The following is a 114,346-nucleotide window of genomic DNA, read 5'->3' as shown; positions in this document are numbered from 1 at the left end:
TCGGCGGCAGGCCGCTCGTCCTCGGCGGCGACCTCAACGAGCCCCCCGACGGCCCCACCTGGGCCGCCCTCACCCAGAGACTGGTCGACGTCGGGCTCCAGGCAGGCCCGACCTTCACCGCCAGGAACCCGCGCCGCCGCATCGACGCCCTGCTCACCACGGGCCTCACCGTCCAGCAGGCCCACCGACCGAGCGGCGACGCGCCGGGTCGCGCGAGCGACCATCTGCCCCTCGCGGCCGACCTCGTGGTAGACCCCCTCCCGTGAACCACCCCGCGCCCGTGAGCAGCCCGCCGCCCGTCGTCCACCATGAGCTCGTCGACGCCCTGCGGGCCGACCTCGACAGCGCCGGGGCCGGCGTGGCCGCGATCGAGGAGCGGATCGGCCCGGTCGCCGCCGCCGCCCTGCACCGCGAGCAGGCCCTCCCGGCCCTGCGCGCGACTGCCGGGGCAGACGACCCGGTCGCCACCCTCCTGCGGGTCTTCGTGCTGGGCGGGGCCGTCCCGCGCCGAGCGGTCGACCGCGCCCTGCCCACCCTCGGGTCCGACGGCGCCGCCCGGCTCGGGCTGGTGCGCACCGCGGGCGCCGGACCCGAGGACGAGGTCCGCGCCCTGGTGGACCTGCGCCCGGTCTCGGCCACCGACGCCGGCGGCCCGGTCACCTGGTGGCTCGCCTCGGACCTCGGCGAGCTCGCGACCGGGGGAGCCCTGCGCTACGACCACGTGCTCGGCGTCGGCGGGGCCTCGACCACCCTCGCCCAGGTCACCGTGCGCGACCACCGCCGGCGCACCCTCGACCTCGGTACGGGCTGCGGGATCCAGGCGCTGCACGCGGCCCGGCACAGCGACGCGGTCGTCGCGACGGACATCTCGGAGCGGGCCCTGGGCTTCGCGGCCTTCAACGCGGCCCTCGCCGGGGTCGAGCTCGACCTGCGCCAGGGGTCCATGCTCGAGCCCGCCGACGGGCTGTTCGACCTCGTGGTCTCCAACCCGCCGTTCGTCATCACCCCGCGGGGGAGCGGGTCCGCGGGACGCTCGCCGGGAGAGGGTGCGCGTCAGCCGTCGGGGGAGCCCCTGCCGCACTACGAGTACCGCGACGGCGGGCGCAGCGGGGACGACCTCGTCCGCGACCTCGTCCGCGAGGTCGGTGGGGTGCTCGCCCCCGGGGGCGTCGCCCAGCTCCTCGGCAACTGGGAGCACCGCCGCGGGGCGGACTGGCGCGAGCGGGTCGGCACCTGGGTCGACGAGGCGGGGCTCGACGCCTGGGTGGTCCAGCGCGAGGTCCAGGACCCGGCCGAGTACGCCGAGACCTGGCTGCGCGACGGCGGTTCGACCCCGGACCGCGACCCCGCCGGCTGGGCCGCCGCCTACGGCGCCTGGCTCGAGGACTTCGCCTCCCGAGAGGTCGACGCCGTGGGCTTCGGCCTCGTCCTCCTCCGGCGGCCCGTCTCCGGCCCGCCCACCCTGCGCAGGCTCGAGGAGTGGTCCGGCCCGGTCCGCCAACCCCTCGGGACGCACCTCGCCGCCTGCCTCGAGGCCCACGACACCCTCGTGACCCTGACCGACGCCGACCTCGCCGACCGCCGCCTCGTCGTCGCCCCCGACGTGACCGAGGAGAGGCACCTGACCCCCGGCGCGAGCGACCCCACCGTGGTGCTGCTGCGCCAGGGCGACGGCTTCGGCCGCTCCGTCAGGGCCGGCACCGCGCTCGCGGGCCTGGTCGGGGCCTGCGACGGCGAGCTCACCCTCGGGCAGATCCTCGGCGGTGTCGCGGCCCTCCTCGACGTGCCTGCCGACGCCCTGGCCGCCGAGCTGCTGCCCGAGGTCAGGGGGCTCACGCGCGACGGGTTCCTGCACGTGACCTGACCCGGGCGTGCACGGGACCTGACCAGACCTCGAATACCTTAGGGCGGGTGACCCCCGCATCGGCCGACCCCTCCCGGGACCAGCCCTCGCGCACGGTGATCCGCCACGAGGGCCACCGTGCCCCTGCCGTCATCGTGGCCGTCGTCTCGGCGGTCGGCGTGTGGGTCATGTGGCGCTTCTTCGTCACCACGCAGCGCGGGCAGACCCTCGACCAGGCTGCCTTCGACGGCTCGCGCTACGGCCGCACCACCCTGTGGCAGGTCGCCGAGCCCGTGCTGGACCTCATCTCGCTCCCGTTCATCGCGATCGTCCTCGTCTCGGCGATGCTGCTCGCGGTGCTCCAGCGGCGGGTGCTCCTCGCGGTGCAGGTCGCCGTGCTCATGGGGGGCGCGAACCTGACCACCCAGCTGCTCAAGCACGTGGTCCTCGACCGCCCCGACCTCGGGGTCGGTGACTCCCTCGACAACGCGCTGCCCAGCGGCCACACCACCGCCGCGGCCTCGGTCTCGGCGGCACTGCTCTTCGTGGTGCCCCGTCGGCTGCGCCCCGTGGCCGCAGTCGTCGGTGTCCTGTACACCTGCGCGACGGGGATCTCGACCCTGGTCGGGAGGTGGCACCGGCCCAGCGACGCGGTCGCGGCGATGCTGGTGGTCCTGGCGTGGGCCGGGCTGGCCAGTGCCATCGGCACCCACGGCCGAGCGGTCCGTGGCCCCGAGCGGCCGCGCGGCACCGTCCTCGTCGTCGTCGGGCTGCTCCTCGCGGGGGTGCTCGCGGGACTCGGGACGGCGCTGTCCCTGCGCGAGAGCCTCGCGGGGGTCGACGGCGGTCTGACCTCCTACCGGGAGATGACGATCGCCTACGCGAGCGGTTCCCTGGGGGTCGTGGCCGTGGTGTGCGTGGCCTTCGCGGTGCTCCTCGTGCTGCGCCAGGCGGCCGAGCCACGGGTGGTCGAGGTCGGCCCACGGCCCTCGGCCGGGCGGCCCGCGAGCGGGCCCGCCGCAGGGACCTCGCGCTGAACCGTGGGACGCTGAGGGTCTCGCGCCCCTCCACAGGGCGGCGGAACGTCCGTCACCGCGGTTGACGCGAGGTCGTAGAGTGCCCGATCGACGGGTGTCCTCACCGGGCCGCCCGCGCTCCGTCCGATCCTCTCGAAGGAAGCAGGTCCGCATGCCGGCTGGTCGCAAGCTCGTGATCGTCGAGTCGCCGGCCAAGGCGCGCACGATCGCCAGCTACCTGGGTGACAGCTACACCGTCGAGGCCTCGGTGGGTCACATCCGGGACCTGCCGCAGCCCTCCGAGCTGCCCGCGGACATGAAGAAGGGCCCCTTCGGCAAGTTCGCCGTCGACGTCGAGAACGGTTTCGAGCCGTACTACGTGGTCGACGCGGACAAGAAGAAGAAGGTCTCCGAGCTGAAGAAGCTCCTCAAGGACGCCGACGAGCTCTACCTCGCGACCGATGAGGACCGCGAGGGCGAGGCCATCGCCTGGCACCTGCTGGCCGAGCTCAAGCCCAAGGTCCCGGTCAAGCGCATGGTGTTCCACGAGATCACCCGGGAGGCCATCGGCCGGGCCCTCGAGGCCACCCGCGACGTCGACGACCGCCTGGTCGACGCCCAGGAGACCCGCCGCATCCTGGACCGCCTCTACGGCTACGAGATCTCCCCCGTGCTGTGGCGCAAGGTCCGCCAGGGCCTGTCGGCCGGCCGGGTCCAGTCGGTCGCGACCCGGCTGGTGGTCGAGCGCGAGCGTGAGCGCATGGCCTTCCGTGCCGCGGACTACTGGGACGTGACCGGCACCTTCGCCCAGGCCTCGCCCTCGGTCGAGACCGAGGAGGGCTCGTTCAGCGCGCGCCTGTCCCAGCTCGGCGGCCGCCGCGTGGCCACCGGTCGGGACTTCGACGACCGCGGCCAGCTGCGCAACGCCGACGTCGCGCACCTCGACGAGCAGCGGGCGACCGCGGTGGCCGCCGGCCTCCAGGAGGCGTCCTTCGCCGTCCTGAGCCTCGAGACCAAGCCCTACACGCGCCGTCCCGCAGCGCCGTTCACCACCTCGACCCTCCAGCAGGAGGCGAGCCGCAAGCTGCGGATGAACTCGCGCCAGACCATGCGCACCGCGCAGGGCCTGTACGAGAACGGCTACATCACGTACATGCGGACCGACTCGCCCGCGCTCTCGAGCCAGGCGATCGACGCGGCCCGGCGTCAGGCCTCCGAGCTGTACGGCCCGGAGTTCGTGCCCGACAAGGCACGGGTCTACGCCTCGAAGAACAAGGGCGCCCAGGAGGCCCACGAGGCCATCCGCCCCGCGGGTGACCACTTCCGCACCCCGGCCCAGGTGGCCAAGGACCTCTCCGGGGACCAGTTCCGTCTCTACGAGCTGATCTGGAAGCGCACCGTCGCCTCGCAGATGGCCGACGCGCGCGGCTCGACCGCCTCGGTCCGCCTCGGCGCCGACGTCGCCCTCGAGGAGGGCACCACCCAGGCGGTCTTCTCGGCCTCGGGCACGGTCATCACCTTCCGCGGCTTCCTCGCCGCGTACGAGGAGGGGCGCGACGTCGACCGCTACGCCGAGGAGCAGGGCGGCGCGGCCGGCAGCACCAAGGGCGAGCGCGAGACCCGGCTGCCGCAGATGGCCGAGGGCGACGCGCTCACCGGTACCGACCTCACCGCCGACGGGCACTCGACCTCCCCGCCGCCTCGCTTCACCGAGGCGAGCCTGGTCAAGGCCCTCGAGGAGCGCGGCATCGGTCGCCCGTCGACCTACGCCGCCACCATCTCGGTGATCCAGGACCGTGGCTACGTGACCTCGCGCGGCCAGGCCCTGGTGCCGAGCTGGTTGGCCTTCGCCGTGATCCGCCTGCTCGAGGAGAACTTCGACCGGTTGGTCGACTACGACTTCACGGCGTCGATGGAGCTCGACCTCGACGCCATCGCGGCGGGGGACAAGGACCGCGTCGAGTGGCTCACCCAGTTCTACTTCGGTGACCAGGGCAAGGCGGCCCAGGGCGCGACGGCCGGCCCCCAGGGCGGTGGCCTCCAGGGGCTCGTCGCGAACCTCGGTGAGATCGACGCCCGCGAGGTCAACTCGATCGAGATCGGCGAGGGCATCACCCTGCGGGTCGGGCGCTACGGCCCCTACCTCGAGGTGCCCGGAGCCGAGGGCGAGGAGGCGCGCCGCGCCTCGGTCCCCGACGACCTCGCCCCCGACGAGCTCACGGTCGACAAGGCCCGCGAGCTCATCGAGAGCCAGCCCGAGGGTGACATCGTGCTGGGCGAGGACCCGGAGAGCGGCCACTCGATCATCGCGCGCAAGGGGCGCTTCGGTCCGTACGTGACCGAGGTGCTGCCCGAGCCCGAGCTCGACGAGGGGCTCTCGGCCGCGGCCCGCAAGAAGGCCCTGGCCGCGCTGCCCAAGCCCCGCACGGCCTCGCTGCTCAAGACGATGGACCTGCAGACCCTCACCCTCGAGGACGCGCTGCGCCTGCTGTCCCTGCCACGGGTGGTCGGCACCGACCCCGAGTCGGGTGACCCGATCACCGCGCAGAACGGCCGGTACGGGCCCTACCTCAAGAAGGGCACCGACTCCCGGACCCTGCCCACCGAGGAGGCGATGTTCGACATCACCCTCGAGGAGGCCCTCGCCATCTACGCCCAGCCCAAGCGCGGGCGTGGTGCCTCGGCGGCCGCACCGCTGCGTGAGCTCGGCGAGGACCCGGTCAGCAAGAAGCCCGTCGTGGTCAAGGACGGCAGGTTCGGCCCGTACGTGACCGACGGCGAGACCAACGCGACCCTGCGCAAGGACGACGCCGTCGAGTCGGTCACCCTGGACCGTGCCGCCGAGCTCCTCGCCGAGAAGCGCGCCCGCGGCCCGGTCAAGAAGAAGACCACCCGCCGCGCACCGGCCAAGAAGACCACCACCAAGGCCAAGGCCCCCGCGAAGAAGGCCGCACCCAAGAAGTCCTGAGGCACCTCGGGTCGCCGAGGCTCGGGCTCAGAGGTCCTCGTCGTCGGTCCGGAAGCCGACGACCTTGTGGCTGCCGTCGCAGAAGGGCTTGATGCCCGAGGCCCCGCAGCGGCACAGCGCGACGGTCGGCCGGCGCCGGGGCACGGGCGTGCCGTCGGGGCCGAGGATCTCGACGTCACCCCGGACCAGGAGCGGCCCGTCGGGGCACGCGGTGATGCTCGCCCACGGAGCGGTCGCGGGGGCGGGTGCGGGCGCGCCGGGGGAGGTGGCCACGGCGGGCTGCCCGGCGTCGGCGGGCTGCGCGGCGAGAGGGCGAGCGGCGGTGGGCCCGGCGTCGTCGTGCCCGGTCTGGAAGGTCGTCACCCGTGAAGTGAACCCTGCCGACTGGCCGCCCGCGCGTTGAACGGTTCCAGATGCGGACCTCCGGACGGGGTGCGAACCTGACGCTCCCGACCCGCCCCACCGGCCGCCCGGCCCGGGGGCGCAGCACGATCTTCCAGGAGAACCCATGCGTCGCCCCACCCCTCGCGGCCCTCTCAGCACCCACCTGCTCGCCGTCCTCGACGGCGGCCCCCGTCCCGCGCCGGCCCTGGTCGAGGCAGCCCGCACGGCCGTCGCGTCGAGCCCGGACGTCGTCGAGGACGAGGACGTCCAGCTCACCCTCCTCGCTCTCTACGAGCTGCACTACCGCGGCATCGACGGGGTCGACGACGCCTGGGAGTGGCAGCCCGACCTCATCGCGGCCCGGGGTGTGCTCGAGCAGGCCTTCGAGGCCGAGCTGCGCGCCCGGGTCCCCGTCCCGCAGACCGACGCCCGGACCGCGGACGAGATCGCCCGCGCCCTGTTCGAGCTGACCAGCGCCGAGGACGGTCCGAGCCTCGCCCGCCACATCGCCAAGCGCGCGACGGCCGAGCAGGTCGACGAGTTCGCGATGCACCGATCGATCTACCACCTCAAGGAGGCCGACCCGCACAGCTGGGCCCTGCCGCGACTGACCGGCCGGCCCAAGTCGGCTCTCGTCGAGATCCAGACCGACGAGTACGGCGGCGGGCGTCCGGGCTACGTCCACGCCGAGCTCTTCGGTGCGACCCTGCGCGCCATGGGGCTGGACGACCATGACGGCACCTACCTGGACCGCGTCCCGGCCTCCACCCTCGCCTCGGTCACGATGATGAGCATGTTCGGCCTGAACCGGCGGCTGCGCGGCGCGATCACCGGTCACCTCGCGGCCTTCGAGATGACCTCCTCGGTGCCCAACCGGCACCTCAGCAACGGCTTCCGCCGGGTGGGGCACGGGCCCGAGGTCACGGCGTACTTCGACGAGCACGTCGAGGCGGACGCCGTGCACGAGCAGATCGCCGGACGGGACCTCGCCGGGGCGCTGGCCGAGGACGAGCCGGCCCTGCGCGAGGACGTGCTCTGGGGGGCTGCGGCCTGCCTGGCGGTCGACGGTCTCGCCGGGCGCAGGATCCTCGAGGCCTGGGAGCGCGGCGAGAGCTCCCTGCTGCCCCTGCCCACCGCGGCCGCAGCGTAGGCCAGCTCCCGTCCCGGGTGGGCTGGGCCTACCCCGGCTCGGCTCCGACCGCCAGCCCCACCCCACCCCCGGCCCGCGTGGGCTCGTCGACGCCGATCCGGAGGATCGGGGTCGATCGGGGTCACTATCTGACCCGAATCGACCCCGATGCTCGGGGGAGCCGCCGCGGTGGGGGCGAGCTGGCGTCGCGGGGCGGTGCGGGCGTGGGCGGGCGAGGTGCGCGGCGGATCAGGTCGACCTACCCCTCGCGCCGGGTATCGGGGTCGATCGGGGTTGCTATCTGACCCGAATCGACCCCGTTATGCGCCGGGCGGGCGCCGTTGTGCGCCGGGCGGGCGCCGCTGTGCGCCGGGCGGGTGGCGCCGTCGCGGCGGGCGCGCCCGTGGTCGACGCCGGGGGCTGCGCCCGCGGGGTGTCGGCCGGTCCCAGTACGGTGAGGGCATGACACACGCCGAGGACCCGCGCACCGCCCCGTCGATCCGCTGGGGGGTCCTCGGCCCCGGGGGGATCGCCCGCACCTTCGCGCGCGCCGTTCGCGACCACACCGCGTCGCGGATCGTCGCGGTCGGTTCGCGCAGCGAGGAGCGCGCCGCTGCGTTCGCCTCGGAGTTCGGTGTCCCGACCGTGCACGGCAGCTACGAGGAGCTCGTGGCCGACCCCGCTGTCGAGGCCGTCTACGTGGCCTCCCCGCACTCCGAGCACCGGGCCCACGCCCTGCTCGCGATCGCCGCGGGCAAGCACGTGCTGGTCGAGAAGTCCTTCACGCGGAACGCGGCCGAGGCCCAGGAGGTCGTCGACGCAGCACGGGCCGCCGGGGTCTTCGTGATGGAGGCCATGTGGACCCGCTTCCTGCCGCACGTCGTGGCCCTGCGCTCGGTCCTCGAGCGCGGTGAGATCGGCGAGGTCGTCTCGCTGCTGGCCGACCACGGCCAGGCCTTCGGCCACCTGCCCACCACGCACCGGCTGCACAACCCCGAGCTCGCCGGCGGTGCCCTGCTCGACCTGGGCGTGTACCCCGTCTCCTTCGCGCACGACATGCTCGGCGTCCCTGACTCCGTGCACGCCCTCGGCTCCCTGACCCCCGCCGGGGTGGACGGTCAGATCAGCATCGCCCTCGGCTACGGCGACCGGGTCCAGGCCTCGCTGCACACGACCCTCTGGTCACGCACGGCGACCACGGCCGTCCTCGGCGGCACGGCCGGGCGCATCGAGATCGAGGGCGCCTTCTACCGGCCCACCCGCTTCACGGTCGTCCGTGACGACGGCAGCACCGCGACCTTCGAGCAGCCGGTCGACGGCGGCTTCCAGTACCAGGCGGCCGAGGTCGCCCGGCGGATCGCGGCGGGGGAGACCGAGAGCCCGGTCATCACCCTCGAGAACACTATCGAGGTCATGCGGACCATGGACGAGATCCGTCGCCAGGTCGGCGTGCGCTACCCGGGCGAGTGAGCGACCTCTCGACGAGCGCCCGCGTCTCCCGGCCGGGCGGGCGCGGGGTGTTCGTGTCCTTCGAGGGCGGCGACGGGGTCGGCAAGTCGACCCAGCTCGCCCTCGTCGCCGAGCGGCTGCGCGCGGCGGGGCATGAGGTCGTCACGACCCGCGAGCCGGGGGGCACGACCCTGGGTCTGCAGCTGCGCGAGGCGGTGCTGCACGGCGAGCACGTGAGCCCCCGCACCGAGGCCCTGCTCTACGCGACCGACCGGGCCCATCACGTCGACACCGTCGTGCGCCCGGCCCTCGAGCGCGGGGCCGTCGTGCTGACCGACCGGTACCTGGACTCCTCGGTCGCGTACCAGGGGGACGGGCGAGCCCTCGGGGCCGAGGAGGTCGAGAGGCTCTCGCTGTGGGCCACCGAGGGGCTGCTGCCTGACCTGACCGTGCTGCTGGACCTCGACCCTGCGGTCGGGCTCGCCAGGCTCACCGGGGACCCCGACCGGCTCGAGAGCGCGGGGGCCGAGTTCCACCGTCGGACCCGGGACGCCTTCCTGGCCCGGGCCACCGCCGGGGGGGAGCGCTGGCTCGTGGTCGACGCGGCCCTGCCCGTCGAGGCGGTCCAGGAGCAGGTCCGGGCCCGCCTCGACACCCTGCTGGGGGAGGTCGCCCCGTGAGCGTGTGGCACGACGTCGTCGGGCAGCACGGCGCGGTCGAGGTGCTGCGCGCCGCGGTGGCCGACCCCGGCGCGATGACCCACGCCTGGTTGATCACCGGCCCTCCCGGCTCAGGCCGCTCGAACGCCGCGCGGGCCTTCGCCGCGGCCCTGCAGTGCCCCGCGGGCGGGTGCGGGCAGTGCCAGGCCTGCACCACGACGCTCTCGGGCACCCACGCGGACGTCAAGGTGGTCGCGACCGAGAAGGTCACCTTCAGCATCGAGGAGGTCCGCGAGCTCATCGGCGTGGCCCAGCGCGCACCCTCGCAGGGGCGCTGGCGGGTCATGGTCCTCGAGGACGCCGACCGGATGACCGAGCGCACCTCCAACGTGCTGCTCAAGGCCATCGAGGAGCCGCCGCCCCGCACCGTGTGGCTGCTGTGCGCCCCGAGCCCGCAGGACGTCGTGGTGACGATCCGCTCGCGGTGCCGCGGGGTCGCGCTGCGCATCCCTCCGGTCGAGGACGTCGCCGCTCTCCTGGTCAGCCGGGACGGCGCGGACCCCGAGGTCGCCCACGCCGCGGCCCGTGCCGCCCAGAGCCACATCGGCTTGGCCCGCCGTCTGGCCCGTGACCCCGAGGCCCGCACCCGACGCAACCGGACCCTCGAGCTCGCGGCCTCGATCCGCGGCGTGGGGGACGCCGTGCTGGCCGCCGCAGACCTGGTCGAGGTCGCGACGGCGGAGTCCAAGGCCGCGAGCGCCGACCGGGACGCGGCCGAGAAGACGGCCCTGCTGCACACCCTGGGGGCCGAGGGCGGGCAGACCCTGCCGCCGAGCCTGCGTGCCCAGGTGCGCCAGCTCGAGGAGGACCAGAAGCGCCGTGCGACCCGCGCCCAGCGGGACATGCTCGACAGGTCACTGCTCGACCTGCTCTCGCTGTACCGCGACGTGCTCGTCGTCCAGCTCGGGGCCGAGGTCGGCCTGGTGAACCTCGCGCAGGAGGCCGACGTGCGCCGCCTCGCCGCGGAGAGCACTCCCGAGCAGACCATCCGTCGCATGGACGCCATCGGGGAGACCCGCACGCGGCTCGAGGGGAACGTCGCCCCTCTGCTGGCCATCGAGGCGATGGCTGTCGCGCTCCGTCCGCAGGGCTGAGGCCAGCGCCCGCAGGCTGAGGTCGGCGCCGACAGGGTGAGCGTGCCGGACCTCTCAGGTCCATTGGCTACCGTTACCCCGTGCCGCTCGCCCTCACCCCCGCCCTGCCCTCCGTCGGCCTCGCCGCGCCGCGCTCCCGTCGCCGTCCCTGGGGGCTGACGGCCGCGATCGCGGGCATGGCCCTCGCCCTGGCCGGGTGCGTCGCGCCGGTCGAGCAGACCACCCCCGACCCCGAGAGCAGCCCGGAGGGCACGGCGGCCCCCGCGCTGACCACCGTTGAGGAGTACTACGGCCAGGAGGTCGCGTGGGCCGAGTGCGGGGAGCTCGAGTGCGCGACCGTGCGGGCCCCCCTCGACTGGGACGACCTCGAGGCGGGAGGCATCGACCTCGCACTCAGCCGGTCGGTGGCCACCGGTGCGGAGGAGCAGCGGCTGGGCTCCTTGCTCATCAACCCGGGCGGGCCGGGGTCCTCCGGCGCCGGGTTCGTCGGGTACGCGACCGAGGTCTTCAGCGACAGGCTCCTCGAGGCCTACGACGTCGTCGGGTTCGACCCGCGCGGGGTGGGTGACTCGACGGCCGTGAGCTGTGGGGATGACGCGACGGTCGACGCCTTCCTCCTCGCGGACCCGCCCCTGGACAACCAGGAGGACCTCGACGCGGCCCGCGAGACGCTGCGAGCCTTCGGCGAAGGCTGCCTCCAGCAGACCGGCCCGCTCCTCGGGACCGTCGACACGGTGAGCGCCGCCCGCGACCTCGACCTGCTGCGCGGGGTGCTCGGTGACGAGAAGCTGGCCTACGCGGGCTTCTCGTACGGCACCTTCCTCGGAGCCACCTACGCCGACCTGTTCCCCGAGAACGTCGGCCGTCTGCTGCTCGACGGCGCCCTCGACCCCTCGACGAGCAACGACGAGCTGGTCATCGGCCAGGCGGTCGGCTTCGAGGCGGCCCTCACCGCCTACGTCGAGGACTGCCAGGCCGGGCCCGACTGCCCCCTGACCGGGAGCGCCGAGAACGGCAAGGCTCAGATCGCCGCGCTGCTCGACCGCATCGAGCGGCGCCCCATCGAGACGGCCTACGGCGTCGAGCTCGACGCCGTGCTGGGCTTCTACGGCGTGGTCGTCACCCTCTACAACGACGAGTACTGGCCCCTGCTCACCATGGCCCTGACCGAGGCCATCACCGAGAACACCGGCACCTACTTCGTCGACCTGGCCAACGCCTACCTCGACCGCACCGTCGACGGGGAGTACCAGTCGAACCAGATGGTCGCCTTCAACGCGATCAACTGCCTGGACTACCCGGTGGTCTCGAGGACCTTCGAGGAGCTCGAGGCCTTCGCCGACGAGGTCGCCGCCCAGGCGCCGACCTTCGGCCGTGACTTCGCCCTCGGCATCGGGTGCGAGTCCTGGCCGGTCGCGCCGGTCGGGGAGCGCGGGCCCATCGCCGCTGAGGGCGCCCCGCCGATCCTCGTCGTCGGCACCACGGGTGACCCGGCCACCCCCTACGTGTGGAGCGAGGCCCTCGCCGAGCAGCTCGAGTCCGGGCTCCTCGTCACCTGGGAGGGTGAGGGGCACACGGCCTACGGGCGCGCCAACCAGTGCCTGACCGACGCGGTCGACGACTACCTGGTCGACGGCGAGCTGCCGGCCGACGGGCTGGTCTGCTGACCCGCTTTGGACCAGCGCCCGACGGTCGGTACAGTAGGCCCCGCTCGTCGTGCGCCCCGGCGTCGACGGCACGCCGCCTTAGCTCAGTCGGTAGAGCGTCTCACTCGTAATGAGAAGGTCATCAGTTCGATTCTGATAGGCGGCTCAGCAGGTCACGACCCCGTCCCAGCGGTAGTGCTGGGACGGGGTCGTGCGCGTTCTGGACAGGAGCCTGGAGCGGTCGGCCGTTGCGGCACCATCGACCCATGGGCAAGCCTCCCCACCCGGTCGTCCGGTGGATCGCACGACACCGGCGGCTGCTGCGCGCCCTCGCCCTCGCGTACGTCGCGCTCAGCTGCTGGCACGCCTACTCCCTCCGGCACGACGCCTGGGTCCTCACCCTCGTGAACGGCGTCGCCGTCGGCGTCGTGTGGTGGACCTTGCCCGCCGCGTACGCCGGCAGGGTGCGCGAGGACGACGAGGGGCTGCGCGAGACCTGACACACACGGACGGGGCGGGCGTACCCACCGGTGGCGACGTGCTGGCCCGGCTCAGCCCGAAGCGCCATCGTGCCCGCGATCCTCGAGAACGCCCGCGCCTACCTCGAGGAGCACCGCATCACCGTCCCGTGACCTCACAGCTTCTCCACAGGGCCGCACACAACCTGCCCGCGATCCCCGCGCCATACGCCGCCGCGCCGGGCTGTGAGTCCCTAACGTCTCGATCATGAGCGACCACAGGACTCCCTCCGAGGCCAGCAGCACTCCCTCTGCGCCGGTGCCGGCGGGTGGTCCTCCCCGTCCGGGCGCGACGCCGGCGCAGGCTGCGCCCCTGCCATCCGCGCCCCTGCCATCCGCGCCCCCGCCGCCCGCGAGCCTGCCGCGCCGGGCCACCGACCCACCCGGTCCCCTCGCGCAGTTCTGGGCCGCTGGCCGCGACCCGGTGCCGACCTGGGTGCTGGTCGCGGCGGTCGTGGTGGGTCTGGCGGCCGCCGGGCTCGTGGTGGGGCACCGGGTCGGACTCGGCATGGCGCTGGTCGGCGTGCTCGTCGCGGGGGTCGCCGTCCCGGCCCTCGTGCGGCGTCGGGCGGTCGGGGACCTGGTGACCGTGGGCCTCGTCGTCGGGCTGCTGGCCGTGCTCGCGGTGCGGGACGCCGCGTGGCTCGCGGCGCTCTGCGTGCTCGTCGCCGTGGTCGCGGGGGGTGCGGTGGTGACGGGGGCCCGCAGCGCCCCGGCCACCGTGCTGGGCGTCGTCGGCTGGGCCGCTGGCGCAGCTCGCGCAGCGGGCTGGCTCGGGCGTGGGGGCGCGAACCTCCTGGGCAGCCGCCGGGACCAGGTCGCGACGATGCTGCGCAGCGTCGGCGTCACGGTCGCGCTGCTGCTCGTCTTCGGCCTGCTGTTCGCGAGCGCCGACCGCGTGTTCGCGAGCTACCTGCCCCGTTCGGCCCCCGAGCTGCTGCCCGCGCGGGTGCTGGTCGGGGCCTTCGTCGCCCTGACCGTGGCGAGCGTCGCGCACCTGATGCTCGCGCCGCCGTCCTGGCGCGACGCGCGGCTGCCGGCGGCTCTGCCTGCGCGGCTGGGGGAGTGGTTGCTGCCGGTGCTGGCCCTCGGCGGGCTGGTGCTCTCCTTCGTCCTGGTGCAGGTGGGGGCGTTGCTCGGCGGGCACCAGCACGTGCTCGACACGGCAGGCCTCACCTACGCCCAGTACGCCCGCGAGGGCTTCGGCCAGCTGGTGGCGGCCACGGCCCTGACCCTCGTGGTCGTGGCCCTCGCCGCCCGGCGCGCGCCCCGCTCGACCCGGCGCGAGCGGGTGGTGACCCGAGTGGCCCTGGCGATCCTGTGCCTGGGCACCCTCGGGGTGGTGGCCGCGGCCCTGCGCCGCATGGACCTGTACGTCGACGCCTTCGGCCTGACCCGGCTGCGCATGCTCGCGGTCCTGGTCGAGGTGGTGCTGGGCGTGGTCCTCGTGCTCGTGCTGGTCGCCGGGGTCCGGTGGCGGGGCGCCTGGTTGCCGCGGGCCGTGGTCCAGGTGGTGGCGGTCGCCGTGCTCGGGCTCGCGGTGATCAACCCCGACGCGCAGATCCTGCGCCACAACATCGACGCCGAGGTCTCGGCTCAGCAGGGCCGGGGGACCGACGCGGAACCAGGGCTCGCCGCAGGCCTCGACCTCGGCTACCTGTACGGGCTCTCGGCCGACGTGGTCCCCGCGGTCCTCGACCTCGAGGAGCCGTGGCGCAGCTGCCTGCTGGAGGCGACGGTCCCCGCGCCGTCCTCCGGGGTGGCTGAGTGGAACCTCTCCCGCGCGAGGGCCGTCGACCTCGGTGCCGACCTCGTCGCCACCGGGGCCGCGGCGAGCTCCTCGCTCGACGGCGGCGTTCCCGCGTGCCCGGGTGGCTACCGAGACGCGGGGCCGACGTACTAGGCCGTACCAGGCCTGCACGCTCTGGCGAGGCCTGGTCTCAGACCAGCCAGCGCCCGTCGCGCATCAGGTCGCGGCCGGCGGCCTCCTCGACCTCGCGCCAGGCCTGGACCCGGTCGGGCCGGAGCACCAGGTAGACGTAGCCCTCGCTGCCCCGCGGGTCCCAGTCGGCCTGGTCGGCGTAGGCCGCGCCGAGCCGCGCGTCAGCGCCCTGGTCCACCTCGTGCTCGAGGACCGCATCGATCATCACGACGTCCCGCGTCGGGCCGACGGCGAGCCGTGCGGTGCCGGTGGCCCGCAGGTTCCGTGCGGTCGACGACGACCCGTCGAGGGCGAGGACGACGCGCTCGTCCACCCAGCACAGGGTCAGCGGGACGAGGTGCGCCCTGCCCTCCGGGGAGGCTGTCGCGACCCAGACGTCGATGGCGGGGGTGCTCAGCGTCGCCACCGTGTCGGCGATACGTACCGCGCGTGAGCGGGGCCGCGGGCGGGTCATGGGGTGTCTCCCCCGGCACGGGAGGCCGCAGTGGTGCAGGGCACGTGGACGGGAGCACGCATGGGGCCGAGGCTAGCCGCACGGTCCCTGACGGTGTCGCCCGGCAGCGGGACGACCGTGCCGCACGGGGTCCTCCCGGGGGGTGCATCCGCCGGCAAGAAGTGTTAATCTTCAATCAAGACCCGCTGCCTGCCCCCTGCGCAGCGGGTCTCTTAATGTCCGGATGCGGGCGGCGGAGCCTGACCTGCCCCGCTCGCGCCGGCCCCGCTCGCGGCCTTCGCGCCAGGCCTCGGGCTCCCGGCCTCAGGCCTCGGTCGTCTCCTGCGCAGCTGCCCTGTCCTTGGCGCGGCTGGGCTGCACGCGCTTGGGCTCGCCCGGCATCTTGGGGTACTCGGGCGGGTAGGGCAGGTCCTCGTGGCCGTGGTCGCGCTCGTCGCGGTCGGCCATCTCGAGCAGCGGCTCGATCGAGAAGCGCCCCGGGGCCCCCGCGACCAACGGGGTGTAGAGGTCCCCCACCTCGGCGAACCTGGCCGGCACCGACAGCACGTCGAAGTCGTCCGGGTGCACCTCGCCCAGCTCCTCCCAGGTGACCGGGGTCGAGACCGTGGCCCGCTGGTTGGCGCGGATCGAGTACGCCGAGGCGATGGTGCGGTCGCGGGCCATCTGGTTGTAGTCGACGAAGATCTTCTCCCCCCGCTCCTCCTTCCACCAGCGCACGGTCACCAGCTCGGGCAGCCGCCTCTCGACCTCACGTCCCAGGGCGATCGTCGCGCGGCGGGCCTGCGTGAAGGTCCACCGGGGCTCGATGGGCACGAAGATGTGCACCCCGCGCCCGCCCGAGGTCTTGCACCAGCCCTCCATGCCGAGCTCGTGCAGCAGGGCACGCACCTCGGGGGCCACCCGCACGGCGTCGTCGAAGTCGGTGCCCGGCTGCGGGTCGAGGTCGATCCGCAGCTGGTCGGGGGACTCGACGTCGTCCCGCGTGACGGGCCACGGGTGGAAGGTGATCGTGCCCAGGTTCGCGGCCCAGCCGACGACGGCGAGCTCGGTCGGGCTGATCTCGTCGGCCGTGCGCCCCGAGGGGAAGGCGATGCGGGCGGTCTCGACGTAGTCCGGGGCGCCCTGCGGGACGCGCTTCTGGTAGAACGCGTCGCCGCGCGAGTCGGCGCGGGTGGCCATGACCGCCCCCTCGATCACGCCCTTGGGCCAGCGCTCGAGGGTGGTCGGCCGGTCGCGCAGGGCGCCGAGGATCCCCCCGCCCACCGCGAGGAAGTACTCGACCACCTGGAGCTTGGTCAGGCCGCGCTGGGGGAAGACGATCCGGTCCGGGCTGCTGACCCGCACCGTCCTGCCGTCCGCCTCGAGCTCGACCGCCGGCGTCGTCGCACGTGCCATGGCCTCACGCTAGGCCTCGCACGGCCCGACGGCGAGGGGTCCGCGGCGCGGGTCGGACGGCTGGGCGCATCCAGGGCTGGTCGCGGGCCCGTCAGTCGGGGCCGAGCAGCCCCCGCCGGTGGGCCACGGACACGGCCTCGGCGCGTCCCGAGACCCCGAGCTTGGCCAGGAGGTTCGAGACGTGCACGCTCACGGTCTTGCCGCTGATGAAGAGCTTCTCGCCGATCTGCCGGTTGCTCAGCCCCTGGGCCGCGAGGGCCAGCACCTCGGCCTCACGGGGGGTCAGCAGGTCCGTGGTCGTGCGGGCTCCCGGCACCTCGAGCCGGCTGCGCCGCGCCAGGCTCTCCAACGCCGCGACCAGGGGTGCCGCGCCCATCTCCCGGGCCTCGGCCAGGGCCTCGACGAGCTGGGCCAGCCCCGCCTCGCGTTCCCCGGCCTCGAGCAGCGCCTCGGCCCGGCGTCGGCGGCTGCGCGCCTGCTCGTAGCGGTGGCCGTAGCCGTAGGCGTCGGTCGCCCCCGCCCACAGCGCAGGGTCGTTCTGACGTGCCCACCGGGCGTGCTCGGCCTCGACCCGGGCGAGCCAGGCCCGGCCCTCAGGTCCGAGCCGGCCGCCGCGGGGTCGACCTCGACCGGCCGCGGTCCGCGCCCGGTCGAGGAACCACGCGGCCTGCTCAGCCTCCTCGGGCCCGGCGGCCCGCTCGGACCGGGCGTCGGCGAGGGCACCCAGCCCCAGGGCCGCGAGCCAGATGCTGCCGAGGAAGTAGTCGCTCCAGGCCCGCCCCACCTCCTCGATCACCGACCGTGCGAGCGCCACGGCCTCCTCGTGACGTCCCGCCCAGGTCAGGGCGTCGACCGTGCACCCACCGGCGATGAGGGTCACCTGGTGGTCCCCGTCGGCGAGCGGGGCCAGCCGGGCGCCCCGGTCCACGGCGTCGCCGTCCCCCCGGGCCACGGCGGCATGCAGGGCGACGGCCTCGAGCAGCACGGTGGCCGAGGGCGGGGCGCCGTCCCACGGCACCGGTGGGCCCAGGTCGCCACGGGTGAACCTCAGCAGCTCGCTCAGCAGGTGCAGCTGCACCGCGTAGGCGCTCCAGGTGAGGCCCGAGGTGTGGGAGAGGTCGAGCCCTGCCTGCACGCGGTCGACCGCGCGCTCGAGGTCCCCCGCGTAGAAGTAGTTCGCCGCGAGGCTGTAGGCGCAGCGCACCTCGGTCACCAGGTCCCCGGCCTCGCGGGCGCGGTCGCCGGCCTCGGTGAGCAGGGCCGCCGCCCGGGGCTGGTCGTCGACCACGAGCACCGCGAGGGTCGCGAGGGCGTCGGCCTCGACGGCCGGGGCGCCCAGCGCCCGGGCCTCGTCCACGGCCAGGCGTGCGCTGCGCTCGGCGGCGGCGTCCTCGTCCATCGAGGTGGCTGCCCGGGCGTGGATCGCCAGAGCCCAGGCCCGGCCGAGGTCCGGTCCGGGGAAGGGCGGGCGCTCGAGGGTCTCGAGGGCGTGCGCGGCCTCCTCGAGGGCCTCGGCGTCCCGGGCCGCGCCCAGCAGGTACAGCGCCAGGCGGGAGCGGAGCTGGGCCTGGCGCGCGGGGAGGTCGGTCGCGAGAGCGACCGCCTGCCGGGCGAGCAGCACCGCTCGGGCGTCGTGACCGGCGCGGCTCGCCGCGCTCGCCGCGGCGGCTGTCAGGTCCGCCTCGTCGGTCCCCACGCGGGCCGCGGCATCAGGGACCCCGTCCCAGAGGCGCAGCGCGGTCTCGAGGTGGCGGAGCTCCTCGTCGGGGGCCAGGAGGCGGCCCGCCTCCCGGGCGGCGTCGATCGAGGCGGCGAGGGCCGTGGGGAGGTCCTGGCCGCGGTGGGCGTGGTGCGCCAGCTGCGCGGTCGAGCCCAGCCGGGGGTCCTGCTGCAGCGCGTCCCGGTAGGCCCGGTGCAGGGCCACCTGCTCCCCGGGCAGCAGCGCGCCGTAGACCGCCTCGGCGAGGAGGGCGTGGCGGAAGGCGATGCGGCCGTCCTCCCCGCCGAGCACCTGGGCCTCCACGGCCTCCCGGAGCGCGCGGTCGAGCTCCTCCACCGGCAGCCGGGACCCGGCCACGGCGCGGAGCAGCGGCTCGCCGACGGTGCGGCCGGCCACCGAGGCGACGCGGGCGAGCTCCTGCACGGACGGGTCGAGCCGTTCGACGCGGGCCTGCAGGACGTCGCTCAGCGTCCAGGGCAGCCCGCCCGCGCCCGGCCCCGACTCGAGGAGCTCCTCGGCGAAGTACGCGTTCCCGGCCGAGCGCTCCATCACCCGGTCGACCACGGCGTCGGGGACCGGTGCGCCGGTGACGGCCGCCGCGAACTCGTGCAGCTCGGTCGAGGTGAAGGGGGGCAGGTCGAGACGTTCGACCCGCGGGTGGCGCCACAGCTCGGCGAGCACGGGGCGCAGGGGGTGGCGGCGGTGGAGGTCGTCCGTCCGATAGCTCAGCACGACCAGCAGGTGCTCGGTGCGCAGCCGGGCCACCAGGAAGCGCAGCACGTCGCGGCTCGAGGAGTCCGCCCAGTGCAGGTCCTCGACCACGAGGACCAGGGGCGCGCCGGCCGAGCCCACGGCTCCGAGCGCCGCGGCGATCCCGTCGAAGAGCTGGAGCCGGGTGCCGCCGTCGTCGGCCGGATCGGGGGGCGGGGTGCCGTGCGCGGGCAGGAGCCGCGCGAGGGCGGGGCGCTCGGTGACGACCTGGTCGACCACCTCGCGCAGCGCCGGGTCCGCCCTGAGCTGGGCGAGGGCCTCGGCGAAAGGCAGGTAGGGCAGGCCGACCTCGCCCAGGTCCACGCAGTGGGTGGTCACGGGGACCGCCCCGGCGGCGCGGGCCACCTCGGTCAGGCGGGCCAGCAGCCTCGTCTTGCCGACCCCCGCGTCCGCCCCGACGAGCACCACACCCGGGACGCCGGCCCCCGCCCGGTGCACCGCAGCCGTGAGGGCCTCCACCTGGGGGTGCCGGCCGACGAAGGTCGCGCTCACCTGGTTGCGGGCCATGCCCCCGATCCTGGCACCACCTGCCGACGCGTGGATCGTGACGCCCACCGGGAGGCCCGACGGCGGGGTGCGCGGTCCTGGGGGGCGCGGGGGTGCCGTGGTGCCCCGTCGGCCGCGAGCTGCTCGATCCGGTACGCGCTCTCGGCCCGCACCGCTGTCTCCCACATGAAGCCTGACATCGTGATCCTCCGACCGTCCTCCGGTCGGGGCCCGACCGGTGAGGTCGACACTGCCGCTGAGGGCAGGGGGCGCGGATCGGTCAGGTGACCGGTTGTGCCGGGGTGGAGGGCGGGGCTCCCGGTCTGAGGTACCTCAGAGCACCTCGAGGCGAGGGCTGTCGAGGGCGACGCGGAGGTGCTGCCCGCCGCCGAAGTCCACGATGACGGCCTCGGTGCCGTCGAGGGCGACCACGCGACCCATGCCGTGACGCTCGTGGGAGACGCGGGCGCCGACGGGGATGGGCACGATCTTGGCCTGAGCGGCCTCACGGGCAGCGTTGAAGGGACTGGTGGCGAGGTACCGGCGCTTGCCGGCAGGTCTGGAGGGCATCACCCCTACTGTCCTCCTCCTGGAGCCTTCTGGGAACCACGCGGGCGCGAACTGGTGCGCGACCCCGCCCCCGCGCGGGGTTCCGCAGGCGTACCGTCAGGAGATGGAGCACTCGATGAGGAGTCCCGAGTACGACGCGTTCGGCCCGTGGGTCTACGAGGTCACGAGCCCCGACGAGGTGCCGCCGCTGTTCCGCGACCATCCCCTCGACCTGGCCTCGGCCCGGCTGGTCCTCAAGGTCCCCCGGCGGATCGCGCGTCGCGACGCGAACCCCGCGATGAACCTCTACGACCACCTCCTCGTGGTCGACGCCACGGGTCTCACGGTGCTGAGCCGCCGCGGCGAGACGCACAGCACCCGGCACGTGCCCCCCGAGCAGGTCGCCGCGGTGGTCGACAGCGTCAACCTGCTCGACGCCCGTCTCGCCGTGCACCTCACCACGCGGGACGGCGCGGGGGTGGCCGGGGCGGGCAGGCCTGCCGGGCAGAACCCCGTGGTCGCCGTCCGCTACAACGGGGCCTCGCACGACGTCGTGCTGGGGCTGGTCGACCAGGTCCGCGGGCTGTACCGGTCGGGCCCGGTCGGCTCGCCCCGCGTCGAGGACGAGCCGACCGCGAGCGCCTCCGCTCACGGCTCGTCCCGTCACCAGGGCCTCGCCCTCGACCTCGCCGACCTCGGGGACCAGGACGTCGCCCTGGTGACCGCCTACCGGGACCTGGCCCGTCGCGAGGGGGTCGAGCTGCTCGCCGCCCACCCGCGGACCGTGGTGCGCCCGCTGGGCTCGGGGGCCGGGGGCGCGGCGGCAGGTCTCGCGCACGCGGCGTGGCCGATGACCCTGCACGGGGCCGTGGTGTGCCGGAGCGAGGACGAGCTGCAGCTCGTGCACCGACGCGAGTGGTGGCTGCGCGGACGGCGCCCGGTGCACTCGATCGAGCGCACCGTGCTGCCCCTCGCGCGGGTCGACGAGGTCACGACCGGTGCGCACCCGCGGTACGCCGACGTCACCGTGGTCAGCGTGCGCCTCGGGGAGACCTCGCTCGTGCTCCCCGTCCCGGCCGCCTCCCGGGCTGCGACACAGCTCCCCGAGGCCCTGCGAGGTCGCGCTGCCTGAGGTGGCCCCCTGAGCGCCGGCCCAGACGCTAGGTTCGAGGTCATGGAGAACCACGTGCGCTGGGGGATCATCGGCGTCGGCGACGTCACCGAGGTCAAGAGCGGGCCGGCCTTCCAGCAGGCCGAGGGCTCCTCCCTGGTGGCCGTCATGCGCCGCGACGGGGCCAAGGCTGCGGACTACGCGCGCCGGCACGGCGTCCCGCGCTGGTACGACGACGGCGACGCCCTCCTGGCCGACCCCGAGGTGGACGCGGTCTACGTCGCGACCCCGCCGGACTCGCACGCCGACTACGTGCTGCGGGCTGCCGCCGCGGGCAAGCCCGTCTACGTCGAGAAGCCGATGGCCCGCACGGCCGCCGAGTGCACCGCGATGATCGAGGCCTGCGCCGCCGCCGGGGTGCCGCTGCACGTCGCCTACTACCGGCGTGCCATGCCTCGGTTCGCCCGTGTCGCGGAGCTGCTGCGCGACGGCACGATCGGTGAGCCGCGGGCCGTCACGGTCCGCCTGCTCAAGCGGGCCGAGACCTGGCCCGAGGGGCAGGCACCCTGGCGGGTGCGCCCGGAGATCTCGGGCGGCGGGCTGCTGGTCGACCTCGGCTCGCACACCCTGGACCTGCTCGACCACCTCCTCGGCCCGGTGACCTCCGTGACCGGGACGGCGGCCAACCGCGGCCGGCACCACGCGGCCGAGGACGTCGTCACGGCCTCGTTCCGGCACGCCACGGGGGTCGACGGGGTCGGGCTGTGGTGCTTCGACGCGGGTCAGGAGCTCGACGAGGTCGAGATCGTCGGCAGCCGGGGCAGCGTGGCCTTCAGCACCCTCGGTGAGGAACCCCTGCGGGTCCGCACCGCCGCGGGGGAGCGGCTGGTGGAGGCGCCCTACCCGACACCCGTGCAGCTGCCCCTGGTGCAGGCCGTCGTCGACTCCCTGCTCGGCCGCGGTGAGAGCCCCAGCACGGGCGAGAGCGCCCTGCGGACCGCGCGGGTGGTCGACACCCTGCTGGCCGGGTACCGCTCTGAGGCCGCCGGGGCGAGCGAGGCCGCTGGGGGCGCGGGTGGCGTGCAGCCGCCCCCCGTGGATAATCGTGTGCCGTGAGCGACGACGCGCCCCCGCGCCCGTCCGCCCGGGACGGCGGCGAGGTGCACCGGGAGACGGCAACCCCGGCCGAGGAGCCGGTGAGCGCAGCCCTGCGCGACGCCAAGGCCCGCGCCCGCTCGACGCACTACACCGTGGGCACGTTGCGGGCGGACCCCGACGGCACGCTGTGGCTCGAGTGCTCGTGCGGCACGGTGCTGCGGAACGGCCCCACCTGGACCATCGACGAGCACGTGCGGCTGCACCGGGCCGAGGCCAAGTACCTCGAGCTCTCGACGGCAGCGCCGGCGGGCATCCCCCGACTCATCGAGCCGCGGTACTGACCGTGGGAGCACCGTGGGTGGGCGCGGCGCGTCACGGATCGGCATCGCCTCGGCGCGCCGGGATCGTGTCGATGCCTCACCCTGGGAGGGTTCTCCGAGACACGGAGTGGACCCTCGACCAGAACTTCAGGAGGTGCGCGTGACCGGCGACCGCGCCCGGCGAACCTCGTCCGGCAGCACGCTCCGCCTGGTGGGCGGGGCCGGCCCTGACGGACCTGACGAGCCCCAGGATGCGGACCTGCCCGAGGACGACGCCGACAGCCTCGTCCTCCCCGGTCAGCGGCAGTCCGTCGCCGTGGGTCGGCACTGGGTGGTCAGCACCGCCGCCGCTCGAGGGATCACGGGGATGGCCAACCAGGTGCTCGAGCTCCTCTCGAGCGAGCTGCTCGCCAACGCCGTGCTGCACGGCCCCCAGGGCGTCGCGATCGGCGTCCAGATGCGGCACACCGAGACCGCGGTGCGCGTCTCGGTCAGCGACGCGAGCGCGACCAACCCGGTCGTGATGCACAACGGCCCCTCGGCCCCGAACGGCCGCGGCATGGCGATCGTCGAGGCGATGTCCTCCCGCTGGGGCGTCGAGGAGCACGCGGACGGCGGCAAGACCGTCTGGTACGAGCTCGAGCTCGACGAGTTCTGAGCCGTCCCGCACCGGGGCGGACGGCGCCGCAGCACCCACGTCCTCGGCACCAGCTGTCTCGGCTCCCCCTGCGTCCCTCCGTGCCTCAGGGCTGACACGACCGCGGGGCCGGTCCCGCTCGGTCGAGCGGGACCGGCCCCACGGCGTCTACCGGTGGAGCGGGGTCAGGTCATCGACCCCACGGGCCCCAGGAGATCACCCTGACCCGCTTGGTCACCGAGGAGGCCGCGACCTCGTCGTTGCCCGTGTAGGTCACCGTGAGCTCGTGGGTGCCCGGTGCGAGGACCGGGGGCAGGACGGCGACGGCCACACCCGACCGGCCCTGGGCCACGACCCGCGCCCCGCCGAGCACGGCCCCGCCGGAGGAGACCTCGACCCGACCGCTGGGCGTGGGCCCGTCGGTGCGGACCGTGGCGACCACCGGGATCGGCAGGCCGTGCAGGGCGGTGCCGGGCACGGCGGCCTTGAGCACGGACCCGGCCAGCTCGGGCACCTCGACCACCTCGACCGTGACGACCTCGGAGGTCGAGGGCGCCCAGGCCCCGCTGTCCGGCTCGTAGACCGCCACGAGGTCGTGGCTGCCGACGGCGAGGGTCGTCCCGAGGGTCGCGACCCCCTCCTCGACCGGCGCCGCGCCGAGCTCGGTCTCCCCGTCGAGGAAGCGCACCTGCCCGGTGGCCGCCGCGGGCTCGACGGTCGCGGTCAGGGTGACCTCGCCCGTGGAGAGGTCCCCGTCGACCGTGAGGGCCGTGGTGGTCTCGGTGACCGTGCCCGTGGTCACCGAGACGACCTGGGCGCGCTCGCCCCGGGCGTTGAGCGGCTGCAGCAGGAGCAGACGCTCGTCCTCCTCGCCCTCGCGGTGCACCGTGAACGGGCTGCCCTCCTCGCCCACGAACCACAGCGAGTCCTCGCTGCCCGCGCCGGCCTCGAACCAGAGCGCCGGGGCGAAGGGGTCGGCGGTGAAGGGCTCGACCTCGTCGACGATCCCCGTGGCGTCGGGGGCGTACGGCGAGTAGGTGGCGACCCCGAAGGTCGGGGTGTCTCCGGCCGTGATGCCCACGGCCTCGAGCCCGAGCGGGACGACGGTGACGTTGCTGTCGAAGACCGTCGTCATGGTGTCGGCCCACAGACCGTTGACCGGGGAGAGCTCGAGCAGCTCGCCCAGGCTGTAGCCCGTGGCCTCGTCGTAGCCGAGGGCGTAGGTCTCGACCGTGGTGAAGTCGAGGTCGGGGGCGTACTTCCAGACGTAGGTCTCGAGGTCCCAGATCCCGTCACCGTCGATGTCGGTGTTGACGATCGGCACGACGTTCGTGCCGAGGCTGGCCCACTCGCCCTGGGTCGCGATGCCCACGCCGATCGAGCCGGTCGTCGGGTCCTGACCGACGGCCTCGAGCTGCGGGGCCGTCGAGGAGAGCCCCACGTACCGCAGGTCCGCCGCGGCGACCGAGGAGGCCGAGGTGCCCGTGGAGGGGTCGTCCTCGAGCCGGGGGCTCTCGGCCACCAGCTCGAAGGGGGCGACCAGAGAGGTCCAGCCGCCGGTGTCGACACCACGACCGGTGAGGGTCAGCGGTGCGGAGGTCGAGCCCTCGAAGACCGTGACGGGCTGGGCCTCGAGGTCGCTGACCAGGCGCGGTGCGGCGTGCACCGGGACCCGCAGCTCGCCCTCGGCGCCCTCGCCCTCCGGGGTGAGCACGAGCCGCCCCGAGACCGCGGCCACGAACTCCCGCGGGATCGGGATGCCCAGGTCGTAGGCCTCCTGCGAGGTCGGGTCGATCTCCCGCTCGAGGGAGGCGGGGTCCGCGGTCAGGGTGACGGTGACCGTGGCGCTGCCGCCGGCCGGGACCGTGATGCTCGCCGGGGCGGCCGTGATGCTCGCGCCCCCCGCGGTCGTGGCCTGCGAGACCGAGGTCGCGTACGTGCGGGCCGTGTCACCGGTGTTGCGCACCGTGACGGTCCGACGGTCGACGAGGGTCTCGGCGCCGACGTCGACCACGCCGAAGGTCACCGACACCAGGGCGGCGTCGTCGGTGGCGAAGGCGAGGACCTCGGTGGTGGCGGCGTCGAGGGCGTCGACCCGCCCCGACCCGACGCGCTCGGGCCCGTAGACGGGACCTGACCGGTCGAGGTCGCTGAACACGTCGTGGGTCGCGGTGTTCATCACGGCGCTCTTGACCTGCTGCGGGGTCCAGCCCGGGTGGGCCTGTGCCACGAGGGCAGCGATGCCCGCGACGTGCGGGGCGGACATCGACGTACCCGTCTTGGTGCTGGCCCCGGTGCCCGAGCCCGAGGACGCCGAGGAGATCAGCGTGCCGGGGGCGGCGACGTCGGGCTTGAGGACGCCCAGGGAGCCGTGCACCCCGCGCGAGGAGCTGGCGGCCAGGGTGTCGGCCAGGGACTCGTCGGTCACGAAGGCCGCGTTGGCGAGCGAGGGGCCGACCGTGGCGACGACCCCGCCGGCCTGGATGGCGGGGAGCAGGGCGTCGGTCGAGGCCGCGGTCAGCTGGGCCCCGGGGATGCCCTCGTTGCCCGCGATGCCGGCGCTGAACACCGGGAGACCGGTGCCGATGAGGACACCGGCGGCGCCGGCGGCCTCGGCGTTGTCCCACCGTGCGACGCTGCCGCAGGCGCGGGTCGTGTCGTCGTCGTCCCAGGAGAGCCAGACGATGGCGCCGGCGGCCTGGTCGGCGTAGGCGTCGAGGGGCGCGCAGCCCGTGACCCCGTCGCCCAGGTAGACCACGGGGGCGGTGACGTCCTCGGTGCCCGTGTAGAAGATGCTGTTCTGCGCCGAGTGCTGGCCGACGAGCGCGGGGTCCGGGGCCTCGAGCACGTCGACCGCGTCGTAGGTCTGGGTGTCGGCGATCGAGTTCGCGACGGTCAGCGCGCTGCGGGCGTTGCCCGGGCTGCCGCCGATGTCGGTCACGTCCCCGCCGTTGCCCGAGGAGATCACCGCGAGCACGCCCAGGTCGGCGAGACGGTCGATGAAGAGGTTCTCGGGGTCGTCAGCCGGGCTGGTGTCCGAGCCGACCGAGAGGTTCACGATGTCGAGGCGGTCGTTGTAGTCGAAGTCGCCGTTCGGGTCGGCGGCCCACTCGAGGGCGTCGATGACCAGGCCGGTGCTGCCGCCGTTGTCGCCGAAGACCTTGAGGGCGTAGACCCCGGCCTCGGGGGCGGTGCCGGGCCCGACCTCCCAGTCGGTCAGGTCGAGCGAGGTCGCGTAGTCCCCGCGGAAGGTCGTGCCGTCGGCCTGCACGCCGAACCCGGCGGCCGAGCCGGCGACGTGGGTGCCGTGGCCGCCGTTGGGGCTCGCGTCGGGGGCGTCGATCGGGTTGGCGTCGGGGGTCGGGACGGTCGTGGCCCCTGGCGTCGTGGCCGCGGGGTTCGCGTTGTAGTCAGGGCCGGCGAAGTCCCAGCCGCCCAGGTACTTGGTGGTGTCGAGGAGGTCCTCGGGCACCGGTCCGGTGCCGTCCTCGCCGTACGCCGCGGCGTAGGCCTCAGCGGTCCCGGGCCCACCGAAGCTGGCGTGGGTGTAGTCGATCCCGGTGTCGATGACCCCGATGGTGACGTCCTGACCCGTGAGACCCGTGGCCTCCCAGGTCTGCTGCGCCCGGGTGAAGACGTCGGCCCCCTTGTTGGTGGGCTCCTTGGGGACCACGAGGTGCACCGCCGTCACCCCGTCCTGGCCGGCGAGGGCGCGGATGCGGGCGGCGTCACCGCTCACGGTGATCCCGGCCACGAGGTTCGCGGTGACCGAGAGGCGCGCGGGCTCGTCGCTCGCGGTGCTGCGTGCCCCCGGGCTCGCGGCCGTGGCCTCCTGGGGGACGACCTGCTCGGCGAGGGCCTCGACCTGGTCGACGGCGGCCTCGACGTCGGCCCCGGCCTGGGCGGCCTCGACCCCCGAGGGGGCGTCGAGCTGCACGAAGGCGGTGACCTGCCCCTCGGCCTCGAGCAGCGCGGGGGAGACGTCCCCGGCCGAGCCGCCCCAGGCCTGGGCGAGGCGCTCGGCGGTGCCGCCCGGCCGGGTCAGGTCGGCGCCGGTCGCGAGCTCGACGCCCTCCCCGGTGGGTGGTGGTGGTTCGGGGGCCGGGGCCGCGTGCGCCGTCCCGAGGGTCAGCGGGACGGTCAGGGCGGCGCAGGTGACAGCGGCCAGGACGGGACGACGACGGCTCACAGAGCTCTCCACTCTCGGCGTGGCGGATGTGCTGAGCCTGGAGGTCGTGGAGGTCGGTCGAGCGACTGGCGTTGCCCCCCACGGCGACGCGACGGCTCGCGACGCACAGTAGGACGGCGGGTGAAGATCGCGGGTGAAGTCGGGCTGTCTCGGCGTGTCGTAGTTGCTATGACTCGCGCGGTCCTCAGCAGGCGGCGAGCAGGCCCTCGAGCTCGCGGACCGGGGCGAACTCGGGGCCGGGTCCGCCGAAGAAGCAGCGGCAGGGGCCGTCGCGATGGATGAACCCGGTCGAGGGGCGCGCGGCGCAGGGCACCGGCCCCGAGCGCGCCGTGAGGGCGAGGACGGCACCCTCGGGTGCGGTCGTGGCGAGGGGGGTGGAGTCACCGACCAGGTTCGTGTTCACGTTCACAGGATCGGCCCGTGGTGCGAGGTCTTGAGGTGTGGCGCGCACGGGTCGTGCAGGATTCACCCGCTTGTCTGTACCAAAACTGTAGTGCTACGTTGATACAGACCTAGTACAGAAAGAGGGAGCCATGCAGACGATCATCTTCGCGGGGGTCTTCACGGTCCTCGCCGTGGCGACGTGGGTGCGTTTCACCGGGACGAGCACTGCCTCGCGGGCTGCCCACGGCTACGCCCGCAAGGTGGACCTCGCCCTCGAGGGCGAGCTGGGAGAGCGGGTCGCGGTCCGTCTGGCGCACCGGGAGCGGACCGGCGCCCTCGGGGCCGTCGTCGGCGTCTGGCTCACCGTGCTGCTGGTGGCGACCCTCGGCCCCGGGCTGGTCTCGGACGCCGAGGGGTACGGGGTGTCGAGCTACGGCGTCATCGGCGTCGTGATGGGGTTCTTCGCGGGGCACGCCGTCGGCTACGGCGTGGTGGCCTGGCGCGAGGCGATGCGGCCCGTGCCGGACGGCCCGCGCCTGGCGCGGACCACGACCCCGAGCGTCGAGGACTACGTCGCCCCGCACGAGCGCCGAGGCGCGTGGGTCGCGGCAGGGGTCTCGGTGCTCGTCGCGGCGGGGCTCGCGCTGGTGCACAGCAGCGGGATCATGGACCTCGGCCCGATGCCGTGGGGGGCGGTCGTCCTGGCGGTCCTGGTCCCACCCCTCGTCGTGCTGCTCGAGGAGCTCGCCTCCCGGAGAGTGGTCGCCCGGCGTCAGGTCGCGGCGAGCACCCTCGAGCTCGCGTGGGACGACGCCCTGCGCGCACGGACCGTGCGTGACCTCGTCACGGTCGCCCTCGTGATCGGGTGCTTCGGCTCGATCGGCCTGCTCGGGCTGGTCGCCGACGGTCTCGAGGGTGGCTGGCCGGCGAACCCCGCGGTGGGGCTGGTCAACGGGCTCTTCCTCGTCCTTCTGGGCGCGCTGGTCCTTACCGCGCTGATCAGCCTGGTCCTCGACCCTCAGGGCCACGTGCGCCGTCGGCTGTGGCCGGTCGGTCAGGACGGGGTGCGCCGGTGATCGTCGTGGACCCGACCTCGCACGTGCCGCCCTACGAGCAGGTGCGGCAGCAGATCGAGGCGATGGCCGAGGAGGGGGCCATGCCTCCGGGCCACCGGCTGCCGACCGTGCGCCGGCTGGCCGACGACCTGGGTCTGGCGGCGAACACCGTGGCGCGGGCCTACCGCGAGCTCGAGCAGGCCGGGGTCGTCGAGACCCAGGGACGTCGGGGCACCTTCGTCGCGGTCCGCGGGGCCGACCGTGACCGCGAGGGCGAGATCGCGGCCCGGCAGTACGTGCGCCGGGTCCGTGAGCTGGGGCTCGACGCCGAGAACGCGGTCCGTCTGGTCCGGTCAGCCCTGGAGGGCTGAGCCCTCAGCGTGCGTAGCGTTCGACGAAGGCCGTGAGGATCTTGGGCGGCTCGTCGACCTGCGCGCCCTGCAGCGCCGCGACGACGTCGTCCAGCTCGTCCGGGCGGAAGTAGCCCGAGTGCTGGTAGATGCGCACCCGCTCGACGATCCCCGGCACGTCGAGCTCGGGGTGGAACTGGGTCGCGTAGAGGTTCTGGCGCAGACGGAACGCCTGCACCGGGCAGGACGGCGAGGTCGCGAGCACCACTGCCCCGGGGGGCGGGGTGCGGATGGCCTCCTTGTGCCCGACGAAGGCCGGGAAGGTGCTGTGGAGCCCGCCGAAGACCGGGTCCGCCCGTCCTGCCTCGGTGAGGGTGATCGGCGCTGCTCCGACCGGCTCGCCGTAGGTGCGGTCGACCACCCCGCCCTGGTGGACCCCGAGGGTGCCCACGCCGTAGCAGGCGCCGAGGAAGGGCAGGTCCCGCGCGACGATCTCGTCCAGGAGCCTGCCGAGCTCGGCCTCGACGCGATGCTGGACGGGGGACTTGTCCTCGTCCGGGTCGCTCGTGGTGAACGGGCTCCCGCCCAGCACGATCCCCGAGTACGCGTCGAGGTCCACCGGGGGGAGCGGGCCGGCCTCGAGCCGCACGTGGTCCAGCTCGGCCGGGTCCAGCCCCCCGAAGCGGGCGATGGCCGCGTGCTCGCTCGCCGCCGCGTCGTCCTCGGCGCGGGTCGAGATGAGCAGGAAGGGCTTCACGCCGTGACCCTAGCCGCACGGGGGGCTAGCGGCTGCGCGCCCTGGGGGGTACTGTCGTACTCGAAGTTGCAGTGCTTGCACGTCTTGAGTGCGCTGGGCCCCGGTCCGGTGCATGAATTCCTTACCAGGAGCGGACGACGAACACCGCGATTGACTCGGTCCCGACACGCGGGTCCGTCCGACCTCCTGAAGGAGATTCTCATGGCTACTGGCACCGTGAAGTGGTTCAACGCCGAAAAGGGCTTCGGCTTCATCGCTCCCGACGACGGCGGCGCCGACGTCTTCGCCCACTACTCGGCGATCACGACGAGCGGCTACCGCACGCTCGAGGAGAACCAGAAGGTTGAGTTCGAGGTGAACCAGGGCCCCAAGGGTCCCCAGGCCGCGAACATCACGCCGCTCTGATCCTCGTGCTCCGGGCTCAGGCCCGCTGAACGACACCACGAAAGCCCCGGTCCCCGTGACCGGGGCTTTCGTGCGTCTACGTCCGGCCATGCTGGCAAGGACTTGCCCAGACGGGACGTGGTTGCCGCGATCGCGGGGACGGCATGAGCAGGGTGGAGAGCTAGCGCCCCGGCTTGGCGGCGTACATCGCGGCGTCCGCGGCCGCGATCAGGCCCTCGCTGGTCGTGGGGCCGGCGTCCTGCCCGCCCGTCCCGGCCGTGGTCGCGACGCCGATGGTCGCCCCGCACCGGATCGAGGTGCCGTCGGGGAGCAGGTACGGCGGGGTGAGGGCCGCGAGCAGACGGTCGTCCGGGCGGTCGGTCGGCTCGCCCGACTCGTGCACCACGAGGAACTCGTCCCCACCCAGGCGCGCGACCACGTCGGCCTCGGGCACCGCGGCCGACAACCGGCGCGCGGCCTCGACGAGCACCGCGTCACCGACCTGGTGGCCGTACCTGTCGTTGACGAGCTTGAAGTCCTCGAGGTCCACGTACGTCGCGATCAGGCTGCCCCCCGAGTGGCGCACCCGGGCCAGGGCCGCCCGCAGCAGCAGGTCCAGGAGTCGGCGGTTGGCCAGGCCGGTCAGCGGATCCCGGAGGGCCAGGTGCGCGAGGTCGGACTGCAGGCTGCGGATCTCGGTCACGTCCCGTGCGATCCCCTGCAGCCCGTCGCGCAGGCGGGTCATCTGCACCTCGAGCACCACCCACGTGTCGTCGGGTCGGCGCAGGCGCAGGTCGTACCGCTCGGGGATGGGCAGACCGGCCATGGCCTCGCCGAGGAGCTCCCTGCCGTCCTCGTCGGCCACGGCGACCAGGTGCTCGAGGTCCGCACCGAAGTCCTCGGCCGTCCAGCCCGTCAGGGTGTGCACCGAGGGGCTGAGGTAGCTCAGGCACGGCCCGGGGGTCGTGCTGACGCGCCACACCACGTCGGCCGACCGGTCGGCCAGGTCCCGGAAGTGCGCCTCGCTCACCGCGAGCTGCTCCTCAGCGCGATGCCGGTCGGTCACGTCGCGGCCGACCGCGAGGACCTGGGGCCCGTCCGGGCCGGGGAGCCACCGGTCGGCCCACTCGACCCATCGGTCGGGGATGTGAGGTGCGGGCCGGGGGACGGGGTCGTAGAGGAACGGGGCGTCGGGGCCCAGCCGCCCGAGCTGGGTGTGCAGCCCGTCGAGCTCGGCGGGCGAGAGCAGCTCCTCGAGCCTGCGCCCGACGAGGTCGTCGGGGGTCGCCGCGTGCTGGGCGGCCCAGGCGGCGTTGCAGTAGACGAGCACGAGGTCCGAGACCCGGTAGCGGGCGATGCGTTCGCTGAGCAGGTCGAGGATCTCGGTGAGGTCCTCGGAACCGGCCCCCTCGGGCACGACGGCGTCGGGCACGGCGGCGGACCCCCTCGGTGGTCGGGGCGATGACTGGTGGTCCGGGGCCGAGGTCGGCGTCGACCGTCACCCTGCGAGACCTCCACCGGCCCGCGCCCCCGGTCCGTCGGACGGTCGGGGTCGTGACGCGGGGTCACCCGGCGCGGCGATCGTACCTGCCTGCCGCGGCCACCGAGCGGGATCGCGCGACGTCTCAGGTGTTGAGGAAGCTCGCCGGGTCGTCGTCCGAGCCCTGGAGGTCCGGCGGGCCGTGCTGGAGGTTCTGCTCCTCGGGACCGTCGGTCTCGTCGGTCTCGCCACGTACCTCGTCGACCGAGGGGTCCTCGAGGGAGTCGGGGCCGCCCGGGGCCGAGCCGGTCAGCGGCGGGTCCTCGTCAGGGCTGCGGTGCTGGTGGTCCGTCATGGTTCCTCCGTGGGTGTGGGGATGTCACGACGGTAGGCCGGTCCGCGAGGTTCCGCGCGTCGGCCTGCAAGGACCGCCACCGCCACGACACAGTGTCGGGTAGTGGACCGTCGACCCCGGGGAGCCGCAGTGCGAGACGACGCCTGGTTCGAGGCGCTCTTCCGTGCGCACTCCACCGCGGTGCACCGCTACTTCGCGCGCCGCGCCGCGCACGACGACGTGCAGGACCTCACGGCCGACGTCCTGGTGACCGCATGGCGTCGCCGCGAGGACGTCCCCGAGGGCGCCGAGCTCCCCTGGCTCTACCGGACGGCCGGCTACGTGCTGGCCAACCACCGCCGCAAGGCTCGGGCGATCCCCGTCCAGGACCTCCCCGAGGAGGTCGACGACGCCGACCCTGCCCACCTGACCCTCGCCGACGAGGAGGTGCGCAGCGCCCTCGCGGCGTTGTCCGCCCGGGACCGCAGGATCCTGCTGCTGCACTCGTGGGAGGGGGTCGAGGGGGATGCCCTCGCCCAGCTGCTCGGGATCAGTCGAGGGGGCGCTGACGCCGCCCTCTCCCGCGCCCGCGCCCGGCTCCGAGAGGTCTGGGCCCAGCAGGACGCCCCCGAGCCCGCCGAACCCCGCGACGCCCGGGAGGGCTCCCGCGAGGGCTCCGCTGCAAGCCCGAGCGCGGGGACGACACAGACGGGGTGACGCACCCGCGTCCCGGTCCTCTGGAGGTCATCGTGAACGACCACCCCCCCGCCCAGGGAGACGACGTCGCCCTCGCCCGGCTGCGCGGCGCCGATCCCGCGGCCACCGCTGAGCCCGACCCGTCCGCGCTGCGGGAGGCCGTGCGCCGGCGGGCCGACCTTCCCGCCGCAGGAGCCGGGGGCTCCGGCCCTGACGGTGGTGCCGGTGGGGACGAGCTGGCCCGGGCGCGCCGTCGACGCCTGACCTCGTGGCCCGCGCGGGCTGCCGCTGCCGCCGCCGTGGCCCTCGTGGTCGGGGGAGGCGGGGGGTACGCCCTGGGCGCCGCGGGCCCGTCCCAGCAGGACGAGGGCGGGGCGGCCGCGGTCATCTCCCTCAACTCCGCGCAGGACGGCGCAGGGTCCCCCGGCATGCAGGGGCTGCCGGGGGACAGCAGCGCAGCGACGGAGGAGTCCGGCCCGGAGCCACTGACGGGCGTGATCGGTGGTGACAACCACGCGTTCAGCGAGCAAGGGCGGGTCGCCGAGCTGAGCATGCCCGGCTGGGGCGGGCGCACCGTCTTCACCGCCGAGGGGCTGCCCACCGACGGCGGCGCCCTCGCGGCCTGGGGCTTCGACCCCGGGGCGGCCTTCACCGCTGAGGGCGCGGCGACCGCCGCCCGGGCCCTCGGCGTCGAGGGCGAGGTGAGCGAGGCCGACGGCATGCTCTCGGTCGGTCCGCGGGACGGCACGGGGGCCAGCATCCAGCTGTACCCGGACGGCATGGTGAGCCTCAGCTTCTACGACCCCGAGCGCGACCCGTGGGCCTGCCTGGCGGTCCGCACCTCCGAGGAGCCGACGGCCGACGAGCTGCAGGACTGCTCGACACGGGACCTGGGCCCCGCACCCCAGGGTGAGGAGGCAGGTGCCGTCCTGCGCGAGGTGCTCGGGGACCTCGGGCTCGACCCCGAGGGCTACGAGCTCGTCACCGAAGGGGTGGAGGGGGCCGTCGAGTCCGAGTGGAGCTCGGTCGTCGCCCATCAGGTCGTCGACGGCCAGCGCACCGGGGTGACCTGGAGCGCGACCTTCACCGGCGGGGGTCTCCAGACCCTGCACGGCTCCCTCGCGCCCCTCGTCCCGCTCGGGGAGTACGCCGTGGTCAGCCCGACCGAGGCCGTCGAACGCCTCGAGGACCCGCGCTTCGGTGCTGGCTGGGGTGGGATGACCCCCTTCTGGGGGGCGTACGGCCTCGAGGGGGATGCCGCGACCGTCATGCCACGGGGCGGCGTCGGGAGCGGGGCTGGGCCTGCTGAGCCGAGCCTGCCTGCCGGGGCCGAGCCCGGGGCCTCCGTGCAGTGGCCCGTGCGGCAGGTCACGGTCGTCGACGCGCGGCTCGGGCTCGCCCTGCACACCCAGGCCGACGGCACCGCGATGCTGGTCCCGACCTACGAGCTCACCGGCTCCGACGGCGGGACCTGGTCCGTGATCGCGGTGACCGAGGACCACCTCGACCTCTCCCCGGCGGGTTGAGCACGGGCTGCCGCCGACCGGCACCGGGCCACCCGGGCCCGGTCGGCGCAGGGCCGGAGGCGGGGCTCCCGTGACATCCTGATCTCCCTGCGTCCCGCCCTCATGGAGCTCCCGCGCGGCGCGCCTGACGGTCCGATGGTGCGCGCGGCTGCCAGGCGGCGTAGGTTCGGTGCCGCATGACGGGCGTCGAGGACGAGGCCGTGGGGAGATCCGTGGACGACGAAGGTGCGCAGGAGCCGGTGGCCGGGCGGTCGCCGTCGTCGTCGCGCCCGCCGACCCGCCGCGAGCTCCGCGCCGCCGAGGAGCGCGAGGCCAACGAGCGCGAGGACCGGGCCCGCGCCGAGGCCGCGGCGGCCGAGCCCGCCCAGACCACCGAGGCCCCGGTGCTCCCGCGCTCGTTGCTCCCCGAGCCCGACGTCGACGACGTGCGCTGGGACGTCGCACCCCCCTCGGGCTCAGGCGCCGAGCGAGGGTCCGGTGCCGAGGGACGTGCCGTCCCCGAGCAGCGGTGGCCAGGTGGCCCCCTCACCGGGCCGGGACCGGTCCCCGGGCGGCCCCCGTTCCCCCGGGTGAGCTCCGCCCCCCGGCGCGACCCCTCGCCGCGCGACGAGCGGACGAGCCGCGACGATGCGCCCGCGCCGACGCGCGACGCGTCGACCATGCCCGCCGGCCCTGCCGACGACACGACCGGCTCGGCCGGGGAGGAGAACCCGGTGCCCACCCACGGCAGGACCCCGTCGGCAGGCCCTGGCGGGGTGCCGCCCCGCCGGTCCACGCGGCACGCGGTCCCACCACCTGCTGCTCCAGGGCCGGGTCGGCCTCACCCCGCAGCGGCAGGAGGGGCGACCGAGGGTGCGTCGGAGACCCCGACCGGTCAGCTGCCCCGAGTGCCGGACCCCGACGAGGGCGAGGTCGCGGCCGGCAGCGACGGGCCGGGCACCTGGCCCGCGGGCCGGGCGACCGCCGAGGACGGCGGTCCCGGCGAGGAGGAGCTGCCGACCCTGACCGACCTGCTCGCCGCCCGCGAGGAGCCCGACGCGAGCCCCGCGGAGATGGGGTGGCGGGCGACGGTGCGCCGGATCTCGGGCGGTCTGCTCGCCCCCGGGCCCGGGCCCGCCGAGCAGCGCCATCGCGCGGCCGTCGCGACGGTCCAGCGCAGCCTCGACGGTCCTCGCACCGTCGTGGTCATCAACCCCAAGGGCGGGGCCCACAAGACGACCGCCTCGCTGCTCGTCGCGGCGACCTTCGGGCAGCACCGCGGCGGCTACACGCTCGCGTGGGACAACAACGAGACCCGGGGCACCCTCGGCTGGCGCTCGCAGCAGGCCCGGCACCACAACACCGCCGTCAACCTGCTGCAGGACCTGGACCGCTTCGCCGACCCCGGCTCCTCCCGCGTCGGGGACCTGGACAACTACGTGCGCTCGCAGGGGTCCGCGCAGTTCGACGTCCTCGCCTCGGACGAGGACGCCGCCTCGGCAGCCTCGATCGACGCCTACGCCTTCCGCGCCCTGCACCGCACCCTGTCGCGGTTCTACCGGGTGATGGTCGTCGACACCGGCAACAACATGCGGGCCTCGAACTGGCAGGCCGCGATCGAGGCCGCCGACCAGGTCGTCATCGTCTCGACCGTGCGCGAGGACACCGCCCAGTCGGCCGCCTGGGCCGTCGACGCCCTGCGCGCCACCGGCCACGAGGACCTCGTCCGCAACGCCGTGACGGTGCTCTCGGCACCTGCCGTCCGGCGGGATCCCGAGCTCGCCGCTCGGCTGCACGAGCACTTCGGCCGGCTCACGCGGACCGTGCTCGACGTGCCCTACGACCCCGCCCTCGTGACGGGCAGCCCCCTGGACGTCGACGCCCTCTCGGCCGAGAGCCGTGAGGCCTGGCTGCGCGTCACCGCCGCGGTCGCCGAAGGTCTGTGAGCACCGGTCGTTGACAGGTGCGCGTTACTGAGTAACCTCTCCCGTGTTACCGAGTAACCAGGGGGCATCGTGTCCGTCCGCCACGGCCTGCTCGCGCTTCTCGCCGAGGGGCCGATGCACGGCTACCAGCTGCGGCAGGAGTTCGAGCGCCGCACGGGTGGGACCTGGCCCCTGAACATCGGGCAGGTGTACACCACGGTGCACAGGTTGGTCCGTGACGGCCTGGCCGAGCCGGTCCCGCAGGGGGAGATCGGCTCGGCCGAGGAGCCGGGGGCACCTGACGGCGAGGGCTCGGGGGAGCGCTTCCGCCTGACCGAGGCGGGCCGTGCCGAGGCGACGGCGTGGTGGGCGCGGCCGGTCGAGCGCGGCGCCCCGGCCCGGGACGAGCTCGCGATCAAGCTCGCCCTCGCGGTGACGGCCCCGGGGGTGGACGTGCCCGCGGTGGTGCAGGCCCAGCGCACCGAGACCCTGCGGGCCCTGCAGGACTACACACGCCTCAAGGCCCGGGCAGCGGCCGAGGACCTCGCCTGGCTGCTGGTCCTCGACAACCTGGTCTTCGTGGCCGAGGCCGAGGTCCGCTGGCTGGACCACGTCGAGGCCCGGGTCGCCCGGGCGGCAGCCACCAACGCGGCGCGCGGCCCGCGCCCGGCCCCCGGGCAGGGCTCGACGACCCAGGTCAGCCCGGGTCCGCCCGCGGTGGGCGTCGGCCCCGTGGGGCGGGACCTGCGGTGACCCCGTCCGGTCCCGGCCTGGGACCCGTCCTGCTGAGCCTGGTCCAGGTCTCGCGCACCCACGGCGACGGCGATCTCGCGGTCCACGCCCTGCAGGGCGTGGACCTCGACGTGCGCGTGGGGGAGCTCGTCGCCGTGATGGGCCCCTCGGGCTCGGGGAAGTCGACCCTGCTCAACGTGGCCGGCGGCCTCGACACCCCGACCGAGGGGACCGTGACCCTCGCGGGCGCCGAGCTGTCGGCCCTGGACCTCAAGGGCCGGGCGCGCCTGCGCCGACGCAGCGTCGGCTACGTGTTCCAGGACTTCAACCTCGTGCCGGCCCTGACCGCCGCCGAGAACGTCTCCCTCCCGCGCGAGCTGGACGGAGTCCGGCAGCGCGAGGCCCGGGTCGAGGCCCTCGCAGCCCTCTCGGAGGTGGGGGTGGCCGACCTCGCCGACCGGTTCCCGGACGAGATGTCGGGCGGCCAGCAGCAGCGCGTCGCGATCGCCCGGGCGCTCGCCGGGCCCCGGCGGCTCGTCCTGGCCGACGAGCCCACGGGGGCCCTGGACTCGGTCACGGGTGAGGAGGTCATGCGCGTGCTGCGGTCCCGGGTCGACGCCGGGGCCGGTGGCCTGCTCGTGACCCACGAGGCCCGCTTCGCTGCCTGGGCGGACCGCACGGTCTTCCTGCGGGACGGCGTCGTGGTCGACTCGACGGGGGACCGTGGCGGTCCCGGCTCCTTGCTGGTCGGTGCGGGGTCCGACGGCCTCGGGTCCAGCCACTGGCCGAGCGGTCCGACCGACCAGGACGGCTGATGGGCCGTCGCCTCGCGGCCCTGCGGGCGACCGCGCGGATCGCCCGTCGGCAGGCCGCCCGGTCCCGGGGGCGGACCGCCCTGGTCGCCACCATGGTGGTCCTGCCTGTCCTTGCCGCCGTGGTGATCGACGTCCTGGTGCGCTCCGCGGTCCCCACCGGGCCCACCTACGCCCGGTACGCCCTCGGCGAGGAGCTGCAGGCCCGGGTGACCTACGTGTGCCCGGGGGAGGTCCACCAGGTCCCGAACGTGGGCCTGGGGGGCGTCAGCTGCGGCTGGTCCGAGGACGGGGACCCCCCGGTCCCTCAGGAGCCCGCGGAGGTCCAGGACCGGATCGAGGCGGTCGTGGGCCCCGCGGCCACGGTGATCCCCGCGCTGCAGACCCCGGTCCGGATCGACGGCCCGACACGCGGCGAACGCATGCTGCACCTCGCGGAGGTGGACCTCGAGGCCCCCGGGGTCTCGAGCGCCTACCCCCTCGAGAGCGGCTCCCTGCCGCGCGCGACGGGCGAGCTGGCCCTCGCCCCGTGGCTCGCCGAGAGCCTCGACGTCCTGCCGGGCGACGACCTGGTCGTCACCGGGCCGTCCGGGCAGGAGGTCCACGTCGAGCTCGTGGGGGTGCTCGACGGGACCGTCCCCGCGACCGACGTCCTCGGGCTGCCGGGGGTCCTCGGCCGGCCCGAGGACCGGCTGGCCGGTCAGGAGCGGACCGACGGGCTGGTCGACCTCGACGGGGCCGACAGGTTCGTCGGCCTGGACCGCGCGGAGTGGCTGGTCGCCGGGCCGGCGCCGATCACCTGGGACATGGTGCTCGAGCTCAACGCGGTCGGGCTGCAGGTCGCCAGCCGGGAGGTGCTGCTCACCCCGCCCGCTGTCGAGGCCGTGGGCGACCCCGTCGCGGGATCCGTCGGGGCGCGGACCCTCACCTTCGGGGCCGCCGTGGTCGGTGCAGGCCTCCTCGAGGCCGTCCTGCTCATCGGTCCCGCCTTCGCGGTGGGCGCACGGCGCCAGACCAGGGCCCTGGCCCTGCTCGCCGCGCAGGGTGCCGAACGCCGTGACCTGCGCCGGGTGGTGCTGTGGGGCGCGGTGGTGATCGGTGTCGGAGCCTCGGTCGGGGCGGCCGCGCTGGGCGTGGCGGTCGGTGCGCTGCTCGTCACCACGATCCCGGCGACGGCCTCCTCCTTCCCCAACCTCGTGGTCCCGTGGCTCGAGGTCGCGGTCTTCGTGCTGGTCGGCGTCCTGATCGCCGTGGCGGCCGCCTGGCTGCCCGCCCGGACTGCGGCCCGCGTCGACGTCGTCGCCGCGCTGGCCGGGCGCCGCTCGGAGGCGCGTCCGCGGCGCGCGGTACCCCTGGCCGGTCTCGTCCTGCTCGGCGTGGGGGTCGCGACCTCTCTGGCCGGGGCGGTCCGCAGCGAGCCGGTGCTCGCCACCCTGGGAGTGCTCCTCCTCATGGTGGGCATGGTCGCGGCCTCGGGGGCGATCGTGACGCTGATCGGCAGCCTGGCCCGCTGGGCGCCGCTCGCCCCACGCCTCGCGATGCGCGACGCGGCCCGTCAGCGCGGCCGGACCGCCCCCGCCCTGGCCGCGGTGATCGCGGCCGTCGCGGGGGCCACCGCCGGGCTGGTCTACGTGGCCTCGGAGGCCCAGCGCGACGAGCTGCTCTACTCCCCGGTGGCGGAGGTGGGGGTCATCCAGGTCGGGCTGCCCGCCGACGAGGAGGACGAGGAGACCCGGGCGGAGCTCCTGACCAGCGCCGAGCAGGTCCTCGAGTCCTCGATCGACCTCGAGGCGATCGCCCCGGTGAGCATGCTGGTGCCGACCGACCAGGAGATCGACCCCCTGACCGGGCTGGGGGCCGACCTCTGGATCTACCCCGAGGTCCCCGTCGAGAACCAGTGCCCCCTCTGGCTGCTGGACCGGGTCCCCACCGAGGCCGAGATCGCCGAGGCCACGGCGGACCCGCGGTGCGACGAGCGCCTCGAGTACTCCTCGGGGGGTGTCTGGGCCACGACCTCGTGGTCCTCGGGCGTGATCATGGACGACGGTTCAGCGACCGCCGTCCTCGGCCTGCCGGGGTCCGAGGAGGCAGCGGCTGCCCTGGCCCGGGGCGAGGCCCTGGTCCACGACGAGCGGGCGCTGCGCGAGGACGGCACGGTGGAGCTCGCCGCGACGGTCCAGGACGCACAGGGGTCGGTGCTGGCCTCCCTGGTCATCGAGCCCGCAGCCCGGGCGACCGGGTGGGCCAGCTTCCTGTACCAGCTCGTGCTGCCGCCCGAGAGCATCGAGGCGCTCGAGGGCGAGGCGAGGGCTCAGCCTGTCGGGCTGGTCGCCCGGTCGGCCGTCGACCTCGACCAGGCAGAGGTCACCGCCCTGCGTGACGCCCTCGAGGCCGTCCACCCCGCGATGGCCCTCGAGGTCGAGAGACCGTACGAGTACCGCGACACGACCCTGTCCCTGGTGATCCTGGCGGTCCTGGGCGTGGTCGGACTCGGTGCGACCTGGTTGGCGGTCGGTCTTGCGGCCGCCGAGTCCCGGGCCGACCTCGCGACCCTCGCCGCCGTGGGCGCGGCCCCGCGGACGCGCAGGCTGGTCGCCGGGGCCCAGGCCGGGGTCATCGCGGTGACCGGCACGGTGCTCGGGGTCCTCGCCGGGGCCCTGCTCGGCGGGGTCTTCGTCGAGCTGCAGACCGCGTCGCAGAGCCCTCTCCCTGACCGGACCTGGCAGCTGGTGATGCCGTGGCCCGGCCTCGCCACGATCCTCCTCGGGCTGCCGACCCTCGCGGTGCTCGGCATGGCCCTGGCCACGCGCTCGCGGCTGCCCCTCGTCCGGAGGATCGCGTCATGAGCGCCGAGCCGCCCCGCCGGTCCGCGGCCGCGAGCACGTCCCGCCCCGCCGCGCCGCGTCCGGCCCCCGAGCAGGAGTCCCTGGACCGGGAGCTGCGGCGGATGGAGGTCATCCACCGCCGCGAGATCCTCGCCGCCCGCGGCGCACGTCGTCCCGCACCCCTGGGCACGGCCGAGGTTCGTGGGCCACGATGGAGGGCATGAGCCCGACGACGCCCGACCTCCGCACCGCTGCACCCCCGCTGCTCGACGTCCCACGCACCGCCCTGGTCACCGGGGCTGGTCGGGGCATCGGCCGGGGCCTGGCCCTGGGTCTGGCGGCCCACGGCTGGTCCGTCGCCCTCGTGGGGCGCACCGAGGATCGCCTGCGCGAGGTCGCCGCGGAGATCGCCTCGCGGGGGGAGTCCCCGACCGAGCCCGTGGTCGCGGTGGCGGACCTGACCGACCACGCCGCGGTCCGTGCCGCGGTCGCGCAGGTCGAGGCGGCCTTCGACGACCTCGGCGGGATCGGCCTGCTGGTCAACAACGCCGGCGTCATCGAGCAGCGCGAGGTCGGCCTCGTGGAGGACGACCTCGAGGACACCTGGCGGGTCATCGAGGCCAACGTCCGTGGTCCCCTCGCGGTGACCCGCACGGTGCTGCCCGGGATGCTCGCCCGCGGCGGCGGGCGCGTGGTCAACATCAACTCGGGGGCGGGCCACCGCGAGTACGCGACGTACACCGGGTACAACATCAGCAAGGGCGCGCTGGCCCGCCTCACCACGGGGCTGGACTCCCAGTACCGCGACAGCGGGATCCGGGCCTTCGACCTGGCCCCCGGGGTCGTCGCGACGGACATGACGGCCGCGATGCCGGCGCACGCCGACCGCACCGAGTGGACGCCGATCGAGGCCAGCGTCGAGCTGCTGCTCGCGATCGGCGCCGGGGATCTCGACGCCCTCTCCGGCCGCTTCATGCGCGCAGGGGCGGACACCGTCGAAGGGCTGGTGGCGCACACCTACGACGTGCTGGTGCAGGACGCGAGGCGCCTGCGCCTGGTCACCTGGGGCCAGGACGACCCGATGTAGGTCCTCACATCGCGACAGCCACGTGCCGATGACGTCGGTGTGAGCCAGGCCCCCCTCGAGACGTCGTCGCCATGGCTGGCCTTCCTTCCAGGGCTGCAGCGCCGGGTGCGGGCCGGCACGCTGACCCGGTGGGGAGCTGTCCGTGAGCTGTGCGTCCTGCTGGTGCTGCTGCTCGTGCTGGCGGGCGTGTTCGCGCTGTTCTTCTACCTCGTGGCCCTGGTCGGCGTGAGTGTCGCTCGCGACGGGGCCGGTGAGCAGCTGCGTCCTGGTGATCCGGTGGTGCTCGCCGTGGCGGCCGGTCTAGGCGGCGCCACGATCCTCGTGACCTCCCTCGCGACGGGCATGCACCGCCGCCGTACCGCCCTCCACCGTGCGCGGATGCGTCGCTGGGCGGAAGAGCACGGGTGGTCGTACCAGCCCTACTCCAGCCTGCTGTCGAGCCGGTGGGGAGCACCCGGCACCCCTCTCGGCACCCAGGCGGTCGACGTCCTCTCCCGCGGGACGTCCCGCGGCGAGGTGGCCTCCCTGACCCTGGGGCGAGGGTGGGGGTGGGGTGCGGGGCGATCCGCGAGGCACGCCGTCATGGTCACCGGCCCCCGTCGATTCCCGACGCTGAGCCTGACCCCCATGACGTCCCGTGACCGACTCGCGCGGTCCCTCGGGGGGCAGGACATCGCCGTGGAGTCGTTCGAGGCGAACGAGCGGTGGCGGGTGCGCTGCGCCGATCTGCGGTTCGCGCACGAGGTGCTCCATCCGCGCCTCCTCGAACGGCTGGACCGGTCGGCAGAACCGGGACTGTGCTTCCTGGTCGAGGAGCGCGACATCGCGGTGCACGCCGAGGGGGCGACCGATCTCGCTCGGGTCGAGTCGTTGGCCGACCTCGTGGTCGACCTGGCAGGTCTTCTCCCCGCGTACCTGGATGGCGACTACCCGCCGTTCTCGCCGGAGGTCCCGCGGCGTGAGCGCCGCGCGGCGCCGCCTGGCCGACGACGGTGAGGCGCTCGGTGCCGAGTCCGCCCCACGGAGGACGAAGGCTCAGCGACGGGCAGCGGCGCGCACCTCGTCGCTGACCGTCACGGGACCGAACCACGCGGTCACCCGGTCGACGACGGCGTTCTCGAACGTGTCGTCGTCGTGCCGCTCGCGCAGCCACCCGTCGAAGCTGCCGTGCGCGCACCGGTCGAGCTCGTCTCGGCAGGCCCTGGTCTCGGTGACCGCGCGGACCAGCATGTCCTCGGCCTCCTTGGCGGTCCGGTACAGGAACGGGTACGCGGTCGGCAGGATCGCGCGCGCCCAGGCGGCGTCGGGGAAGATCCCGATCGCTCCGGCCACCATGGCCTCGACGTACTCCAGGCCGTAGGACTCCTCGGTCGCCGTCGCGAGGAAAGCCGTCGTGCGGGCGAGGGCGTGCCAGTAGTCCTCGCGGGACGCCGTGAGCGGGCCGACCCAGCTCCAGTCGTGCCGCGACAGCCGCATGGCCTCCTCGGAGATCAGGTGAGACTCGTGCAGGCGCGCCTCGACCCGGAGGGGAGTGCGCCTGGCGACCCGCTCGACGACGTCGAGGAACAGCCTCGGCTGCTTGCGCTCGGAGACGTAGATCGCCGGGTAGAGCACGACGGGGACGGCCGGCTCGGACCGGGGCTGCACGTGCTCGAGCCGGATCCCCAGGTTCACCCACGCGATCTCGGCCTTGCCGGCGAGGGGAGGGATGGTCCACTGCTCGACGATCTCGCGGATCTCGGTCGCCGTCCGTGCGGAGTTCGCGAACGTCGGGAAGAGCGCGCAGGAGAGCCCGAGCGCTGCCCTCTCGACGAGGTGCGTGCACTGCGAGGTGTTCCACCAGACGAAGTTCATGATCCGTGGTTCGCGGCCCCCTGCGTGCAGCGTCTGCCACACCGCCAGCGAGTCGAGCACGTCCATGGTGATCACCACGGTGTCCTCGGTGTCGACGAACTCGAGGGGGATCATGTCGAACCCGTCGCACGTCCGCGGGCCCGGCCCGATCAGCAGCGCGTCGGGGAACACCCGGAGCAGACGGCGGACCAGCGTCGCGCCGGCGTCATGACCCGTGACATGGCCCTCTGGGTCGACTCTGGCGTCCCCGTACCGCACCGCGACCTTCATCGTCCGTCCCCCGTTCGTGTCTCGATGAGCTCGCGGTCCTCGGCGGGAAGCCGGGGCTGCGGGGATGTTGCGCCGGGGCCCGAGCCCGTGGCGACCGCGTCGTCCTGCGTCGCCCGCGGGACCTCGGCGTCGCCCGGGTCGTTCGAGCTCGGGGGAGCGACCGTGGTGTCGTCGTCCTCGAGACTCGTCTGGATCCGCATGCCGTAGAAGGACCGGTGGACGAAGAAGCACATCGCCAGGAAGAAGACCGCCGCGAGCCACAGCACCAAGGTGTGCCGGCCCTGGGCCTCGAGGCTCACCGCGAGCTCGACCGCGAGCAGCCCGAAGAGGGTGGTGAACTTGATGACCGGGTTGAGGGCCACCGAGGAGGTGTCCTTGTAGGGGTCCCCGACGGTGTCCCCGACGATGGTCGCGTCGTGCAAGGAGGTCCCCTTGGCGTGCAGGTCGACCTCGACGATCTTCTTGGCGTTGTCCCAGGCCCCGCCCGCGTTGGCCATGAAGTTCGCCTGGTAGAGGCCGAAGACGGCGATCGAGATCAGGTAGCCGATGAAGAAGTACGGCTCGACGAAGGCGAAGGCCAGGGTCGCGAAGAACAGCCCGAGGAACATCGTCAGCATGCCCTTCTGGGCGTACTGGGTGCAGATCTCGACCACGCGGCGCGAGTCCTCGGCGCTGGCCCTGGTCACCCCGTCGAGACGGATGGTGCCCTTGATGAACTCGACCGCCCGGTAGGCCCCGGTGGTCACGGCCTGGATCGAGGCCCCGGTGAACCAGAAGATCACCGCACCACCGGTCACCAGCCCCAGCAGGAAGGGCGGGTGCAGCATGGACAGGTTCTCCAGGCCCGTGGTGAGCCCGTCGGTCAGGGCCATGATGATCGAGAAGATCATGGTCGTGGCCCCGACGACGGCGGTGCCGATGAGCACGGGCTTGGCGGTCGCCTTGAAGGTGTTCCCGGCGCCGTCGTTCTCCTCGAGCATCTGCTTGGCCGTGTCCCACTGGGCGGTGACGCCGTACTCGCGCTCGAGCTCGCCGTCGATGCCGTCGATCTCCTCGATGACCGAGAGCTCGTAGACGCTCTGGGCGTTGTCGGTGACCGGGCCGTAGGAGTCGACCGCGATGGTCACCGGCCCCAGGCTGAGGAACCCGAAGGCCACCAGGCCGAAGGCGAAGACCGCGGGGGCGACCATGAGGCCGTCCAGCCCGGTCAGGCTGATGAGGTAGGCCCCACCCATGAGGCCGATGATCGCGATGCCGAGCCAGAAGGCCGCGAAGTTCCCCGCCACCAGCCCCGAGAGGATGTTGAGGGAGGCCCCGCCCTGGCGCGAGCTCTTGACCACCTCGCGCACGTGCTTGCTGCGCGTCGAGGTGAAGGCCTTGACCAGCTCGGGGATCAGGGCGCCGGCCACGGTGCCCAGGGAGATGATCGTCGCGAGCCGCCACCAGCTGCCCGTGGTGCCCAGGTCGCGCAGCACCACGTAGGTGGTCGCGTAGGTCGCGAGGATCGAGACGACCGAGGTCAGCCAGACCAGGTTGGACAGCGGGCGCTCGAAGTCGAGCCGCGGGGCCCGTGCCCAGCGGGCCGAGGTGAACCAGTCGTTGACCAGGTAGGAGACCGCCGAGGCCACGACCATCACGGCCCGCACCACGAACAGCCACACCAGCAGGCTGGCCTGGACGGCCGGGTCGCCCACCCCGAGCAGGATGAAGGTCACCAGGGCGACGCCGGTCACGCCGTAGGTCTCGAAGCCGTCGGCGCTGGGGCCCACCGAGTCCCCGGCGTTGTCCCCCGTGCAGTCGGCGATCACGCCGGGGTTGCGGGCGTCGTCCTCCTTGATCTTGAAGGCGATCTTCATGAGGTCCGAGCCGATGTCCGCGATCTTGGTGAAGATGCCCCCCGCGATGCGCAGGGCTGCGGCGCCCAGGGACTCGCCGATCGCGAAGCCGATGAAGCAGGCCCCCGCGATGTCCGGCGGGAGGAAGAGCAGGATCACGAGCATCGCGAAGAGCTCGAGGCTGATCAGCACCATCCCGATCGACATCCCCGACCGCATCGGGATGCGGTGCACCGGCAGCGGGCGCCCGCCCAGGGCGGCGAAGGCGGTGCGGGAGTTGGCGAAGGTGTTGACCCGGATGCCGAACCAGGCCACCGAGTACGAGCCCGCCATGCCGATCAGGCTGAAGGCGATGACCACGGCGACCTTGCCCCAGGCCAGGCCCACGAGCACGCCGTAGTACAGCAGGATGATCGAGGCGATGAACCCCCACAGCACCAGCAGGAACCGGCCCTGCTGCACCAGGTAGGCCTTGCAGGTCGAGTAGATGAGCTCGGAGACCTCGCGCATCGAGGGGTGCACCGGCATGCGGCGCAGGTCCAGGTAGGCCAGCAGGCCGAACCCGAGGCCCAGCACGCACACCCCGAGCCCGAGGATCAGCAGCAGCCGTCCCGACGCGCCCCCCATCACGGTGACCGAGCTCAGGTCGGGCAGCACGAGGTTGACCTCGCCGCCGTGCGCACCCTCGGCCGACGAGCCCGCCCCCTGCGCGCTCCCGCTGGCCGAGCAGCCCGCCAGGGTCAGGCCGACGGCGCCGAGCAGGCCGGCGCGCAGGCCACGCCGTCGTCGGACCCGGGCGAGGGTCGGGGTGGAGGGTGCCGGACGGGGAGCGCTCACGATGGCCTCGGGCGGTGAGTAGCGTCGTTGCTGTCCCTTCGCACGCTAGGACTCGGCGAGACCCCGCACCTGAGACCTTCGGCCCGGCCGACGACGGCGAGGCCCGGCGGGAGACCTAGGTCCCCTACGCGGGCCTGATCCGAGGAGCACCCTGAGGAGCAGCGACGTCGGCAACGGGGCGGGCGTCCTGCCCAGGGAGGCGCGCCATGGCGACCTACGTCTACGACTTCAGCGAGGGCAACAAGGACCTCAAGGACCTGCTGGGGGGCAAGGGGGCCAACCTCGCCGAGATGACGAGGCTGGGTCTGCCGGTGCCGCCCGGCTTCACCATCACCACCGAGGCCTGCCGGGCCTATCGCAGCACCGGGCACCTGCCGCCCGAGCTGCGGGTCGAGGTGACCATGGCGGTGCGGCGCCTCGAGGACGAGCTGGGCCGCGGGCTCGGCGACTTCCACGACCCGCTGCTGGTCTCGGTGCGCTCCGGGGCGAAGTTCTCGATGCCCGGGATGATGGACACGGTCCTGAACATCGGGCTCAACGACGCCTCCGTCCAGGGCCTGGCGAAGTTCTCCGACGACGAGCGGTTCGCGTGGGACTCCTACCGTCGCCTGATCCAGATGTTCGGCAAGACCGTCCTCGGCGTCGACGCCGACCTGTTCTCCCACGCCCTGGACGCCATGAAGGCCGACCGTGGCGTGGTCGCGGACACCGACCTCACGGCCAGCGACCTGCACGAGCTGGTCGAGCAGTTCAAGACCCTCGTGCGCGAGGAGTCGGGCCGGGACTTCCCCCAGCACCCGCGCGAGCAGCTCGACCTGGCGATCACCGCGGTCTTCGACTCCTGGGACACCGACCGGGCCCGGCTGTACCGGCGCCGCGAGCGCATCCCGCACGACCTGGGCACCGCGGTCAACGTGGTCAGCATGGTCTTCGGCAACCTCGGGGCGGACTCGGGCACGGGGGTCTGCTTCACCCGTGACCCCTCGACCGGACGCTCGGGGGACTACGGCGACTACCTGCCCAACGCCCAGGGGGAGGACGTCGTCGCGGGCATCCGCAACACCCTGACCCTGGCCGACCTCGAGCGCCTGGACCCCACGAGCTACACCGAGCTGCGCCAGGCGATGCGCCGGCTCGAGACCCACTACCGGGACCTGTGCGACATCGAGTTCACCATCGAGCGCGGCAAGCTGTGGATGCTGCAGACCCGCGTGGGCAAGCGCACCGCGGCGGCGGCCTTCCGGATCGCGACCCAGCTGGTCGACGAGCACCTCATCACCCTCGACGAGGCCCTCGAGCGGGTCACCGGGGCGCAGCTGGGCAAGCTGATGTTCCCCCAGTTCGACGCGCGGTCCGACGGGCGCACCCTGCTCACCACCGGCATGGCGGCCTCCCCCGGGGCGGCCGTGGGCCAGCTGGTCCTGGACTCGGTGACCGCGCAGGACCGCGCCGCCGAGGGGGCCGACGTGATCCTGGTCCGCCGCGAGACCAACCCGGACGACCTGGGTGGCATGATCGCCGCGGTCGGCGTGCTGACCTCGCGCGGGGGCAAGACCTCGCACGCCGCCGTCGTCGCGCGGGGCATGGGGACCACCTGCGTGGTCGGTGCCGAGGCCGTCGAGGTCGATCTGGCCGCCCGGCAGGTCCGCGTGGGGGAGCGGGTGATCGACGAGGGCGAGACCATCGCGATCGACGGCTCGACCGGGGAGGTCTTCCTCGGGGCGGTGCCCGTGGTGCCCTCGCCCGTGGTGCGCTACCTCGAGGAGGGGCTCGAGGCCGCCCTGGCCGAGCTCTCGGCCGAGGACGAGGAGACCGCCGAGCTGGTCACCGCCGTCGACCGCATCCTGACCCACGCGGACACGGTGCGGCGGCTGCGGGTGCACGCCAACGCCGACACCGCCCCCGACGCGCGCCGGGCGCGGACCTGGGGCGCCCAGGGCATCGGCCTGTGCCGCACCGAGCACATGTTCCTCGGCGAGCGGCGCGTGCTCATCGAGCACCTCATCCTGGCGCGGACCGACGAGGAGCGGCAGCACGCCCTCGACGCGCTCCTCCCGCTACAGCGCGCGGACTTCGTCGACCTGCTGCGCGAGATGGACGGCCTGCCCACGACCATCCGCCTGATCGACCCCCCGCTGCACGAGTTCCTGCCCGACCTCACGGCCTTGTCCGTCACGGTCGCCCTCGCGACCGAACGGGGCGAGGAGGGCCCCGACCTCGAGCGGGACCGGGCGCTGCTCGCCGCGGTCGAGCGGATGCACGAGGCCAACCCGATGCTCGGGCTGCGCGGGGTGCGGCTCGGCCTGGTGGTCCCAGGGCTCTTCGCCCTGCAGATCCGCGCGGTGGCCGAGGCCACGGCCCAGCGCCTGCACGAGGGCGGTCGGCCGCACGCCGAGATCATGGTGCCGCTGGCGGCCTCGGTCATGGAGCTGCACCTGGTACGCGACGAGGCCGAGCAGATCCTCGCCGAGGTCGCCGAGGCCGAGGGGCTCCAGCTGCACGTGCCCATCGGCGCGATGATCGAGCTGCCCCGGGCAGCCCTGACGGCCGACCGCATGGCCGGGGCCGCGGCCTTCTTCTCCTTCGGCACCAACGACCTGACCCAGACCACCTGGGGCTTCTCGCGGGACGACGTCGAGGGCGCCTTCTTCGCCGAGTACACCGAGCGCGGGGTGCTGAGCGTGTCCCCCTTCGAGACCATCGACCAGCGCGGCGTGGGGCGGCTGGTGCGGATCGCCGTCGAGGAGGGCCGGGCGGCCCGGCCCGACCTGGTGCTCGGGGTGTGCGGGGAGCACGGCGGGGACCCCGAGTCGGTGCACTTCTTCCACGAGGTGGGTCTCGACTACGTCTCCTGCTCGCCGTTCCGGGTGCCGGTCGCCCGGCTCGAGGCCGGCCGGGCCGCGGTCGTGACGGGAGGGGGCGACACCCGCTGAGGGGCAGGACGGTGAGACGCGGGGCGGTGAGGGGCGGGGCGGCGAGGGCCGCGGGTACGCTCGGCCCGTGCCCGACCTGAACCACGCCCACAGCGACGACCCCGAGGGGGGCGGCGCGCAGCCGGCCCCCGTCACCCCGCACCACGCCACCGAACGCGGCTGGGCGGCCCGCCTGGGCTACCTGGTGCGCGGTGCGCTGATCGGCCTCGCGGAGATCGTCCCCGGGGTGAGCGGTGGGACCATCGCCCTGGTCGTCGGCGTCTACGAGACGATCATCCGGTCGGCCGGTCACCTGGTGCGGGCTGCGGTCGGTGGTGTGCGCGGCCTGGTCCGGCGCGGCGAGGAGCGGGCCGAGGTCCGGGCCCTCGCGGCGCAGAACGCCCGCAAGGTGCGGTGGTCGGCCCTCCTCCCCATCGGCATCGGCATGCTCACGGCCGTGATCCTCGGCGCGAGCGCGATCGAGCCCCTGCTCGAGGAGCACCCCGTCGAGGCCCGGGCCCTCTTCGCGGGCCTGATCCTCGCCTCCCTCGTGGTCCCCGCCCGCATGGTCGGCGGTGCCTGGCGCCCGCGTGAGGTGGTGCTCGGCCTGGCCGCAGCGGCGGCGGCCTTCTTCCTCACGGCCATCCCCCCGGCGGCCAACCAGGACCCCTCGATGCTCGTCGTGGGCGTGGCCGCGGCCTTCGCGGTCTGCGCCCTCGTGCTCCCCGGCGTCTCGGGCTCGTTCCTGCTGCTCACCGTCGGCCTCTACGAGCCGACCCTCGCCGCGGTCAACGACCGGGACCTCGGCTACCTCGGGGTCTTCGTCCTCGGCGCGGTCGTCGGGCTGGGGGCCTTCGTCTCGGGGCTGCAGTGGCTGCTCGAGCACCACCACCGGGTGACCCTCGTCGTCATGACCGGCCTCATGGCCGGGTCCCTGCGTGCCCTGTGGCCCTGGCAGGACGAGGACCGTGGCTTGCTGGCCCCCGCGGACGACGTCCTGCCGGTGGTGGGGCTGGTGCTGCTCGGCACGGCGGTCGTCGCGGGCCTCCTGCTCGCCGAGGCCCGCGCCCGACGGCGGCACCCGGTCGACGCCCAGCACGTGGCCGACACCCTCGACGCGGACTGAGCCCGGGACCGTCTGAGCCCGAGACGGGCTGAGCCCGCCGGCTCAGCGCAGCGGCACGAAGCGGTAGCCGCCGTGGGCCGTGGTGCGCAGCCCGCCGTCCCGCGCGCGCTCGACCAGGAGCATCTCGCCGCGCACCGGCAGCACCATCCGGCCCCCGGCAGCCAGCTGGTCCACGAGGGCCTGCGGCAGCTCACGGGCCTCCGCCGAGACCAGGATGCGGTCGTAGGGCCCCGCCGCAGGCAGACCCAGCACCGTGGGGTCCGCCCGGAGCTCGCGGGCCCAGGGCTGGCCGGCGGGCTGGTTGGCCGCGCCCCAGGCCGCGAGGTCGGGCTCGAGCTCGACCCCGTGCACCGTCCCTTCGGGTCCGACGAGGTGGCCGAGCAGGGCCGTGGTCCAGCCCGAGCCGGCGCCGACGTCCAGCACGCGGGCGCCCGGGGGGACGTCGAGCAGGCGGAGCATGGCCGCGACGGTGCTCGGCTGCGAGCTGGTCTGCCCGTGGCCGATCGGCAGGGGGCGGTCCTCGTGGGCCCGGGCGTGCAGCTCGGCGGGCAGGAACCCCGCGCGGGGGTGCGCCCGGAAGGCCTCGTCGACCCGGTCCATGCCTGTCATCGTCGCACCGGGGATGCCTCGGCGCGGGTGGGGGGTTAGCGTCGGCGGTGTCCTGTCCCTGACCTGGAGGTCCCCATGCCTACCCGTACCGCCCGTACCGCCTGGAACGGCACCCTCTCGGAGGGTGGTGGCCAGGTCGAGCTGACCAGCTCCAAGGTCGGCACCTTCGACGTGTCCTTCCCCAAGCGCGCCGCGGAGGACGCCGACGGCACCACGAGCCCCGAGGAGCTCGTCGCCGCGGCCCACTCCTCCTGCTATGCGATGCAGCTCTCCGCGCTGGTGGGCGAGGCCGGCGGGGTGCCGCAGAGCCTCGAGGTCTCGGCCGACGTCTCCCTCGCCCCCGACCCGGCGGGCGGCTTCCACCTCACCGGGATCCTCATCACCGTGCGGGGCGAGGTCGAGGGCCTCGACGCCGCAGGCTTCGTCAAGGCCGCCGAGGACGCCAAGGCCACCTGCCCGATCAGCAAGGCCCTGACCGGGGTCGAGATCACGCTCGACGCCGCCCTCGTCGAGTAGTCCTCAGCCGCCGGTGCCCCGTCGCGCGAGGAGCGGCGGGGCACCGTGCTGTCCGGGCACGTGCGAGCGGGCCGGCGTCAGGCCCAGGGGTCCAGGACCACCTTGATGCAGCCGTCGTCCTTCTTCTGGAAGGTCTTGTAGAGGGCCGGGCCCTCCTCGAGCCCCACCCGGTGGGTACGCAGGTCGAGCACGCCCAGGGGGTCGTCCTCGCGCTCCACCAGGGGCAGCAGCTCGGGGATCCAGTGGTGCACGTTGGCCTGGCCCATGCGCACCGTGAGCTGCTTGTCGAAGAGCTCCATCATGGGCATCGGGTCGGCCGAGCCGCCGTACACCCCGGAGAGGGAGACGGTGCCGCCGCGGCGCACCACGGAGATCGCCGTGTGCAGGGCTGCCAGGCGGTCGATCCCGGCCTTGTCCATCACGGTGCGCCCGACGACGTCGGGCATGAAGGCCGTGAGCTTGTGGGTCACCTCGGCCATGGGCGAGCCGTGGGCCTCCATGCCGACCGCGTCGATCACGGCGTCGGGCCCGCGTCCGTCGGTGAGGTCCCGGATCGAGGCCGCGAGGTCGTCGTGGTCGCGCAGGTCGAGCACGTCGACGCCGTGCCGCCGGGCCATGGCCAGCCGCTCGGGCACCAGGTCCACGCCGATCACGGTGCCTGCGCCGCGGTAGGCGGCTACGCGGGCGGCCATCTGCCCGATGGGGCCGAGCCCGAGCACCACCACGCTGCCCCCCGGGGGGATGTTCGCGTACTCGACGCCCTGCCACGCGGTGGGCAGCACGTCGGAGAGGTAGAGCCAGCGCTCGTCGGGGGTGCCGTCGTCGGGGACGACCACCGGGCCGTGCTGGGCCTGGGGGACACGCAGGTACTGGGCCTGCCCGCCGGCGACCTGCCCGTAGAGCTTGGTGTAGCCGAAGAGGCTCGCGCCCTTGTTGTGCTCGTGGACCTGGGTGGTCTCGCACTGGGTGGTCAGCCCCTGGCGGCAGTAGTGGCAGCTGCCGCAGGCGATGACGAAGGGGATGACGACGCGGTCGCCGACCTTCAGCCGGGACGCCTCGGGCCCGACGGCCTCGACGACACCCATGGCCTCGTGCCCCAGCACGTCTCCCGCGTCGATGAACATGCCGAGGGTCGAGTACAGGTGCAGGTCCGAGCCGCAGATCGCGGTCGAGGTCACCCGGATCACCGCGTCGGTGGGTTCGACGACGGCGGCGTCCGGGACGGTCTCGACGCTGAGCTTCTCGGTGCCCTGCCAGGTCAGTGCGCGCATGGGGTTCTCCCTCGGTTGGTCTCCTCAGGCTCACCCCGGCGGGGCCGGCCCGCACCTCAGGACGAGGCACATCGGGGGCCCTGAGCACGAAATTGCTCCGGCGGGCCCCGTCCTGCGCCGCTCGCGGACGTCCCCGACCCCGCGGACGACCGCGTGGCAGGATCGGCCCGTGGCGACCACGACCCCAGCCCCCGGGACGGCTCTCGAGACGCGCGAGCTCGTCGCGCTGCTGCGCGCCGCGGTCCGCGGCGAGGTCGACGACTCCTCCCGGCGCCGCGCCGAGTACTCGACCGACGCCTCCAACTACCGCGTCCCCCCGCGGGTCGTGGTGATCCCCCGGGACGTCGACGACCTGGTCGCGGTCACCGAGGTGGCCCGGGCGACGGGGGTCCCCCTGACGGCGCGCGGGGGCGGCACCTCGGTCGCCGGCAACGCGGTCGGACCGGGCATCGTGGTTGACACCTCGCGGCACCTCACGGCGATCGGCGAGATCGACCCGGAGGCCCGGACCGCCGTCGTCGAGCCCGGGGTGGTGATGAGCTCGCTGCAGGCGGCGGCCCGCCCGCACGGCCTGCGCTTCGGTCCCGACCCGTCGACCCAGAACCGGGCCACCCTCGGCGGCATGATCGGCAACAACGCCTGCGGTCCGCACGCCGTGGCCTACGGGCGCACGGCCGACAACGTGGTTGCCCTCGACGTGGTCGACGGCCAGGGCAGGCGCTGGACCGCAGGCCGGGGGGAGGGAGCCCTCGACGTGGTCCCGGGGTTGTCCTCCCTGGTCACGGCGAACCTGTCGACCATCCGCACCGACCTCGGCCGCTTCGGCCGCCAGGTCTCGGGGTACTCCCTCGAGCACCTGCTGCCGGAGAAGGGCCACGACCTCGCCAAGATGCTGGTCGGCACCGAGGGCACCCTCGTGACGGTGCTGGGCGCGACGGTCTCCCTGGTCCCGATCGCCGACGCCGCGGTGCTCGTCGTGCTCGGCTACCCGGACATGCCCAGCGCGGCCGACGCGGTCCCCGCCCTGCTCGCCCACGAGCCCCTCGCCGTCGAGGGCCTCGACGCGCGCCTGGTCGACGTCGTGCGGCGGCACCGCGGGGAGGCCCACGTCCCGGCCCTGCCCCCGGGGGCCGGGTGGCTCATGGTCGAGATGGGCGGTGCGACCCGCGAGGAGGCCCTCGAGCGGGCCCGCGCGATGGCCGCCGACGCCGGCACCACGGCCGCCCGGGTCATCCCGCCGGGGGCCGAGGCCTCGGCCATGTGGCAGATCCGGGCCGACGGCGCGGGTCTGGCCGGGCGCACCCCCGACGGCGCCCAGGCCTGGCCCGGGTGGGAGGACGCCGCGGTGCCGCCCGAGCGCCTCGGCGCCTACCTGCGGGACTTCGAGCGGCTCATGGCCGAGCACGGCGTGGACGGCCTGCCCTACGGGCACTTCGGGGACGGGTGCATCCACGTGCGCATCGGCCTGCCCCTCGAGCGGGCCCAGGACGTCGCGGGGTTCCGGCGGTTCATGACCGAGTCGGCCCAGCTGGTCGCCTCGCACGGCGGGTCCCTGTCCGGGGAGCACGGCGACGGTCGGGCCCGCTCGGAGCTGCTCTCGATCATGTACTCGGGGGAGGTGATCGACCTCTTCGGCGGGGTCAAGCAGCTCTTCGACCCGGCTGACGGCCTCAACCCGGGGGTGCTGGTCGCCCCGCGGGCCATCGACGCGGACCTGCGCCGCCCGCACGCCCTGCCCCTCGCCGCGGCCGGCGGCTTCTCCTTCGCCCACGACGGCGGGGACTTCACGACGGCCGTGCACCGCTGCGTCGGGGTCGGCAAGTGCCGGGCCGACAGCTCAGCCTCGGGGGGCTTCATGTGCCCCTCCTACCTCGCCACCCGCGACGAGAAGGACTCGACCCGCGGCCGCGCCCGGGTGCTGCAGGAGATGGCCAACGGCACCCTGGTCGGGGACGGCTGGCGCTCGGCCGAGGTCCACGAGGCCCTCGACCTGTGCCTGAGCTGCAAGGCCTGCTCGAGCGACTGCCCGGCCGGCGTGGACATGGCTCAGTACAAGGCCGAGGTGCTGCACCGGACGTACCAGGGGCGCCTGCGGCCCCTCAACCACTACGCCCTGGGCTGGTTGCCGCGCTGGAGCCGCCTGGTCGGGCGGCTGCGCCTGGGCCGGGTCGCGAACGCGGTCCTCGGGGTGCGTCCCGTCGCACGGCTGGTGCTGGGGCTGGGAGGCATGGACACCCGGCGCAGCATCCCGAGCTTCGCGCCGACCTCCTTCCGCACCTGGTGGTCGCGGCAGGTCGCCGACGGCGAGCGTCGTGGGGCGGTCGACGGTCGTGCTGCGCACGGCACCCAGGGCCTGGGGGAGGGGACGGCGGGCTCCGCCTCGCACGCCTCGGGCGGGGTCGACCCTGCGCGCCGTGTGGTGCTGTGGACCGACTCCTTCAGCGACGGGTTCGACCCCGAGGTGCCGCGCGCGATGATCGCCGTGCTGCAGGACGCCGGCTACGAGGTGATCATCCCCGACGGCCAGGCCTGCTGCGGCCTGACCTGGATCTCGACCGGACAGCTCACCGGGGCGCGCCAGCAGCTCACCCAGCTCCTCAGCGTGCTCGGCCCGTACGCGGTCAACGGGATCCCCATCGTGGGGGTCGAGCCCTCGTGCACCGCGGTGCTGCGCTCGGACCTGCTCGACCTGCTGCCCGACGACCCCCGTGCCGTGGCGGTCGCGGGGGAGACCCGCACCCTGGCCGAGCTGCTCACGGCCCCCGCGCCCCTGGGCCCGGGCAGCTGGACGCCGCCCCGGCTCGACGACGTCGAGGTGCTCGCCCAGCCGCACTGCCACCAGCACTCCGTCATGGGCTACGACGCCGACCGGGCCCTGCTCCAGGCCGCAGGGGCCACCGTCACGACCCTGGCCGGCTGCTGCGGGCTGGCCGGCAACTTCGGCATGGAGAAGGGCCACTACGACGTCTCGGTCGCGGTCGCCGAGCGCGCCCTGCTGCCCGCGCTGCGCGAGGCCGCCCCGGGGACGGTCTTCCTGGCCGACGGCTTCTCCTGCAGGACCCAGGCGGACCAGCTCGCCGGGGAGGAGGGCACCCACCTCGCCCAGCTCCTCGCGTCGAGGATCTCCTCGGCGACCCGCGCGGGCTGACCGGTGAGGGCGGCCCGGGGTCACGGCGCTCTGAGCAGCGGGTCCGTTTCCCACCCGAACGGGGCATTTCGGTCACACGGTTCGACCCTCTAGAGTCGGTCTGTCACGGTTGACGGCGCCGGTCCCGTGCGCCGCGGCGGGACCAGGCGAAGTGCGAGGCCGGTGGAGAACCATGCCGATGTTCGAGGTCGAGGGAGGCCGGTCCACACCGGTCCAGCCGCTCCAGCCTGCGCGCACCTCCTTCGGCACCGAGACCTCGAGCGTCGTCGCCGACCACCTCGACTCGCTGCTCGGTGAGCAGCTGCTCCCCCTGCGGGCCCGCCGTGCCGGCCGCGACGAGCCGCACCTGCTCGCGGTCGACGCCGCGGGCCAGCCCGTGGTCGTCGAGGTCGTCGCGGTGCTCGACGAGGCGGCGTGCATCCGCGCCCTGCGCTACGCGGGTCGCGCGGCCCGCCTGAGCACCCAGGACCTCGCCCAGGCCTACCGCGGCGGCCCGGACCGCTTCGCCGCCCACCTCGCCTCCTTCCGCGAGACCGTGCCGGTCACGAGCCTGCTGTCCCCGTCGGTGCGCAGCGGCAGCCGCCTGCTGCTGGTCTGCTCCGAGGTCGACCACGGCGCCGAGGACGCCCTCGAGTTCCTGCTGCAGCCCGGCTGGCAGGTCGAGGTGCTCCAGGTCGGGGTGATCGAGGGGGCTGACGGCCGCCGCATCGTGGACGTCTCGCCCGTGGTGCGCACCCCGCCGCCGCGGCGAGCCATGGAGCCCACCGCCCTGCACGTGGTCCGCGACGACGAACGGGTGGGGGTGCCGAGCGCCTCGGCCCCCCGCACCTGGCCGGTGCCCCGGGTGCCGACCCCCGACCCCGAGCAGGCCCGCGGCCGAGCCGACACCCCCGTGTGGGACTCGACCTCCCGCTCGTGGGACACCTCGACCCCCTCGCGGGGGACCGCCGCCCTGCAGCCCCGGGTGCCTACCGTCGTCGCGCCGCCCTTCGCGGTGCGCGCCGCGGTCCGTCCGCCCGCCCCCGCCCCCGCCCCTGAGCCGGCCCCGGCCCCCGCGGCGCCCCCGGCGGAGCCCGCCCCGGTGCGCGAACGCGTCTCCGCCCGCGCGCCCGAGCGCTACTCCGCACCGGCACCCGAGCGCGCTCCGGTCCCGCCGACCGAGCCCGCCTCGGCTCCCCGTCCCGCGGCCGACCTGCCCTACGCCTTCACCGGCATCGAGCCGCCGCCCCTGCAGGCCGACCCCGAGCTCGCGGCGCTCGCGGCGCGGATCGGTGAACCTATGGCCCTGGTGTGGATCCGCCTACGGCGCGGGGTGCGCTACGAGGCCCTGCTGCGCCCCGACGGCCTGCTCGAGCTCGTCGACGGCAGCCTGCACGCCGACCCCGATGCAGCAGCGACCGCGGCGAGCGGGGCCGAGAGCGTGGTCGACGGCTGGCGCTCCTGGCGGCTCGGCGACGGGCAGGGGCCGACGCTCGTGGAGGCCCTCAGGCTCTGAGCGAGGGCCGTGGGGGTCCTTCGGTCAGTTCCAGCCGTACGCCGTCAGCCACCGTGACAGCTCGCCGTAGAACCGCTCGCGGGCCGGCCGTGCCGAGAGGGTCAGGTCGTGCAGCCCGCCCGGGATGCGCACCACGGTGACCAGGGGGCCGAGCAGCACCGCGCGCCGGGCCAGGAGGTCGACGTCGAGCACCGTGTCCACCTCGCGCATCTCCTCGCGCCAGCGCGGCAGGATCAGGCTCCGCGCCGAGGCCGCCATGAAGATGGGCAGCGGGAGGTCCAGGCCCCGGGCCACCTGGGCGTGCCCGGTGAGGATGGCCTGGAGCCAGCCGGGCCGGATCGGGAAATACGGGGTCGGTCGCCACGCCTGGTCGTAGGTCCACTCGCCGCCGTGCTCGGCCAGGATCGTGCGCGAGTAGAAGCCCGGGTCGATGTTGAGCATCGGGCTCTTGGGCTGGATCCGTGCGAGCTGCTGCACCACGGGGGTGCTGAGGGTGCGCATCACGCTCGACCCGGTGAGCTCGAGCCAGGGGGAGTTGAGCACCAGCCCCGTGATCCGGCCCGGGTGGCGCCGGGCCCACAGCACCCCGACCAACCCTCCGGTCGAGTGCCCCATGAGCATCACCCGGGCCCGCGGGCCGAGGTCCTCGTGCATCGCCGCGAGGGCGGCGTCGAGGTCCTCGTCGTAGGTCCGCAGGTTGGCGACGTAGTTGGGGGTGTGGTGGGGGCGCAGGCTGCGGCCGTACTTGCGCAGGTCCAGGGCGTAGAAGGCTGCGCCCTGGCCGTGCCAGTACTCGGCGAGGCCGGTCTGGAAGAAGTAGTCGTTCCAGCCGTGGACGTAGAGCACGGCGCGGGCGGCTCGGCGCGGCTCCTCGGCCGGGGGCCGGTATCGCACCACCGTCGCGACGACCTCACCCTCCTCGTCCTCGGGCAGCGGCAGCGTCCTGGACTGGTAGTCGGGTCCCAGGATGTCCTCGACCCACGCCGAAGCAGCGGGGGTGGGCGAGGGCTCCTCGGGCGTCACCGGCGGCACCGTGGTCAGACCGTGAGAACGATCTTGCCGAAGTGCTCCCCGGCGGCGAGGCGGGCGAAGGCCTCGGGGGCCTGGGCCAGGGGCAGGGTCGAGTCGATCGTGGGCCGTAGGCCCGTCCGTGCGCAGAAGCGCAGCAGGGACTCGAGGTCCTCCTTGCTGCCCATCGTCACGCCCTGGACGGTGAGCTGGGTGAAGAAGATCCGCTGGGCCTCCATCGGGCTCGGGTCCCCGGTGGTGGCCCCGGCGACGACGATGGTCCCGCCCGGGCGCACCGAGCGCACCGAGTGGCCCCAGGTCGCGGCCCCCACGGTCTCGATCACGGCGTCGACCCGGGCCGGGACCCGGCTGCCGGGCTCGAGGGCGTGGGCCGCGCCGAGCTCGAGGGCTCGCGCGCGCTTGGCGGGGTCGCGGCTGGTGACGACGACCTCGAGCCCGGCCGCGGCCGCGAGGGCGGTGGCCGCGCTGGCGACGCCGCCCCCGGCCCCCTGGACGAGCACACGGTCACCCGGTCCGAGGCCCGCGCTGGTGAAGAGCATCCGGTACGCCGTCAGCCAGGCGGTGGGCAGGCACGCGGCCTCGGCGAAGCTCAGCTCGGCGGGCTTGGGCACCAGGTTCCAGGTCGGGACGGCGACCTGCTCGGCCAAGGTCCCGGGGTAGGTCTCGGAAAGGATCGACGGGCGCTCCTGGGGCCCGACGCCGTGCCCGGTCCCCCCGACCACGCCGTGCACCACGACCTCCTGCCCGTCGGGGGTGACACCCGCGGCGTCGCAGCCCAGCACCATCGGCAGCCGGTCCGGCGGCAGGCCCACCCCGCGCAGGGACCACAGGTCGTGGTGGTTGAGGCTGGCGGCCCGCACGTCGACCGTGGTCCAGTGCTCGCGCGGCTCGGGCCGGGGCACCTCGCGCACCTCGAGCCCCTCGAGCGGGTTCGCGGGGTCGGTGCGCGCCGCGACGACGGCGGTCATCGTGGCGCTGCCGGCGGGCCCGGCCTCCGCCGGCGCTCGACGTCGGGCGGGGTCCTCGTGCTCGGCGGCCATGGGGCCACCGTAGGCGCTCACAGCAGCGGGAGCACCCGTCCGGGGTCCGGCAGCGAGTCCGAGGTGCGGGTCGGCCGCGGCGCGCCGCTCAGCCCAGGAACCTGCTCAGCCCAGGAACTCAGCCCAGGAACCCGCTCACCAGGGAGCCGACCTGGTCGTGCTCGATGAGGAACCCGTCGTGGCCGAAGTCCGACCGGATCATGTGGTGCCCCGCCGCCCCGGGCAGGGCTGCCGCCATGCGCTCGGACTGCGCGGGGAGGTAGAGACGGTCGGTGTCGACCGCGACGACGAGGGCCTCGGCGGTCACGCGGGACAGCGCGGCGTCGACCCCGCCGCGGCCGCGGCCGACGTCGTGCGAGCAGATCGCCTCGGTGAGGGCCAGGTAGGAGTTGGCGTCGAAGCGCCGGGCGAGCTTGCCCGCGTGGTGGTCGAGGTAGGACTGCACCGCGTACCGGCCGCCACCGCCGAGCGGCTCCTCGCCGCCCTGGGCCAGCTGGCCGAAGCGCTCGTCGAGCTCGATCGCGCTGCGGTACGTGGTGTGTGCGATCTGTCGCGCGACGCCCAGGCCGACGTGGGGGCCCTGGCCGTCGCCGACGTCGTAGTAGTCGCCCCCGCGCCAGGCGGCGTCCCCGCGGATGGCCTCGAGCTGGGTGTGGGCCCACGCGATCTGGTCCCCGGTGGACTGGGCCGTGGTCGCGATGGGCGCGATACGACGCACCCGGTCGGGGGCCATCACCCCCCACTCGAGCACCCGCATGCCGCCCATCGACGCGCCGATCACGAGCGCCCAGGACGGGATGCCGAGGGCGTCGGTCAGGGCGAGCTCGGTGCGCACCTGGTCCCGCACGCTCACGTACGGGAACCGGCCGCCCCAGGGGCGTCCGTCGGGGGCCGTGCTCGCGGGACCGGTGGTGCCCTGGCAGCCGCCCAGCACGTTGGGGGCGACGACGAACCAGCGGTCGGTGTCGATCGGGCGCCCCGGGCCCACGAGGGTGTCCCACCAGCCCGCGGTGGCGTGCCCGGGCGCGGCAGGCCCGGCCAGGTGGGAGTCCCCGGTCAGGGCGTGCAGGACCAGCACGGCGTTGTCCCGCGAGGGGGACAGGGTTCCCCAGGTCTCGTAGGCGACCCGCACCGCGGGCAGGTGGCCGCCGGCCTCGAGGTCGAGGGGGCCGAGGTCCGCGAACTGCCGGTCCCCGACCGGGTCGCCCTCGCGCCACGCCCCGCTGGCCGGCACCGGGGCGCCGGTCGACCACGCCGCGGCGGGCCGGGACAGGCTCGTGGAGTCGGTGTGCACGGTGTGCCAACCTACGTCCCCGCCCCGTCCGGGGCGCGGGCTGTCCACGAGGAGGCGCGAGGGCGAGGTCATCAGGCCTCCTTGGCCGCTCGGAACCCGGCGTCGAGGTCGGCCAGGATGTCGTCGAGGTGCTCGATGCCCACCGCGAGCCGCACCAGGCCCGGCGTGATCCCCGAGGCAGCCTGCTCCTCGGGGGTCAGCTGGCTGTGCGTGGTCGAGGCCGGGTGGATCACCAGCGAGCGCACGTCACCGATGTTGGCGACGTTGGAGTGCAGCTCGAGGGCGTCCACGAAGGCCTGGCCCGCCTCGGCCCCGCCCGCGAGCTCGAAGGCCACCACGGCCCCGGCCCCGCGCGGGGCGTACTTGAGCGCGTTGGCGTGCCACGGGCTCGAGGGCAGCCCGGCGTAGTGCACCTGCTCGACCTCGTCCCGGGCCTCGAGCCACTCGGCCACGGCCTGGGCGTTGGCCACGTGCCGCTCCATGCGCAGGGACAGGGTCTCGACCCCCTGGGCGATGAGGAAGGCGTTGAACGGGGAGATCGCCGAGCCGAGGTCACGCAGCAGCTGGACCCGCGCCTTGAGCACGAAGGAGAGGTTGACGCCGAAGATGCCGTCGACCCCCAGGTCCCGTCCGTACACGAGGCCGTGGTAGCTCGGGTCGGGGGTGTTGTAGGCGGGGAACCGCTCCGGATCGCGCGTGAAGTCGAAGGTGCCCGCGTCGACGATCACCCCGCCGATCGCGGTGCCGTGGCCGCCCAGGTACTTGGTCGCCGAGTGCACGACGACGTCGGCCCCGTGCTCGATCGGGCGGATGAGGAAGGGCGTGGCGACCGTGTTGTCGACCACGAGCGGGACGCCGACCTCGTGGGCGATGCCCGCGACGGTCTCGATGTCGAGCACGTCGGACTGCGGATTCGGGATGGTCTCGCCGAAGAAGAGCTTGGTGTTGGGCTGCACCGCGTCCCGCCAGGCCTGCGGGTCGTGCGGGTCGGTCACGAAGGTGGTCGTGATGCCCAGGCGGGGCAGGGTGTAGTGCAGCAGGTTGTACGTGCCGCCGTACAGGCTCGGGCTCGCGACGACGTGGTCACCGGCCTCGGCGATGTTGAGGATCGCGAAGGTCTCGGCGGCCTGGCCCGAGGCGAGCAGCAGCGCGCCCACCCCGCCCTCGAGGGAGGCGAGGCGGTCCTCGACGGCCTGCTGGGTGGGGTTGCCGATGCGGGTGTAGATCGGGCCCAGGTCCTTGAGGGCGAACCGGTCGGCCGCCGTCGAGGCGTCGGGGAACACGAAGGAGGTGGTCTGGTAGATCGGCAGGGCGCGGGCGCCCGTCGCCTCGTCGGGGGTCTGGCCGGCGTGGATCTGGCGGGTCTCGAAGGACCACTGGGGTGCGGTGCTCATGCGGGGCTCCTGGGGTGACCGCGGGGTACCAGAGCCAGCGTGCTGACCCTGGCCGGACCGCGAGGGGTCGGGGACAGGTGTGCACGTGGGGTTCGGCGACCGTCAGCCCTGGTCCGCGACCTCGTCCGCAGCGATGCGGGAGGAGCGGGGCCCGGGTGCGGGCACACCACCGAACGTGCGCAGGGTCAGCGGCACATTCGGCAGGTCATGGCCAGGACAGTACGACGCCGTGCTGCTCCGGTGATACGGGCATCTCGGGATCTGGGACGTGGGAGCGTGCGGTGCGGCGGACGCTGGGCCGAACGGGTCACGTCAGGGCGATATGTCCCGATGTGACGGGTGGGGTCGCTGTGAATCGTGTGACTGCTGTTCCCTTGTGGGACGGGGGTGAGTAGCGTCGCCCGTGCCGACCGGCGGAGAACGCAGGGGCAGGAACGTGCTGGGCCGAGGGCGCAGCGCAGGTCGAGAGGACATCAGACAGTGATCAGGGCCCGGTCCACGGGACGGCGCGTCGCGCTCGTCGCCGCAGTCGTCCTGGCCGGCGGGCTGGCTGTCACGCCGGCCGCGGCCGACCCCGGTGCCCCCTCCGAGGAGGACGTCCGCGACGCGCGCAGCGCCGTCGCCTCGACCGCCTCGGTGGTCGCGCAGATCGAGACCGAGCTCGCCGCGCGCTCCGCCGCCCTCGACTCCGCGTGGGCCGCGGTCTCCGACGCCGCAGAGAACTACACCGAGGCCACCGTCGAGCGAGACGCCGCCGCCCGGGAGGCCGTCGACGCGGCCGAGCGTCACGCCGCCGCGCAGGAGCAGGTCGAGGCCGCCCGCGCCCACCTCGGGACCATCGCGATGCAGGCCTACCGGTCCGGCGGGTCGATGGACACCCTCGGCGCGATGCTCTCCTCGGACGGCATCGAGGACCTCCTCGCGAGGACCTCGGCCCTCGACCGCCTGGGCGACCGCGCCGAGCGCGCCGTCCAGCAGCTCCAGGCCGCCGACCTCGTCTCCCAGACCCTCGCCACCCGCGCCGAGGCCGCCGCCGAGCGGGCCGAGGCCACCGCGACCGGGGCGGCCGACGCCCTCGCCGAGGCCGAGCGCACCCAGGCCGCGGCCGAGGAGCAGGTCGCGACGGTCGCCACCGAGCGTGACGCCCTCATCACCGAGCTCGCCGCGCTGCGGCAGACTTCGGTCGAGGTCGAGCGCAGCAGGCAGGACGCCCTCGAGGCCGAGCGCACCCGTCGCGAGGAGGCAGCCGCTGCCGCCGACCGCGGCGTCCCGCCCGAGGTCTCGACCCCGGCCCCGCCCGCCGCCGGTGGCAGTGGCGGTGGCGGTGGCTCGAGCGCGCCGGCGACCCCGGCCACGCCGAGCACGCCGGCCACGCCCAGCACGCCCGCGCCGAGCACCCCGGCGCCCAGCACGCCTCCGAGCACCCCGGCACCGCCCTCGACCACCCCGGCGCCGACCACGCCGGCCCCGCCGCCTGCGCCGACCACCCCGCCGCCGGCGCCGACCACCCCGCCCGCTGCGGACCCCTACGGCCTGGGCACGGGCTCGGCCCGAGGCTCAGCAGGCCAGGGGCAGAGCGCGGTCGCCTGGGCGCTCACCCAGGTCGGCAAGGCCTACGCCTGGGGCGGCACCGGCCCCGACGGGTACGACTGCTCGGGCCTGACCTCCTCGGCCTGGGCCAACGCCGGGCTGAGCATCAACCGCACCTCGCGCGACCAGTACCGCCAGGTGCGCAAGATCAGCTACGACAGCATGCGTCCCGGGGACCTGATCTTCTACGGAAGCAACGGCAAGGACCCGGGCAGCATCGGCCACGTCGCGATGTTCGTCGGCAACGGCCAGATGGTCGAGGCCCCGCGGCCCGGCGTCAACGTCCGGGTCACCGCGATCCGGTGGTCGGGGACGATGCCCTACGCCGGTCGTCCCTGACGCACGCGCCGCACGACAGTGCCCCGCCGGTCCCCCTGAGGGGCCCGACGGGGCACGGTCGCGACACCGCCCAGGCGGTGCGGCTCAGATCGAGTGGTGGCCCCCGTCGATCGCACGCTGACGCGAGCGCTCGATCTCGGCCTCGGCCGCGGCGCGGTCCACCCAGTGCGCGCCCTCGACGGACTTGCCCGGCTCGAGGTCCTTGTAGACCTCGAAGAAGTGCTGGATCTCGAGGCGGTGGAACTCGCTGACGTCGTCGATGTCCTGACGCCACGAGGCGCGCTGGTCGCCCGTCGGGACGCACAGCACCTTGTCGTCGCCGCCGGCCTCGTCGCGCATGCGGAACATGCCCAGGGCACGGCAACGGATCAGGCACCCCGGGAAGGTCGGCTCCTCGAGCAGCACCAGGGCGTCGAGCGGGTCGCCGTCCTCGCCCAGGGTCCCGTCGATGAACCCGTAGTCGTCGGGGTACCGCGTCGAGGTGAAGAGCATGCGGTCCAGACGGATACGACCGGTCTCGTGGTCGACCTCGTACTTGTTGCGCTGGCCCTTGGGGATCTCGATCGTGACGTCGAACTCCACAGGTTCTCCTTCGTGGCCGACCACCGGGCCTGGACGAGGCGGTCGGTCGGGCGGTTCGGTGCGGGAGCACGTGCGCGGGGCCGCGCGCGGGCAAGGGTGACGTTACGCCAGGCGGGACCATGGTCCCGCACCCAGCGGGTCGGCGCGATGCGCGTCGACCCGGAGAATAGTCTGACCCGGTCCCACCCGGGGCGAGGGGTGAGAGGGAGGACCGATGGCACGGCGTGCAGCGCTCGCGGCGGGGGTCGTCACGGGCGTCCTGGTGCTCGGCGCCGGGGGCTACGTCGCGGCTGACGCCTACGACCTGGTCCCGGGGTTCCTGACCCTCGAGCCCGTGCCGGACCCGCCGCAGCCCTTCCCGACGATTCCCGGGGCCGTCGAGGCCCCCGAGCTCGAGCCGGTCCTGAGCGAGGCGGACCCCTCGGCCCCGGTGCCCGACGCCGCCGAGCTCACGGCCCTCGCCGAGGCCGCCGCCGACCACGTCTGGATGGGTGACTCCGTCGGCATCGTCGTGGCCGACCAGCTCACCGGTGAGGTGCTCGTGGACCTCGACGGCGACCAGCCTCACGTCCCGGCGTCGACCGCGAAGGTCGCCACCGGTGCGGCCGTCCTCAGCGCCCTGGGCCCCGACGCGACGCTGACCACCTCCGTGGTGCAGGGCCCGGGCGGCAGGCTCGTGCTGGTAGGAGGCGGGGACGTCATGCTCGCCGCCGGCGCGGGGGACCCCGAGGCCACCAACGGCCGCGCGGGCCTCGCCGACCTCGCCGCCGAGGTGGCCCGCCAGCTACGGCTCGCCGGCGTCACCGAGGTCACCCTCGGCGTCGACGACACGCTGTTCTCGGGCCCGCAGGCCGCGCCCGGCTGGGGCGAGGACGTGATCAGCCTCGGCTTCGTCGCCCCGGTGACCGCTCTCGCGGTCAACATCGCCAAGACCAGGGACGAGCCGTACCCGCCGCGGCACGCCGATCCGTCGCTGCACGCGGGGGAGACCCTCGCCGGCCTCCTGCGTGAGCAGGGTGTCGTCGTCACCGGGTCGGTCGGGCGCGAGGTGGCCCCCGCCGGGGCGCGCACGGTCGGCACGGTCGAGTCGGCCCCCCTGCGCGAGGTCGTCCGGTACGCGCTGCACACCTCCGACAACACGGTGACCGAGGTCCTCGGCCGGATGGTGGCCGTCGAGCGAGGGCTGCCCGGGAGCTTCCAGGGGGCCACCCGGGCCGTGCTCGCCGAGCTCGGGCGGCTCGGGCTCGACACCGACGGAGCCGCGCTGGCGGACACGAGCGGGCTGGCCGACGGGTCGCTGCTGTCCCCGGCGCTCCTGGTGGACCTCGTGCTGCACGCGGCCGACCCGCAGAACGCGGCCCTCCTGCCTGCGGCGGTCGACCTGCCCGTCGCCGGCTGGCAGGGCACCCTCGAAGACCGGCTCGGCCAGTCACCGGCCCGGGGGCTGGTCCGAGCCAAGACCGGGAGCCTTCCCGGGGTGACCTCCCTCGCCGGGACCGTGGTGACGCCGTCGGGCCGCTCGCTGGTCTTCGCGGTGATCGCCGACGACACCCCGCCGGGAGGTCAGCTCGGTCCGCGCCGTGTGATCGACACCTTCGTCCAGCAGCTCGCGGGGTGCGGCTGCGACCTGCCCCGGTGACCCCGGCCTGAGCAGCCCGGGGTGCGCCGCACGGCTACCGTGAGCGGATGACCTCCGCGAGCGGTTCTGCGTCGGCCGGTCGGGGTGACGCCGACCCGGCTGCGCCGCCGCGCCTCGAGCTCGACTGGGAGGTCGCCGGCCGGTGGGGTGGTCGTCTCGCGTCCCCGGGGCCCACCCCGTCCCGCGGAGAGCTCGAGGCCCTCGTGGCCGACCTGCACGCCAGCGCCGGGCTCGCGCGGCCCCTCGCCCTCCAGGCCTCCCGGCTCGGGACCGCCCTCGAGAGGGTCGGGGCGACCGAGTCCCGCGCCCGGGTCCTCGTGGTGGACCGGGCTGGCTGGTCCCGGGCGGCGGCGCAGTCCTTCGCCGGGCTCACCGCCCCGAGCCAGGGGCACCCCGGTACCGGGACCGACGCGACGGACCCGGCCGACGGGCTGCCCGTCCCGGACCAGCCCGGCGCCTCGCGCGGCCTGGGGCGCGCGATCGCGGGGGCCAGGGCGGTGCCCGTCACGGCCCAGGCCGCGGGCCTGCTCGGGCTCCTCGCAGGACGCGTGCTGGGGCAGTTCGACCCGTTCGCCCCGGCCGCGGGTCCGGCCGGTCGGCTGCTCCTGGTGGCCCCCAACGTGCTGCGCACCGAACGCGCCCTCGCGGCCGACCGGGCCGACTTCCGGCTCTGGGTCTGCGTGCACGAGCAGACCCACGCGCTGCAGTTCGCCGCAGCCCCCTGGCTGGTCGACCACCTGCGCCGCGAGATCGCTGCCCTCGCCGAGGAGGTGGCCGGGAGCTCGGCCGGCCAGGACCTCGCCATGGCCGTCGCGCGAGGCCTGCGGGCGTTGCGCACCGGGGCCGAGGACCCCGAGGACTGGAGCATGCTCGACCTCGTGCTCGACGAGGCCCAGCGGGACCGCGTCGCGCAGGTCACGGCCGTCATGTCCCTGCTCGAGGGCCATGCCGACGTCACGATGGACGCCGTGGGCCGACGGTGGATCCCGACCGTGCGGCGGCTGCGGGCCCGGATGGAGGCCCGACGGCGGACCGCGACCGGCGTCGACCGCTGGTTGCGTCGGCTCGTGGGCATGGACGCCAAGCTCGCCCAGTACCGCCGCGGCGCCGCCTTCGTGCGGGGCGTGCGTCGAGCGGCCGGGCGCGACGCCCTCGACGCAGCCTGGGCCGGGCCCGAGGGGCTGCCCACGGCCCGCGAGGTCGTCGACCCGAGCGCCTGGGTCCGGCGGGTGCACGGGTGACCCAGGCTCGTCGTGACCGGGCCTGATCCCGCGGTCGCCGCGGTCCGGGGCGCGGTCCGTGCGGCCCTCGCCGACCTGCCCCGCGGCAGTCTCGTCCTGGTCGCGTGCTCTGGCGGGGCGGACTCGACGGCCCTCGCGGCCGGGGCGGCCTTCGTGGGCCCGCGGGGAGGGCTGCGCGTGGGTGCCGTCGTGGTCGACCACGGGCTCCAGCAGGGCAGCGAGGAGGTCGCCGAGCGGGCCGCGCTGACCTGCCGTGAGCTCGGCCTGGGGCCGGTCGACGTCGTGCGCGTCCTGGTCGTCGCTGCGGGCGGCCCCGAGGCCGCTGCGCGCACAGCGAGGTACGCGGCCCTCGAGGACAGCGCCCGGGCCCACGGCGCCGCCGCCGTGCTCCTCGGTCACACCCGGGACGACCAGGCCGAGACGGTCCTCCTCGCCCTCGCCCGGGGGTCCGGTGCGCGTTCCCTCGCCGGGATGCCCGCGCGACGAGGGGTGCTGCGCCGTCCGCTGCTCGACCTGCGGCGCGTGGACACCGAGCGGGCGTGCGCGGCCCAGGGGCTCGCGGTCTGGCACGACCCGACCAACCAGTCCGGTCCCGGCGCCCCGCGGCGCAGCGAGGTGCGGCACCGGGTGCTCCCGCTGCTCGAGGAGGTGCTCGGCCCGGGCGTCACCGAGGCCCTGGCCCGCACCGCCGACCAGCTCCGCGAGGACGCCGACCATCTCGACGCCGCGGCGCACGCCCTCCTCGACGAGGCCCGCGTCGACGAGGCCCGCGTGGACCAGGCCTGCGGCGACGGGGCCCACGGGGGCCACGGGGGTGCGGCAGGCCTGGACCCGGAGGTGCTCCTGCGTGCCCCGGCCGCGCTGCGCCGCCGCGTACTGCGGGTCGCCTGCCTCGAGGCGGGGGTGCCTGCGGGGTCCCTGCACCGGGTCCACGTGCTCGCGGTCGAGGCCCTCGTGGTGGCCTGGCGCGGCCAGGGCCCAGTCGCTCTGCCCGGAGGGGGCGAGGCACGGCGCCGGTGTGGCAGGCTGACCGTCACCGGGCCCGCACGCCCGGGCTAGGCAGGACCGTCATCGGCGGGGCGTCACCACGCGCCGCCGCCAGCAGGCCAGGACGAGGAGCAGCGACCGGTGGATCCAGCGGACATGGGTGACGACCTCGAGCGGGTGCTCCTGAGCGAGGAGCAGCTCGGAGCCCGTCTCGACGAGATCGCCGCTCAGATCGACGCCGACTACGCCGGGCGGGACCTCCTGCTGGTGGGGGTCCTCAAGGGTGCGGTGATGGTCATGGCCGACCTCTCGCGTCGCCTGCACTCCTCGGTCGAGATGGACTGGATGGCGGTCTCCTCCTACGGCGCGGGGACGACGTCCTCGGGAGTCGTGCGGATCCTCAAGGACCTCGACGCCGACCTGACCGGCCGCGACGTGCTGATCGTCGAGGACATCATCGACTCGGGCCTGACCCTCTCCTGGTTGCTCGCGAACCTGCGCTCGCGTGGCCCGGCCTCGGTCGAGATCGCCACCATGCTGCGCAAGCCGGAGGCGGCCAAGGTCGAGGTGGACGTGCGCTACGTGGGCTTCGACATCCCGACCGACTTCGTCGTGGGCTACGGCCTGGACTACGCCGAGAAGTACCGCAACCTGCCCTTCGTCGGGACCCTCGCCCCGCACGTCTACGGCGACTGAGCCCCGCCCGTCCTGCCCTGGGCGAACAGCGGCCAGGATCCCCAGGTCCACGGGGTAACGTGCTCGCCAGACTGCCCCGCGATCAGGAGGGATAGGGCTCTGCCCCGTCGCCCATGAACCTCAAGCGCCTCACCCGTGGTCCCGTGCTGTGGATCGTGCTGGCGGTGACCATCCTCTGGGTGGCCGCGGCCTCCTTCATGTCCGAGGGGGTCCAGCGGATCGACACCTCCGAGGGCCTCGAGCTGCTCGCGGGGGACACGGTCGAGCAGGCCCTGATCACCGACGGTCAGCAGCGGGTCGACCTCACCCTCACCGAGGACTTCGGGGACTCCGGCCGCAACGTCCAGTTCTACTACGTGGCCCCGCAGGGGCCCGACGTGGTCGACGCGGTCGTCGGGGCGGACCTCGAGGGTGGCTACAACTCCGAGGTCCCGCAGACCTCGTGGTGGGCCAGCCTGCTCGGGCTGATGCTCCCGCTGATCATCCTCATCGCCCTGTTCTGGTTCATCATGTCCCGCATGCAGGGCGGCGGCTCGCGCGTCATGCAGTTCGGCAAGTCCAAGGCCAAGCTCGTCTCGAAGGAGACGCCGCAGGTCAGCTTCGCCGACGTGGCCGGGGTCGACGAGGCGGTCGAGGAGCTCCAGGAGATCAAGGAGTTCCTCTCCGACCCGACCAAGTTCCAGGCCGTGGGCGCGAAGATTCCCAAGGGCGTGCTGCTCTACGGCCAGCCGGGTACCGGCAAGACCCTGCTGGCCCGTGCCGTCGCCGGCGAGGCAGGGGTGCCGTTCTACTCGATCTCGGGCTCGGACTTCGTCGAGATGTTCGTCGGCGTGGGCGCCAGCCGTGTGCGTGACCTCTTCACGCAGGCCAAGGAGAACTCGCCCGCCATCATCTTCATCGACGAGATCGACGCCGTCGGCCGGCACCGCGGCGCCGGCATGGGCGGCGGGCACGACGAGCGCGAGCAGACCCTCAACCAGATGCTGGTCGAGATGGACGGCTTCGACGCGACCGCCAACGTCATCCTCATCGCGGCGACCAACCGCCCCGACATCCTCGACCCGGCCCTGCTGCGCCCCGGGCGCTTCGACCGCCAGGTGACCGTGGACGCCCCGGACCTCAAGGGCCGCGAGCAGATCCTGCGGGTGCACTCCCAGGGCAAGCCCATGGCCCCCGACGTCGACCTGCACGCGGTCGCCAAGCGCACGCCGGGCTTCACGGGGGCGGACCTCGCGAACGTGCTCAACGAGGCAGCGCTGCTCACCGCGCGCACCAACGGGCAGGTCGTGGGCAACCACGAGCTCGACGAGGCGATCGACCGCGTCATCGCCGGCCCGCAGAAGCGGACCCGGCTGATGAACGAGAAGGAGAAGAAGATCACGGCGTACCACGAGGGTGGTCACGCCCTGGTGGCCGCGGCCCTGCGCTACACCGACCCGGTCACCAAGGTCACGATCCTTCCCCGCGGCCGTGCCCTGGGCTACACGATGGTGATGCCCGCCGAGGACAAGTACTCGACCACCCGCAACGAGCTCCTGGACCAGCTCGCCTACGCGATGGGTGGCCGGGTCGCCGAGGAGATCGTCTTCCACGACCCCACCACGGGGGCGTCCAACGACATCGAGAAGGCCACGGCGATCGCCCGCAAGATGGTCACCCAGTACGGCATGAGCGAGAAGGTCGGCGCGGTCAAGCTGGGCCAGGACAGCGGCGAGGTCTTCATGGGCCGCGACATGGGCCACGGCCGCGACTACTCCGAGCAGGTCGCCGGGGTGGTCGACGTCGAGGTGCGGCGCCTGATGGACTTCGCCCACGACGAGGCCTACGAGATCCTCAACGCCTACCGTGACGTCCTGGACGCGCTGGTCCTCGAGCTCCTCGAGCGCGAGACCCTCAACCAGGCCGAGATCGCCGAGGTCTTCGAGGCCGTGGTCAAGCGCGAACCCCGGGACGTGTGGATCTCGGGCCCGGGGCGCTCCGTCTCGCCGCTGCCCCCGGTGCAGAGCCCGCGTGAGCGCGCCGCAGCCAACGGTGCCCCGGTCGTCCCCCAGGACGAGGCCGCGGCCGCCAAGGACGAGCACCCCGCGCGGCCGATCGGCGAGGTGCCCCCCGGCGGCACCGTGGACCCGGGGCGCTGAGGACCGTGGCGCACACGGCCGACGAGGTCTCGCTGCCCGGGGAGGCTCCCGGCGCTCCTCAGCTCCCGTACGACGCCGAGAGGGCGGAGCGCGCGGTGCGCGAGCTGCTCCTCGCGGTCGGCGAGGACCCGGACCGCGACGGGCTGCAGGAGACCCCCGCCCGGGTGGCGCGGGCCTACGCCGAGACCTTCGCCGGGCTGTACCAGGACCCGCGCGAGGTGCTCTCGACCACCTTCGACCTCGGGCACGAGGAGATGATCCTGGTCAAGGACATCGCGGTGTACTCGACCTGCGAGCACCACCTGGTGCCCTTCCACGGCGTCGCGCACGTGGGGTACATCCCCGGGGCCGACGGGCGGATCACGGGGCTCTCGAAGATCGCGCGCCTGGTGGACCTCTACGCCCGACGGCCCCAGGTCCAGGAGCGGCTCACCACCCAGGTGGCCGACGCCCTGGTCGAGGTCCTCGCCCCCCGCGGGGTGCTGGTGGTCGTCGAGTGCGAGCACCTGTGCATGTCGATGCGTGGGGTGCGCAAGCCCGGCTCGCGCACGGTCACCTCGGCCGTCCGGGGCCAGATGCGCGACGTCGCGACCCGGGCCGAGGCCATGAGCCTGGTCCTCGGGCGCTGACCCGGCCCTAGGGTGGTCCCGTGACGTCCGACCGCCACCCCGCGCCGCTGCCCGCGGCCCTCGCCGGGATCGAGCGGACCCTGGTCATGGGGGTCGTCAACGTGACCCCGGACTCCTTCAGCGACGGCGGTGCCTGGTTCGAGCCGGCCGCGGCGGTCGAGCACGGTCGCCGGCTCCTGGCCGACGGTGCCGACCTGCTCGACGTGGGCGGTGAGTCCACCCGGCCCGGTGCCCTGCGGGTCGACGTCGACGAGGAGCGCCGCCGCGTGCTGCCCGTGATCCGCGAGCTGTGCGCCGCCGGGGCCGTGGTCAGCATCGACACCACGCGCGCCCAGGTCGCGGCCGAGGCCGTCGAGGCCGGCGCCCTGGTCGTCAACGACGTCTCGGGCGGCCTGGCCGACGAGGGCATGGCCCGGGTCGTCGCCGAGACGGGGGTCGTCTACGTCGCGATGCACTGGCGGGGTCACGCCGACGTCATGGACGCCCTGGCGACCTACGGCGACGTCGTGCAGGACGTGCGGGCCGAGCTGGCAGCTCGCCTGGACGACCTCGTCGCCGCGGGGGTGGACCCCGCCCAGGTCGTCCTGGACCCGGGCCTCGGCTTCGCCAAGCCCGGCCGGGACAACTGGCCCCTGCTGGCCCATCTCGACGCGCTGCGCTCGATCGGCCGCCCGCTCCTGGTGGGTGCCTCGCGCAAGCGGTTCCTGGGCCACCTGCTGGCGGGGCCCGACGGGTCGCCCGCCCCGCCCGGCGAGCGAGACCGGGCGACGGCGGCGGTCAGCGCCCTCGCCGCGGCCGCCGGAGCCTGGTGCGTCCGGGCGCACGACGTGGCAGGCTCGGCGGACGCCGTCCGGGTGGCTGCTGCTTGGACGACCGCGCAGGGGACGAGTGAAGGAGACCACGGTGCACGAGCCGCGGACCGATGACCACCCCCACGACCGGATCCGGCTGACCGGCCTCGCGGCCACCGGCCACCACGGGGTCCTCGAGCACGAGCGGCGCGACGGGCAGACCTTCGTCGCGGACGTCGCGCTGCACGTGGACACCCGGCCCGCCGCGGCCGAGGACCGGCTCGACCTCACGGTGCACTACGGGGTGCTGGCCGAGCAGGTCGTGGGCGTGCTCGGCGGGGAGCCCGCCGACCTCGTCGAGACCGTCGCCGAGCGCATCGCCGCGGTCGCCCTGACCCACCCTGCTGTCCTCGCGGTCGACGTCGTCCTGCACAAGCCCCAGGCCCCCATCCCGGTGCCCTTCGCGGACGTCACCGTCGAGATCCACCGGGATCGCAGCCACCTGCCCGTGGTGAGCGCCCCGCCCGTGATGGTCGTGACCACCGGGGCGGCCGAGGCGGCGCCCGAGGAGCTCTGGCCGACCCCCGCCGAGGACGGCTGGGCCGAACCCGCCGAGGCCGAGGAGGCCTGGCTCGCCTCGTCCGAGGAGGACGACGACGAGGCGACCGGCGAGACGATCTCGGTCGCGGACCTCGTGGTCCCTGCGCTCGTCCCCGAGGTGGCACCGCCAGCCGCCGCCCCGGCCCCCGACCTTCTCGCCCCCGGGCCCCTCGCCCCCGACCACGCGGCGGGCCTCCTCGCCCCCGATCTCGGCGTGGGCCCCGGGACCCCTCCCGTCACGGCGGCCCTCGCCTCGGTGCCCCTCGCGGTCGAGCCCGCGGACCGCCTCCACCTCGAGCCCGAGGAGCCGGTCGAGGTGGTCCTGGCCCTGGGGTCGAACACCGGGGCGAGCCAGGAGACCCTCCGCCAGGCGGTCCGGGACCTCGACGACGTCGACGGCCTCGACCTGACCGCGGTCTCCCCGCTGGCCCGCACGGCGGCGGTCGGCGGGCCCGAGCAGCCCGACTTCCTCAACGCGGTGGTCCTCGGCGTCACCACCCTGTCCCCCCGGGGCCTGCTGCGCGCCTGCCAGGGCGTCGAGGCCGCGCACGGGCGGGTCCGCGAGGAGCACTGGGGCCCGCGCACCCTCGACGTCGACATCGTGCTGCACGGCTCGACGATGGCCGTGACCGACGACCTCGAGCTCCCGCACCCGCGCGCCCACGAGCGGGCCTTCGTCCTGGTCCCGTGGGCCGAGGTGGACCCCGAGGCCGTGCTGCCCGGGCTGGGCGGCGGCCCCGTGGCGGCCCTCGCCGAGACCGCCCCCGACCGCGAGGGCATCCGCTGGATGGCCCTGGACTGGTGGCGGGGCACCGAGGGCCCCGCCTGATGCGACGCACCCCGGTGCGACGGCTCGCCCTCGTCGCCCTGGCCGTGACCGCGGTCGTGCACCCGGTGCTGCGGGTGGTGGAGTCCCGCGGCGGGACCCTCCTGCCGGTGCCGCTGCTGGCTGTCCTGGTGGTGCTCGGCATCGCCGGGGTGGTGCTGCGGCTCGGGTGGTCGGTACGGCAGTACACCCGCGGCGAGAAGCCCGGTCTGGACCCCCTGCTGGCGGCGCGCACCGTGGTCCTCGCGACCGCCTCGGCGTACACCGGCGCCCTGCTGACCGGCTGGTACCTGGCCCACGCCCTCGTGCCGCTGGGGGACCTGGGCATCGAGGCGCGACGCGACCTCGCCCTGTCTGCCGGGGTCGCGGGCCTGGCGACGGTCGGCCTCGTGGTCGCGGGGCTCGTGGTCGAGCGGTGGTGCGAGATCCGGCGTGACGAGGACGACCCGGGAGCGGCGGACGCCGAGGCCACGGGGAACCCCGTCTGAGTGGGAGGATGACCCGCATGAGTGAGCCCAGCGTCGCGCCCGGCCCCTTCGACCCGCCCGGGGTGCCCTGGCAGCCGGTGTCCCCGCGCCTCACGACGGCTCGGCTGGTCTCGGCGGCCCTCACCCTGGTCGTGCCGCTCGCGGCGGGCGTCGTCCTCGCGGTCCTCACCGAGGTCACCTGGCTCTGGGCCCTCCCCGCGGCCGTCCTCGCGGTCGGGGTCTGGGTCGTGGTCGTCGTGCCCCGTCAGGTCCGGGCCCTGGGCTACGCCGAGCGGGACGACGACCTGCTGGTCCGCCGCGGGGTGCTCTTCCGCTCCATCGTCGTCGTGCCCTACGGGCGCATGCAGTTCGTCGACGTGCAGGCCGGGCCCCTGGACCGCAAGCTGGGCATCGCCAAGGTCCAGCTGCACACGGCCTCGCCGACCTCCGACGCCGTCATCCCGGGCCTGCCCCCCGAGGAGGCCTCCCGGCTGCGCGACCGTCTCGCCGCCCGGGGCGAGGCCCAGCTGGCGGGGCTGTGAGCCAGCCCGCCCACGAGGACCTCGTCTGGAGCCGCGTCCACCCCGTGACCCCTGCGGTCAAGGGCTGGAAGGTCCTCGTGGTCCTGCTGTTCATCGTCGGCCAGCAGGTGACCTCCAACGTCCGCGAGGCCCAGGACGTCGTGGACTCCCTGGGCTGGATGCCCCTGGTCGGCGCCATCCTCGGGATCACCCTGATCGGGTTCGTCTACTCCTACCTCGCCTGGCGGATGACCCGGTACGCGGTCGACGCCGAGGCCGTGTACCTGCAGACCGGAGTCCTCTTCCGCCAGCAGCGCAGCGCGCGGCTCGACCGCGTCCAGGCCATCGACGTGGTGCAGCCCGTCCTGGCGCGCATCCTCGGGCTCGCCGAGCTCAAGCTCGAGGTCGCGGGCGGTGCGGACTCCGCGGTCCACCTGGCCTTCCTCAAGGAGGACGGCGCCCAGCGCCTGCGCAACGAGCTCCTCGCCCGCGCGGCCGGGGTGAGCTTCGGCACCGAGGAGAACCCCGAGGCCCCCGCAGCCCCGGAGAACGAGGTCCTCGCGGTGACCCCTGGTCGCCTCGTCGGTTCCCTGGTCCGGTCGGGGTCGATGATCGCCGGGGTGGTCGTGGTCATCGGTCTCGTGGTCACGGCGGTCGCCGCCGGGTCCGCGAGCGTGATCGTCGGCGCCCTGCCCGTGATGCTCGGCGTCGGCGCGATGCTGTGGACCCGCTTCGCGGGGGAGTTCAACTTCCGCGCGGCGCAGTCCCCGGACGGCATCCGGCTGCGTCACGGCCTGCTCGAGTCCCGGGCGCAGACCGTCCCGCCCGGTCGGGTGCAGGCCGTCGAGCTGACCCAGGGTCCGCTGTGGCGCCGCAAGGACTGGTGGCGGGTCCAGATCAACGTCGCGGGCTACGGGGTGACCGACCAGGCCACCGAGAGCGTGCTGCTGCCCGTGGGGGACCGCGACGAGGCCCTGCTGGCCCTCTGGCTCGTGCTGCCCGACCTCGGCACCGAGGACGCCCGCGGCCTGCTCGACGAGGCCCTCGCGGGGTCGGGCCAGGAGCGTGGCTTCGTCACGAGCCCGCGCCGCGCGCGCTGGCTCGACCCGTGGTCCTTCCGCCGTACCGGCTACGCGCTGACCGAGCGGGCCCTGCTCGCACGCACCGGGCGCTTCGTGCGCCGGCTGGTCGTCGTGCCGCACGCCCGCACCCAGTCGGTCGGTCTGAACCAGGGACCGCTGCAGCGCCGTCTGGGCCTGTGCTCCTTCGCCCTGCACTCGACCCCCGGCCCGGTCACCCCGACCGTGCCGCACCTGGACCGCGAGGTCGCGGGGGTGCTGCTGCTCGAGCAGGCCGCCCGGGCCCGCACCGCGCGGGCCTCCGCGGGGCCCGAGCGCTGGATGCTCGAGCTGCGCGACCAGGCCGACGCCGCCCGTGCCCAGGCCGCGCGCGAGGCCGGCGTCCCGCTCGAGGCCGTGCCCCGCGTCGCGGCCCACCAGGAGCCCTCGTACCAGGAGCCCTCCCGCCAGGAGCCCATTCACCAGGAGCCCACCGGCCCGGCGCAGCAGGCCCCCGCCCACCAGGGGCCTGCGAGGCCCGAGCAGGTGCCTCCGTCGTGAGCGTCGGGGGAGCACCGGCCGCGGGACGTCTCGGGGTCGGGGTGGTCGGCGCGGGCCGGGTCGGATCGGTCCTGGGCAGCGCGCTGCGCCAGGCCGGGCACGTGGTCGTCGGAGCGAGCGGCATCTCGGCGGCGAGCCGCGACCGCATCGAGACGATGCTCCCGGGGGTCCCGGCTCTCGAGGTGCCTGCCGTGGTCGAGCGGGCCGAGCTCGTCCTGCTCACCGTGCCCGACGACGCCCTGGCGGACCTGGTCGCGGGGCTCGCACGGCTCGGGGCGTGGCAGCCCGGGCAGATCGTGGTGCACACCGCGGGTGCCCTGGGCACCGAGGTCCTCGCCCCGGCCCGGGCCGCCGGTGCCATCCCCCTCGCGATCCACCCTGCGATGACCTTCACCGGCACCTCGCTCGACCTGAGCCGCCTGGTCGGCTGCAGCTTCGCGGTGACCGGGCCCGGCCCCGTCCTGCCCATCGGCCAGGCCCTCGTGGTCGAGATCGGCGGCGAGCCCGTCGTCGTCAGCGAGGAGGCTCGACCGCTCTACCACGCGGCCCTCGCCCACGGTGCGAACCACCTGGTGGTCCTCGTGGCCCAGGCTGCCCAGGCCCTCGCCGCGGCCGGGGTGGAGCAGCCCGACCGGGTGCTCGGCCCGCTGCTCTCCGCGGCCCTCGACAGCGCCGTGCGCACCGCCGCGACCGCGGCCGACGCCGGGTCGGGGGTCGCCTCCCTGACCGGTCCCGTGGTCCGGGGGGACGCCGGGACGGTCACCGCGCACCTCGAGCGGCTCACCGAGCTCGGGGTCCGTGACGAGACCGCGGCCGACCTCGCCGCGACCTACCGCGTGCTCGCGCAGGCCGCCGCCCGACGTGCCCTCGCGGGGGGCCGCATCACGACCGACGCCACGCAGCGGGTGCTCGACGCGCTCGCCGACACAGGGGTCGTCGACCCTGGGTCGACCGACCCCGAGGAGCAGTGATGGGCACCGAGGCCCCCCAGGCGCTCGCGGCCCCGCGCCCGCGGCTCGCACGCAGCCGGGCCGAGCTCGCCGCGCTGCTCGCCACCACGCCCGGTCGTCGTCGGGCCGTGGTCATGACGATGGGGGCCCTGCACGAGGGGCACCTCTCCCTGGTCCGGGCAGCCCGTGAGCACGCTGACCAGGTGGTCGTGACGATCTTCGTCAACCCGCTCCAGTTCGGCGCCGGTGAGGACCTCGACCGCTACCCGCGGGACCTCGAGCGGGACCTGGACCTGCTGAGCACGGTCGGGGTGGACGTGGTCTTCGCCCCCGACGTCGAGGAGATCTACCCGCAGGGCGAGCCCGTCGTGAGCGTCGCGGCAGGGCGCCTGGGGGAGCGGCTCGAGGGGGCGCACCGCCCGGGGCACTTCGACGGCATGCTCACCGTCGTGCTCAAGCTGTTGCACCTCGTGCGGCCCCAGGTCGCCCTCTTCGGCCAGAAGGACGCCCAGCAGCTCATCGCCGTGCGCCGCATGGTGCGCGACCTCGACGTCGACGTCGAGGTGGTGGCAGGCCCCACGGTGCGTGACGCCGACGGGCTGGCCCTGTCCTCGCGCAACGCCTACCTCAGCCCGGAACACCGGGGGGCCGCGCTGACGTTGTCCCAGGCACTGGACCGGGCCACGACCCTGGCGCGGGACGGGGCAGGGGCCGAGGGCGTCCGTGCCGAGGCCGAGCGGGTGCTCGGGTCGCAGCCCGCCGTCGCGGTGGACTACGTGGCCCTGGTGGACCCCGTGACCGCCGAGGACGTCGCGCCCGACCACGAGGGCGAGGCGGTCCTCGTGCTCGCGGCCCGGGTCGGGGGCACCCGGCTGATCGACAACGCACGGGTCACCGTGGGCCGGTCGCAGGACCGGACGAGCGAGGGGACGAGATGAGCGCCAGCACCTGGCAGCGGACCATGATGGTCGGCAAGATCCACCGCGCGACCGTGACAGCGGCCGACCTGCACTACGTCGGCTCGGTCACGGTCGACACGGCCCTGCTCGAGGCCGCGGACATCCTGCCCGGGCAGCAGGTCGACATCGTCGACGTCACCAACGGGTCGCGGCTGACCACCTATGCCCTGGCGGGGGAGCGCGGGTCGGGCACGGTGTGCATCAACGGGGCCGCGGCCCACCTCGTGGACCCGGGCGACCTCGTCATCCTCATCGCCTACGCCGCGATGCCCGACGCCGAGGCCCGCACCTACTCCCCGCGCGTGGTCCACGTCGACGAGCGGAACCACATCGTCGAGCTCGGCGAGGACCCGGGCACCCCGCCCCCCGGCCCGGGGCTCGAGACGCAGGCCCTCGCCTGGACCGAGAGCCGGTGAGGCTCGCCCGTCGCCTTGCGGCCCCGGGGGCCGGCTGGACCGCGGAGGCCGACGCCGTGGTCGTCGGCTCGGGCATCGCGGGGCTCACCGCCGCCCTGCGCCTGCGCACGCGGGTCCCGAAGGTGCTCCTCGTGACGAAGGGGGCACTGGCCTCGGGCTCGACCGTCTGGGCGCAGGGCGGGATCGCGGCGGCCCTGGACCCCGCGGACTCCCCGGCGGCCCACCTCACCGACACCCTGACGGCCGGGGCCGAGGTGTGCGACCCCGCCGCCGTCGAGGTGCTCGTGACCGAGGGCCCGGCCCGGGTGCGTGAGCTCGTGGCCCTGGGCGCGGACTTCGACACCGGGGCCGACGGCGCGCTGTCCCTCACCCGCGAGGGCGGGCACGGCGCCGACCGCATCGCCCACGCGGGCGGGGACGCCACGGGGGCCGAGATCTCCCGGGCCCTGGTGGCCCAGCTCGACGCGGTGCGGGAGGACCCGGGCATCGAGGTCATCGAGCACGCCCTGGTCCTGGACCTGCTCACGGCGGCCCCCGGGCCCGACGGCGAGCCGGGTCCCGTGTGCGGGGTCACCCTGCACGTCATCGGCGAGGGCACCCGCGACGGCGTGGGGGCCGTGCTCGGCAAGGCGGTCGTGCTCGCCACGGGGGGCATCGGCCAGGTGTACCCGTCCTCGACCAACCCGGCGCAGGCGACCGGGGACGGTCTCGCCGCGGCGCTGCGGGCGGGGGCCGAGGTCGGCGACGTCGAGTTCGTGCAGTTCCACCCGACCGTGCTGTGGCTCGGCGCCGGGGTCAAGGGGCAGCTCGCGCTGATCTCCGAGGCGGTGCGCGGCGAGGGCGCGATGCTGCTCGACACCGAGGGCGTGCGCTTCATGCCCGAGGTGCACCCCCTGGCCGAGCTCGCCCCCCGGGACGTCGTCGCCCACGCCATCGTCCGGCGCATGGCCGCGACGGGCTCGGACCACGTGTACCTCGACGCCCGGCACCTGGGCGTGGAGTTCCTGCGGCGGCGGTTCCCGACGATCGGCGAGCGGCTGCTGGCCGAGAGCATCGATCTCACGACCGACCTGGTACCCGTGGCCCCTGCGCAGCACTACCACTCGGGGGGTGTGGTGACGGACCTCCTGGGACGGTCGAGCGTCGAGGGCCTGTACGCCGTCGGGGAGGTGGCCTGCACGGGGGTGCACGGGGCGAACCGTCTCGCGTCGAACTCGCTGCTCGAGGGGCTGGTCTTCGCGCGGCGCGCGGCCGACGACGTCGCGGCGCGGGTCGCCGACGGCGGTCTGGTCCAGCACGAGCCGGTCGAGCGGGCCGGCGAGCCTGCCCTCGTCGCGGCGACGGCGCGCACCCGGCTGCAGCGACTCGCCCAGCGCGGCCCCGGGGTGATCCGCAGCGCCGAGGGCCTCGCCTCGGCGGCGACCGCCCTGGCCCGGATACCCGTCCGCGCCCACGAGCAGCCCGGGGTGGTCGCCGCCCCGCAGACCGCCGAGTGGGAGACCACCAACCTGCACCAGGTGACGACCCTGCTCACCGCGGCCGCTGCCGAGCGCACCGAGAGCCGCGGCGGGCACTTCCGCGAGGACCACCCGGTCCGGGACCCCGCGTGGCGCGAGCGCCTGCTCGCCCGGCTCGACGCCGACGGACGTCTCACCACCCGCCGCGTACCGGTGGGGTGACCGCGCGCTCCGAGGGCGACGTGCCGGCCTGCTCGACCCCCTGCTCGACGGGCTACTCGACCGGGTAGCCCGCGGCGCGCCAGGCCCCCGTGCCGCCCGCGACGTTCGCCACGTCGTGGCCCTGCTGGGAGAGCCAGGCCGTGACCTGGGCGGAGCGTCCGCCCGACTCGCAGATCACGTAGACCTCGCCGGGCAGGGAGGTGACCTCGCCGACCCGGTCGACGAACTGGGTGAGCGGGATGCTCACGGCGCCCGGCACGTGCCCCGTGGCGTACTCGTGGTCCTCGCGGACGTCGATGACGCTCACCGGGGTCCCGGGGGGCGCGGCGGTCGCGTGGCGCTCGAGCACCTCGCGCAGGGTCGCGACGTCGATCTCGCGGAGGGTGTTGTCGTTCATGCTGCTCCTCGGTCGAGGGTGAGGTCGGGGCGCGCGGCGCGCAGGGTGAGCATGCCACCTGAGAGGTTGGCCACGTCGAACCCGGCCTGGTCGAGCACCCGGTGGGCCAGGTAGGAGCGGAACCCGCTCGCGCAGTGCACCCGCACCGGACGGCCTGCGGCGGCCTCGCGCACCTCGGCGAGCCGCGAGCGCAGAGCGGTGTGCGGCACGTTGAGGGCCCCCGGCAGGTGGCCGTCGGCGAACTCGGCAGCCGAGCGCACGTCGAGCACCAGGGCTCGCGCGAGGACCTCGTCGAGGTCCCGTGGGTACCAGAGCCGCAGGGTGCCGTCCAGCACGTTCTGGGCGGTGAACCCCGCCATGGTGACCGGGTCCTTGGCCGAGCCGTAGGGCGGGGCGTAGGCCAGCTCGAGCTCGGCGACGTCGTCCATCGTCATGCCGGCCGCGAGGGCCGTGGCGAGCACGTCGATGCGCTTGTCGACCCCGGCCCGGCCCACGGCCTGGGCGCCGAGCAGGCGACCGTCGGGGGCGAAGGTGACCGTCATGTGGACCGGCTCGGCCCCCGGGAAGTACCCGGCGTGGTGGCCGTGGTGCAGGTGCACCACGTGGTGCTCGACCCCCAGGTCGCGCAGGGTGCGCTGCGAGGCCCCGGTGATCGCCGCTGTCAGCCCGAAGACCCGCACGACGGCGGTCCCGAGCACCCCGCGCGCGGCCCGCTCGGGGGTGAGCCGGCCCAGCAGCGCGTCGGCGGCGCGGCGACCCTGGCGGTTCGCGGGGCCGGCGAGCGGCACCGCGGCGAGCACCCCGGTCACCTCGTGGCGCACGGCCGTGGCGTCCCCCACGGCCCACACGTGCGGGTCCGAGGTCTGCTGGGTCGCGTCGACGACGATGGCACCCTGCGGGGTCAGCTCGAGGCCCGCGGCCTCGGCCAGGCGTGAGTCGGGGCGGACCCCGACCGAGAGCACGACGAGGTCGGCGGGCAGCACCGAGCCGTCGTCGAGCCGCACCTCGACGGCGGTCCCGGCCTCGGGGGTCGCGGTCACCGCCTGGGCCGCGGTCCCGACGTGGGTGCGCACCCCGTGCGCTCCGAGCTCGTCGTCGACCAGCCGGGCGAGGTCCTCGTCGAGGGGTGGCAGCACGTGCGGGGCCAGGTCGACGAGGTCGACCTCGAGCCCGCGGCCACGCAGGGCCTCGGCGGCCTCGAGCCCGATGAACCCGGCGCCGAGGACGACGGCTCGGCGTGCGCCCCCGTCGACCATCGCGCGCATCGTGTCGGCGTCGGGCACGGTGCGCAGGGTCTGCACCTGGGGCAGGTCGAGCCCGTCGACCGGGGGTCGCACGGCCGTCGCGCCCGGGGCGAGCACCAGGGCGTCGTAGCCGAGGGTCTGGTCGCCCGAGGCCGAGCGGACCGTCACGGTGCGGGCTCGCGGGTCGATCGCGGTGGCCTCGTGGCCGGTGCGCACGTCCAGGCCGAGGGAGGCGCCGAGGGACTCCGGGGTCTGCAGCAGCAGCGACGTCCGGTCCGGGATCTCGTCCCCGACGTGGTACGGCAGGCCGCAGTTGGCGAAGGAGACGTACTCGCCCCGTTCGAGCACGACGATCTCGGCGTCCTCCGCGAGACGGCGGGCCCGGGCGGCCGCGCTCATCCCACCGGCGACGCCACCGATGACGACGATCTTCACGGAGCTCCTCCTTCGTGCTTCGCGGGTGCTGGGTGTCGCTCAGGCGAGGGAGAGGAAGAGCTTCTGCAGGCGCTCGCGGTCGATCGCGGCGTTCTCCCCGCCCTCGACGATGCAGCGCTCGAGCCCGGTCGCGATGATCGCGAACCCGGCACGGTCCAGCGCCTTGGAGGCGGCCGAGAGCTGAGTCACGACGTCGGCGCAGTCGGCGCCCGTCTCGAGCATCTTGAGCACGCCGCCGATCTGGCCCTGCGCGCGGCGCAGGCGGTTGATCACGGCGGTCATCTCGGTCGGTTCGAGCTGCATGCTGCTCAGCCCTTCTCTCGGTGATCTCGTCGGGTGACGACGTCCTGCCCGGCGGCGCGCCAGGCGCCGATCCCGCCGGACATGCTTGGTGCACGGTTTCCCGCGGTGCGCAGCGGGCTGCGGCCCCTTCGGGACCTCGTCCGCGAGGATCACTATACCCCCATGGGTATCGGGCGGGCCGAGACGGAGAGCGATGACCGTGCTCCCACCTCGCTACCGTGGAGCGGTGAGCACCTCTTCCTCCCCAGACCCCTCCGTCGGCGCCCTCGACCCGGCGTGGCTCGCCGCGCTCGTGAGCCGTGCCCTCGACGAGGACCTCGGCGCGGCCCCCGGCCGGGACGTGACCACCCAGGCGACCATCCCCGCCGAGCAGCGCGGGCTGGCCCACCTCGTCGCGCGGGCCGACGGGGTGGTGGCCGGGCTCGTCGTCGTGCCCGAGGTGCTCGCCCAGACGGCCGCGCGGCTCGGGGTCCCTGTCCCCACGGTCCGGATGCGGGTCCGGGACGGCGCCGCGGTCGCGCGCGGGGAGGTCCTGGCCGAGCTCGAGGGCCCCGTCCAGGCGCTGCTCGTCGCCGAGCGCACCCTGCTCAACCTCGCGAGCCGGGCCTCGGGGGTCGCGACCCACGCCCGTCGGTGGGCCGAGGCCCTCGCCGGGACGGGGGCGACCGTGCTCGACACCCGCAAGACCACCCCCGGGCTGCGAGCCCTGGAGAAGTACGCGGTGCGCTGCGGGGGTGGCGAGAACAAGCGCATGGGGCTCTACGACGTCGCCATGGTCAAGGACAACCACGTCGCCGCCGCCGGGGGGACGGCCGCGGCCGTCGCCGCGGTGCGGGCCCGCTTCCCCGAGGTCGAGATCCAGGTCGAGGCCGACACGGCCGCCCAGGCCATGGAGGCCCTCGACGCGGGGGCCCGCTTCCTGCTGCTCGACAACATGGCGACCCCGCTCCTGCGCGAGGTCGTCGCCGCTGTCCGGGCGCGCGAGCCCGAGATCGGGCCCGTGCTCCTCGAGGCCACGGGCACGCTGACCCTGGACCGGGCCGTCGAGGTGGCCGGGACCGGCGTCGACCACCTCTCGGTGGGGGGCCTCACCCACTCGAGCCCGATCCTCGACCTGGCCCTGGACCTCGTAGGATCGCGGGCGTGACCACGACGCCCGAGCAGCCCGACGCCCCGCAGACCGACGCTCAGCAGACCGGTTCCGAGCCCCTGGGCGAGGACCTTCCCGAGCAGCTCCGGGTCCGGCGCGAGAAGCGGGACCGCATGCTCGCCGAGGGGCGCGAGGCCTACCCGGTCGGGGTCCCCGTCACCCACGGGGTGGCCGAGGTCCGGGCGTCCTACGCGCACCTCGAGGCCGGCGAGGAGACCGAGGACCTCGTCGGCGTCGCGGGTCGTGTGGTCTACCAGCGCAACACGGGAAAGCTGTGCTTCGCGACGGTGCAGGACGGCGAGGGCAACCGGCTCCAGCTCATGCTGAGCCAGGCCGTCGTCGGCCAGGAGTCCCTCGACCGGTTCAAGGCCGAGGTCGACCTGGGCGACCACCTCTTCGCCCACGGCAAGGTCATCAGCTCCCGGCGCGGCGAGCTGAGCGTCTTCGTCGACGACTGGCGCCTGGCCGCCAAGGCCCTGCGCCCGCTGCCCGTGCTGCACAAGGACCTCTCGGAGGAGGCCCGCGTCCGCCAGCGCTACGTCGACCTCATCGTGCGCCCGCAGGCCCGGGACATGGTCCGCCTGCGCGCCGCCGTGCTGCGCTCCCTGCGCGAGAACTTCCACCGTCGCCAGTACGTCGAGGTCGACACCCCCATGCTGCAGACCCAGCCGGGCGGTGCCACGGCCCGGCCGTTCACGACCCACATCAACGCCTTCGACCTCGACGTCTACCTGCGGATCGCCCCCGAGCTGTTCCTCAAGCAGGCCGTCGTCGGCGGCGTGGACCGGGTCTTCGAGATCAACCGCAGCTTCCGCAACGAGGGGGCGGACTCCACGCACTCTCCCGAGTTCGCGACCCTCGAGGCCTACGAGGCCTACGGCGACTACGACACCATGGCCGCCCTGACCCAGGACCTGGTGCAGACGGCTGCCCTGGACGCCCTCGGCACCACGGCGCTGACCCTCGCCGACGGCAGCGAGTACGAGATCGGCGGGCAGTGGCAGACCCTGCACCTGTACCCGTCCTTGTCGCAGGCCCTGGGCGAGGAGATCACCCCGCAGACCCCGCTCGACCGGCTCCTGGCCCTGGTCGAGCAGTTCGACCTGCAGATCGACCCCCGCAAGCAGACCCACGGCAAGCTCGTCGAGGAGCTGTGGGAGCACCACGTGGGGGACGCCCTGCACGCCCCGACCTTCGTGCGGGACTTCCCGGTCGACACGAGCCCGCTGACCCGTGACCACCGCGAGCAGCCGGGCGTCGTCGAGAAGTGGGACCTGTACATCCGGGGGGTCGAGACCGCGACGGCCTACTCCGAGCTCGTCGACCCGGTGATCCAGCGCGAGCGCTTCGAGGCCCAGGCGCGGCTCGCGGCGGCCGGGGACGACGAGGCCATGCGCATCGACGAGGAGTTCCTCGCCGCCATGGAGCACGCGATGCCGCCGGCGGGCGGCATGGGCATGGGCATCGACCGGCTGCTGATGGCCCTGACGGGTCTGAACATCCGTGAGACCATCCTCTTCCCCCTGGTCAAGCCGATCTCCTGACCGTGCCGGGGCGGGCGTAGGATCGGCGTCATGCACCCTGCTCTCCAGGCCCTCGGCGCCGTGATCCCCTCGGTGGGGGTCGGCATGATCTTCTGGTTCGCGATGCGCGCGATCATCCGCGCGGACCGTCGGGAGCGCATGGCCCTCGCGCGCCTGGATGCCGAGGAAGATCGCGCCCGCGCAGAGCAGAACACTCCCTGAACGCCTTTTGCCGGAGCTGCCCCGAGGGCTCTTCCTGCGCGACCCGTATGCCCGTACGCCCGCGTATCGGAATCGTCGCAACAATGTGATGGTCCGGTGAATGCGACCGCTCACGGGGATGGCGAATGCATCCCGTGAGAACTCGGGGTAGTCTTCCGGCGACCAGCACATTTCCGGCCGAAAGAAGAATGTCATGGCACAGAAGGTTCAGGTCGTCCTTCTCGACGACCTCGACGGCGGCTCGGCGGACGAGACCGTGTCGTTCGCGCTCGACGGCGTCTCCTACGAGATCGACCTCAGCAGCGAGAACGCCTCCGCCCTTCGCGAGGCCTTCGCGTCCTGGGTCGGCCACGCGCGCAAGGTCGGCGGTCGCACCAAGTCGGCCCGTCGTTCCAGCGCCCCCCGCTCTGGTGCGAGCAGCGACAGCACCGCGATCCGCGAGTGGGCGCGCTCCAACGGCTTCACGGTCAACGACCGCGGCCGTATCCCCGCCGAGGTCAAGGCGGCGTACGACAACCGCTGACCGGCGCGGGGCGGGTCACCCTCCCCACGACGTGACGAGGGCCCGGCAGCAGCGCTGCCGGGCCCTCGTGCGTCGGTGGCCGAGAGCCTGCCGTCTCAGGCCGGCCGGACCCCCGTGAGCTCGCGGACGGCGGCGTACTGCTCGCGGACGGCGGGCACGGCGGGGGACCGGTGCACCTCGACGGAGGTGGCCTCCCACGCCGGGTGCGTCGAGCCCTCGCCCGCCCCCGAGGCGCGGGCCGCGAGCACCCATGCCGCCTGGCGCGCGGCGCCGTCGGCCACGTACTCGCCCGGCGCGGGGACCGAGACGTCCAGGCCCAGCACGCTCGGCGCGATCCGCCGCACCGCCTCGGACTGGGCTCCGCCCCCGATGAGCTGGATCCGCTCGACGGGCACCCCCTGGGCGCGGAGCGCGTCGAGGCCGTCGGCCTGCCCGCACAGCATGCCCTCGACCGCGGCGCGGGCGAGGTTGGCGGGGGTCGTGTTGGCCAGGCGCAGGCCGTGCAGGGCCCCGGTGGCCTCGGGCCGGTTGGGGGTCCGCTCACCCTCGAGGTAGGGCACCATGACGAGCCCCTCGGCCCCGGCGGGGGCCGAGAGCGCGAGGGCGCTCAGGCCGGCGTGGTCGACGCCGAGCATGCGAGCCGCGGCGTCGAGCACCCGGGAGGCGTTGAGGGTCGCGGTCAGCGGCAGGTAGCGGCCGGTCGCGTCGGCGAACCCGGTGACCATGCCCGAGGGGTCCGCGATCGGTTCGGAGGCCACGGCCGAGACGACCCCCGAGGTGCCGATCGACAGGGCGACGTCGCCGCTGCGCATGCCGAGCCCGAGGGCGGCGGCCGCGTTGTCCCCGGCGCCGGGGCCGACGAGGAGGGGACCACCCGGACGGTCGACCACGTGCGCGGCCTCCCAGGGGGCCACGACCCGCGGCAGCACGGCGTCGTGCCCGAGTCCCAGCACCAGGAGGTCGCGGCGGTAGTCCTCGGTGAAGGGGGACCAGTAGCCGGTGCCCGAGGCGTCGGACCGGTCGGTGGCGAGGGTGGTGAGGTCGCTGCCCGGCCCGTACCCGGCGAGGCGCCAGGACAGCCAGTCGTGCGGGAGGGCCACGGCGGCGACGCGGGCGGCGTTCTCGGGCTCGGCGTCGCGCAGCCAGCGGAGCTTGGTGACGGTGATCGACGCGACCGGCACCGAGCCGATGGCCTGGGCCCAGGCCGCGGCGCCGTCCCCCGAGCGGGGGGTGTCCTCGGTGACCGGGTCACCCAGCTCGGCGATGAGGTCGCGGGCCGCGGGGGCCGAGCGCGAGTCGTTCCAGAGCAGGGCCGGGCGGATCACCTCGCCCTGCTCGTCGAGCACGACCATGCCGTGCTGCTGGCCGCCGACAGCCACGGCGGCGACGTCGTCGAGCCCGCCGGCCTGGGCCAGGGCCTCCTCGAGGGCCGTCCACCAGTGCTTCGGGTGGACCTCGGTGCCCTCGGGGTGACTGGCACGGCCCGAGCGGACCAGGGCGCCGGTCTCGGCGTCGCGGATGACGACCTTGCAGGACTGGGTGGACGAGTCCACCCCGGCGACGAGCGCCATCGCTCCTCCTCGGAGTACGGCTGGGGGACGGGGCCTCGTGCGGGCGCCCCGCCGGCCAGGGTCGGGCGGGCTGGACGCTGCGGGGGGGGGGGGGGCCCCCCCGGGGGGCCCCCCCCCCCCCCCGCAGCGGTCGGTCAGAGGCTCAGCGCGCGCCGATGGCGTGCTCGAGGGCGAGCTGGTTGAGACGGACGAAGCCGAAGCCGCGCTCGGCCACCGCGTCGACGTCGAGGTCCTCGTAGGCCGAGGTGTCCGCGAGCAGGTCGGCGAGGGTCTCACCCTCGGCGAGGGTCGGCGTGGCGAGCTCGAGCACGCCGGCGGCCTCGAGGGCCTCCTGCACCTCGGGGTCGGCGCGGAAGGCCAGGGCCCGCTCCTTGAGCAGCAGGTAGGTGGCCATGTTGGCGGCCGCCGAGTCCCACACGCCCTGGAAGTCCTCGGTGCGCGAGGGCTTGTAGTCGAAGTGCCGCGGGCCGTCGTACCGCGGGCCCCCGCTCGGGAAGCCGTTCTCGACGAGGTCGACCGTGGCGAAGGCCGAGAACAGGTCGCCGTGACCGAAGACGAGGTCCTGGTCGTACTTGATCGAGCGCTGGCCGTTGAGGTCGATGTGGAAGAGCTTCTCCGACCACAGGGCCTGGGCCAGGCCGGTGGTGTAGTTCAGGCCCGCCATCTGCTCGTGGCCGGTCTCGGGGTTGAGGCCCACGATGTCCCCGTGCTCGAGGCGGGCGATGAAGCCCAGGGCGTGGCCGACGGTCGGCAGCAGGATGTCGCCGCGGGGCTCGTTGGGCTTGGGCTCGAGGGCGATGCGCAGCCCGTAGCCCTTCTCCTTGATGTAGGCGGCGACGGTGTCGATCCCCTCGGCGTAGCGGTCGTGCGCGGCCTTGAGGTCCTTGGCGGAGTCGTACTCGGCCCCCTCGCGCCCGCCCCACATGACGAAGGTGTCGGCGCCGAGCTCGGCGGCGAGGTCGACGTTGCGGACGATCTTGCGCAGGCCGTAGCGGCGCACCCGGCGGTCGTTCGAGGTGAACGCGCCGTCCTTGAAGATCGGGTGGCTGAAGGTGTTGGTGGTGACCATCTCGACGGTGATGCCGGTCTCGTCGAGGGCGCCCTTGAAGCGGGTGAGGATCCGGTCGCGCTCGGCGGCGTCCGAGCCGAAGGGCACGACGTCGTCGTCGTGGAAGGTCACGTGGGCCGCGCCGAGCTCGGCGAGCTTGTGGACCGACTCGACCGGGTCGAGCCAGGGGCGGCTCGCGGCGCCGAACTGGTCCTGGGCGTTCCAGCCGACGGTCCACAGACCGAAGGAGAACTTGTCAGCGGGGGTGGGCTTGGGCGCCATGGGTGGCTCTCCTCGATGAGAACGGTGGTCGGGCGGGCCGACCGGCGGTCGACGTCCGGAGACCCCGGCACGCCATTTGTTGTATGGATGAACTTATGCCCTGAGGTCGGTAGGGTCAAGGCATGAGCGCTCGGGCAGGTCACCTCGGTGCACGCCGCGCCGGTGGGGGAGCGGCCCGTCAGCAGAGCCTGCGCCAGCACAACCTGGGCCTGACCCTGCGCCGCGTCGTCGACGCCCCGACCCCGCTCTCGCGCGCCGACATCGCCGGGGCCACAGGACTGACCCGGGCGACCGTCTCGGCCCTCGTCGACCGCCTCATCGCCCTCGGCCTGGTCGCCGAGCTCGAGCCCGTCGTCGCCGGCCGGGCCGGTCGCCCCGCGGTGCCCCTCGTGCCCGCCCGCGGCACCGTGGCCGCCCTGGGCATGGAGGTCAACGTCGACTACCTCGGCGTCCGGGCCCTGGACCTCGCGGGGGAGGTGGTCAGCGAGCGCATCGAGGCCGGGGACTTCCGCGCGAGCGACCCGACCGAGGTCCTGGACCGGCTCGCCCGGCTGGCCGGCACCGTCGTCGCGCGCCTCTCGGCCGACGGCGTGGCCCTGGTCGGCGGGTGCCTCGCCCTCCCCGGGCTCGTCGACAGCGTGACCGGCCCGTTGCGGCTCGCCCCGAACCTCGGCTGGCGGGACGTCGACGTCGTCGGCCTGCTCGCGGCCCACCCGGTGCTCGGTGGCCTGCCGCCCCGGCTCGCCAACGAGGCCGACCTCGCCGCGCGCGCCGAGGCCCACGCCCGGAGGCTGACCGGTCCTGCGAGCTTCGTCTACGTCTCGGGGGAGGTCGGCGTCGGTGGCGCGATCGTCCTCGACGGCGCGATCTTCGGCGGACGCCGGGGCTGGGGCGGGGAGATCGGCCACGTGGTGCTCGGCACCGACGGCTCCTTCGACCAGGGTGGCACCCTCGAGGACTACGCCGGCCAGGACGCGATCCTCACCCGGGCCGGCCTGCCCCGCTCGACCCCGGTGACCGCGCTGCTCGCCGCCGTCGAGGCCGAGGAGCCCAGGGCCCGGGCGGCCCTGCACGTCGCGGGCCGAGCCCTGGGCGCGGCCCTCGCGAACGTGGTCAACGTGGTCGACGTCGAGCACGTGGTGCTGGGCGGGACCTACGCGACCCTCGCCGAGCACCTGCGGGCCGAGGTCACCGGGCAGCTGCGGCGCCGCGTGATCTCCGCCCCGTGGGCCGAGGTCGAGCTCAGCACCGCGCTGGCCGGGCAGTACCCCGCGATGACCGGCGGGGCCCTCGCCGTCCTCGAGGCCCTGGTCGACGACCCGGCCGGCTGGGCCGGCGACGAGCCCGTCGAGGTGCGCTGATGGCCCGCGCGGTCGAGCTCTGGGTCGGGACCTACCCCGCGGCCGGGCCCGAGGCGCCTGCGGGCACGGGCGAGGGGATCTGGCGGCTGCGCCTCGACCCGGAGGCCGCGACCCTGACCGGCGAGCTCGCCCTCCGGACCCCGGCCCCCTCCTTCCTGGCCACCAGCCCCGACGGGAGCCACCTCTACGCGGTGGGGGAGACCACCCCCGGCACCGTGGCCTGCTTCGCCGTGACCCCGACCGGCCTCGAGCTGCAGGCCCGGGTGGACGCCGGGGGCGGGTCCCCCTGCCACGTGCTGGTGGACCCCGCGGGCCGGGCGCTCTACGTGAGCCTCTACGGGTCCGGCGGCCTCGCGGTCCTGCCCCTCGCCCCCGACGGCGGGCTCGCCCCCGAGGTCCTCGCAGCTGGCGGGCCCACGCAGGTGCTCGAGCACGAGGGCTCAGGACCCGATCCCGAGCGCCAGGAGGGGCCCCACGCCCACTCGGCGACCCTCGCCCCGGGCGGCGAGGTGCTCCTCGTGGCCGACCTCGGCACCGACGAGCTGCGCCGCGTGCGTGTGCGCGCCGACGGCACCTGCGCGGCCGACGGCGTCGCGGCGCAGCTGCCACCCGGGACCGGGCCGCGGCACCTCGTCGTCGGGCCGGGGGACCACCTGTACGTGGTGGGCGAGCTCCACCGCGCGCTCCACGTCCTCGGGTGGGACCGGGCCTCGGCCACCGCCCGGCCGGTCGCCGTCCTGCCGCTCCCGGCGGGCGACTCCTTCCCGGCCCACCCCGTGCTCCGCGGGGCCGAGCTCCTCGTCAGCGTGCGCGGGCCCGACCTGCTCGCGCGCTTCGCGGTGCCCGAGGACGGCGCCCGCCTCGAGCCGCTGCCGACCAGGCCCGCCGAGGTCTCCTGGCCCCGGCACGTCGCCGTCGTCGGGGGGCACGTCGTGTGCGCGGGCCAGGGGTCGGACGAGGTCGTGGCCCTGCCGTCGGACCCGACCGGGGCCGCGCTGCGTCTCACGGTGCCGGCCCCTGCCTGCGTGCTGCCCGTGGCGTCGGACACAGGCCACGGCGCCCCCGGGCGCGCGCCGGTCGGGCGTCGCGGATAATCGGTCCGTGGTGCCCGGCCCTGCGCGGCCGTCCCCGGCGCCCCGACGACCGACAGCAGGAGGTGAAGGATGAGCAGCGAGACCCCCAGGATCGCGATGCTGAGCGTCCACACCTCCCCCCTGGACCAGCCCGGCACCGGGGACGCCGGCGGGATGAACGTCTACGTCACCGAGCTCGCGCAGGCCCTCGCCGGCCAGGGCGCCGAGGTCGAGATCTTCACCCGTGCGACCTCCTCGACCCAGCCCGAGGTCGTCGAGGTCTCCCGCGGGGTGCTCGTGCGGCACGTCGCGGCCGGGCCCTACGAGGGGCTCGACAAGAACGACCTGCCCGGCCAGCTCTGCGCCTTCACCGCCGGGGTGCTGCGGACCGAGGCCGCCCGCCAGCCCGGCTGGTACGACGCCGTCCACTCGCACTACTGGCTCTCGGGGCAGGTCGGCTGGCTCGCCGCGGACCGCTGGGACGTCCCCCTCGTGCACACCATGCACACCCTCGCCAAGGTCAAGAACGCCTCCCTCGCCCCGGGTGACCGGCCCGAGCCCGAGGGGCGGGTGATCGGCGAGGAGCAGGTCGTCGCCGCCTCCCACGCCCTGGTCGCGAGCACCGCCGAGGAGGCCTCCGAGCTGGTCGAGCTCTACGACGCCGACCCTGCCGCCGTCCACGTGGTCGCCCCCGGGGTCGACCTCGACCTGTTCACCCCGAGCCACCCCGCGGACCGGCCGGCCGACGACGGAGGCCCCACCCTCGCAGCCGACCCGGTCGCCGCCCCGACCCTGGCAGCCACCACCCGCGCGGCCCGACGACGGCTCGGCCTGCCCCTCGACGAGCAGATCGTGCTCTTCGCGGGCCGCGTCCAGCCGCTCAAGGGGGCCGACGTGCTGGTCCGCGCCCTCGGGGAGATCGCCGCGAGCGGCCGACACGTGCCCCTCCTCGTGGTGCTGGGCGGCCCGAGCGGCAGCCCCGGTGCCCTTGAGGAGCTGCAGGCCCTCGCCGCCCGGGCCGGGGTCGCGGAGCGCCTCGTGCTGCACCCCCCGGTCGCGCGGCCGACCCTCGCCGACTGGTACCGCGCGGCCGACCTGGTCGCCATGCCCTCGCGCAGCGAGACCTTCGGGCTGGTCGCCGCCGAGGCCCAGGCCTGCGCGACCCCCGTGGTCGCGAGCGCGGTCGGTGGGCTCCGCACCGTCGTGGTGGACGGCAGCACGGGCGCCCTGGTCCGGGGGCACGACCCGCGTCGTTGGGCCGAGGCCCTCACGGCCCTGCTGGCCGACCCCGCGCGGCGCACCCGGCTCGCCCGCGGCGCCTACCGCCACTCGCGGGGCCTGGGATGGCAGGCAGCCGCCCAGTCCATGCTCAAGGTCTACGACCTCGCCGCCCAGGCGGGCCCTCGGTCCCGCTGAGCTGTCGTGCGGGCCCTCGGTCCCGCTGAACCCCTCGGTCGGATGCGGCAGGATGGGGGCATGACCTACACCCTTGTGCTGCTCCGTCACGGCGAGAGCGAGTGGAACGCGAAGAACCTGTTCACCGGCTGGGTCGACGTCCCTCTCTCGGAGAAGGGCATCGAGGAGGCCCGCCGCGGCGGCACCCTCCTGACCGACGCCGACGTGCACCCCGACGTCGTGCACACCTCGCTGCTGCGCCGCGCGATCACCACCGCGAACCTGGCCCTCGACGCGGCCGAGCGCCACTGGATCCCCGTCAAGCGCAGCTGGCGCCTCAACGAGCGCCACTACGGCGCCCTCCAGGGCAAGGACAAGAAGCAGACCCTGGCCGAGTTCGGCGAGGAGCAGTTCATGCTCTGGCGCCGCTCGTACGACACGCCCCCGCCCGAAATCGAGCTGGGCTCGGAGTACTCGCAGGACGCCGACCCGCGCTACGCCGACGCCCCCGTGGTGCGCACCGAGTGCCTCAAGGACGTCCTCGAGCGCGCGCTGCCCTACTGGGACGCCGAGATCGTGCCCGACCTCCAGGCCGGCAAGACCGTCCTGGTCGCGGCCCACGGCAACTCGCTGCGCGCGATCATCAAGTACCTCGACGACATCGACGACGAGACGATCGCGGGCCTCAACGTGCCCACCGGCATCCCGCTGCGCTACGAGCTCGACGAGGAGACCCTCAAGCCGGTCACCCGCGGCGGGACGTACCTCGACCCCGACGCGGCCGCCGCGGCCATCCAGGCCGTCGCCAACCAGGGGCGCTGAGACCCCGCACCCGCACGCACGAAGGGTCCGTCACCGCATGGTGACGGACCCTTCGTGGTGTCGGACGCGCGCACCCCCGAGCGCGACGTCCCCGCAGCGCTGGGGCTCAGGGAGCCCCGCGCTCGTCCGCGAAGTCGCCGGTGACCAGGTACACGACACGGCGGGCGACCGAGACGCCGTGGTCGCCGAAGCGCTCGTAGTAGCGGCCCAGGAGCGTCACGTCGACGGTCTCCTGGGTGGTGAGCTGGTTCTCGCCGCCGAGCATCGCGGTGAAGGTCTGCGCGTGCAGCCGGTCGAGCAGGTCGTCGTCCCGCTCGATCGCGACGGCGAGGTCGAGGTCACGGGACTCCAGGACCGTGGTGACCTGCTGGGCGACGCGCACCGCACCCTCGTGCATCTGGGTGAAGGTGTCGACCAGCGGGCCGGGGGCCGCGTGCTGCGGGTACCGCAGGCGGGCGACGGCCGCGACGTGCCGGGCCAGGTCCCCCATGCGCTCGAGCGAGGCGCTCATCCGCAGGGCGGAGACGACGACGCGAAGGTCACGGGCCACCGGCTGCTGCTGGGCCAGGAGGGCGACGCAGCGCTCGTCGAGATCGCGCTCGACGGCGTCGATGGTGTGGTCGTCGGCGATGACCGTCTCGGCCAGGCCCAGGTCCGCGTCGAGCAGCGCACGGCCGGCCGACCCGATGGCCGACTCGACCAGGCGGCTCATGGCCGCGAGGTCTTCGCCGAGCGCAGCGAGCTCGGCGGTGAAGATGTCTCGCATCAGTTCCCTCTCGTTCGTGTCGCGTCGCACGCTCGCAGGGCGAGGTGAACGCCGTGCCACCCCCGGGTGAACATCCGTCGGCCGATTCCCGTACGTTGGCGCCGGTGTGCCGGGGCGTCCGTCACCGAACGTACCCTGAGCCCGTGATCGACGGACTTCTCCTGCTCGGCGTGGGTCTGCTCGGCCTCGCCGTCGGGGTGGTCCTCACCCTCGCCCTGCGGCGCGTCCTGCAGCCGCACGAGCCGCACCCCGACCCTGCCGAGCCCGAGCTCGACGAGGGCACCACGGCGGTGCTCGCCGCCCTCCGGTCGGCGACCGTGGTGGTCTCGGTGGCCGACGGCCGCGTGGTGCGCTCCAGCCCGGAGGCCCACGCCTTCGCGGTGGTGCGCGGCGACCGCGTCGCGCACGCCTCGGTCGAGGAGCTCATCGCCGCGGTGGCCCGGGACGGCACGGTGCGGGACGCCGACGTCGAGCTGCCGCGCGGTCCGGTGGGCTCGGGCACGGTCGCGCTGGCCCTGCGGGTCGCCCCGCTGGGTGAGACGCACGTGCTGGTCCTCGCCGAGGACCGCACCGAGGCGCGTCGGGTCGAGGCGATCCGACGTGACTTCGTGGTGAACGTCTCGCACGAGCTCAAGACCCCGGTGGGGGCCCTGTCCCTGCTGGCCGAGACGGTCGAGGAGGCCGCGGGGGACCCGGTCGCCGTCCGCCGGTTCGCGGGTCGTATCCAGACCGAGGCGACGAGGCTCTCGGCCCTCGTGCACGAGATCATCGAGCTCTCCCGGCTGCAGGTGGTCGACGCGCTGCGGGAGGCCGAGCCCGTCGACCTGGGCGAGGTGCTGTCCGAGGCGGTCGACCGGGCCCGCACCAAGGCCGTGGCCCGGGAGATCGCGATCGACCTGGGCGCGGACCCGGGCGTGGTCGTCCTGGGGGACCGGGACCTGCTGGTCACCGCGGTGCGCAACCTCCTCGACAACGCCGTCGCCTACTCCGACGCCGGGACCCGGGTGGCGGTGGGGACCAGCGTCCGCAGGGAGCAGGGTCTGGTCGAGGTCGCCGTCGTCGACCAGGGCATGGGCATCCCCGCCGAGGCCCAGCCACGCCTCTTCGAACGGTTCTACCGGGTCGACCCCGCGCGCTCGCGGGACACCGGCGGCACCGGCCTGGGCCTGAGTATCGTCAAGCACGTCGCGACCGACCACGGGGGAGACGTCGCTGTGTGGTCCGAGCCCGGACGCGGCTCGACCTTCACCATCCGCCTACCCGTCGCGCACGTCCCGGGGGACGACCCCCAGGACGTCACCGACACCAGTACCGACGAAGGAGCCAGACGATGACCCGCATCCTCGTGGTCGAGGACGAGGAGTCCTACCGCGACCCGCTGTCCTACCTGCTGCGCCGCGAGGGCTATGAGGTGGGCGTCGCGGCCACCGGCCCCGAGGCGGTCGCCGAGTTCGACCGCGCGGGTGCCGACCTCGTGCTCCTCGACCTCATGCTCCCCGGCATGAGCGGCACCGAGGTGTGCCGCGAGCTGCGCCGCCGCTCGGACGTGCCGGTCATCATGCTCACCGCGAAGGACGGCGAGATCGACAAGGTCGTAGGCCTCGAGCTCGGCGCCGACGACTACGTCACGAAGCCCTACTCCTCGCGGGAGCTGCTCGCCCGGGTGCGGGCGGTGCTGCGCCGGCGCGGTGAGGCCACCGAGGCGCCCGAGGACGAGACGGTCATCGAGGTCGGCGGTCTGCGGCTCGACGTCGACCGCCACACGGTCGAGGTGGACGGCAACCCGACCGCCTTCCCGCTCAAGGAGTTCGAGCTGCTCGAGCTGCTGATGCGCAACGCGGGACGCGTGCTCACCCGCGGTCAGCTGATCGACCGGGTCTGGGGCTCGGACTACGTGGGGGACACCAAGACCCTCGACGTCCACGTCAAGCGCATCCGGGCGAAGGTCGAGCAGGACCCTGCCGCCCCGAGCCGTGTCCTGACCGTGCGCGGGCTGGGGTACAAGCTCGACGACGCCGAGGCGCGCGTCTGACTCCTCGCTGACGCCCTCGACGACGGTCTGCGGGCCGTCGACGTCCACGGATCGGACGGGCCCGAGCGTCCGCACGAGACGATCCGCGACGTCGTCGCGCACAGGTTCAGGCCCGCGTCAGGTGCTGTTCACCTTCCGTTCACCCAGCGCCACCCGTAGGGTCGCCGGAGACCTACCCTGGTCGTCGGTCGCGCCCGCGGCCTGGACCCCGACCGTCGGCCGGGTCCTGTCGTCGGAGGGAGTGCCGTGGTCCGCACGAGGGTCGTCGTCGACACCCGGGCTCCACGGCCTCGGCGGGCAGCCTCCCGGACCGCGCGACGGCGGGCCGGGCGCCCGGCCGTCGCGGCGCTCGCGGTGACCCTGGGCCTGGTGCTCACGGGGTGCGGCTCGGACGACCCGCTCTCGGACCCGCGTCGCCCAGGGGGACCGCTCGCCGCCGAGCCCTTCGTGGCCGGGGACCTCTCGGGCACCCTCGCCGGGGCGGGCGCGAGCTCGCAGGAGGCGGGGATGAACGCCTGGATCGCAGGCTTCCAGACCATCAACGAGGACCTCACGATCGCGTACGACCCGGTCGGCTCGGGAGGCGGTCGCACCCAGTTCGTCGAGGGCGGGGTCGACTTCGCCGGGACGGACGCCCCGCTCGACGCCGAGGAGCTCGAGCTCGCCGCAGACCGCTGCGGGGGCGCGGTCGCCGAGCTCCCGCTGTACATCTCGCCGATCGCGGTGGTCTTCAACCTCGAGGGGATCGACTCCCTCAGCATGAGCCCGTCCGTCATGGCCCGGGTCTTCGACCGGCAGATCACCCGGTGGGACGACCCCGCGATCGCCGCCGAGAACCCCGACGTCGAGCTGCCGGACCTGCGCATCACCCCGGTCAACCGGTCCGACGAGTCGGGGACCACGGAGAACTTCGTCGAGTACCTGCACGAGACGGCCGGGGAGGACTGGCCCCACGACCCGAGCGGCAACTGGCCCGTCGCGGGTGGCCAGGCCGCCCAGGGGAACTCGGGGGTCGTCCAGACGGTCAACGACGGCCAGGGCACCATCGCCTACGCCGACGCCTCGCGGGTCGGCACCCTGGGCACCGTCGCGGTCGAGGTCGGCGGGGAGTTCGTCGGCTACTCCCCGCAGGCCGCGGCCCAGGTGGTCGACGCCTCCCCGGTCGCCGAGGACCGCCCCGCGAGCAGCCTCGTCGTGGCCCTCGAGCGCGACACCCAGGCCGAGGGGGCGTACCCCATCGTGCTGATCTCCTACTCCCTGGCCTGCACCACCTACGAGGACGAGGCCACCGCCGAGCTGGTCCGCGAGTTCCTCACCTTCGTCGCGAGCGAGGAGGGTCAGGAGCGCTCGGCCGTCGCCGCGGGCTCGGCCCCCATCTCCGAGGCCCTGCGCGAGCAGGTGATGGAGGTCGTCGACCAGATCTCCTGAGCAGACCGAGGCCCCTGCGCCCCGGACCTGCCCCCGACCCGTATCGCCCCGAGCACGATCCGCCCCCTCCCGGAGACCATGTGAGCAGCACCGACCAGCAGCCCGCGCGGCCTGCGCCCCCCACCGGGCTGCGCGGCCTCGTGGAGCGCAGGACCAGCCGAGACCTGGCCGGCCGCCTCTTCTCCGCGACCGCCACCGGCGCGGGCGCGCTGATCCTGGTGACCCTGGCGGCGGTCGCGGTCTTCCTCGTGGTGCGGGCCTGGCCGGCGATGACCACCCCGGCCGAGGAGCTCGCGGACGCGATCAGCTGGATCCCCGAGGGCAGCACGCTGCTGGGCTACGTGGGGCCGCTCGTCTTCGGCACGCTGCTGGCCGCCGTCCTGGCCCTCGCCCTCGCGGTCCCCGTCGCGACGGGCATCGCGCTGTTCATCTCGCACTACGCCCCCCGCCGGCTCGCCTCGCCCCTGGGCTACGTGGTCGACCTGCTCGCGGCCATCCCGAGCGTCATCTACGGGCTGTGGGGCGGGCTGTGGCTCGCCCCCCGCCTGCTGCCGGCCTGGCAGTGGCTGGCCGACAACCTGGGCTTCATCCCGTTGTTCCGCGAGCCGGCCAGCACCCCACCCCGGGTGATCATGACCGTGGGGGTGGTGCTCGCGGTGATGATCCTGCCGATCATCACGGCCGTGGCCCGCGAGGTCTTTCTGCAGACCCCGCGCCTGCACGAGGAGGCGGCCCTGGCCCTCGGTGCGACCCGCTGGGAGATGGTCCGGATGGCCGTGATCCCCTTCGGGCGGTCGGGGCTGATCAGCGCGGCGATGCTCGGCCTGGGACGGGCGCTGGGCGAGACCATGGCGGTCTTCATGATCCTCTCGCCCGGGTTCACCTACTCGTTCGAGCTGCTCCAGGCCGGGCAGCACCAGACCATCGCGGCGAACATCGCCAACCAGTTCGCCGAGGCCAACCCGCTCGGGGTCAGCGCCCTCATCGCGACCGGCCTCGCGCTGTTCGTCATCACCCTCGCCGTGAACACGGCGGCTCGCTGGGTTGTCGCCCGGCGCAAGGACTTCTCGGGGGCGAACTGACATGACGACCACCCCGACCCAGCCCCGTGCGGCGCGCCGGCCCACCACCCGCGACCTGCTGACCCGGGCCGACCCGCGCCGTCGGTGGACCGACCGGATCATGCACGTGGTCATCACGAGTGCCTTCCTGGTGGCCCTGGTGCCCCTGGTCTCGGTGATCTGGACCGTGGTGAGCAACGGCGTGGTCCGGATGTCGCCGTACTTCCTCAGCGTCTCGATGCGCGGGGTCTACGGGGGGATCGACGCGGGAGGCATCTACCACGCGATCCTCGGCACCCTGCTCATCACGGGCCTCGCGACGCTCATCTCGGTCCCCGTCGGCCTCATGACGGCGATCTACCTCGTCGAGTACGGCCGAGGTCCGCTGGCCCGGGCGGTGACCTTCTTCGTCGACGTCATGACCGGCATCCCCTCGATCGTCGCGGGGCTGTTCGCCTACTCGCTGTTCGCGCTCTTCCTCGGTCCGGGGGTGCGCCTCGGGGCCGTCGGCTCGGTCGCGCTCTCGGTGCTGATGATCCCGGTGGTGGTGCGCTCGAGCGAGGAGATGCTCCGCCTGGTGCCCAACGAGCTCCGCGAGGCCTCCTACGCCCTGGGCGTGCCCAAGTGGCTCACCATCATCAAGGTGGTGCTGCGCACCTCGGTCGCGGGGATCATCACCGGCGTCATGCTCTCGGTGGCCCGGGTGATCGGCGAGACCGCCCCGCTGCTGATCGTGGCGGGGGTCATCGACTCGATCAACACCAACCTCTTCGAGGGCCGGATGATGACTCTTCCGGTGTACGTCTTCCGGCAGTACTCGCAGGGCCTGGTGCCCTGCTCCCCGGAGGCCGTCGACTGCATCGCGACCATCAACTACGACCGCGCGTGGGGAGCAGCCCTCGCGCTCATCGTCATCGTCATGCTGCTCAACCTCGTGGCGCGACTCATCGCCAGGTACTTCGCCCCCAAGACCGGGCACTGAGAGGACTGACCCCCGTGGCACAGCGCATCGACCTCAAGGACCTCAACGTCTACTACGGCAGCTTCCTGGCCGTCGCGGACGTCTCCATGACCATCGAGCCCCGCTCGGTGACGGCCTTCATCGGCCCCTCGGGCTGCGGCAAGTCGACCCTGCTCCGCACCCTCAACCGCATGCACGAGGTGATCCCGGGCGCGCGGGTCGGGGGCACGGTCGAGATGGACGGCGTCGACCTGTACGGATCGGACGTCGACGCCGTGGCGGTCCGCCGCCAGATCGGCATGGTCTTCCAACGGCCCAACCCCTTCCCGACCATGTCGATCGCCGAGAACGTCCTGGCGGGGGTGCGGCTCAACAACAGTCGCATCGGCAAGGACGAGGCGAGCGAGCTCGTCGAGAGGTCCCTGCAGGGGGCCAACCTGTGGAACGAGGTCAAGGACCGGCTCGACCGTCCGGGGTCCTCGCTGTCGGGTGGTCAGCAGCAGCGGCTGTGCATCGCCCGCGCGATCGCGGTCAAGCCCCAGGTGCTGCTGATGGACGAGCCCTGCTCGGCCCTGGACCCGATCTCGACCTTGGCCATCGAGGACCTCATCGCCGACCTGCGCAGCGAGTACACGATCGTCATCGTGACCCACAACATGCAGCAGGCCGCCCGGGTGAGCGACCGCACCGGCTTCTTCAACATCGCGGGCACCGGCAAGCCCGGCAAGCTCATCGAGATGGACGACACCCGCACCATGTTCTCGACCCCGAGCGAGCAGGCCACCGAGGACTACATCTCGGGCCGCTTCGGCTGACCACCGCGCAGGTGCTCGACGACCGCCCGGGCCGCGTCCTTGGCGGGCCGTCCCACGCCCACCAGGGTCGCCGAGGCGGGTCCGGTCCAGTCCCCGTAGCCCAGCAGGTGCAGGCCGGGCTCGCCGACCACCTCGGTGCCCGTGGTGCGCGGGACCCCGTCGTGGCGGGTCAGGCGCAGGGGGGCGAGGTGCCCGAGGTCGGGGCGGAACCCGGTGCACCAGAGGACCACGTCGGCCTGCTCCTCGTGCCCGTCGGGCCACCGCAGGCCCTCGCGGGTGATCTCGCCGGGCAGCGGCCGGGCCTGCAGCACCCCGCGTGACCGAGCCTCCATGACGCTCGGCACGACGACGACGTCCCCCAGGCCGCCCACCCCGCCGTCGTCGGTCTCCCCGCGGGCCAGGGCCACGGCACGCCGGGTCGCGATCTCGAACAGGGCGCGCCCGTCCACCTCGTCCGGCAGGAACCGCGGCGGGCGAGGGGTGACCCACGTGGTGCTCGCCACGGTCGAGACCTCGGCGAGCAGCTGGGCCGCGGAGTTCCCCCCACCCACGACGACGACGTGCCTCCCGGCCAGGGCGCTCGGCTCGCGGTAGTCGGCCGCGTGGAGCTGGTGGCCGCGGAACGTCTCCTGGCCCGAGTAGCGGGGCCAGAAGGGGCGGCGCCAGGTCCCGGTGGTGCTGACCACGGCCTCAGCGGTCCACGGGCCCTCGGTGGTCTCGAGCCGGTACCTCGGAGCGTCGGGCGCCCCTCGGTGCACGGCCGTGACGCGGACCGGGCGCCGGACCCCGAGGCCGTACCTCTCCTCGTAGCGGGTCAGGTAGTCCACGACGTGCTCGGCGCGCGGGAAGCCGTCCCGCGTCGCGGGCATCCGCCACCCCGGCAGCGAGGAGTGCTCGGCGGGGGAGAAGAGCCGGAGCGAGTCCCACATGTGCGGCCACGCACCCCCGGGCGAGGGGGCGTCGTCGAGGACGACGACCTCCTCCTCGGGCGCCAGTCCAGCGCGCCGCAGGTGGTACCCGACCGCCAGCCCGGCCTGCCCGCCGCCGATCACCACGACCGGTGCGTGCCGGGGGCCTCGTCCCGACGGCCCGGGCTGGGCGGTCGTCTCGGGGCTGGTCGGCACGGCCCCACGCTACGACGGTCGACGGCAGCGACGCTCCTCCCGAGCGCCGGGCCGGGCCGGGCCGGTGGTACGTCAGCTCACCCGAAGCGGCCGGAGATGTAGTCCTCGGTCGCCTGGACGCTCGGGGTCGAGAACATCGTGCTCGTCTCGTCCATCTCGATGAGCTTGCCGGGCTTGCCGGTGCCCGCGATGTTGAAGAAGCCGGTGCGGTCGCTCACCCGGGCGGCCTGCTGCATGTTGTGGGTCACGATGACGATCGTGTAGTCCTTCTTCAGCTGGTCCATGAGGTCCTCGATGGCCAGGGTCGAGATCGGGTCCAGGGCCGAGCAGGGCTCGTCCATCAGCAGCACGTCGGGCTTGACCGCGATCGCGCGGGCGATGCACAGCCGCTGCTGCTGACCACCCGACAGCGAGGAGCCCGGACGGTCGAGCCGGTCCTTGACCTCGTTCCACAGGTTGGCCCCCTGCAGGGCTCCCTCGACGATGCCGTCCATCTCCGCCTTGCGGACACCGCGGCCACCGTTGAGACGCATCCCGGCGACGACGTTCTCGTAGATCGACATGGTCGGGAAGGGGTTGGGCCGCTGGAAGACCATGCCCACGTGGCGTCGGACGGACACGGGGTCGATGCCCGCACCGTAGAGGTCCTGGCCGTCGAGGAGGACGGATCCCGAGACGCGGGCCCCGGGGATCACCTCGTGCATGCGGTTGAGGGACCGCAGGAAGGTCGACTTGCCGCAGCCCGAGGGGCCGATGAGGGCCGTGATCGACCGGGGTTCGATGGACATGGTCACGCCCTCGACGGCCCGGAACGAGCCGTAGTAGATGTCGAGGTCCTTGACGTCGATGCGCTTGGCCACTGAGAGGTCCTTCCGGGGGTTCAGCGAGAGGTGGGGGAGCCGAAGATGCGGGACACGACGCGGGCGACGAGGTTGAGCAGCATGACGATGAGGAAGAGGGTCAGTGCTGCGGCCCAGGCCCGCTCGACGCCGAACTCGGGGGGCACCCCGGGGATCGTGTACGAGTAGTAGGTGAAGATCGGCAGGGAGGACATCCGGCCGTCGGTGGGGTCGGTGTTCAGGATGTTCGTGCTGCCCGTGATGATGAGCAGGGGCGCGGTCTCCCCGATCACGCGGGCGATCGCGAGCGTGACTCCCGTGGCGATGCCTGCGGCGGCGGTGGGCAGCACCACGCGCACGATGGTGCGCCACTGCGAGACCCCGAGCGCGTAGGAGGCCTCGCGCAGCTCGTTGGGCACGAGCTTGAGCATCTCCTCGACCGACCGCACGACCACCGGGATCATCAGCACGGACAGGGCGACGGCCCCACCGATCCCGAAGCGCACGCTCGGACCGAAGAAGATCGCGAAGAGGGCGAAGGCGAACAGGCCCGCGACGATCGACGGGATGCCGGTCATGACGTCGACCAGCAGCGTGATGGCCCGCGCGAGGCGCCCGCGGCCGTACTCGACGAGGTAGACCGCCGTCATGATCCCGATCGGCACGGAGATGACCGTGGCGAGCCCGGTGATGATGAGGGTGCCGACGATGGCGTGCAGCGCGCCGCCGCCCTCGCCGAGCACGCCCCGCATGTCCGTGGTGAGGAAGTCCCAGTCGAAGCGGGCCAGGCCGTTCTGCGTGACCGTGATGACCAGGGAGAGCAGGGGCAGCAGCGCCAGGGCGAAGGCGAGGGTGACCAGCACGGTCCACATGCGGTCGTTGGCGCGGCGTCGTCCCTCGACGACCCAGGCCAGGGCCGGCAGGGTCACGAGCAGGGCCAGGACGCCCAGGCCCACCACGAGCGGGACGGGGGCGTCGAGCACGAGGGTCGCGAGGGCCCCCAGCACGACGACGGCGACGATCGTGGCCGGCGTGCTCCAGCGCGGCAGGCGGCCCTGGTTGAGCCCGACCTCCGAGGAGGTCAGTGCGGTGGGGGTGGTCGTGGTCGTCACGCGTTGGCTCCCGAGAAGTCCTTGCGTCGAGCGACGACGGCTCGAGCGATGAAGTTGACGACGAAGGTGAGGGTGAACAGCACCAGACCCGTGGCGATGAGGGTGTTGACCGCCAGGCCGCTCGACTCGGGGAAGTTCAGGGCGATGTTCGCCGCGATGGTCGAGCTGTTCGTCGAGCCGATGAGGTTGAACGAGATGACGGCGGCCGGCGAGAGCACCAGGGCCACGGCGAGGGTCTCCCCCAGGGCCCGGCCCAGACCCAGCATCGCCCCGCTGACCATCCCCGAGCGGGCGAAGGGCAGCACGGTCATCCGGATCATCTCCGAGCGGGTGGCCCCGAGGGCCAGGGCAGCCTCCTCCTGCAGGCGCGGGGTCTGCAGGAAGACCTCACGGTTCACGCCCGACATGATCGGCAGGATCATCACCGCCAGGACGATCCCGGCGGTGAGCATGGTGCGTCCCGTGGCGGAGGTGGGTCCGGCGAAGAACGGCAGGAAGCCCAGGGTCTGCTCGAGCCACCGGAAGACGGGGACGAGCTGCGGGGCGAGGAAGAAGATGCCCCACAGGCCGTAGACGACGCTCGGCACGGCGGCCAGGAGGTCGACGAGGTATCCCAGCGGGGCGGCGACCCTGCGCGGGGCGTAGTGCGAGATGAACAGGGCGATGCCGATCGAGAGCGGCGCGGCGATCACCAGGGCGATGACAGCAGCGAGCACGGTGCCGAAGAGCAGCGGCTGGACGTAGGGCCAGAAGCCCTCACCCCCGGGCACGTCCTCGGCCGGGGCGACGAGGGCGGGAAAGCCCTCGTACAGCAGGAACGCGGCGATCCCGGCCAAGGTCACCAGGATCGTGATGCCGGCCGCGGTCGCGGTGCCGGAGAAGATCTTGTCGCCGGTGCGGTTGCGGCTGCCGATGCGGGGCTCGGCCGGCGGTCCCTGGTCGAGCGGGCCGCCGACCTGGGTGGTGGCCGGTGTCGTCATGTGGGGGTTCTCCAGGCTCGGGGGAGGCGGATCGCCACGGGCCCGGCCGGTCAGGCGACCAGCCGGGCCCGGGACGTCCTGCTGAGCAGGTGCTCGGTGGGTCAGCCCGCGACCGAGATCGCGTCGATGGCCTCCTGGGCCTGGGTGCGCAGCTCGTCGGAGATCGGCGCCGAGCCCGCGTTCTGGGCGGCAGCGTCCTGGCCCTCAGGGCTGATCACGTAGGAGAGGAAGCCCTTGACCAGGTCGGCGGTCTCCTGGTCCGCGTACTCGAGGCAGGCGAGCTGGTAGGAGACCAGGACGATCGGGTAGACGCCGGACTCGGTGGTGTCGCGCGGGAGGTCGAAGGCGAAGCTGTACGTCGGGCGGCCCTCGGCGACCTCGGCCGCGTCGACGACCGCAGCAGCGGCCTCGGGGGAGTACTCGACGAACTCGTCGCCCACCTGGATCGCGGCAACCCCGAGGTCACCGACCTGGGAGGCGTCGATGTAGCCGATGGTGCCCACGCCACCGTCGAGCGCGGCACGCACGCCCTGGGTCTGCGGGGCGGCCTCGCCGCTCTGGGTCGGCCAGTCACCGCTGACCTCGTAGGGCCAGTCCTCGGGAGCGGCCTGGGCCAGGTAGTCCACGAAGTTCTCGGTGGTGCCGGACTCGTCCGAGCGGTGCACCGCGGTGATGTTGGTGTCGGGCAGCTCGGCGTCGGGGTTGAGCTCGGCGATGGCCGGGTCGTCCCAGGTGGTGATCTGGCCGTCGAAGATCTGCGCGAGCGCGGAGGCCGAGAGGTTGAGCTGCTCGACCTCGGGCAGGTTGTACGCGACGGCGATCGGGCTGATGTAGCCGGCGAACTCGATGAAGCCCTCGGCCCCGCAGGTCTCCTCGGCGGCCGCGATCTCGTCGTCGCCCAGGTAGGCGTCCGAGCCGGCGAAGTCGGTGCCGCCGCTGGTGAACTGCTCGCGGCCACCGCCCGAGCCGATCGGGTCGTAGGTCACGTTGGCGTCGGGGTTGGCGTCCATGAAGCCGACCATCCACGCCTCCATCGCGGCGCCCTGCGAGGAGGCGCCGGCGCCGGCGATCTCGCCGCTGAGCTCGGCACCGGTGGAGGTCTCCTCCGCACCGGTGTCGGTGGTGGTCTCGTCGTCGCTCGCGTCGCCGCAGGCGGCGAGGCCGAGGGCGAGGACCAGGGCGGCCGGGACGGTCGCCCGGCGAATCGTGCGGTTCACAGTGGAGCCTCTCTAGCGAATCAATGTCTCTCGGACGAGAGGGACGCTAGGAGTGCCGCCTGAACCACGAGGACGAGCGAGGCGAACGGAAGGTGAACGGAGGTGGTCGACTCGGTGCCGTCGGACCTCCGTGCGTCAGTCGGTGCCGGTGGGCACCAGGTCGGCGTACTCGCTGAAGGCTCCGTCCAGGACGGGGATGTCGATGGTGGTGGTGCCCGCGGCGTCGGCGGCGACCGTCATCTCGACGAGGGTGCCCGGGGCCCCGGGTGCGGCGTCGACGTCGACCGTGCGCTCGCGGTCGGGGCCGAGCAGGACCGTCTCGCCCGCGGCGAGGGGGATGGGGGAGCCGAGCGGGGTGCCGTCCAGGGCGAGGGCGACGGTGGCGCGGTCGGTCCCGTGGTTCGAGACCCAGCCGATCACGGTGCCCGCCGCTCCCTCGGACTCGGTCAGCAGGATGAGGTTGCCGGCTCGGATGTTCCCGACCTCGGCTCCGACCCCGTCGGAGGCGTCGTAGTTCATCGTCGTGGTGATCGGGTTGGTGGCCGAGCAGGCGCCCAGACCCAGGACCGCGGCGGCGGCGAGGCCGACCGAGGCGGCGCGACGCAGCCCGGGACGGCGGGGGGCGAGGGCGGGACGGCGGTGCTGCGGGCTGGCCACGGAGAGCTCCTGGGACGCGTCTGGGAAGGGCGCTGGGACGGTGCCCCAGCCTAGTGCGTCCTCGCGCGCGCGCGGCTCCTGTCCACGACCGGGCGCTGACCTGCACAAACAGGGCTCAGATCAGGTCAGGGCACGGTCAAGCCGTGTTAAGATGGCCTTCCGCGAAAGGGGACGCCTCCACATGACCTTCACCGTAGGCGAGACCGTTGTCTACCCGCACCACGGGGCAGCGCTGATCGAAGAGATCAAGACCAGGACCATCCGTGGCGAGGACAAGATGTACCTCAAGCTCAAGGTGGCGCAGGGAGACCTGACCATCGAGGTGCCCGCGGAGAACGTCGACCTCGTGGGTGTCCGCGACGTCGTCGGGCAGGAGGGGCTCGAGAAGGTCTTCGACGTCCTGCGTGCCCCGTACACCGAGGAGCCGACCAACTGGTCGCGCCGCTACAAGGCGAACCTCGAGAAGCTCGCCTCGGGCGACGTCATCAAGGTCGCCGAGGTCGTCCGCGACCTCTCGCGTCGTGACGCGGACCGCGGCCTCTCGGCCGGCGAGAAGCGCATGCTGGCCAAGGCCCGTCAGATCCTCGTCTCGGAGCTCGCCCTGGCCGAGCACACCGAGGAGGAGAAGGCCGAGGCCATCCTCGACGAGGTCCTGGCCTCCTGATCTCGACGGCTGCTCACCGCAGCCCCAGGAGCCCCCTCCGATGGACCGACCCCGGGAGCAGCAGCTCGTGCCGCCCGTGGTCGCCGTCCTGACGGCCGCCGGCAGCGGCCTGCGTCTCGGCAGCCCGCTGCCCAAGGCCCTGGTCGAGGTCGGCGGGGTGGCCCTGGTCGCCCGGGCGGCGGTCGGTCTCGTCGAGGCCTACCCCCTCGCGCGGCTCGTCGTCACCGCCCCCGAGGGCTCGGTCGACGCGGTCGCCCGCGCGGTGCGTGAGGCGCTCGCGACCGTCCCCGGGCCGCGGGTCACGGCCGAGGTGGTCCCGGGGCGCGCGAGCCGCCAGGGGTCGGTGGCCGCCGGCCTGGAGGCCCTCACCCGGTCGGGTGCCCTGGGCGTCACCGAGCAGCCCGACCCGGTGGTCCTCGTCCACGACGCGGCCCGCCCTTTCGTCCCGGCGGCCGTCGTGCGCGCGGTCGTCGACGCCGTCGTCGACGGGCACGGGGCCGTGGTCCCGGGGCTGGCCGTGACCGACACCGTCAAGCAGGTCGAGGACGCCCCGCAGCGCGCGGAGGACGACCAGCGGCAGGACGGCGCCGCCCGCGCGCCCCGTCGGGTCGTCGCCACCCCGCCCCGCCCCGCCCTGCGCGCGGTCCAGACCCCGCAGGGCTTCCGCGGCTCCGTGCTGCGGGAGGCCCACGTCGCCGGTGCGGCCCGCGCGCAGGACGAGGCCACCGCGGCCACCGACGACGCCGCCCTGGTCGAGGCCCTCGGCCACGACGTCTGGGTCGTGGATGGTCACGCCGAAGCCTTCAAGATCACCACCCCGGCGGACCTCGAGGCCGCGCACCGGCTGCTCGCGGCCCGGGGTGCGCCCTCGCCCACCGCGCGACCGGCGGCACTGCCGCGCACGGGGTTCGGCGTCGACGTCCACGCCTTCGCCGACCCCGAGAGCGGCCGCGAGCTCTGGCTCGGTGGCCTGCACTGGCCGGGGGAGAACGGCCTCGAGGGCCACTCGGACGCCGATGTCGCCGCCCACGCCGCGGCCGACGCCCTGCTCTCGGCCGCGGGCCTCGGCGACCTGGGGTCGAACTTCGGCACCTCCGACCCCGCCTGGGCCGGGGCCGCAGGGGCTGCCCTCCTCGGCGAGGCGGCCCGACGGGTCCGCGCGGCCGGGTTCACCATCGGCAACGTCGCGGTCCAGGTGATCGGCAACCGCCCGCGCATCGGGCCGCGCCGCGCCGAGGCCGAGGCGGCCCTGACGCAGGCCTGCGGCGCCCCGGTCTCCCTCTCGGCCACGACCACGGACGGCCTGGGGCTGACCGGACGAGGTGAGGGGGTCGCCGCGCTGGCGACCGCGCTCGTGGTCATCAGCTCCTGACCACCGTCAGGGCACCAGCACGATCTTGCCGACGACCCTCCCTGCGATCCCTGCCCGGTGCGCCCGGGCGACGTCGGCCAGGTGGTACGTCGCGCCGACCCGCACCGTGAGGCGCCCCGAGCCGGCGAGCTCGGCCAGCAGCCGTCGCGCCGCTCGGCGCACCTCGGTCCCGGGGTCGCCGCCCGGGCCGTGGCCCAGCACCCGGACCCCGAGCTCGGTCCCGCGCACCCCGTTCGCGATGGTCGCCACCCGGCGCCGGTCCGAGACCAGGGCCACCGAGGCGTCGAGGGCCTCGTCGGTCCCGGCGGTGTCGATCACGGCGTGCACCCCCGAGGGGGTCAGGGCGCGCACCCGGTCCACGAGCCCCGGTCCGTGGGCGACCGGAGCGGCCCCGAGGTCGACCAGGTACTCGTGGTTGGCGGGGGAGGCCGTGCCGATCACGCGGGCCCCGCGGTGGTGCGCGAGCTGGGTCACCATCGCGCCCACCCCGCCGCTCGCCCCGTGGACCAGGACGGTGTCCCCAGCCCCCACCGCGGCCGCGGCGACCGCGTGGACCGCCGTCGTGCCCGCGAGCATGAGGCCCCCGGCCCGAGCCCAGTCCAGGCCGGCGGGCTTGGGCACCAGGTCCGCGGAGGGCACCACGAGGTGGTCGGCGTAGGCCCCCTGGACGGGATGGGCGATGACCTCGTCCCCCGGGGCGAAGGACTCGCCCTCGGGCCCGACGGCCAGCACCACCCCCGCGGCCTCGAAGCCGAGGCGCAGCGGCAGGCGCGCCGGATCGCTGCCCCAGGCCCCGGTGTACGTCTTCCAGTCGGCCGGGTTGACCCCGGCGGCGCGGACCTCGACCAGCACCTCCCCGGGGCCCGGGGTCCCTGGCTCCTCCTCGACGAGGGCGAGGACCTCGGGTCCTCCGTACGCTGCGGCGACCACGACGCGACTCATCCTTCGATCATCTCGCCGCACCGGGACCCGGTCCAGGGCCGGGAGTCCGCTGCTCGCGCCGGTACCCTGGCGCGGTGACCCTCCACCTCTTCGACACCGCGACCCGTGCCTCGCGTGCCCTCGTGCCGCTGACCCCGGGGCAGGTCCGTGTCTACGTGTGCGGGGCCACCGTGCAGGGAGCGCCGCACATCGGCCACATGCGCATGGCCGTCGCCTTCGACGTCCTCGTCCGCTGGCTGCGCCGCAGCGGCCTCGAGGTGACCCTGGTGCGCAACGTCACCGACATCGACGACAAGATCCTCACCAAGTCCGCCGAGGCGGGCGTCCCGTGGTGGGCCTGGGCCCAGCGCTTCGAGCGCGAGTTCACGGCCGCCTACGACGCCCTGGGGGTGCTGCGCCCCACCTACGAGCCTCGCGCGACCGGCCACGTGACCGAGATGGTCGAGCTGATGGAGCGCCTCGTCGAGCGCGGCCACGCCTACGTGACGGGTGCCGGGGACGTGTGGTTCGACGTCCGCTCCTTCCCCGAGTACGGGGCGCTCACCAACCAGCGTCCCGAGGACCTCGCCCCGGCCGACGACGAGACCGACCAGCCCGACGGCGAGGGGTCGGTCAAGCGGCACCCGCACGACTTCGCGCTGTGGAAGGCGAGCAAGCCGAGCGACCCGAAGACGGCCTCCTGGCCCACCCCCTACGGTCGGGGCCGGCCCGGCTGGCACCTCGAGTGCTCGGCGATGGCCGAGAAGTACCTGGGCGAGACCTTCGACATCCACGGCGGCGGGCTCGACCTGCGCTTCCCGCACCACGAGAACGAGCAGGCCCAGTCCCGCGCCGCGGGTCACGGCTTCGCCCAGCTGTGGATGCACAGCGCGTGGGTGACCCAGGGCGGCGCGAAGATGAGCAAGTCCCTGGGCAACTCGCTCATGGTCGCGACCATCCTCGAGCAGACCCCCGCCGTGGTGCTCCGCTACGCCCTGACGGCGGTGCAGTACCGCTCGATGCTCGAGTACGCCCCCGAGACCCTGCACGAGGCCGAGGCCACCTGGACCCGGCTCGCCGGGTTCGTCGAGCGGGCCACCGAGCGTCTCGGCCGCACCCACGACCTCGAGACCGTCCGCACCGCGCCGCTGCCTGCGGGCTTCACCGCCGCGATGGACGACGACCTCAACGTGCCGGCGGCCCTCGCCGTCGTGCACGAGCACCTGCGCCGTGGCAACACGCTGCTGGCCGACGGCTCGGAGGACCAGGTCGAGGCCGAGGTGCTGGCCCTGCGCGGGATGCTCGACGTGCTGGGTCTCGACCCCGTCCAGTGGGTCGGGCCCGGGCAGGGCTCACGCGCCGAGGCAGCCCTGGACGCCCTCGTCCAGGCCGAGCTCGCGGCCCGTGCCCGGGCCCGGGCCGAGAAGGACTGGACCACCGCCGACGCCGTGCGGGACCGGCTCGCCGGTGCCGGCATCGTCGTCGAGGACTCACCGACCGGTGCACGCTGGTCGCTCGTGCACGACCAGGAGGACTGATGGCAGGCAACTCCCAGCGCCGCGGCGCCACGCGCAAGGCCGGATCCAAGAAGGGGGCGACCGCCGGCACCGGAGGCAAGAACCGCCGCGCCCTCGAGGGCAAGGGTCCGACCCCCAAGGCCGAGGACCGTCCCTACCACGTGGCTGCCAAGCGCAAGGCCGCCCAGGAGCGCCTCGAGAAGGCCTCGGGGCGGGGCGGCCCCTCCCGGGCGACCTCGACCACCGGGGCCAGCACCGGACGCACGGCCCCGGCCCGGACCCGCGCCCGCCGCGAGGCCGCAGGGGGCAACGAGATCGTCGCGGGTCGCAACTCCGTGGTCGAGGCCCTGCGGGCCGGGGTGCCCTGCGCGGGCATCTGGGTCGCGCACCGCATCGACGCCGACGACCGTGTCCGCGAGATCCTCAAGATCGCCTCGGACCGTCGCCTGCCCCTCCTGGAGGTGACCAAGCCCGAGCTGGACCGCCTGACCGACGGCCTGGTCCACCAGGGCGTGGTCATCCAGGTCCCCGCCTACGACTACACCGACGTGCGGGACCTCGTGCGGCGGGCCGAGAAGAGCGGCCGCCCGGCCCTCGTCGTCGCCCTGGACGGGGTCACCGACCCCCGGAACCTCGGGGCGGTGCTGCGCTCGGCCGGCGCCTTCGGCGCGCACGGGGTGCTCGTCCCCGAGCGCCGCGCCGCCGGCGTCACGGCCTCGGCGTGGAAGGTCTCGGCCGGGGCTGCGGCCCGGGTGCCGGTGGCCCGCGCGACCAACCTGGTGCGGGCCCTGGGCGAGCTGCGCCAGGCGGGCTGCTTCATCGTCGGGCTCGACGGGGGCGGTACCACGGCGGTCGCCGACCTCGAGCTCGCGACCGAGCCCGTGGTGCTGGTCGTCGGATCGGAGGGCAAGGGCCTGGGGCGCCTCGTGCGCGAGACCTGCGACGTGGTCGCCTCGATCCCGATCAGCAGCGCCGTGGAGTCGCTCAACGCCGGGACCGCCGCGGGGATCAGCCTCTACGAGGTCGACCGCCTGCGTCGCCGCGGCGCGTAGGCCTCAGGCGGGGCGGGACCGGCACGACGGCACGGGCTCAGGGAACGAGGCCGCCGGGGAGGTCCTCGCCGCGCGGGAGCATCGAGGCGTCGAGTCCCAGCACCGACTTCTCGTCGGGGCGGTCGCGCAGCACGGTCTCGACGTAGCTCGCGACGGCCTCGACCATCGGGACGTCCCGCCCCTGCTCGCTCGAGACGTACCAGCGGTGGTCGAGGAGCTCGTGGAAGAGCTGGGCCGGCTCGAGCTTGCCCCGCATCTCGCGCGGCACGGCCCGCACCGCGGGCTCGAAGACCGTGGTCAGCCAGTCGTGGGCGACGAACTCCTCGTCCTCGCCCTGCCGGTCGAGGTCCGCGCGGTAGGAGTCGAGGTCGTTGAGCAGCCGTCGTGCCTGGTTCTCCTGGACGTCCAGACCGGTCAGACGCATGAGGCGGCGCGAGTGGTGGCCCGCGTCGACGACCTTGGGCTGGATGCTCACCGTGGTGCCGTCGATGTCGGTGGTGATGTCGAGCTCACCGACGTCGAAGCCGAGCTTGTTGAGGCGGTCGATGCGAGCCGCGACCCGCCACCGCTCGCCCGTGCCGAAGGACTCGGCCCCCGTGAGGGTGTCCCAGAGCTCGCTGTAGCGCTCGACCAGCCGTCCGCCGATCGCGACCGTGTCGACCCCGGACTCGAGGAGCTCGCCGGCCTCGAGGTCCATGAGCTCGCCGATGATGTTCACGCGCGCGACCTCGAGGTCGTAGGCCCGCTGCCCGTCGCTCAGCCGGTCGTGCAGGTCCCCGGTCTCGGCGTCCACGAGGTAGGCCGCGAAGGTCTCGGCGTCGCGCCGGAACAGCGTGTTGGAGAGCGACACGTCGCCCCAGTAGAAGCCGGTCAGGTGCAGGCGGACCAGGAGCACCGCGAGGGCGTCGATGAGGCGGCCCGTGGTGTCGGGCTGGAGGAGCTGGCTGAACAGGGCGCGGTAGGGCAGGGAGTACTGCAGGTGCTTGGTGATGAGCACGGCCTCGAGGCGCTCGCCGTTGGCGTCGCGCCGGCCGGTGATGACCCCCACGGGGACCACGCTCGGCACGTCGAGCCGGTTGAGGGCCCGCAGCAGCTCGTACTCGCGGTAGGCGACGGTCTCGCCGATCTCCTTGACGGCGATGACCCGGCCCGAGAGCTTGACGAACCGCACCACGTGGCGCGAGATGCCGCGGGGGAGGGCCGCGAGGGTCTCGGCGGGCCAGTCCTCGAGCGGCACGTCCCACGGGAGGTCGAGCAGGGCGGGGTCGGGGGCAGCGGCCGTGATCTGGAGTGACTGAGCCATCGGTGCTCCTCAAGGACGGGGGCCCGACCCGGGGGGGTCCCGGGACCAGGCCCGGACAGCGAAGGGGCGGGACGGCATGCTGCCGTCCCGCCCCACCCGAGCGCGGCGAAGGG

99 protein-coding genes and 1 tRNA gene (1 of these 100 cut by a window edge) are annotated in these 114,346 nt (G+C 74.4%); 67 read left to right on the top strand and 33 right to left on the bottom strand.

The window, feature by feature from the left end:
- The 4 genes from J4G33_RS14615 to topA form a co-directional block, all read left to right on the top strand.
- Positions 1–266, top strand: the 3' end of a protein-coding gene (locus tag J4G33_RS14615) for an endonuclease/exonuclease/phosphatase family protein (RefSeq protein ID WP_208056721.1). Its footprint begins 418 nt before the window's first position; the window shows 266 of its 684 coding nt (coding positions 419–684); its start codon lies beyond the left edge, outside the window; it ends in the stop codon at positions 264–266.
- Entirely contained in the window at positions 263–1,864 is a 1,602-nt protein-coding gene (locus J4G33_RS14610; protein ID WP_307793927.1) for a DUF7059 domain-containing protein, read from the top strand. Before J4G33_RS14615 ends, J4G33_RS14610 begins: the two co-directional genes overlap by 4 nt.
- Before the next feature lie 47 nt (positions 1,865–1,911).
- Positions 1,912–2,880, top strand: coding sequence for a phosphatase PAP2 family protein (locus tag J4G33_RS14605; protein WP_307793926.1), 969 nt, complete (start codon positions 1,912–1,914; stop codon positions 2,878–2,880).
- Between the two features lie 151 nt (positions 2,881–3,031).
- Positions 3,032–5,827, top strand: a complete 2,796-nt coding sequence (gene topA, locus J4G33_RS14600; protein WP_208056720.1) for a type I DNA topoisomerase — start codon at positions 3,032–3,034, stop codon at positions 5,825–5,827.
- Positions 5,828–5,854: 27 nt separating this feature from the next.
- Here topA and J4G33_RS14595 read toward each other — a convergent pair whose 3' ends face one another.
- Complete coding sequence (locus J4G33_RS14595; protein WP_307793925.1) at positions 5,855–6,190, bottom strand: CDGSH iron-sulfur domain-containing protein; 336 nt, start codon at positions 6,188–6,190, stop codon at positions 5,855–5,857.
- Positions 6,191–6,335: 145 nt separating this feature from the next.
- Between J4G33_RS14595 and J4G33_RS14590 the strand changes: the two genes are divergently transcribed.
- The 8 genes from J4G33_RS14590 (at position 6,336) to J4G33_RS14555 (ending at position 14,669) form a co-directional block, all read left to right on the top strand.
- Complete coding sequence (locus tag J4G33_RS14590; RefSeq protein WP_208056718.1) at positions 6,336–7,361, top strand: iron-containing redox enzyme family protein; 1,026 nt, start codon at positions 6,336–6,338, stop codon at positions 7,359–7,361.
- Between the two features lie 441 nt (positions 7,362–7,802).
- Positions 7,803–8,810, top strand: coding sequence for a Gfo/Idh/MocA family protein (locus J4G33_RS14585; RefSeq protein WP_208056717.1), 1,008 nt, complete (start codon positions 7,803–7,805; stop codon positions 8,808–8,810).
- Positions 8,807–9,469, top strand: a complete 663-nt coding sequence (gene tmk / locus J4G33_RS14580) for a dTMP kinase (protein WP_208056716.1) — start codon at positions 8,807–8,809, stop codon at positions 9,467–9,469. Before J4G33_RS14585 ends, tmk begins: the two co-directional genes overlap by 4 nt.
- Positions 9,466–10,602, top strand: a complete 1,137-nt coding sequence (locus J4G33_RS14575; protein ID WP_208056715.1) for a DNA polymerase III subunit delta' — start codon at positions 9,466–9,468, stop codon at positions 10,600–10,602. The genes tmk and J4G33_RS14575 overlap by 4 nt, the downstream gene beginning before the upstream one ends.
- Before the next feature lie 80 nt (positions 10,603–10,682).
- On the top strand, positions 10,683–12,269 hold the full coding sequence (locus J4G33_RS14570) for an alpha/beta hydrolase (RefSeq protein ID WP_307793924.1): 1,587 nt from the start codon (positions 10,683–10,685) through the stop codon (positions 12,267–12,269).
- 72 nt (positions 12,270–12,341) lie between these two features.
- Positions 12,342–12,414 (top strand) — tRNA-Thr (locus J4G33_RS14565).
- 100 nt (positions 12,415–12,514) lie between these two features.
- Positions 12,515–12,748 (top strand): hypothetical protein, encoded by a 234-nt coding sequence (locus J4G33_RS14560; protein WP_208056714.1) that lies wholly within the window; start codon positions 12,515–12,517, stop codon positions 12,746–12,748.
- 226 nt (positions 12,749–12,974) lie between these two features.
- Positions 12,975–14,669, top strand: coding sequence for a DUF4153 domain-containing protein (locus tag J4G33_RS14555; protein ID WP_208056713.1), 1,695 nt, complete (start codon positions 12,975–12,977; stop codon positions 14,667–14,669).
- Positions 14,670–14,706: 37 nt separating this feature from the next.
- On the opposite strand, the gene J4G33_RS14550 is transcribed toward J4G33_RS14555, so the two are convergent.
- From J4G33_RS14550 to J4G33_RS14535, 4 genes are all read right to left on the bottom strand, one after another.
- Positions 14,707–15,162, bottom strand: coding sequence for a pyridoxamine 5'-phosphate oxidase family protein (locus J4G33_RS14550; protein ID WP_208056712.1), 456 nt, complete (start codon positions 15,160–15,162; stop codon positions 14,707–14,709).
- A 303-nt stretch (positions 15,163–15,465) separates the two neighbouring features.
- Positions 15,466–16,557, bottom strand: coding sequence for a non-homologous end-joining DNA ligase (ligD, locus tag J4G33_RS14545; protein ID WP_208056711.1), 1,092 nt, complete (start codon positions 16,555–16,557; stop codon positions 15,466–15,468).
- 91 nt (positions 16,558–16,648) lie between these two features.
- Positions 16,649–19,555, bottom strand: coding sequence for a helix-turn-helix transcriptional regulator (locus tag J4G33_RS17650; RefSeq protein ID WP_208056710.1), 2,907 nt, complete (start codon positions 19,553–19,555; stop codon positions 16,649–16,651).
- Positions 19,556–19,867: 312 nt separating this feature from the next.
- The gene (locus J4G33_RS14535) at positions 19,868–20,104 is read right to left on the bottom strand and encodes a hypothetical protein (protein WP_208056709.1); all 237 of its coding nucleotides are present in this window, start codon (positions 20,102–20,104) and stop codon (positions 19,868–19,870) included.
- Positions 20,105–20,207: 103 nt separating this feature from the next.
- On the opposite strand from J4G33_RS14535, the gene J4G33_RS14530 reads away from it, so the two are divergent.
- The 4 genes from J4G33_RS14530 (at position 20,208) to J4G33_RS14515 (ending at position 23,270) form a co-directional block, all read left to right on the top strand.
- Positions 20,208–21,215, top strand: coding sequence for a hypothetical protein (locus J4G33_RS14530; RefSeq protein WP_208056708.1), 1,008 nt, complete (start codon positions 20,208–20,210; stop codon positions 21,213–21,215).
- 42 nt (positions 21,216–21,257) lie between these two features.
- Positions 21,258–22,310 (top strand): Gfo/Idh/MocA family protein, encoded by a 1,053-nt coding sequence (locus J4G33_RS14525; RefSeq protein WP_208056707.1) that lies wholly within the window; start codon positions 21,258–21,260, stop codon positions 22,308–22,310.
- Complete coding sequence (locus J4G33_RS14520; protein WP_307793923.1) at positions 22,307–22,633, top strand: hypothetical protein; 327 nt, start codon at positions 22,307–22,309, stop codon at positions 22,631–22,633. Before J4G33_RS14525 ends, J4G33_RS14520 begins: the two co-directional genes overlap by 4 nt.
- A gap of 139 nt (positions 22,634–22,772) precedes the next feature.
- Positions 22,773–23,270 (top strand): ATP-binding protein, encoded by a 498-nt coding sequence (locus tag J4G33_RS14515; protein WP_208056706.1) that lies wholly within the window; start codon positions 22,773–22,775, stop codon positions 23,268–23,270.
- 169 nt (positions 23,271–23,439) lie between these two features.
- Here the strand turns inward: J4G33_RS14515 and J4G33_RS14510 are convergent, their stop codons facing one another.
- Both J4G33_RS14510 and J4G33_RS14505 read right to left on the bottom strand, forming a co-directional pair.
- A complete protein-coding gene (locus J4G33_RS14510) occupies positions 23,440–27,438 on the bottom strand; it encodes a S8 family serine peptidase (RefSeq protein WP_208056705.1) in 3,999 nt (1,332 codons plus the stop codon).
- Positions 27,439–27,622: 184 nt separating this feature from the next.
- On the bottom strand, positions 27,623–27,841 hold the full coding sequence (locus J4G33_RS14505) for a hypothetical protein (protein WP_208056704.1): 219 nt from the start codon (positions 27,839–27,841) through the stop codon (positions 27,623–27,625).
- Positions 27,842–27,971: 130 nt separating this feature from the next.
- Here J4G33_RS14505 and J4G33_RS14500 point away from each other — a divergent pair, with 130 nt between their 5' ends.
- Together J4G33_RS14500 and J4G33_RS14495 are read left to right on the top strand one after the other, a co-directional pair.
- The gene (locus J4G33_RS14500; RefSeq protein WP_208056703.1) at positions 27,972–28,898 is read left to right on the top strand and encodes a hypothetical protein; all 927 of its coding nucleotides are present in this window, start codon (positions 27,972–27,974) and stop codon (positions 28,896–28,898) included.
- Positions 28,895–29,248, top strand: coding sequence for a GntR family transcriptional regulator (locus J4G33_RS14495; RefSeq protein WP_208056702.1), 354 nt, complete (start codon positions 28,895–28,897; stop codon positions 29,246–29,248). Before J4G33_RS14500 ends, J4G33_RS14495 begins: the two co-directional genes overlap by 4 nt.
- Positions 29,249–29,252: 4 nt before the next feature.
- Here J4G33_RS14495 and J4G33_RS14490 read toward each other — a convergent pair whose 3' ends face one another.
- Positions 29,253–29,984 (bottom strand): glutamine amidotransferase, encoded by a 732-nt coding sequence (locus J4G33_RS14490; RefSeq protein ID WP_208056701.1) that lies wholly within the window; start codon positions 29,982–29,984, stop codon positions 29,253–29,255.
- A gap of 201 nt (positions 29,985–30,185) precedes the next feature.
- Here J4G33_RS14490 and cspE point away from each other — a divergent pair, with 201 nt between their 5' ends.
- The gene (gene cspE / locus J4G33_RS14485) at positions 30,186–30,389 is read left to right on the top strand and encodes a transcription antiterminator/RNA stability regulator CspE (protein WP_208056700.1); all 204 of its coding nucleotides are present in this window, start codon (positions 30,186–30,188) and stop codon (positions 30,387–30,389) included.
- A 160-nt stretch (positions 30,390–30,549) separates the two neighbouring features.
- Here the strand turns inward: cspE and J4G33_RS14480 are convergent, their stop codons facing one another.
- Positions 30,550–31,800 carry a diguanylate cyclase domain-containing protein gene (locus tag J4G33_RS14480; protein ID WP_208056699.1) on the bottom strand — a complete coding sequence of 417 codons (1,251 nt, stop codon included), beginning with the start codon at positions 31,798–31,800 and terminating at the stop codon, positions 30,550–30,552.
- Positions 31,801–31,993: 193 nt separating this feature from the next.
- Entirely contained in the window at positions 31,994–32,203 is a 210-nt protein-coding gene (locus J4G33_RS14475) for a hypothetical protein (protein ID WP_208056698.1), read from the bottom strand.
- Between the two features lie 129 nt (positions 32,204–32,332).
- Between J4G33_RS14475 and J4G33_RS14470 the strand changes: the two genes are divergently transcribed.
- From J4G33_RS14470 to J4G33_RS14430, 9 genes are all read left to right on the top strand, one after another.
- On the top strand, positions 32,333–32,899 hold the full coding sequence (locus J4G33_RS14470) for an RNA polymerase sigma factor (RefSeq protein WP_307793922.1): 567 nt from the start codon (positions 32,333–32,335) through the stop codon (positions 32,897–32,899).
- Between the two features lie 32 nt (positions 32,900–32,931).
- The gene (locus tag J4G33_RS14465) at positions 32,932–34,404 is read left to right on the top strand and encodes a hypothetical protein (protein WP_208056696.1); all 1,473 of its coding nucleotides are present in this window, start codon (positions 32,932–32,934) and stop codon (positions 34,402–34,404) included.
- Between the two features lie 176 nt (positions 34,405–34,580).
- Positions 34,581–36,329, top strand: a complete 1,749-nt coding sequence (locus J4G33_RS14460) for a chromosome partitioning protein (protein WP_208056695.1) — start codon at positions 34,581–34,583, stop codon at positions 36,327–36,329.
- 69 nt (positions 36,330–36,398) lie between these two features.
- The gene (locus J4G33_RS14455) at positions 36,399–37,061 is read left to right on the top strand and encodes a PadR family transcriptional regulator (RefSeq protein WP_208056694.1); all 663 of its coding nucleotides are present in this window, start codon (positions 36,399–36,401) and stop codon (positions 37,059–37,061) included.
- Positions 37,058–37,855, top strand: a complete 798-nt coding sequence (locus J4G33_RS14450) for an ABC transporter ATP-binding protein (protein ID WP_307793921.1) — start codon at positions 37,058–37,060, stop codon at positions 37,853–37,855. The genes J4G33_RS14455 and J4G33_RS14450 overlap by 4 nt, the downstream gene beginning before the upstream one ends.
- Complete coding sequence (locus tag J4G33_RS14445; protein ID WP_208056693.1) at positions 37,855–40,698, top strand: ABC transporter permease; 2,844 nt, start codon at positions 37,855–37,857, stop codon at positions 40,696–40,698. The genes J4G33_RS14450 and J4G33_RS14445 overlap by 1 nt, the downstream gene beginning before the upstream one ends.
- Positions 40,695–40,901, top strand: a complete 207-nt coding sequence (locus J4G33_RS14440; protein ID WP_208056692.1) for a hypothetical protein — start codon at positions 40,695–40,697, stop codon at positions 40,899–40,901. The genes J4G33_RS14445 and J4G33_RS14440 overlap by 4 nt, the downstream gene beginning before the upstream one ends.
- Positions 40,898–41,764, top strand: a complete 867-nt coding sequence (locus J4G33_RS14435; protein ID WP_208056691.1) for an SDR family NAD(P)-dependent oxidoreductase — start codon at positions 40,898–40,900, stop codon at positions 41,762–41,764. The genes J4G33_RS14440 and J4G33_RS14435 overlap by 4 nt, the downstream gene beginning before the upstream one ends.
- Before the next feature lie 39 nt (positions 41,765–41,803).
- Positions 41,804–42,760, top strand: a complete 957-nt coding sequence (locus tag J4G33_RS14430) for a hypothetical protein (RefSeq protein ID WP_208056690.1) — start codon at positions 41,804–41,806, stop codon at positions 42,758–42,760.
- Between the two features lie 39 nt (positions 42,761–42,799).
- On the opposite strand, the gene J4G33_RS14425 is transcribed toward J4G33_RS14430, so the two are convergent.
- Entirely contained in the window at positions 42,800–43,888 is a 1,089-nt protein-coding gene (locus tag J4G33_RS14425; RefSeq protein ID WP_208056689.1) for a glycosyltransferase family 1 protein, read from the bottom strand.
- Positions 43,885–46,560, bottom strand: coding sequence for a sodium-translocating pyrophosphatase (locus tag J4G33_RS14420; RefSeq protein ID WP_208056688.1), 2,676 nt, complete (start codon positions 46,558–46,560; stop codon positions 43,885–43,887). Before J4G33_RS14420 ends, J4G33_RS14425 begins: the two co-directional genes overlap by 4 nt.
- A gap of 206 nt (positions 46,561–46,766) precedes the next feature.
- On the opposite strand from J4G33_RS14420, the gene ppdK reads away from it, so the two are divergent.
- Entirely contained in the window at positions 46,767–49,493 is a 2,727-nt protein-coding gene (ppdK, locus tag J4G33_RS14415) for a pyruvate, phosphate dikinase (protein WP_208056687.1), read from the top strand.
- Between the two features lie 67 nt (positions 49,494–49,560).
- On the top strand, positions 49,561–50,598 hold the full coding sequence (locus J4G33_RS14410) for a DUF368 domain-containing protein (RefSeq protein ID WP_307793920.1): 1,038 nt from the start codon (positions 49,561–49,563) through the stop codon (positions 50,596–50,598).
- A gap of 42 nt (positions 50,599–50,640) precedes the next feature.
- On the opposite strand, the gene J4G33_RS14405 is transcribed toward J4G33_RS14410, so the two are convergent.
- Positions 50,641–51,207, bottom strand: a complete 567-nt coding sequence (locus J4G33_RS14405) for a protein-L-isoaspartate O-methyltransferase family protein (RefSeq protein ID WP_208056686.1) — start codon at positions 51,205–51,207, stop codon at positions 50,641–50,643.
- Positions 51,208–51,282: 75 nt separating this feature from the next.
- Between J4G33_RS14405 and J4G33_RS14400 the strand changes: the two genes are divergently transcribed.
- The gene (locus tag J4G33_RS14400) at positions 51,283–51,723 is read left to right on the top strand and encodes an OsmC family peroxiredoxin (protein WP_208056685.1); all 441 of its coding nucleotides are present in this window, start codon (positions 51,283–51,285) and stop codon (positions 51,721–51,723) included.
- Between the two features lie 77 nt (positions 51,724–51,800).
- Here the strand turns inward: J4G33_RS14400 and J4G33_RS14395 are convergent, their stop codons facing one another.
- Positions 51,801–52,994, bottom strand: a complete 1,194-nt coding sequence (locus J4G33_RS14395; protein ID WP_208056684.1) for a zinc-dependent alcohol dehydrogenase — start codon at positions 52,992–52,994, stop codon at positions 51,801–51,803.
- A 169-nt stretch (positions 52,995–53,163) separates the two neighbouring features.
- On the opposite strand from J4G33_RS14395, the gene J4G33_RS14390 reads away from it, so the two are divergent.
- Together J4G33_RS14390 and J4G33_RS17645 are read left to right on the top strand one after the other, a co-directional pair.
- Positions 53,164–56,142 (top strand): FAD-binding and (Fe-S)-binding domain-containing protein, encoded by a 2,979-nt coding sequence (locus J4G33_RS14390; RefSeq protein WP_307793919.1) that lies wholly within the window; start codon positions 53,164–53,166, stop codon positions 56,140–56,142.
- 172 nt (positions 56,143–56,314) lie between these two features.
- Positions 56,315–57,637 (top strand): restriction system modified-DNA reader domain-containing protein, encoded by a 1,323-nt coding sequence (locus tag J4G33_RS17645; protein WP_208056682.1) that lies wholly within the window; start codon positions 56,315–56,317, stop codon positions 57,635–57,637.
- A gap of 24 nt (positions 57,638–57,661) precedes the next feature.
- Here J4G33_RS17645 and J4G33_RS14380 read toward each other — a convergent pair whose 3' ends face one another.
- The 4 genes from J4G33_RS14380 to J4G33_RS14365 form a co-directional block, all read right to left on the bottom strand.
- Entirely contained in the window at positions 57,662–58,660 is a 999-nt protein-coding gene (locus J4G33_RS14380) for an alpha/beta hydrolase (RefSeq protein WP_307793918.1), read from the bottom strand.
- A 14-nt stretch (positions 58,661–58,674) separates the two neighbouring features.
- Positions 58,675–59,634 carry a zinc-binding dehydrogenase gene (locus tag J4G33_RS14375; RefSeq protein ID WP_208056762.1) on the bottom strand — a complete coding sequence of 320 codons (960 nt, stop codon included), beginning with the start codon at positions 59,632–59,634 and terminating at the stop codon, positions 58,675–58,677.
- 190 nt (positions 59,635–59,824) lie between these two features.
- Positions 59,825–61,072, bottom strand: a complete 1,248-nt coding sequence (metX, locus tag J4G33_RS14370; RefSeq protein ID WP_208056681.1) for a homoserine O-acetyltransferase MetX — start codon at positions 61,070–61,072, stop codon at positions 59,825–59,827.
- Entirely contained in the window at positions 61,072–62,394 is a 1,323-nt protein-coding gene (locus J4G33_RS14365) for a bifunctional o-acetylhomoserine/o-acetylserine sulfhydrylase (RefSeq protein WP_208056680.1), read from the bottom strand. The genes metX and J4G33_RS14365 overlap by 1 nt, the downstream gene beginning before the upstream one ends.
- A gap of 480 nt (positions 62,395–62,874) precedes the next feature.
- On the opposite strand from J4G33_RS14365, the gene J4G33_RS14360 reads away from it, so the two are divergent.
- Complete coding sequence (locus tag J4G33_RS14360) at positions 62,875–64,323, top strand: C40 family peptidase (RefSeq protein ID WP_208056679.1); 1,449 nt, start codon at positions 62,875–62,877, stop codon at positions 64,321–64,323.
- A gap of 84 nt (positions 64,324–64,407) precedes the next feature.
- Here J4G33_RS14360 and J4G33_RS14355 read toward each other — a convergent pair whose 3' ends face one another.
- Positions 64,408–64,905 (bottom strand): inorganic diphosphatase, encoded by a 498-nt coding sequence (locus J4G33_RS14355; RefSeq protein WP_208056678.1) that lies wholly within the window; start codon positions 64,903–64,905, stop codon positions 64,408–64,410.
- Positions 64,906–65,119: 214 nt separating this feature from the next.
- On the opposite strand from J4G33_RS14355, the gene dacB reads away from it, so the two are divergent.
- The 15 genes from dacB (at position 65,120) to J4G33_RS14280 (ending at position 81,063) form a co-directional block, all read left to right on the top strand.
- The gene (gene dacB / locus J4G33_RS14350; RefSeq protein ID WP_208056677.1) at positions 65,120–66,544 is read left to right on the top strand and encodes a D-alanyl-D-alanine carboxypeptidase/D-alanyl-D-alanine endopeptidase; all 1,425 of its coding nucleotides are present in this window, start codon (positions 65,120–65,122) and stop codon (positions 66,542–66,544) included.
- A gap of 47 nt (positions 66,545–66,591) precedes the next feature.
- Positions 66,592–67,785, top strand: a complete 1,194-nt coding sequence (locus tag J4G33_RS14345) for an Rv3626c family coenzyme F420 biosynthesis-associated protein (protein ID WP_208056676.1) — start codon at positions 66,592–66,594, stop codon at positions 67,783–67,785.
- Positions 67,786–67,797: 12 nt separating this feature from the next.
- Positions 67,798–68,844: a tRNA lysidine(34) synthetase TilS gene (tilS, locus tag J4G33_RS14340; protein ID WP_208056675.1), complete on the top strand. Its 1,047-nt coding sequence runs from the start codon at positions 67,798–67,800 to the stop codon at positions 68,842–68,844.
- A gap of 69 nt (positions 68,845–68,913) precedes the next feature.
- On the top strand, positions 68,914–69,468 hold the full coding sequence (gene hpt, locus J4G33_RS14335) for a hypoxanthine phosphoribosyltransferase (RefSeq protein ID WP_208056674.1): 555 nt from the start codon (positions 68,914–68,916) through the stop codon (positions 69,466–69,468).
- 113 nt (positions 69,469–69,581) lie between these two features.
- On the top strand, positions 69,582–71,606 hold the full coding sequence (gene ftsH / locus J4G33_RS14330) for an ATP-dependent zinc metalloprotease FtsH (protein ID WP_208056673.1): 2,025 nt from the start codon (positions 69,582–69,584) through the stop codon (positions 71,604–71,606).
- Between the two features lie 32 nt (positions 71,607–71,638).
- Positions 71,639–72,235: a GTP cyclohydrolase I FolE gene (folE, locus tag J4G33_RS14325; RefSeq protein ID WP_208056761.1), complete on the top strand. Its 597-nt coding sequence runs from the start codon at positions 71,639–71,641 to the stop codon at positions 72,233–72,235.
- 86 nt (positions 72,236–72,321) lie between these two features.
- The gene (folP, locus tag J4G33_RS14320; RefSeq protein WP_208056760.1) at positions 72,322–73,161 is read left to right on the top strand and encodes a dihydropteroate synthase; all 840 of its coding nucleotides are present in this window, start codon (positions 72,322–72,324) and stop codon (positions 73,159–73,161) included.
- Positions 73,139–74,455, top strand: coding sequence for a 2-amino-4-hydroxy-6-hydroxymethyldihydropteridine diphosphokinase (gene folK / locus J4G33_RS14315; protein ID WP_208056672.1), 1,317 nt, complete (start codon positions 73,139–73,141; stop codon positions 74,453–74,455). Before folP ends, folK begins: the two co-directional genes overlap by 23 nt.
- Positions 74,455–74,940: a DUF3180 domain-containing protein gene (locus tag J4G33_RS14310; protein ID WP_208056671.1), complete on the top strand. Its 486-nt coding sequence runs from the start codon at positions 74,455–74,457 to the stop codon at positions 74,938–74,940. The genes folK and J4G33_RS14310 overlap by 1 nt, the downstream gene beginning before the upstream one ends.
- A gap of 8 nt (positions 74,941–74,948) precedes the next feature.
- Positions 74,949–75,461 (top strand): PH domain-containing protein, encoded by a 513-nt coding sequence (locus tag J4G33_RS14305; protein WP_372435070.1) that lies wholly within the window; start codon positions 74,949–74,951, stop codon positions 75,459–75,461.
- Positions 75,458–77,059, top strand: a complete 1,602-nt coding sequence (locus J4G33_RS14300; RefSeq protein WP_307793917.1) for a PH domain-containing protein — start codon at positions 75,458–75,460, stop codon at positions 77,057–77,059. Before J4G33_RS14305 ends, J4G33_RS14300 begins: the two co-directional genes overlap by 4 nt.
- Positions 77,056–78,030: a Rossmann-like and DUF2520 domain-containing protein gene (locus tag J4G33_RS14295; RefSeq protein ID WP_208056669.1), complete on the top strand. Its 975-nt coding sequence runs from the start codon at positions 77,056–77,058 to the stop codon at positions 78,028–78,030. Before J4G33_RS14300 ends, J4G33_RS14295 begins: the two co-directional genes overlap by 4 nt.
- The gene (gene panC, locus J4G33_RS14290; protein WP_208056668.1) at positions 78,030–78,947 is read left to right on the top strand and encodes a pantoate--beta-alanine ligase; all 918 of its coding nucleotides are present in this window, start codon (positions 78,030–78,032) and stop codon (positions 78,945–78,947) included. The genes J4G33_RS14295 and panC overlap by 1 nt, the downstream gene beginning before the upstream one ends.
- The gene (gene panD, locus J4G33_RS14285) at positions 78,944–79,384 is read left to right on the top strand and encodes an aspartate 1-decarboxylase (protein WP_208056667.1); all 441 of its coding nucleotides are present in this window, start codon (positions 78,944–78,946) and stop codon (positions 79,382–79,384) included. The genes panC and panD overlap by 4 nt, the downstream gene beginning before the upstream one ends.
- Positions 79,381–81,063, top strand: a complete 1,683-nt coding sequence (locus J4G33_RS14280; protein WP_307793916.1) for an L-aspartate oxidase — start codon at positions 79,381–79,383, stop codon at positions 81,061–81,063. The genes panD and J4G33_RS14280 overlap by 4 nt, the downstream gene beginning before the upstream one ends.
- Positions 81,064–81,115: 52 nt before the next feature.
- Here J4G33_RS14280 and J4G33_RS14275 read toward each other — a convergent pair whose 3' ends face one another.
- From J4G33_RS14275 to J4G33_RS14265, 3 genes are read right to left on the bottom strand one after another with little or no spacing between them, the layout of a single operon-like run.
- Positions 81,116–81,460, bottom strand: coding sequence for a rhodanese-like domain-containing protein (locus J4G33_RS14275; protein ID WP_208056666.1), 345 nt, complete (start codon positions 81,458–81,460; stop codon positions 81,116–81,118).
- Entirely contained in the window at positions 81,457–83,139 is a 1,683-nt protein-coding gene (locus J4G33_RS14270) for an FAD-dependent oxidoreductase (protein ID WP_208056665.1), read from the bottom strand. Before J4G33_RS14270 ends, J4G33_RS14275 begins: the two co-directional genes overlap by 4 nt.
- A 39-nt stretch (positions 83,140–83,178) precedes the next feature.
- Positions 83,179–83,442: a metal-sensitive transcriptional regulator gene (locus J4G33_RS14265; RefSeq protein ID WP_208056664.1), complete on the bottom strand. Its 264-nt coding sequence runs from the start codon at positions 83,440–83,442 to the stop codon at positions 83,179–83,181.
- A 226-nt stretch (positions 83,443–83,668) separates the two neighbouring features.
- On the opposite strand from J4G33_RS14265, the gene nadC reads away from it, so the two are divergent.
- From nadC to J4G33_RS14245, 4 genes are all read left to right on the top strand, one after another.
- Complete coding sequence (gene nadC / locus J4G33_RS14260; protein WP_307793915.1) at positions 83,669–84,589, top strand: carboxylating nicotinate-nucleotide diphosphorylase; 921 nt, start codon at positions 83,669–83,671, stop codon at positions 84,587–84,589.
- Positions 84,590–84,705: 116 nt separating this feature from the next.
- The gene (gene lysS / locus J4G33_RS14255) at positions 84,706–86,136 is read left to right on the top strand and encodes a lysine--tRNA ligase (protein WP_243759172.1); all 1,431 of its coding nucleotides are present in this window, start codon (positions 84,706–84,708) and stop codon (positions 86,134–86,136) included.
- A 30-nt stretch (positions 86,137–86,166) separates the two neighbouring features.
- On the top strand, positions 86,167–86,337 hold the full coding sequence (locus tag J4G33_RS14250) for a hypothetical protein (RefSeq protein ID WP_208056661.1): 171 nt from the start codon (positions 86,167–86,169) through the stop codon (positions 86,335–86,337).
- A 193-nt stretch (positions 86,338–86,530) separates the two neighbouring features.
- Complete coding sequence (locus tag J4G33_RS14245) at positions 86,531–86,860, top strand: histone-like nucleoid-structuring protein Lsr2 (protein WP_208056660.1); 330 nt, start codon at positions 86,531–86,533, stop codon at positions 86,858–86,860.
- Positions 86,861–86,955: 95 nt separating this feature from the next.
- Here J4G33_RS14245 and xylB read toward each other — a convergent pair whose 3' ends face one another.
- Together xylB and xylA are read right to left on the bottom strand one after the other, a co-directional pair.
- A complete protein-coding gene (gene xylB / locus J4G33_RS14240) occupies positions 86,956–88,431 on the bottom strand; it encodes a xylulokinase (RefSeq protein ID WP_208056659.1) in 1,476 nt (491 codons plus the stop codon).
- A 142-nt stretch (positions 88,432–88,573) separates the two neighbouring features.
- Entirely contained in the window at positions 88,574–89,761 is a 1,188-nt protein-coding gene (xylA, locus tag J4G33_RS14235; protein WP_208056658.1) for a xylose isomerase, read from the bottom strand.
- Positions 89,762–89,883: 122 nt separating this feature from the next.
- Here xylA and J4G33_RS14230 point away from each other — a divergent pair, with 122 nt between their 5' ends.
- The 4 genes from J4G33_RS14230 (at position 89,884) to J4G33_RS14215 (ending at position 94,412) form a co-directional block, all read left to right on the top strand.
- A complete protein-coding gene (locus tag J4G33_RS14230; RefSeq protein ID WP_208056657.1) occupies positions 89,884–91,122 on the top strand; it encodes an ROK family transcriptional regulator in 1,239 nt (412 codons plus the stop codon).
- On the top strand, positions 91,122–92,216 hold the full coding sequence (locus J4G33_RS14225; protein WP_208056656.1) for a lactonase family protein: 1,095 nt from the start codon (positions 91,122–91,124) through the stop codon (positions 92,214–92,216). The genes J4G33_RS14230 and J4G33_RS14225 overlap by 1 nt, the downstream gene beginning before the upstream one ends.
- A 69-nt stretch (positions 92,217–92,285) precedes the next feature.
- Positions 92,286–93,611 carry a glycosyltransferase gene (locus tag J4G33_RS14220; RefSeq protein WP_208056655.1) on the top strand — a complete coding sequence of 442 codons (1,326 nt, stop codon included), beginning with the start codon at positions 92,286–92,288 and terminating at the stop codon, positions 93,609–93,611.
- A gap of 60 nt (positions 93,612–93,671) precedes the next feature.
- Positions 93,672–94,412 (top strand): phosphoglyceromutase, encoded by a 741-nt coding sequence (locus tag J4G33_RS14215; RefSeq protein WP_208056654.1) that lies wholly within the window; start codon positions 93,672–93,674, stop codon positions 94,410–94,412.
- A gap of 106 nt (positions 94,413–94,518) precedes the next feature.
- Here the strand turns inward: J4G33_RS14215 and phoU are convergent, their stop codons facing one another.
- Entirely contained in the window at positions 94,519–95,178 is a 660-nt protein-coding gene (gene phoU / locus J4G33_RS14210) for a phosphate signaling complex protein PhoU (RefSeq protein WP_208056653.1), read from the bottom strand.
- A gap of 143 nt (positions 95,179–95,321) precedes the next feature.
- Here phoU and J4G33_RS14205 point away from each other — a divergent pair, with 143 nt between their 5' ends.
- From J4G33_RS14205 to pstB (J4G33_RS14180), 6 genes are all read left to right on the top strand, one after another.
- Positions 95,322–96,512 carry a sensor histidine kinase gene (locus J4G33_RS14205; RefSeq protein ID WP_307793914.1) on the top strand — a complete coding sequence of 397 codons (1,191 nt, stop codon included), beginning with the start codon at positions 95,322–95,324 and terminating at the stop codon, positions 96,510–96,512.
- Positions 96,509–97,210, top strand: a complete 702-nt coding sequence (locus tag J4G33_RS14200; protein WP_208056652.1) for a response regulator — start codon at positions 96,509–96,511, stop codon at positions 97,208–97,210. The genes J4G33_RS14205 and J4G33_RS14200 overlap by 4 nt, the downstream gene beginning before the upstream one ends.
- A 246-nt stretch (positions 97,211–97,456) precedes the next feature.
- Positions 97,457–98,638: a phosphate ABC transporter substrate-binding protein PstS gene (gene pstS / locus J4G33_RS14195; RefSeq protein ID WP_208056651.1), complete on the top strand. Its 1,182-nt coding sequence runs from the start codon at positions 97,457–97,459 to the stop codon at positions 98,636–98,638.
- Between the two features lie 80 nt (positions 98,639–98,718).
- On the top strand, positions 98,719–99,720 hold the full coding sequence (gene pstC / locus J4G33_RS14190; RefSeq protein ID WP_208056650.1) for a phosphate ABC transporter permease subunit PstC: 1,002 nt from the start codon (positions 98,719–98,721) through the stop codon (positions 99,718–99,720).
- 1 nt (position 99,721) lies between these two features.
- Positions 99,722–100,681: a phosphate ABC transporter permease PstA gene (pstA, locus tag J4G33_RS14185; protein ID WP_208056649.1), complete on the top strand. Its 960-nt coding sequence runs from the start codon at positions 99,722–99,724 to the stop codon at positions 100,679–100,681.
- A 14-nt stretch (positions 100,682–100,695) separates the two neighbouring features.
- Entirely contained in the window at positions 100,696–101,475 is a 780-nt protein-coding gene (gene pstB, locus J4G33_RS14180) for a phosphate ABC transporter ATP-binding protein PstB (protein WP_208056648.1), read from the top strand.
- On the opposite strand, the gene J4G33_RS14175 is transcribed toward pstB (J4G33_RS14180), so the two are convergent.
- The 6 genes from J4G33_RS14175 to J4G33_RS14150 form a co-directional block, all read right to left on the bottom strand.
- The gene (locus J4G33_RS14175) at positions 101,451–102,599 is read right to left on the bottom strand and encodes an ArsO family NAD(P)H-dependent flavin-containing monooxygenase (protein WP_208056647.1); all 1,149 of its coding nucleotides are present in this window, start codon (positions 102,597–102,599) and stop codon (positions 101,451–101,453) included. The genes pstB (J4G33_RS14180) and J4G33_RS14175 overlap by 25 nt on opposite strands.
- Positions 102,600–102,676: 77 nt before the next feature.
- A complete protein-coding gene (pstB, locus tag J4G33_RS14170; protein WP_208056646.1) occupies positions 102,677–103,459 on the bottom strand; it encodes a phosphate ABC transporter ATP-binding protein PstB in 783 nt (260 codons plus the stop codon).
- Between the two features lie 20 nt (positions 103,460–103,479).
- Positions 103,480–104,550 carry a phosphate ABC transporter permease PstA gene (gene pstA / locus J4G33_RS14165; RefSeq protein ID WP_307793913.1) on the bottom strand — a complete coding sequence of 357 codons (1,071 nt, stop codon included), beginning with the start codon at positions 104,548–104,550 and terminating at the stop codon, positions 103,480–103,482.
- Positions 104,547–105,530, bottom strand: coding sequence for a phosphate ABC transporter permease subunit PstC (gene pstC, locus J4G33_RS14160; RefSeq protein WP_208056645.1), 984 nt, complete (start codon positions 105,528–105,530; stop codon positions 104,547–104,549). The genes pstA (J4G33_RS14165) and pstC (J4G33_RS14160) overlap by 4 nt, the downstream gene beginning before the upstream one ends.
- A gap of 101 nt (positions 105,531–105,631) precedes the next feature.
- Positions 105,632–106,747 carry a phosphate ABC transporter substrate-binding protein PstS gene (gene pstS / locus J4G33_RS14155; RefSeq protein ID WP_307793912.1) on the bottom strand — a complete coding sequence of 372 codons (1,116 nt, stop codon included), beginning with the start codon at positions 106,745–106,747 and terminating at the stop codon, positions 105,632–105,634.
- Between the two features lie 135 nt (positions 106,748–106,882).
- Positions 106,883–107,404 (bottom strand): hypothetical protein, encoded by a 522-nt coding sequence (locus tag J4G33_RS14150; protein ID WP_208056644.1) that lies wholly within the window; start codon positions 107,402–107,404, stop codon positions 106,883–106,885.
- Between the two features lie 181 nt (positions 107,405–107,585).
- Here J4G33_RS14150 and J4G33_RS14145 point away from each other — a divergent pair, with 181 nt between their 5' ends.
- Both J4G33_RS14145 and ispF read left to right on the top strand, forming a co-directional pair.
- Complete coding sequence (locus J4G33_RS14145) at positions 107,586–108,068, top strand: CarD family transcriptional regulator (protein ID WP_208056643.1); 483 nt, start codon at positions 107,586–107,588, stop codon at positions 108,066–108,068.
- 40 nt (positions 108,069–108,108) lie between these two features.
- Positions 108,109–109,440, top strand: a complete 1,332-nt coding sequence (gene ispF, locus J4G33_RS14140) for a 2-C-methyl-D-erythritol 2,4-cyclodiphosphate synthase (protein ID WP_208056642.1) — start codon at positions 108,109–108,111, stop codon at positions 109,438–109,440.
- A 6-nt stretch (positions 109,441–109,446) separates the two neighbouring features.
- Here ispF and J4G33_RS14135 read toward each other — a convergent pair whose 3' ends face one another.
- The gene (locus J4G33_RS14135; RefSeq protein WP_208056641.1) at positions 109,447–110,382 is read right to left on the bottom strand and encodes a quinone oxidoreductase family protein; all 936 of its coding nucleotides are present in this window, start codon (positions 110,380–110,382) and stop codon (positions 109,447–109,449) included.
- 74 nt (positions 110,383–110,456) lie between these two features.
- On the opposite strand from J4G33_RS14135, the gene cysS reads away from it, so the two are divergent.
- Together cysS and rlmB are read left to right on the top strand one after the other, a co-directional pair.
- Positions 110,457–111,899, top strand: a complete 1,443-nt coding sequence (gene cysS, locus J4G33_RS14130) for a cysteine--tRNA ligase (protein ID WP_208056640.1) — start codon at positions 110,457–110,459, stop codon at positions 111,897–111,899.
- On the top strand, positions 111,899–112,930 hold the full coding sequence (gene rlmB / locus J4G33_RS14125; RefSeq protein WP_208056639.1) for a 23S rRNA (guanosine(2251)-2'-O)-methyltransferase RlmB: 1,032 nt from the start codon (positions 111,899–111,901) through the stop codon (positions 112,928–112,930). Before cysS ends, rlmB begins: the two co-directional genes overlap by 1 nt.
- A gap of 37 nt (positions 112,931–112,967) precedes the next feature.
- On the opposite strand, the gene J4G33_RS14120 is transcribed toward rlmB, so the two are convergent.
- A complete protein-coding gene (locus J4G33_RS14120; RefSeq protein ID WP_208056638.1) occupies positions 112,968–114,233 on the bottom strand; it encodes a DUF4032 domain-containing protein in 1,266 nt (421 codons plus the stop codon).
- Between the last annotated feature and the right edge of the window lie 113 nt (positions 114,234–114,346).

The organism is Actinotalea soli, from assembly GCF_017565425.1.
GTDB lineage: Bacteria > Actinomycetota > Actinomycetes > Actinomycetales > Cellulomonadaceae > Actinotalea > Actinotalea soli.
Note: the sequence above shows the minus strand (reverse complement) of the source record. Positions and strands in the feature narration are given on the sequence as shown.

Bases quoted from the DNA above. Each gene is read 5' to 3' on its own strand.
- metX (WP_208056681.1), bottom strand. From the start codon at position 61,072: ATGACCTCGCCCTCGCGCCTCCTCGTGGACAGCCCGCGCCCCGGACGG.
- J4G33_RS14145 (WP_208056643.1), top strand. From the start codon at position 107,586: ATGACCTTCACCGTAGGCGAGACCGTTGTCTACCCGCACCACGGGGCA.
- J4G33_RS14525 (WP_208056707.1), top strand. From the start codon at position 21,258: ATGGAGAACCACGTGCGCTGGGGGATCATCGGCGTCGGCGACGTCACC.
- J4G33_RS14550 (WP_208056712.1), bottom strand. From the start codon at position 15,162: ATGACCCGCCCGCGGCCCCGCTCACGCGCGGTACGTATCGCCGACACG.
- pstC (WP_208056645.1), bottom strand. From the start codon at position 105,530: ATGACGACACCGGCCACCACCCAGGTCGGCGGCCCGCTCGACCAGGGA.
- rlmB (WP_208056639.1), top strand. From the start codon at position 111,899: ATGGCAGGCAACTCCCAGCGCCGCGGCGCCACGCGCAAGGCCGGATCC.
- lysS (WP_243759172.1), top strand. From the start codon at position 84,706: ATGCTCGCCGAGGGGCGCGAGGCCTACCCGGTCGGGGTCCCCGTCACC.
- ligD (WP_208056711.1), bottom strand. From the start codon at position 16,557: ATGGCACGTGCGACGACGCCGGCGGTCGAGCTCGAGGCGGACGGCAGG.
- J4G33_RS14405 (WP_208056686.1), bottom strand. From the start codon at position 51,207: ATGACAGGCATGGACCGGGTCGACGAGGCCTTCCGGGCGCACCCCCGC.
- J4G33_RS14225 (WP_208056656.1), top strand. From the start codon at position 91,122: ATGGCCCGCGCGGTCGAGCTCTGGGTCGGGACCTACCCCGCGGCCGGG.
- topA (WP_208056720.1), top strand. From the start codon at position 3,032: ATGCCGGCTGGTCGCAAGCTCGTGATCGTCGAGTCGCCGGCCAAGGCG.
- J4G33_RS14310 (WP_208056671.1), top strand. From the start codon at position 74,455: ATGCGACGCACCCCGGTGCGACGGCTCGCCCTCGTCGCCCTGGCCGTG.
- J4G33_RS14215 (WP_208056654.1), top strand. From the start codon at position 93,672: ATGACCTACACCCTTGTGCTGCTCCGTCACGGCGAGAGCGAGTGGAAC.
- J4G33_RS14375 (WP_208056762.1), bottom strand. From the start codon at position 59,634: ATGACCGCCGTCGTCGCGGCGCGCACCGACCCCGCGAACCCGCTCGAG.
- J4G33_RS14425 (WP_208056689.1), bottom strand. From the start codon at position 43,888: ATGAAGGTCGCGGTGCGGTACGGGGACGCCAGAGTCGACCCAGAGGGC.
- J4G33_RS14345 (WP_208056676.1), top strand. From the start codon at position 66,592: ATGACCTCCGCGAGCGGTTCTGCGTCGGCCGGTCGGGGTGACGCCGAC.
- J4G33_RS14460 (WP_208056695.1), top strand. From the start codon at position 34,581: ATGACGGGCGTCGAGGACGAGGCCGTGGGGAGATCCGTGGACGACGAA.
- J4G33_RS14245 (WP_208056660.1), top strand. From the start codon at position 86,531: ATGGCACAGAAGGTTCAGGTCGTCCTTCTCGACGACCTCGACGGCGGC.
- J4G33_RS14440 (WP_208056692.1), top strand. From the start codon at position 40,695: ATGAGCGCCGAGCCGCCCCGCCGGTCCGCGGCCGCGAGCACGTCCCGC.
- J4G33_RS14265 (WP_208056664.1), bottom strand. From the start codon at position 83,442: ATGCAGCTCGAACCGACCGAGATGACCGCCGTGATCAACCGCCTGCGC.
- J4G33_RS14475 (WP_208056698.1), bottom strand. From the start codon at position 32,203: ATGACGGACCACCAGCACCGCAGCCCTGACGAGGACCCGCCGCTGACC.
- J4G33_RS14535 (WP_208056709.1), bottom strand. From the start codon at position 20,104: ATGCCCTCCAGACCTGCCGGCAAGCGCCGGTACCTCGCCACCAGTCCC.
- J4G33_RS14500 (WP_208056703.1), top strand. From the start codon at position 27,972: ATGCAGACGATCATCTTCGCGGGGGTCTTCACGGTCCTCGCCGTGGCG.
- J4G33_RS17650 (WP_208056710.1), bottom strand. From the start codon at position 19,555: ATGGCCCGCAACCAGGTGAGCGCGACCTTCGTCGGCCGGCACCCCCAG.
- J4G33_RS14435 (WP_208056691.1), top strand. From the start codon at position 40,898: ATGAGCCCGACGACGCCCGACCTCCGCACCGCTGCACCCCCGCTGCTC.
- J4G33_RS14560 (WP_208056714.1), top strand. From the start codon at position 12,515: ATGGGCAAGCCTCCCCACCCGGTCGTCCGGTGGATCGCACGACACCGG.
- pstA (WP_208056649.1), top strand. From the start codon at position 99,722: ATGACGACCACCCCGACCCAGCCCCGTGCGGCGCGCCGGCCCACCACC.
- J4G33_RS14250 (WP_208056661.1), top strand. From the start codon at position 86,167: ATGCACCCTGCTCTCCAGGCCCTCGGCGCCGTGATCCCCTCGGTGGGG.
- ispF (WP_208056642.1), top strand. From the start codon at position 108,109: ATGGACCGACCCCGGGAGCAGCAGCTCGTGCCGCCCGTGGTCGCCGTC.
- J4G33_RS14200 (WP_208056652.1), top strand. From the start codon at position 96,509: ATGACCCGCATCCTCGTGGTCGAGGACGAGGAGTCCTACCGCGACCCG.
- xylA (WP_208056658.1), bottom strand. From the start codon at position 89,761: ATGGCGCCCAAGCCCACCCCCGCTGACAAGTTCTCCTTCGGTCTGTGG.
- panC (WP_208056668.1), top strand. From the start codon at position 78,030: ATGGGCACCGAGGCCCCCCAGGCGCTCGCGGCCCCGCGCCCGCGGCTC.
- phoU (WP_208056653.1), bottom strand. From the start codon at position 95,178: ATGCGAGACATCTTCACCGCCGAGCTCGCTGCGCTCGGCGAAGACCTC.
- J4G33_RS14445 (WP_208056693.1), top strand. From the start codon at position 37,855: ATGGGCCGTCGCCTCGCGGCCCTGCGGGCGACCGCGCGGATCGCCCGT.
- folP (WP_208056760.1), top strand. From the start codon at position 72,322: ATGGGGGTCGTCAACGTGACCCCGGACTCCTTCAGCGACGGCGGTGCC.
- J4G33_RS14365 (WP_208056680.1), bottom strand. From the start codon at position 62,394: ATGAGCACCGCACCCCAGTGGTCCTTCGAGACCCGCCAGATCCACGCC.
- ftsH (WP_208056673.1), top strand. From the start codon at position 69,582: ATGAACCTCAAGCGCCTCACCCGTGGTCCCGTGCTGTGGATCGTGCTG.
- J4G33_RS14120 (WP_208056638.1), bottom strand. From the start codon at position 114,233: ATGGCTCAGTCACTCCAGATCACGGCCGCTGCCCCCGACCCCGCCCTG.
- ppdK (WP_208056687.1), top strand. From the start codon at position 46,767: ATGGCGACCTACGTCTACGACTTCAGCGAGGGCAACAAGGACCTCAAG.
- J4G33_RS14220 (WP_208056655.1), top strand. From the start codon at position 92,286: ATGAGCAGCGAGACCCCCAGGATCGCGATGCTGAGCGTCCACACCTCC.
- J4G33_RS14305 (WP_372435070.1), top strand. From the start codon at position 74,949: ATGACCCGCATGAGTGAGCCCAGCGTCGCGCCCGGCCCCTTCGACCCG.
- J4G33_RS14530 (WP_208056708.1), top strand. From the start codon at position 20,208: ATGGAGCACTCGATGAGGAGTCCCGAGTACGACGCGTTCGGCCCGTGG.
- J4G33_RS14585 (WP_208056717.1), top strand. From the start codon at position 7,803: ATGACACACGCCGAGGACCCGCGCACCGCCCCGTCGATCCGCTGGGGG.
- dacB (WP_208056677.1), top strand. From the start codon at position 65,120: ATGGCACGGCGTGCAGCGCTCGCGGCGGGGGTCGTCACGGGCGTCCTG.
- J4G33_RS14590 (WP_208056718.1), top strand. From the start codon at position 6,336: ATGCGTCGCCCCACCCCTCGCGGCCCTCTCAGCACCCACCTGCTCGCC.
- J4G33_RS14395 (WP_208056684.1), bottom strand. From the start codon at position 52,994: ATGCGCGCACTGACCTGGCAGGGCACCGAGAAGCTCAGCGTCGAGACC.
- J4G33_RS14400 (WP_208056685.1), top strand. From the start codon at position 51,283: ATGCCTACCCGTACCGCCCGTACCGCCTGGAACGGCACCCTCTCGGAG.
- J4G33_RS14275 (WP_208056666.1), bottom strand. From the start codon at position 81,460: ATGAACGACAACACCCTCCGCGAGATCGACGTCGCGACCCTGCGCGAG.
- J4G33_RS14230 (WP_208056657.1), top strand. From the start codon at position 89,884: ATGAGCGCTCGGGCAGGTCACCTCGGTGCACGCCGCGCCGGTGGGGGA.
- xylB (WP_208056659.1), bottom strand. From the start codon at position 88,431: ATGGCGCTCGTCGCCGGGGTGGACTCGTCCACCCAGTCCTGCAAGGTC.
- J4G33_RS14555 (WP_208056713.1), top strand. From the start codon at position 12,975: ATGAGCGACCACAGGACTCCCTCCGAGGCCAGCAGCACTCCCTCTGCG.
- cspE (WP_208056700.1), top strand. From the start codon at position 30,186: ATGGCTACTGGCACCGTGAAGTGGTTCAACGCCGAAAAGGGCTTCGGC.
- panD (WP_208056667.1), top strand. From the start codon at position 78,944: ATGAGCGCCAGCACCTGGCAGCGGACCATGATGGTCGGCAAGATCCAC.
- J4G33_RS17645 (WP_208056682.1), top strand. From the start codon at position 56,315: ATGCCGATGTTCGAGGTCGAGGGAGGCCGGTCCACACCGGTCCAGCCG.
- J4G33_RS14135 (WP_208056641.1), bottom strand. From the start codon at position 110,382: ATGAGTCGCGTCGTGGTCGCCGCAGCGTACGGAGGACCCGAGGTCCTC.